82 protein-coding genes, 1 tRNA gene and 2 pseudogenes (1 of these 85 running past the window's edge) are annotated in these 115343 nt (G+C 42.3%); 56 read left to right on the top strand and 29 right to left on the bottom strand.

The genetic code is table 11. The features are described 5' to 3' along the window. Positions 1-147 precede the first annotated feature (147 nt). The 15 genes and pseudogenes from RYH73_RS14265 (at position 148) to RYH73_RS14335 (ending at position 11228) form a co-directional block, all read left to right on the top strand. The gene (locus tag RYH73_RS14265; RefSeq protein ID WP_335314119.1) at positions 148-360 is read left to right on the top strand and encodes a hypothetical protein; all 213 of its coding nucleotides are present in this window, start codon (positions 148-150) and stop codon (positions 358-360) included. After that, positions 344-1006: a TerB family tellurite resistance protein gene (locus RYH73_RS14270; RefSeq protein WP_335314120.1), complete on the top strand. Its 663-nt coding sequence runs from the start codon at positions 344-346 to the stop codon at positions 1004-1006. The genes RYH73_RS14265 and RYH73_RS14270 overlap by 17 nt, the downstream gene beginning before the upstream one ends. Beyond that, positions 1003-2229: a conjugative transposon protein TraJ gene (traJ, locus tag RYH73_RS14275; RefSeq protein ID WP_335314121.1), complete on the top strand. Its 1227-nt coding sequence runs from the start codon at positions 1003-1005 to the stop codon at positions 2227-2229. Before RYH73_RS14270 ends, traJ begins: the two co-directional genes overlap by 4 nt. Positions 2230-2249: 20 nt before the next feature. Next, a complete protein-coding gene (gene traK / locus RYH73_RS14280; protein ID WP_335314122.1) occupies positions 2250-2861 on the top strand; it encodes a conjugative transposon protein TraK in 612 nt (203 codons plus the stop codon). After that, positions 2858-3085, top strand: coding sequence for a hypothetical protein (locus RYH73_RS14285; protein WP_335314123.1), 228 nt, complete (start codon positions 2858-2860; stop codon positions 3083-3085). The genes traK and RYH73_RS14285 overlap by 4 nt, the downstream gene beginning before the upstream one ends. Before the next feature lie 30 nt (positions 3086-3115). Next, the gene (traM, locus tag RYH73_RS14290; protein ID WP_335314124.1) at positions 3116-4195 is read left to right on the top strand and encodes a conjugative transposon protein TraM; all 1080 of its coding nucleotides are present in this window, start codon (positions 3116-3118) and stop codon (positions 4193-4195) included. Positions 4196-4280: 85 nt separating this feature from the next. Beyond that, a complete protein-coding gene (locus RYH73_RS14295; RefSeq protein WP_335314125.1) occupies positions 4281-5264 on the top strand; it encodes a hypothetical protein in 984 nt (327 codons plus the stop codon). A gap of 138 nt (positions 5265-5402) precedes the next feature. Continuing rightward, complete coding sequence (locus tag RYH73_RS14300) at positions 5403-5579, top strand: histone H1 (RefSeq protein ID WP_335314126.1); 177 nt, start codon at positions 5403-5405, stop codon at positions 5577-5579. A gap of 139 nt (positions 5580-5718) precedes the next feature. Continuing rightward, positions 5719-6171, top strand: a complete 453-nt coding sequence (locus RYH73_RS14305) for a hypothetical protein (RefSeq protein WP_335314127.1) — start codon at positions 5719-5721, stop codon at positions 6169-6171. A 535-nt stretch (positions 6172-6706) separates the two neighbouring features. Continuing rightward, the gene (locus RYH73_RS14310; RefSeq protein ID WP_335314128.1) at positions 6707-7219 is read left to right on the top strand and encodes a hypothetical protein; all 513 of its coding nucleotides are present in this window, start codon (positions 6707-6709) and stop codon (positions 7217-7219) included. A gap of 52 nt (positions 7220-7271) precedes the next feature. Beyond that, positions 7272-7454, top strand: a complete 183-nt coding sequence (locus RYH73_RS14315) for a hypothetical protein (RefSeq protein WP_335314129.1) — start codon at positions 7272-7274, stop codon at positions 7452-7454. Continuing rightward, positions 7432-7953 (top strand): annotated as a pseudogene (locus RYH73_RS14320) (DUF932 domain-containing protein); the annotation flags it as partial. The gene RYH73_RS14315 and the pseudogene RYH73_RS14320, both read left to right, overlap by 23 nt. A gap of 526 nt (positions 7954-8479) precedes the next feature. Continuing rightward, positions 8480-10291, top strand: a complete 1812-nt coding sequence (gene ltrA, locus RYH73_RS14325; RefSeq protein WP_335314130.1) for a group II intron reverse transcriptase/maturase — start codon at positions 8480-8482, stop codon at positions 10289-10291. A 15-nt stretch (positions 10292-10306) separates the two neighbouring features. After that, positions 10307-10804, top strand: a pseudogene (locus tag RYH73_RS14330) (DUF932 domain-containing protein); the annotation flags it as partial. A 49-nt stretch (positions 10805-10853) separates the two neighbouring features. Beyond that, complete coding sequence (locus tag RYH73_RS14335) at positions 10854-11228, top strand: hypothetical protein (RefSeq protein ID WP_335314131.1); 375 nt, start codon at positions 10854-10856, stop codon at positions 11226-11228. Positions 11229-11590: 362 nt separating this feature from the next. Here RYH73_RS14335 and RYH73_RS14340 read toward each other — a convergent pair whose 3' ends face one another. Beyond that, positions 11591-12436 (bottom strand): hypothetical protein, encoded by an 846-nt coding sequence (locus RYH73_RS14340; protein ID WP_335314132.1) that lies wholly within the window; start codon positions 12434-12436, stop codon positions 11591-11593. Positions 12437-12846: 410 nt separating this feature from the next. On the opposite strand from RYH73_RS14340, the gene RYH73_RS14345 reads away from it, so the two are divergent. The 3 genes from RYH73_RS14345 to RYH73_RS26695 all read left to right on the top strand — a co-directional run bounded on the left by RYH73_RS14345 (position 12847) and on the right by RYH73_RS26695 (position 15841). Further along, complete coding sequence (locus tag RYH73_RS14345; RefSeq protein ID WP_335314133.1) at positions 12847-13236, top strand: hypothetical protein; 390 nt, start codon at positions 12847-12849, stop codon at positions 13234-13236. Between the two features lie 1619 nt (positions 13237-14855). Further along, the gene (locus RYH73_RS14350) at positions 14856-15461 is read left to right on the top strand and encodes an HD domain-containing protein (protein WP_335314134.1); all 606 of its coding nucleotides are present in this window, start codon (positions 14856-14858) and stop codon (positions 15459-15461) included. Positions 15462-15526: 65 nt separating this feature from the next. After that, positions 15527-15841 (top strand): DUF6660 family protein, encoded by a 315-nt coding sequence (locus RYH73_RS26695; protein ID WP_442946089.1) that lies wholly within the window; start codon positions 15527-15529, stop codon positions 15839-15841. Positions 15842-16608: 767 nt separating this feature from the next. Here the strand turns inward: RYH73_RS26695 and RYH73_RS14355 are convergent. The 7 genes from RYH73_RS14355 to RYH73_RS14385 form a co-directional block, all read right to left on the bottom strand. Next, the gene (locus tag RYH73_RS14355; RefSeq protein WP_335314135.1) at positions 16609-18645 is read right to left on the bottom strand and encodes a heavy metal translocating P-type ATPase; all 2037 of its coding nucleotides are present in this window, start codon (positions 18643-18645) and stop codon (positions 16609-16611) included. A gap of 38 nt (positions 18646-18683) precedes the next feature. Further along, entirely contained in the window at positions 18684-19565 is an 882-nt protein-coding gene (locus tag RYH73_RS14360; RefSeq protein ID WP_335314136.1) for a bestrophin family protein, read from the bottom strand. 121 nt (positions 19566-19686) lie between these two features. Continuing rightward, positions 19687-20403 carry a methyltransferase family protein gene (locus RYH73_RS14365; RefSeq protein ID WP_335314137.1) on the bottom strand — a complete coding sequence of 239 codons (717 nt, stop codon included), beginning with the start codon at positions 20401-20403 and terminating at the stop codon, positions 19687-19689. Further along, a complete protein-coding gene (gene cmoA / locus RYH73_RS14370) occupies positions 20403-21149 on the bottom strand; it encodes a carboxy-S-adenosyl-L-methionine synthase CmoA (protein ID WP_335314138.1) in 747 nt (248 codons plus the stop codon). Before cmoA ends, RYH73_RS14365 begins: the two co-directional genes overlap by 1 nt. 123 nt (positions 21150-21272) lie before the next feature. Next, a complete protein-coding gene (locus RYH73_RS14375) occupies positions 21273-22487 on the bottom strand; it encodes an efflux RND transporter periplasmic adaptor subunit (protein ID WP_335314139.1) in 1215 nt (404 codons plus the stop codon). A 14-nt stretch (positions 22488-22501) separates the two neighbouring features. Continuing rightward, positions 22502-26881, bottom strand: a complete 4380-nt coding sequence (locus RYH73_RS14380; RefSeq protein ID WP_335314140.1) for a CusA/CzcA family heavy metal efflux RND transporter — start codon at positions 26879-26881, stop codon at positions 22502-22504. 65 nt (positions 26882-26946) lie between these two features. Next, positions 26947-27354 carry a hypothetical protein gene (locus RYH73_RS14385; RefSeq protein WP_335314141.1) on the bottom strand — a complete coding sequence of 136 codons (408 nt, stop codon included), beginning with the start codon at positions 27352-27354 and terminating at the stop codon, positions 26947-26949. Between the two features lie 328 nt (positions 27355-27682). Here RYH73_RS14385 and RYH73_RS14390 point away from each other — a divergent pair, with 328 nt between their 5' ends. From RYH73_RS14390 to RYH73_RS14400, 3 genes are all read left to right on the top strand, one after another. Then, positions 27683-28111, top strand: a complete 429-nt coding sequence (locus RYH73_RS14390) for a hypothetical protein (RefSeq protein ID WP_335314142.1) — start codon at positions 27683-27685, stop codon at positions 28109-28111. Positions 28112-28834: 723 nt separating this feature from the next. Continuing rightward, the gene (locus RYH73_RS14395) at positions 28835-28996 is read left to right on the top strand and encodes a hypothetical protein (protein WP_335314143.1); all 162 of its coding nucleotides are present in this window, start codon (positions 28835-28837) and stop codon (positions 28994-28996) included. Then, on the top strand, positions 28993-30555 hold the full coding sequence (locus tag RYH73_RS14400) for a recombinase family protein (RefSeq protein ID WP_335314516.1): 1563 nt from the start codon (positions 28993-28995) through the stop codon (positions 30553-30555). Before RYH73_RS14395 ends, RYH73_RS14400 begins: the two co-directional genes overlap by 4 nt. Here RYH73_RS14400 and RYH73_RS14405 read toward each other — a convergent pair. Continuing rightward, positions 30515-30588: transfer RNA gene (locus RYH73_RS14405), tRNA-Ile, on the bottom strand. The two genes, RYH73_RS14400 and RYH73_RS14405, sit on opposite strands and share 41 nt — an antisense overlap. 63 nt (positions 30589-30651) lie before the next feature. Here RYH73_RS14405 and RYH73_RS14410 point away from each other — a divergent pair. Beyond that, positions 30652-31284, top strand: coding sequence for an HAD family hydrolase (locus tag RYH73_RS14410; RefSeq protein WP_335314144.1), 633 nt, complete (start codon positions 30652-30654; stop codon positions 31282-31284). A gap of 31 nt (positions 31285-31315) precedes the next feature. On the opposite strand, the gene RYH73_RS14415 is transcribed toward RYH73_RS14410, so the two are convergent. After that, on the bottom strand, positions 31316-32521 hold the full coding sequence (locus tag RYH73_RS14415; RefSeq protein WP_335314145.1) for a proline dehydrogenase family protein: 1206 nt from the start codon (positions 32519-32521) through the stop codon (positions 31316-31318). 91 nt (positions 32522-32612) lie between these two features. Between RYH73_RS14415 and RYH73_RS14420 the strand changes: the two genes are divergently transcribed. From RYH73_RS14420 to RYH73_RS14430, 3 genes are all read left to right on the top strand, one after another. Next, positions 32613-32819: an RNA-binding S4 domain-containing protein gene (locus tag RYH73_RS14420; RefSeq protein WP_335314146.1), complete on the top strand. Its 207-nt coding sequence runs from the start codon at positions 32613-32615 to the stop codon at positions 32817-32819. A 73-nt stretch (positions 32820-32892) separates the two neighbouring features. Continuing rightward, entirely contained in the window at positions 32893-33957 is a 1065-nt protein-coding gene (aroB, locus tag RYH73_RS14425; protein WP_442946104.1) for a 3-dehydroquinate synthase, read from the top strand. A 101-nt stretch (positions 33958-34058) separates the two neighbouring features. Further along, positions 34059-34811, top strand: coding sequence for a ThuA domain-containing protein (locus RYH73_RS14430; RefSeq protein ID WP_335314148.1), 753 nt, complete (start codon positions 34059-34061; stop codon positions 34809-34811). A gap of 65 nt (positions 34812-34876) precedes the next feature. On the opposite strand, the gene ilvA is transcribed toward RYH73_RS14430, so the two are convergent. The 15 genes from ilvA to atpD form a co-directional block, all read right to left on the bottom strand. Beyond that, positions 34877-36115: a threonine ammonia-lyase IlvA gene (ilvA, locus tag RYH73_RS14435; protein ID WP_335314149.1), complete on the bottom strand. Its 1239-nt coding sequence runs from the start codon at positions 36113-36115 to the stop codon at positions 34877-34879. Between the two features lie 79 nt (positions 36116-36194). After that, positions 36195-37256: a 3-isopropylmalate dehydrogenase gene (gene leuB / locus RYH73_RS14440; RefSeq protein WP_335314150.1), complete on the bottom strand. Its 1062-nt coding sequence runs from the start codon at positions 37254-37256 to the stop codon at positions 36195-36197. Positions 37257-37462: 206 nt separating this feature from the next. Then, entirely contained in the window at positions 37463-38977 is a 1515-nt protein-coding gene (locus RYH73_RS14445) for an alpha-isopropylmalate synthase regulatory domain-containing protein (RefSeq protein WP_335314151.1), read from the bottom strand. Between the two features lie 99 nt (positions 38978-39076). Further along, the gene (gene leuD / locus RYH73_RS14450) at positions 39077-39673 is read right to left on the bottom strand and encodes a 3-isopropylmalate dehydratase small subunit (protein ID WP_335314152.1); all 597 of its coding nucleotides are present in this window, start codon (positions 39671-39673) and stop codon (positions 39077-39079) included. 5 nt (positions 39674-39678) lie between these two features. Continuing rightward, on the bottom strand, positions 39679-41073 hold the full coding sequence (gene leuC / locus RYH73_RS14455) for a 3-isopropylmalate dehydratase large subunit (protein ID WP_335314153.1): 1395 nt from the start codon (positions 41071-41073) through the stop codon (positions 39679-39681). A gap of 38 nt (positions 41074-41111) precedes the next feature. Beyond that, on the bottom strand, positions 41112-42623 hold the full coding sequence (locus RYH73_RS14460; RefSeq protein ID WP_335314154.1) for a 2-isopropylmalate synthase: 1512 nt from the start codon (positions 42621-42623) through the stop codon (positions 41112-41114). A 77-nt stretch (positions 42624-42700) separates the two neighbouring features. Further along, positions 42701-44164 carry an ATP-binding cassette domain-containing protein gene (locus tag RYH73_RS14465; RefSeq protein ID WP_335314155.1) on the bottom strand — a complete coding sequence of 488 codons (1464 nt, stop codon included), beginning with the start codon at positions 44162-44164 and terminating at the stop codon, positions 42701-42703. A gap of 191 nt (positions 44165-44355) precedes the next feature. After that, positions 44356-45837 (bottom strand): ketol-acid reductoisomerase, encoded by a 1482-nt coding sequence (ilvC, locus tag RYH73_RS14470; RefSeq protein WP_335314156.1) that lies wholly within the window; start codon positions 45835-45837, stop codon positions 44356-44358. A 40-nt stretch (positions 45838-45877) separates the two neighbouring features. Next, on the bottom strand, positions 45878-46345 hold the full coding sequence (locus RYH73_RS14475; protein WP_335314157.1) for a DinB family protein: 468 nt from the start codon (positions 46343-46345) through the stop codon (positions 45878-45880). Positions 46346-46347: 2 nt separating this feature from the next. After that, positions 46348-46938 carry an acetolactate synthase small subunit gene (gene ilvN / locus RYH73_RS14480; RefSeq protein ID WP_335314158.1) on the bottom strand — a complete coding sequence of 197 codons (591 nt, stop codon included), beginning with the start codon at positions 46936-46938 and terminating at the stop codon, positions 46348-46350. Between the two features lie 53 nt (positions 46939-46991). Beyond that, positions 46992-47387, bottom strand: coding sequence for a four helix bundle protein (locus RYH73_RS14485; RefSeq protein ID WP_335314159.1), 396 nt, complete (start codon positions 47385-47387; stop codon positions 46992-46994). 39 nt (positions 47388-47426) lie between these two features. Next, on the bottom strand, positions 47427-49178 hold the full coding sequence (ilvB, locus tag RYH73_RS14490) for a biosynthetic-type acetolactate synthase large subunit (protein WP_335314160.1): 1752 nt from the start codon (positions 49176-49178) through the stop codon (positions 47427-47429). A gap of 106 nt (positions 49179-49284) precedes the next feature. Then, positions 49285-50979 carry a dihydroxy-acid dehydratase gene (gene ilvD, locus RYH73_RS14495; protein WP_335314161.1) on the bottom strand — a complete coding sequence of 565 codons (1695 nt, stop codon included), beginning with the start codon at positions 50977-50979 and terminating at the stop codon, positions 49285-49287. Between the two features lie 392 nt (positions 50980-51371). Next, positions 51372-51626, bottom strand: a complete 255-nt coding sequence (gene atpC / locus RYH73_RS14500; RefSeq protein WP_335314162.1) for an ATP synthase F1 subunit epsilon — start codon at positions 51624-51626, stop codon at positions 51372-51374. Positions 51627-51681: 55 nt separating this feature from the next. Further along, positions 51682-53187, bottom strand: coding sequence for a F0F1 ATP synthase subunit beta (gene atpD, locus RYH73_RS14505; RefSeq protein ID WP_335314163.1), 1506 nt, complete (start codon positions 53185-53187; stop codon positions 51682-51684). A 379-nt stretch (positions 53188-53566) separates the two neighbouring features. On the opposite strand from atpD, the gene RYH73_RS14510 reads away from it, so the two are divergent. Next, positions 53567-54484, top strand: a complete 918-nt coding sequence (locus RYH73_RS14510) for an SDR family oxidoreductase (protein ID WP_335314164.1) — start codon at positions 53567-53569, stop codon at positions 54482-54484. A gap of 580 nt (positions 54485-55064) precedes the next feature. Beyond that, on the top strand, positions 55065-55853 hold the full coding sequence (mtgA, locus tag RYH73_RS14515; protein ID WP_335314165.1) for a monofunctional biosynthetic peptidoglycan transglycosylase: 789 nt from the start codon (positions 55065-55067) through the stop codon (positions 55851-55853). Here the strand turns inward: mtgA and RYH73_RS14520 are convergent. The 3 genes from RYH73_RS14520 to floA form a co-directional block, all read right to left on the bottom strand. Beyond that, positions 55850-56305 carry an ABC transporter ATPase gene (locus RYH73_RS14520; protein WP_335314166.1) on the bottom strand — a complete coding sequence of 152 codons (456 nt, stop codon included), beginning with the start codon at positions 56303-56305 and terminating at the stop codon, positions 55850-55852. The genes mtgA and RYH73_RS14520 overlap by 4 nt on opposite strands. A gap of 181 nt (positions 56306-56486) precedes the next feature. Beyond that, positions 56487-57194 (bottom strand): RluA family pseudouridine synthase, encoded by a 708-nt coding sequence (locus RYH73_RS14525; RefSeq protein ID WP_335314167.1) that lies wholly within the window; start codon positions 57192-57194, stop codon positions 56487-56489. A gap of 71 nt (positions 57195-57265) precedes the next feature. Further along, positions 57266-58252: a flotillin-like protein FloA gene (floA, locus tag RYH73_RS14530; RefSeq protein ID WP_335314168.1), complete on the bottom strand. Its 987-nt coding sequence runs from the start codon at positions 58250-58252 to the stop codon at positions 57266-57268. 775 nt (positions 58253-59027) lie between these two features. On the opposite strand from floA, the gene RYH73_RS14535 reads away from it, so the two are divergent. The 22 genes from RYH73_RS14535 (at position 59028) to RYH73_RS14640 (ending at position 99525) form a co-directional block, all read left to right on the top strand. Then, the gene (locus RYH73_RS14535) at positions 59028-60590 is read left to right on the top strand and encodes a sodium:solute symporter (protein WP_335314169.1); all 1563 of its coding nucleotides are present in this window, start codon (positions 59028-59030) and stop codon (positions 60588-60590) included. A 361-nt stretch (positions 60591-60951) separates the two neighbouring features. Next, entirely contained in the window at positions 60952-61893 is a 942-nt protein-coding gene (locus tag RYH73_RS14540; protein ID WP_335314170.1) for a dihydrodipicolinate synthase family protein, read from the top strand. A 26-nt stretch (positions 61894-61919) separates the two neighbouring features. Next, the gene (locus tag RYH73_RS14545) at positions 61920-63485 is read left to right on the top strand and encodes an MGH1-like glycoside hydrolase domain-containing protein (RefSeq protein ID WP_335314171.1); all 1566 of its coding nucleotides are present in this window, start codon (positions 61920-61922) and stop codon (positions 63483-63485) included. A 1-nt stretch (position 63486) separates the two neighbouring features. Beyond that, positions 63487-65037: a glycoside hydrolase family 28 protein gene (locus tag RYH73_RS14550; RefSeq protein ID WP_335314172.1), complete on the top strand. Its 1551-nt coding sequence runs from the start codon at positions 63487-63489 to the stop codon at positions 65035-65037. A gap of 41 nt (positions 65038-65078) precedes the next feature. Further along, positions 65079-67856 carry a glycoside hydrolase family 95 protein gene (locus tag RYH73_RS14555; protein WP_335314173.1) on the top strand — a complete coding sequence of 926 codons (2778 nt, stop codon included), beginning with the start codon at positions 65079-65081 and terminating at the stop codon, positions 67854-67856. 5 nt (positions 67857-67861) lie between these two features. Next, the gene (locus RYH73_RS14560; protein WP_335314174.1) at positions 67862-71395 is read left to right on the top strand and encodes a malectin domain-containing carbohydrate-binding protein; all 3534 of its coding nucleotides are present in this window, start codon (positions 67862-67864) and stop codon (positions 71393-71395) included. A 284-nt stretch (positions 71396-71679) separates the two neighbouring features. After that, entirely contained in the window at positions 71680-72351 is a 672-nt protein-coding gene (locus RYH73_RS14565; RefSeq protein WP_335314175.1) for a DUF3826 domain-containing protein, read from the top strand. 50 nt (positions 72352-72401) lie between these two features. Further along, positions 72402-75818, top strand: a complete 3417-nt coding sequence (locus RYH73_RS14570) for a SusC/RagA family TonB-linked outer membrane protein (RefSeq protein ID WP_335314176.1) — start codon at positions 72402-72404, stop codon at positions 75816-75818. A 20-nt stretch (positions 75819-75838) separates the two neighbouring features. Next, positions 75839-77797 (top strand): RagB/SusD family nutrient uptake outer membrane protein, encoded by a 1959-nt coding sequence (locus RYH73_RS14575; protein ID WP_335314177.1) that lies wholly within the window; start codon positions 75839-75841, stop codon positions 77795-77797. Between the two features lie 43 nt (positions 77798-77840). Further along, positions 77841-78236, top strand: coding sequence for a hypothetical protein (locus RYH73_RS14580; RefSeq protein ID WP_335314178.1), 396 nt, complete (start codon positions 77841-77843; stop codon positions 78234-78236). Between the two features lie 394 nt (positions 78237-78630). Further along, positions 78631-80292, top strand: coding sequence for a pectate lyase family protein (locus RYH73_RS14585; protein ID WP_335314179.1), 1662 nt, complete (start codon positions 78631-78633; stop codon positions 80290-80292). 58 nt (positions 80293-80350) lie between these two features. After that, a complete protein-coding gene (locus tag RYH73_RS14590; protein ID WP_335314180.1) occupies positions 80351-83449 on the top strand; it encodes a DUF6298 domain-containing protein in 3099 nt (1032 codons plus the stop codon). 10 nt (positions 83450-83459) lie between these two features. Next, complete coding sequence (locus RYH73_RS14595; protein WP_335314181.1) at positions 83460-84863, top strand: glycoside hydrolase family 140 protein; 1404 nt, start codon at positions 83460-83462, stop codon at positions 84861-84863. A 97-nt stretch (positions 84864-84960) separates the two neighbouring features. Continuing rightward, a complete protein-coding gene (locus tag RYH73_RS14600) occupies positions 84961-85908 on the top strand; it encodes a glycoside hydrolase family 43 protein (protein WP_442946091.1) in 948 nt (315 codons plus the stop codon). Between the two features lie 16 nt (positions 85909-85924). Then, positions 85925-87784 carry an exo-alpha-sialidase gene (locus RYH73_RS14605; RefSeq protein WP_335314183.1) on the top strand — a complete coding sequence of 620 codons (1860 nt, stop codon included), beginning with the start codon at positions 85925-85927 and terminating at the stop codon, positions 87782-87784. 1 nt (position 87785) lies between these two features. After that, entirely contained in the window at positions 87786-90572 is a 2787-nt protein-coding gene (locus tag RYH73_RS14610) for a glycoside hydrolase family 2 protein (protein WP_335314184.1), read from the top strand. 1 nt (position 90573) lies between these two features. Further along, a complete protein-coding gene (locus tag RYH73_RS14615) occupies positions 90574-93336 on the top strand; it encodes a glycoside hydrolase family 78 protein (RefSeq protein ID WP_335314185.1) in 2763 nt (920 codons plus the stop codon). A gap of 124 nt (positions 93337-93460) precedes the next feature. Further along, positions 93461-94147, top strand: a complete 687-nt coding sequence (locus tag RYH73_RS14620; protein ID WP_335314186.1) for a DUF3826 domain-containing protein — start codon at positions 93461-93463, stop codon at positions 94145-94147. Between the two features lies 1 nt (position 94148). Continuing rightward, positions 94149-95285 (top strand): sialidase family protein, encoded by a 1137-nt coding sequence (locus RYH73_RS14625; RefSeq protein ID WP_335314187.1) that lies wholly within the window; start codon positions 94149-94151, stop codon positions 95283-95285. A 2-nt stretch (positions 95286-95287) separates the two neighbouring features. Continuing rightward, positions 95288-96685, top strand: a complete 1398-nt coding sequence (locus RYH73_RS14630; protein ID WP_335314188.1) for a DUF4974 domain-containing protein — start codon at positions 95288-95290, stop codon at positions 96683-96685. Positions 96686-97048: 363 nt separating this feature from the next. Further along, positions 97049-97942: a sugar phosphate isomerase/epimerase family protein gene (locus RYH73_RS14635; protein ID WP_335314189.1), complete on the top strand. Its 894-nt coding sequence runs from the start codon at positions 97049-97051 to the stop codon at positions 97940-97942. Then, entirely contained in the window at positions 97939-99525 is a 1587-nt protein-coding gene (locus tag RYH73_RS14640) for a glycoside hydrolase family 28 protein (protein WP_335314190.1), read from the top strand. Before RYH73_RS14635 ends, RYH73_RS14640 begins: the two co-directional genes overlap by 4 nt. 488 nt (positions 99526-100013) lie before the next feature. Here the strand turns inward: RYH73_RS14640 and RYH73_RS14645 are convergent, their stop codons facing one another. Beyond that, positions 100014-100571, bottom strand: coding sequence for an NADPH-dependent FMN reductase (locus RYH73_RS14645; RefSeq protein WP_335314191.1), 558 nt, complete (start codon positions 100569-100571; stop codon positions 100014-100016). Positions 100572-101373: 802 nt separating this feature from the next. Between RYH73_RS14645 and RYH73_RS14650 the strand changes: the two genes are divergently transcribed. The 7 genes from RYH73_RS14650 to RYH73_RS14680 form a co-directional block, all read left to right on the top strand. Further along, positions 101374-104148, top strand: coding sequence for a family 78 glycoside hydrolase catalytic domain (locus RYH73_RS14650; protein WP_335314192.1), 2775 nt, complete (start codon positions 101374-101376; stop codon positions 104146-104148). 67 nt (positions 104149-104215) lie between these two features. Then, positions 104216-105346: a glycosylase gene (locus RYH73_RS14655; protein ID WP_335314193.1), complete on the top strand. Its 1131-nt coding sequence runs from the start codon at positions 104216-104218 to the stop codon at positions 105344-105346. A gap of 11 nt (positions 105347-105357) precedes the next feature. Continuing rightward, positions 105358-107775, top strand: a complete 2418-nt coding sequence (locus RYH73_RS14660) for a sugar-binding domain-containing protein (protein ID WP_335314194.1) — start codon at positions 105358-105360, stop codon at positions 107773-107775. 96 nt (positions 107776-107871) lie between these two features. Then, on the top strand, positions 107872-108900 hold the full coding sequence (locus RYH73_RS14665) for a transcriptional regulator (RefSeq protein ID WP_335314195.1): 1029 nt from the start codon (positions 107872-107874) through the stop codon (positions 108898-108900). Positions 108901-108929: 29 nt separating this feature from the next. Beyond that, positions 108930-110807, top strand: coding sequence for a right-handed parallel beta-helix repeat-containing protein (locus RYH73_RS14670; RefSeq protein ID WP_335314196.1), 1878 nt, complete (start codon positions 108930-108932; stop codon positions 110805-110807). A gap of 479 nt (positions 110808-111286) precedes the next feature. Then, positions 111287-114451 carry a SusC/RagA family TonB-linked outer membrane protein gene (locus tag RYH73_RS14675; protein WP_335314197.1) on the top strand — a complete coding sequence of 1055 codons (3165 nt, stop codon included), beginning with the start codon at positions 111287-111289 and terminating at the stop codon, positions 114449-114451. Between the two features lie 27 nt (positions 114452-114478). Further along, positions 114479-115343: the 5' portion of a RagB/SusD family nutrient uptake outer membrane protein gene (locus RYH73_RS14680; protein WP_335314198.1), read on the top strand. Its footprint extends 560 nt past the window's final position; only the first 865 of its 1425 coding nucleotides appear in the window; it begins with the start codon at positions 114479-114481; its stop codon lies beyond the right edge, outside the window.

Below are 115343 nucleotides of genomic sequence, written 5' to 3' on the forward strand. Positions count from 1 at the left end.
CCCCTTAACAACGCTCAAATCGACCGCCATGGTCTTAAACGAATCATCAAATTTTCTATGCATTTCTACAAATTTAAAATTACTATCTAAATCTGTCTCGCTTTAAAGGTAGCAACTCCAAAGCTGTTGGAGGATTGTGGCAGGGATATGGAGGAATTAATGTTGGTTATTGCTTCCGGCAAAATCGAAATGACGGAAGGCCAGCGCTTGCAGCGGTTAGATAAGGTGTTTATGTCCATGCGTGACAAGTTCTCATTTGCCCAATATTTCACGGGACAAGTAAATGTGTTAAAAGAACAGATAAAATCAGAATTAAAGTCCGTAAATCAAATCCATCATATGTATGAAACAGTTAATTGAAAAAGCTAGGTATTTTCTCTTTGCCGTAACTGCTTATTGCCTAACAATGGCATTACCCTTAAGGTCATCCGGGCAGTCTACCGAAATACAGCAATTGATCCTCAATGCAGAAAAGTTGAGCCAGTTCAAAAACATTTTAAGGGATATGAAAGCAGGTTATGATATAATCAGCAATGGTTACAATGCGATCAGAAATATAGCAGAGGGCAACTTTTTCCTGCATACCGTTTTTATTGATGGCCTGATGCTGGTCAGTCCCGAAGTGAAAAAATATGGACGGATTGCCGGTATCATCAGCTTGCAAGGTAGGATCAATTCGGAATATCGATCCGCACTATCCCGTTTCAGAAGTTCGGCAATATTCAAACCTAGAGAATTGGAATATATGGCCAACGTTTACGGAAGGTTATTGAACCAGAGCAAAGACAATCTGGAGGACCTTCTCTTGGTAATCACTTCCTCTCAATTGAGAATGAGCGATGAAGAGCGTCTAGCACAGATCGACCGTATTTACGATGACATACAGGACAAGTTACTTTTCCTCCGGAAATTCAATGAATCAGGTAATGTATTGCTGATGCAGAGGAAAAGGGAAATAAATGATATCAAAGGTATCAGTCAATTTTTTAACGGTAAAAATCCATGAGAAAGATTAAACTTGCGGCTGTCCTGTTGGCGGCCAGTGCGCTCGTCTTCCCGCTTGCCAGTCGCGCGGATATTGCCCAGACCTTGGGCGGCATGCAGCCCGTACTGGAGGCCGTGCGGGACGAGATGCAGCCACTAAGCGGAAAACTCATCGACGTTGCGCGTGCCGTAGCTGGTTTTGGCGCGCTCTGGTATACCGCCAGCCGTGTATGGCGCCAGATTGCCGCTGCCGAACCGATCGACTTTTATCCGCTTTTGCGCCCATTCGCGCTGGGCCTCGCCATTATGTTCTTCCCTGCGGTCATCGATCTGATGAACGGCGTACTGCAACCGACCGTGGTTGCCACTGGTGCAATGGTGAAAGACAGCGATCGTGCAATCATGGCGTTGCTGAAACAGAAAGAGGCGGCAGTGAAAAAATCGGATCTGTACAATATCTATGTCGGGGAAGACGGTAACGGCGATCGATCTGAATGGTATAAGTATAAATATCCTGAAGATGAGAAGGGCTCCGGCGAAGGACTTTTTGAGGAATTGGGCCACGATGTCCAGTTCTGGATGGAGAAACAATCTTATAATTTTCGCAATTCGGTAAAGCAATGGATGAGCGAGGTTTTACAGGTTGTTTTCGCAGCAGCCTCCCTGTGCATCAACACGATCCGGACATTTTTCCTGATCGTGCTTTCTATACTCGGGCCTTTTGTACTGGGTCTGGCGGTCTTCGATGGTTTCCAGCAATCGCTTGTCCAGTGGCTTGCACGGTATATCAACGTCTTTTTATGGCTTCCCATCAGTAACATCTTCGGAAGCATCCTCGGCAAAATCCAGGAGAACATGCTCAAAATAGATATCGGCCAGATCGGCCAGTCAGGTGATACCTTTTTCAGTACCTATGATACCGCTTACCTGATATTTATGCTGATCGGAATCGTAGGATACTTCACTGTTCCAAACGTAGCCAATTACGTGGTACAGGCAGGAGGAGCCAATGCGATGTTGCAGAAAGTAACCGGTATCGTATCCACTTCGGCCATGGCCGCGGGCGGTTTGGTGGCAGGTGGAGCAGCAGGGGCAATGAAGGGAGGTTCCAATATTTTACAGGCCGGCAAACACTTTAACGAAGGCTATTCCGGAAGACAGGAAGGTTCAGGGGCACATGGTGCAGCAGGCGGGGCAATGGGAAAAGGAGGGGCATACTTCTACGACAGGCTTTCCGGTAAATAATCCAATTTAAATACACCGTTATGTTTACACAGTTCAGAAATATCGATACGGCATTCAGGCACATAAAAAGGTTCAGCATTGCCCTGATAGTGGCCAATGTGTTGACCGTTTGTTTCTGCGCCTATAAAAGCTATCAGATGGTAGATACGGCACAGCAACGGATTTATATTCTTTACAACGGGAAGGTACTCGAAGCCCTTGCCGCACACAGGAAGGGCAACCTGCCTGTGGAATTACGGGATCATATCAAAACTTTCCATCATTACTTTTTCGACCTTATCCCCGACGATAAAGCCATACAGGCCAGTGTTTCGAAGGCATTTTATCTTGCTGACGAGTCTGCCAAGAAGCAATACGATAACCTAAAAGAATCGGGTTATTACAACAACCTGATCTCGGCCAATATCTCGCAGGAAATTGAGGTGGACAGTACCGTGCTCGATATAGACCAATATCCCTACACATTTATCTGTTATGCTACCCAAAAGCTCACCCGCTCAACCAGTACGGCATTGAAGCGGCTGGTCACCAAAGGAAAAGTGCGGGACTTAAAGCAACAGACAGATAATAATCCACATGGCTTTCTGATACAGCATTGGGAAGTCCTCAAAAATGAAAACCAATCGCCATGAAACTCTACAGGAAACAACAGGGTAGTAGGCAGGGACAACAAGAGCAGGATGAAACGGCTTACCGGATAGCGAAGAAAATCGTTGCCGGACAAAAACGGGTTGCTTCCTTTTTGAATAAAAAGGCCAGTGGCTTACCCCGATGGGTTTTATTATCCGCTTTTCTCTCGTGCTTTCTCTCCACCGGCGCCTACTGTATTTACCTATTGGTTCGGGCACTGAACTGAAATTGATCATCAATAAAAAACAATATCACTATGGAACAGGAAAAAAAGAGAGACGCCCGTAAAATATGGCTGCTTTTACCATTGCTCGTAATGCCTTTTTTGGCGTTTGTATTTTATACATTGGACGGCGGCCAGGGAACGAAGGACGATGCTCAGACCGAAAAGAAAGGCATCAATACGGAATTGCCCGATGCAGCATTCAGGCAGAAGAACCAGCCCCGTGATAAGATGGAATTTTACCGGCAAGCGACGAGGGATAAGGAAAAAAAGCAGGACGGTATTGAAAACGTCATAAACAGACTGGGTTTCTCGCTAGAGGAAAATCCAAAAGCCGAGGAAATAGATGAAAAGCTGAAAGCAATCCGGCAGGAAATCAGCAGGCCACAGGAAAAACAAGAAAAATTTCCTTTTGCGGCTGTAGCTGAAAATCCAATGGCGGAACCCAGTCCCAAATTTGAGATGAACAGCGAAGTAAATCGGCTGGAGTCCCTGATGAAAAGCATGCATGCAGATAGCGCCAATGACAGAGAGGTGGCGCAGCTCAACGGACTGCTCCAGACGATTTTGGATATTCAGCACCCCGAGCGGGTCAAAGGAAAGCTACAAAGCGAAAAAGAGATGATTCCAGCCGAGGATAGCCTTTTCAGGGCGATACCAGCGATCATTACCGATAAACAAAAGGTGGTACAGGGGGCTACGGTAAGGCTTCAGTTGCAGGATAGTATGATCATCAAGGGCCATCATATTCCCAAAGGCTTTTATCTGTTCGCCACCTGCCGGATAGCAAACCAGCGGATTATGCTCAATATCCGCAACATCCGCTCGGGAACATCGATTATCCCGGTAAACCTGAGCGTATACGGCCTTGATGGAATGGAGGGGCTGTACGCTCCCGAAGCCGTCATAACCGAAGCTGCAAATCTTGGGACGGACAATCTGGTGCGCGGTATCGGTATGTACGGGCTTGATGGTTTCATTGCCACACAGGTAGTGGGAGCGGGTATGGAGGCGGCCAAGAATATGATCAGCAAGAAGGTCCGTAAAATAAAGGTTAAGGTAAAAGCCGGGGAACCGATACTCTTAAAGAACAATGACTTAAAAAAACGCTAATACGCTGGATCGGACTTGTGCTGCTAAACAAGAAAAATAATCATTTCATATTTAACAATATCCGTAAACTTAAAAATTAAACACTATGAATCTGAACAATTTAGAAGATAGGATCGACGAAGCTAAGAACCTTGGTTTTAGCCCAAAAACCATTGCACAGATTGAAGAAAATATCAAGCTGGGCATTCCCGAATTTAAGGCGTACGATAGTATGCCGGCAACTGCAAAGGGGCAGATTGATTATACGCTCCACTACAAAAAATCCAGCCAATCGGATTTCTATTATTTCAACAAATTTGACGCCGTGCACAATAAGGTTGACCCGTTGGACATCGGTCAGAAATATATGGTTATCCTAAAGGGCGAAGAAGGTAAAAACATGGTCAAGAAGCTCGATAACGTTAATGAAGCCATTGAACTGTTCAAAAAGCAGGAAGGAAATGCCGAACTTGCTATCGGAAAAGATGCTGCCCATAAAAGTATGGTTGCCAACATGGAAAATGGAAAGGTGAATTTTGTAGCGAAAACTTTCCAATCTGCATATTATTCCGGTCCCATCCCACAGACATTTTATGTAGAAGAAGGAAAAGGATTCAATAAGGAACAGGCAGGGAATCTGGTGCAGGGACGTGCCGTGTACCGTGATGATCTGCTGAATATACAGGGCATGGTTTATAAAGCATGGGTGATGCTGAATACCGACAAACCCCGTGACAGGTATAATAACCTCACAACAAGGATATTCCACGATCCGAGTTATGGTTTTGATCTTAAAGAATCACTCAGATCATTTAATATCAAAGATCTTGAAAATCCGGAAAGGGCGGAAAAGATTTTTACAGGGATCATGAACGGAAACAGGGAGCTTGTAAAAGCGGAGAAAGCAAGCGGAGAAACGGTTAACGTTTATATAGAAGCCTCGGTAAGGTTCCGTAAGGCCAATTTCTTCCTTGAAAATGGTAAACCGGAAAAACGGGAAGAATTTTTAAAGCCGGGAATAAAAACCGAACAGCAGCGTAAAGTATCCACAGAAAATACGCAGGAAAAAGCCGCAGGTATTGCCCGGTAAAGCGATTTGCCTTATTTTAGGGTTTTGAACGATAGGCTTGGTGCCGATCAGGCCTATCGTTCGGTATCAAAACAATTATAATCACAAAGATTAGAGGCTTTTCAAAACGACCTCTATGTCTTAACAACAATCTGTATCATGGAAAAATTCGCAGCACTGAAAGAACTTATTGCATCTGCCGAAAAAGATGCACAGGCATTTTATGGAAAAGGAAACAAAGCGGCAGGTACGCGTTTACGGAATGCGCTCCAGAACACAAAAGCGTTGGCGCAGGACATACGCAACGAAGTTACTGCAAAGAAAAATGCCAGGTAAGTTTCTTGATTAAGAAGAAAAGCCGCTATCATCCCACAGCGGCTTTTTTTGTGTGCTAATATAACCTGTTTCGAGTCATACTTTCTTAATCTTTTTGTTTAATAGTTTATATTTGAGTTTGTTATCTAAACTCCTGATTATGAAAGTATACAAAAATTTTAAGTGGATCGCTTTGCTATCTGTTTCATCTTTTATGTTTTCCTGTTCCTCACCAACGGGGAAAACAGACTTACAAGATCAGCTAACTGGTAAATATGCATCTCAAAGTGAATCCACCTTTGACTATTACAAAGATACGGTGGAGATCAAATCGACGGATGACGGAAAATTTGATGTTCAGGTAATAGCCCATTGGAGCAATGCAAAAAAGGATGATCCCAAACGTCCTGTAAATAAAGTTGCCGGGGTGTGGAATAAAGGAAAGCTGGGATCTATATTGGTTGCGGATTTTCAGACCGGTGATACCACGCTGCGCATTGTAGGTCAACTAAGGGGAGGCGTGAAAATCCTCAAATTTAATCTTGATAAAAGGGTAATGGAATGGCCGAAAGATGACGGAGAAACACTGATTTATACAAAAGTCAGCGATTAAGAATATAGTACCATTAACTTTTTTATATAAACTTCTATAAAATGCAAGAGGATAGCCGCTTCTTCATGCCTTGAAGCCGCTATCCTCTTATTTTTTGCAACAGGCAGCCTCGTTCCTCGCCAGCCAGTTGCTCCTTTGATATGTCAAATCTCCTTCCATCTTTTCATAAATATCGTTAACGCTTGGATCGTTGCGTACCCCGCGGCGATTCGTTAGCAAAAAAATTAAACAATCCCCATCCGTGCAAGCCTGCCCGTTGGTTTGCTCGAAAAAAATCTTCCTCGCTCGTTCCTCGCGAGCGTATTTTTTTCGGCAAAGCCTTGCACGGATGGGGATTCTATTAAGGTGAGGCTGCTTAACAATTGCCGGAGGGCCCCTGCGCCCGATGGACTTAAAAGTTAGGCGCTATGAAAACAATTAAAGGAAGAAGTCCCCCGTTGACGACAGCTGGCAGCAGAACGAAGCGGTTTTGCCCTCGCGCTGCCCCAAAAAGGAATTATACAAACGGAATTATTGACATCAAAAAATACAAATCATGAAAACTATAGCAATAAACAGCAAAAGCAATTTGGACAATACTGTAAAGAACAATGCACAAAATGGCGCTAAACCTCAGGGCGATATAAAACCTTCTTTGCCTCAGGAAAAACAGCAGGAGAATGCTGTAGACGCAAAAAAAGAAGCTTCTCCAATAGCTGAGCAAAAAGAGCCGAAAGCGACAGAAACGGCTCCCAGATTGGAAAAACTCGCGCTGAACTTGGAAAGTACACTAAAGCTTGTGGAAGAATTGCACCGCAGGAAAATCCAGCGGGATAAGCTGATTGATACCATTGACACACTCGGTGCTTTCGAAGTAGCGCAAAAAGACGATGCAGAAGAAACCGATAGCAACCATTTTCAGGGGTGCGTACTATCGATTGAGGACGATAAGCGGAGGGAGTTTATCACTAAAAATCCCTACATCATCAAGAAAGTAGCCGAATACATCAACATGCTTTGCATGGATAGGTTAGCCGAGATTGAAGGTGAAATCCAACTGCCTGCTTAGTTATGGATGCCCCTTGCTATTTACGGCAAGGGGCAAATTAATCACTCACGTTATGGAAACAGCATTTTTAGAGTATTTGGACGGACTTTATTGGGAAGGTTACGGAGACGAATTCAGAGAAGAAAATCCCAAAGAGTTTCAGGTTCAGTTAACGGCCTTTATCTGCGAGCATGCAGGTACGACCACAAATAGTAACACTAAAATTAGAGGAAATGGCACACAGCATCAATTATAACGGCATTACGGGAGAACATTCATTTTTCAGTGTGAAGGAAATTCCCTGGCATGGCTTAGGCACAATTTTGCAGGATTACCCCACAAGCGGGGAGGCCATAAAGTATGCGGGGCTTGACTACGAAGTCGCGAAATCACCCAATAAGCAGGTTTTCCCGAGCGGAAAAGAACAGTTTTCGGAAAGCAGTTTTTTTACTTATAGAACCGATAACGAGGAAGTTTTGGGCGAGCATGTGGGCAAAAATTATGAAGTGGTACAGAATGCTTTCGCATTCGAATTTTTTGATAGCATTGTCGGGGCAAAGAATGGGATTTTGTATGAAACGGCCGGGGCATTGGGAAAGGGGGAACGCATATTCATTACGGCTAAATTACCTGACTTTATCAGGGTCGGCAGTGATGATCTGATAGATCAATATATCTTCCTTACCACTGCGCATGACGGGACAAACAGTATTACTGCAGCTTTTACCCCCATAAGGATAGTGTGCAACAATAGTGCGACTCGTTGGGCAGCCTAATAAGCTGTTCGAGTCTCACCCGTAAGGGTGGATTTAACTTTTAATCAATTCAGTGAAATGCTGATGATGGCGGCTTATCCATCAAAGTCCATCCGACCCTTAACCTGCCAAGAGAACAGGGAGTGGGAAGCCCGGAGAAAAGTCAAACCGACGGAGCGATGCCGTATGAGGGAGATGGGACGAACTAAATATGATAACCTCGTTAAGGTATCGTGAGCAGATACGCTGTACCCACATCGTATGGTACAGTCTTCCAGTCAACAGGAGCCCAGTCTGTTAGAGGGTAATCCATAAGCTTGTATAGGACTGGCGGTATAGAGAGGGGTCTAAGTTTAGGTAAACATTGGTTAAAGGAACGAGGAAACCGAATATCACTTTGCTGTGAAGCAATAAGTACTCTTGAACGAATGTGATATATCGGGTAGGAACAACGACCAAGCAAAGGCTGGTTGGCTACGGTTGACCAGATACGCCAAATTCGTTGTGGATTTAACAAAAGGTACAAATGAAAGTAACTAAAATGCTGAAAGTTAACAGATGGGAAGACATCGACTGGAAAACAGTCGAACAATGTGTCTTCCGAAAGCAAAATCAAATGTATCGGGCAACGCTTGCCAGTAACATTACTGAAGTAAGAAAATTACAACGGGATTTACTGAAAGACCTGTACGCCAAATTATTAAGTGTCAAAAGAGTTACATCTGAAAACACAGGAAAGTACACGCCGGGTGTAGATGGTACGATCGTTCTAAAGAATACGGAAAGATTGCAACTGGCCCAAAGGATGAACCTTGATAAAGATTACAAGGCCAAACCATTGAAAAGGGTCTACATACCAAAATCGAACGGTAAGTTAAGACCGTTGGGCATTCCAACGATTGAAGACAGAGCCTATCAGGCGTTGGTCAAAATCGCATTAGAACCGGAATGGGAAGCAAAATTCAGTGAGAACACCTATGGTTTCAGACCTGGAAGATGCACCGCAGATGCCTGCATGGCAGTATGGCACAACCTAAAGAACCGTAAAGGAGAAGTAGTTGTGCTGGATGCTGACATCGAGGGATGTTTCGATAACCTTAATCACCAGTATATACTGGATGCAATGAAAGGGACAAGTAGCAATATTCTAAGGGCAGTAAATCAATGGTTCAAGTGTGGTTACATTGATGACGGAATACTACATGATACGGAAGCGGGCACACCGCAAGGCGGTGTGATTAGCCCCCTGTTATGTAATATCGGATTATGGGGTATCGACTTTGAAATCTATAATCACCTGATAACAACAAGAACGCCAAAGGACAGAAATCTTAAGCCTTTTGTCGGGTTTGTCAGCAACATCAAGAAAAGATGTAGAGAGCATGCCCCATCGGTAGGTTTTATGCAGTATGCTGATGACTTTGTTATCGTATGTGAAAATAAAGACTACTTAGATAGGGTGATGGAAGTCTTACCACAGTTGTTGGAGAAACGAGGCTTGAAGCTAAGTCCATCCAAAACTCGCCAAGTAGCATTCCATAAAGGTGAAAGCTTTAAGTTCCTCGGCTTTGTGTTCGATAAATGGAAAAGTGGTAAGCATGACAAGTTACATAAAGTCACGTTCTACCCTGACCCTGATAAAGTGTACGCCTTTGCTAAGAAAATCAGAGAATGGACGAAAACGGTTCGGCTATTTGAGTACAGTAACAAAATTGAACTTACTAAAAAGGCAGACTATCTGAGAAGAATGGTCAACGGGTGGCTGAACTATTACAAATGGGCTATTGATGCTTCACACGGATTTATGAAGCTAAGGCGAGAATTGGACACAATCCTCTACAAAGCTTATGAAGACGTACACAAACACCGTAGCAGTAGATTTGACTTTATGACGCGGTACGTAGGAAAAGTTGAACGAAGAGGGAGACTGGTAGACCGCTACATATTGGGTAACGTAGCATTTGGGATATTTGATGTTAGCACAGAAGTAACATGGAAGAAAGTTCAAACGGCAAGAAGTCCTTTTGATGGAGATACTGAATATTGGAGTTGCAGAAACGCCATATTAACAGGTGCTGTATCAGAAAAGCTATATAAGATACAAAAGGGCAATTGCGCTATGTGTCTGAATAGCCTGCACTGGTATGAATCATGGGAACGACACCACAAGAACAAAAACCGGATGGATAATAAGCTTTCAAATATCCAATTAGTTCACAAGCGTTGTCACCGCAAACAACATCATGCGGATAAGTTAAGTCTGGGAGCTGGATGCCCTGAAAGGGGCACGTCCAGATCTGTGGGGAAGGTTGAGGGGCGACCCTTGACCTCACCCTAACCTCTTAATGCTGCCCTTCGGACAACGGAAAGGATTGTTAAGATACGGCACACAGTCAGTGCACATGAAAAACTGAAAAAGGCGCATCAGCTGTTAGGGATCAGCCATACGGTTAGCTGTGAGCTTCAGGAAATTTTTAATTATTGGTCAAAAGTCCGTATCACAGATACGAATCTTAAACGATTAATACAATTAGCCTTAGCTCCCAGTAAAGAGGTGTTGGACAAGATTTATATGAACAGGGAAGAAGAATTATCCATTCAGTTCAATAAAAAGATTGATGCTGCTTTAGAATATGCTTTTAATAATCCTTCTCAGACGGACCCAACCACAAAGGGAACGCTGTACGGCTGTTATAATGGAGTTACTGGCTATCTGCAAAATGTTCATGATTATGGCAGCGGAGAAAACAAACTAAAATCCCTCCTATGTGGAACGGCCCAACAACAGACACAAATAGCCTTTGATCTCTGCAACAGCTTTGCGCAGGTGGGCGCAGCTGCATTGAATTAATGTTTTAACTTAAGTGGAGGCGCAACCGTACAAAGGGCGCGATTTTATTATGAAATCGATAAATGAATTAACAAACACGGATAAAGCCAAGTTGATACATCAGCTTTTTCCCGAAGAAATAGCTCCGCTTTTGGAATATATATCATCCTTTTGCGTTAAGCTATCTGAAAATAGAGCAGTTTACGAAAGCGAATGGAGTAGCAAAAGTATCATAACATTTAGCTTTTGGCTTCATCTTGCAGGGGAAACGGAAAAACTCATTAAACGTCTGAAATACGATATGATTAAAAGCCGACACGTTTTCGCAGAACAATTATGCTTTAACCATAACGCTATCTTTTTTAATGAATGTTTGGTGAGGTATGCTAAAGAAAAGACCAAGAACGAGAAATTTAAAAAGTCGGTAGACTTGTTATATAACTAATAACTTAGAATATATCAATTTTTAGTCCCTTTGATTTTTACCGAAAATCAAAGGGACTTTTTTGTCGCGTCTTAAGTGCCTTTTATGTTCTTTTAAGTGGCTTCTGCTAGACGATCAGTATAGTGCCTAAATAGCATTAAGTTGTTGTTTTTGACAATTAATTTACGAGTTGGTCAAGACTTTTTTTGATTTTATCGGTAAATACTGATTTAGGCTAAAAATCTATTGCATGCCTCATTATTAAACAGTATTAATTTAATCAAACCAAAAAGGATACAGATGTTACTAGATAGAGATCAAATGGCAAAATACTTCTGTATTCCTTGCAATTAAACGACTGATTCAGTTTTTCATCAGAAGTATTATTTTCTTGCATTGGCGACTTCGGAGCCAATCTTCGCAAGTGATTTTTTGATATTCTCTCTTGTTATTGCTTTCTTAATTTCAACGAGCTGCTCCTCAAGAGAAAGTAAAATACAGTCTTTAAGCACTAAAAAATATTCCAAACACTGCTCTTCGGATAATCCATGAATACCACTGCTGACAATGGAATATATTTGAGGATTGTCAGTAAATGTATGGGGAAGATACCCTTTTACTAAATCGAGCTTTTCTTTGAATCGAAGACTCTCCCATGACGACAATAAAGGGTTTTCCGGCTCGCTTTCCTTATAACTCAGAAAAGCGGTTTTTAAAAAGTAGTTTTCGATAATTCGTCTCAGATAAGTAAATGCTCCAATACCGAAGTTGTTTGCGTACAGTATAACAGCACTATTTAAATCTGAAAAGCACTCGCCAAGGAGTTTAGCGTATTGTTTGTGATCAGCTTTCACTAGTTCGAGAGGCGATGGACTTTGACCTATTTTGGTTATAACATTATCATCAATTCTAAAAGTCACATAAAGTTTGTGATTTCTATTTCTAGAACAGCTAAAGTCCAGCTGGTAAATCCCATGAGGTATTTTTTGCTTTTTCACATAACCAGGCGCATCAGTACCACAGAACATATTGGTCTTTGCCTGATTCTTGTCAGCTGTATCGTTTTCACCGAGAAAAACAGAATGGCTATTACATTGTGGGCAAAAGGAATCAATAGCCCCATTAAAGAAAAGCATATTAATTACATTCTCTTCTCCGATTTGTGATATTGGTGTTTTTTTGAAAAATGACGAATTTAATATAAAGGCTGCGATGTCAATTTGTTCCATTTTAATTCAATTTCAGTAAAGATAGTAGTAGCAGAATAATAAAAAAAATTAAATAGTCCTGAAACCAATGCAAATGCAATTGACGGCGTTTCCATTAGAGAAATGCTCCTAATTCCGCTATTTCCTCTATGAATGTAAGTTTGAGTAATTTTAATTGACGACCCAGAAGTTGACTAGTGAGTATGTTTCGTAATAGGTCAGGTCTAGACATTCTAATGTATCCGTTAATTGAATAAGATTAATTTACATATTCAATCCAAAGAAATTAAACAACAACACAATTAAAGTCCGTTTCAATGATTCTAACTCATAAAACTTTGGGAATCTGGTGGACTCTTCCTATGAACTGAAAAGATAAAGGACCTCATTTTTCCCGATGCTTTCGAGAAAGATTCTTTACCTTTGAAAAGGTGATTAAAATCAGAGTCATATTGCTATGTTTCTTTATCTTCGTAGAAGCCATTCTACCGAATGCGGATTCGTATTGTGATTTTAGAAGTGTACTTCATAACAATATTGCTCAAACACTATCTCCTGAAGATGGCGATGATGTAGTTATACAAACTCAAATTGATGCGAGTGAAGAATGGGAAGGGAGTGCGGATAATAGAGATAAGGAGACAAGGCGAACCGTTGCGAGTAGAACTAGTTGCTGTATCTTAACCATATTTGTCGCTTGCCTACAACATTTGTTTGATCCACCATTGCCGACCTCGATACTAAAGGATAGAAAAAAAATCCTTTCCATTAACTTTTACAGTCATTACCTACCCAGATTGTTACAGCCTCCTCAGACCTAAGCGTTTCTCTATATCTATGCTGACATGTCAGACATGGTTATCTGCATTTGACTTGTAACGATTCATTAGGATTCTCAAACGACGAATTTTTCGAATCGATAGGATGGGCTAAAAGATTACATCTATAAAAATAAGTCACTGCTTGCCTATTTATCATTTGATCGCTTTTCAAAAGTTAAATTCATTAGCGTACAATCGATGTCGGTAAAACCTACTCTGTCGATTAATTCATATCTCCGATATTCATAATGTATGAAAAGAAAAAACAAAGTTCCTTATACAAGAAATGGGAAAACGATTACAAGCTCCAAGCTTGCACGAAAGGGAAATTCAGGATTCCTTACGCGAAACAAAAGGTTCATTTTTCTGCTATGTCTATTAATAGTTATCATATTTTCCTTCTTTGTAGTTTGTGTCTGGTATTATCTTGAATCCCTAGATGAGGCAATGTCAAGGGGCGCTAACATAAAATAAACTATATGAATCTATTAAATTAATAATAATTAAAAAGTAAAAACGATGGGGACGTCGGAAGCGAAGCGAGAGAAAGCAAGTAAAAAGAAAAAAAAGGAGAGGATTCAAAATGTAGGGTGGACTATAATATTATCAATTATTATCCTCATAGATCTTTTCTGTTTGGCTTTTTTTCTAACCTTATCCTTCTATATTGGAAGCAAATAGTTTTTAGCACAGAAGCTACAATACGAATTACAAACATATTTGCATTTTTTGGCGGATAGGGTGGATAAAAAATGTTAAATAGATAATGTTGTTTAATCATGTGATAAGCTCTGGCTAGTATTGTGAGTTATTTTTAAGGATATCCTATAGATAAAACCTTCCGATGAACAGAAATTATTATTTCATTTAGAGGTATTGTTTGTGAGATTTTTTATATTTGTTTGAATATTAAACGTGATGAAGTTGATCGCATATATATTGACGTGTCTTATTCTTTCCTTTGGGGTAGTCTATTATGATGGTGACGCTGGAGAAACCCGCACAGCAATAAAACACGAACATTCAGAAAATAGCCCGAGACATAACAAATGTGCTTCACATTGCAACATATCCAATTGTTTTCATTTTTTGAAGTTTGAAATAGAACTGTCTATTTTTACCCTTTTCGAAGTAATTAACAGTTACCCCATTTTTAATGTACGCTTCGTACCGACCCTGTCGCTACTAAAAATTTGGCAACCTCCCAAATCTAACATTTAAACTTTATGGACTTTAGTCCAATTTTTTAATAATTGATCCATAGAGTGTGATTTGCCTTTCATACTGCGATACTATTCCGATATCGAACGATTGTTTAGCTTTCGAAACTTTCTATTAAAGCAGGTAAGACGTTATATGTTTAATAATCGCCCAAACAACAATCTTCTAAATAGGAAAGATATTGTCGGTGTGTCGTTATTCTGATCCATTAAGTATAATTGAATTGTCATACACTTGCGAACAGAATTTTAAAGAAACACCCGAGAGATATCATGGCTGGTGGAAATCGACTTTGTGGCCGAATTCCATGACATTTGGTTTTGTCAACTTCCGAATCGGATCTTTCAACTTTTTATAAAAAAGGACGTTGGGAGATAAATAAATTAAAAGTTTAAAAAATGAAAAAAAATATTTTAAATAAAGCTTCTGAATATGCGTTAGGGCTGCTACAGTCAGGCCTTCCCTCATATTTACACTATCATAATTTAGAGCACACAATGAATGTAGTCGACGCCTGTTCGCAGCTTGGATACCTAGAAAACCTTAGCGAGGAAGAACAAAATATCTTGCTGGCAGCTGCATGGTTTCATGATGTCGGTTATGTATATGATTATCGGGATCACGAAGGATATAGCATCCGAACGGCCCGCGATTTCTTAAAAGGAATGGGGCTATCTCCATTGGAAATTAAAAGTGTATGTTTATGTATAGAGGCAACCCGTATGCCGCAATCACCTTCGAATAGAATTGCCATGATTTTGTGTGATGCCGACATGTGGCATTTATCAAGTATTAACTTTTTTTGCGGCTTAAAGCAATTAAGATCAGAGTGGGAGGTTGCACTTGGGATAGTTTTTACTGATCGCGAATGGTACGGCGTCAATCGAGATTTTCTTCATGAACATACCTACTTTACTGCTCATGCGAAAGATGTCTGGCAACAGGAGAAAAAAAAGAACATCGAAGAACTTGATCGTTTGGTTTCATACTGTTGCAAAAAGTAAGTATAATCAAATATTTTTTATGGACGTTATAAATAATTTGGATGGTTTTCGTATCTTCAAATAAGATGAGACTTCTTTCACTGATCTGTATATTGATTATCGTTATTCAAAATGCTTTTCCTTGCAGAGATAATAACGCTGGCATTTCTGCCATCCAGAAGGTGACGGCCAGCTTCTATAGTACTTTAAACCATAAGAGTACTTATGATGAAAGCTGTAGCCCTTTTTGTCAGTGTGGCTGCTGCGGTACATCTACTCTTCAAAATCAGCTGATAAGGTATGAGGTTTTTATACCCGAAACGATGAAAGATTATATCGATTACATTCATATTAATCTGCCACTATTTCCTCACGATATTTGGCAACCACCTCGAGCATAGAACCTAAGATTAGTTTTTTTTTGATATCTACTTAACAGATGTCAGAATTAGTCATATTGATTTAGTATTTCAATTAAAAGGTAATGCCACGCAAAAAAACTTACCGTCAAAATGGAAAGAGAAGTACCCACACATCTAGATATAAAAAACCTAAGTGGATGAGATTTCTCAGACTAATCAGTCTTATTGTGATTTCAATCTTGCTCATTCTTTCTATATTGGCGCTTATTTTACATTATTTTTCACATTTAGAATGACAGTATGTACACATGGAATTTCCGATCAAGAATGCCAGATACTTACGATATTGACACGGTAGTTATAGCCTAGCACATATCCTTAGAGAAGCATTATTATATAACTTATTGACACAAACTCATCTGAACGTATTAAATTTTAGAGAATATTGTGCTATAGGAGGGGTAAGATAATTTTCTCTTTGGATCGTACAAGCTAATATTATACAATTTCAAGAGTAATCGTCCACTGTGTATTTAGATTGTGCATTTTAGCTCGATACTACCTTACTGGAATAATTTTAGTAGTCCTGTAAGAAGTCTCTGAATTTAACGACTTCAAGGAATTCTGCATTTCGGCTTAATGCAAGGGTGTTACTCTAAGATATCAACTTAATCATAGAGGTGTTAAGTTGGGTAGAAAGATAAACAGCGCAAAGCAAATCACCAACTAACCCAACTTAATTTATTAGCAGCAGACCTGCTTTACATTTGTAAATATTCCGCGGACAATAAGAACGGAAATCTTTGTTAAAATTTCATGCGCTGTATTCTCACAGCATTCAATATAGCGATCAAGGATACGCCAACATCTGCAAAAACAGCCTCCCACATCGTTGCCAGACCCCCAGCGCCCAGAATAAGTACAATACCTTTTACCACAAAAGCGAGGGTTATATTCTGCCAAACAATCTTTTTTGTTTTCTTGCCAATGTTGATCGCAACGGGAATCTTTGATGGCTTGTCGTCTTGGATTACTACATCCGCTGTTTCTATCGTTGCATCACTGCCTAAGCCACCCATGGCAATACCTACGTCGCTTATCGCAACAACGGGAGCATCGTTTACGCCATCGCCCACAAAGGCCACTGTTTCATTTTTAGCCTTGATTTCCTTTACTTTATTAACTTTATCTTCTGGTAGTAAATCGCCAAATGCATTGTCGATACCCAATTTTTCTGCAACATATTTTACCACTGTAGTTTTGTCGCCACTTAACATCGTTGCTTTGACGTCGAGTTTGTGCAGCAGATTGATGGTTTGCTGGGAGTCTTCTTTAATGCTATCGGCAATTGTAATATAACCTACAAACTTGCCATCATTGGCAATGGCGATAGTAGTGTATACGATTGAAGCGGGGTCAACATCATAGCTGATACCAAACTTGTCCATCAGTTTAAAATTTCCTACTAACAGCTCCTTCCCGTCTATGGTAGCTTTTAAACCGTGCCCTGGTATCTCTTCTGTATTTTCCAGTTTTATCGAGTTGTCGATATCGCCAACATACTCGTGTATAGCTGTTGCTACCGGGTGCGTGCTGAGACTTTCAATGGCGTTTACGCGTTTTAGTATTTCATCCTTATCGAAGTCGGACTTAAACAGTACTTCCTGGACTTTAAAAACACCCTCGGTCATGGTTCCGGTTTTGTCCATCACAACATTTTTAATTGCGGCTAGCGAATCCAGGAAATTGCTTCCTTTGAAGAGGATACCGTTGCGGCTCGCTGCGCCGATGCCACCAAAATATCCCAAAGGAATAGAGATAACAAGCGCACAGGGACAGGAAATCACTAAAAATACTAACGCTCTGTATAACCAGTCGTTAAAAACGTAATTAGCTACAAAGAAATAGGGGAGAAGCGTGATACCAATGGCCAGAAAGACCACAATGGGCGTGTATATTTTTGCAAATTTTCGGATAAAAAGTTCTGTCGGAGCTTTTTGGGAAGTAGCATTTTGAACCAACTCTAATATTTTGCTCAGTTTGCTATCGGTATACGCCGTGGTAACTTTAACCTGCGCGACTGTATTTAGATTAATCATACCTGCCAGTACGGCCTCGCCCTTATTTTTCGTATCTGGCTTACTCTCGCCGGTTAACGCCGCCGTGTTAAACGATGCATTATCTGTTAACAGCTCGCCATCGAGTCCGAGTTTTTCGCCGGGTTTCAATTGGATTATTGCTCCAATCTGCGCTTCTTCTGCTTTAATTACTTTTGTTTCGTTGTTTTCGATGATCGTGACTTCGTCGGGGCGCTGATCGAGCAACGTCTTTATATTGCGCTGTGCTCTGGAAACAGCTAGCGTCTGGAAGACCTCTCCAACGGCGTAAAATAGCATAACGGCTACACCCTCGGGATATTCTCCAATGAAAAATGCCCCAATTGTTGCTATCGACATTAGTAAGAACTCCGAGAAGACCTCCCCTTTGGCAATGCTTTTAATAGCATCCTTGATTACCGGGAAACCCACAATTGCATAGGTTACCAGATACCATACAAATCTCACCGTCTTCGTAAACCATTCTTGTGGGATCCAATTGTCGAACGCTATAGCGGTTAACAAAAGTATCAAGGAAAGGATGGGGGGGAGGAACATTTTAAATATACTGCCTTCGGCGTTTCCATGATCATGCCCATCGTCATCGCTATGCGTATGGTTATGCCCGTCGTCTTTTTGATGTTTCTCTTGCAAAAGTTTTTTTGCACCAGCTTCGGTATATACCTTTTCCGTTTGCGTACAGCAGATTTGCCTGCCTTGCGCATCGTATTTATGTTTGTGTTCCATTTGTCTTTTGCTTTATAATTTTTTTGAAATTTTATGATTTACATTTCATAATACAATTCAGTTGTTTCTTTTTTAGGCACTTCCATTTCCCCGATCATTTGTAATATGCTTATTTCTATGGTTTGTGCAAGTGATGTCATCGGGGTGTCGACCGGCGTGTTTTCAAAGGGATCCTGCATTAAAATCGCAGTTTTTTCAATGGCAATGAACAATATCGGAATCAGAATAGTCATTGTAATTTCTACAACAAGCTGGGAATCTTCCAGCCCAAATGGAAGGATGGCAGCGAATACATAGATCAATGTATGAACCAATAAACTGTAGGATCTGGGAAATACCGTATTCTTAATACGCTCGCATTTGCCCATGCTATCACATAACCTGGCCAATGTTTCATTGAGCTGTACCTGCTTGAATTCCGAAATCAGACCTTCCGATGTCAGGTGTTTAATGGCTTTCGAGTGTTCATCCAATAATGCATTAGGAGTATTCATTGCGTTGATATCGTGCAAGTTGAGATATGCCTGAACTCTGGGAGAGAACCTTTGTTTGCGCAGCGCTTCGCCCAGGGCATAGACCCATACAATCTGTCGATCGCAGAATTCACTAATTACATTCTTATTTGACTCTGGCACAAACTGGATAAGCTGTCGTAAAAAATTCCGGGAGTCATTTACGATAGCTCCCCAAACTGTTCTGGCCTCCCACCAACGTTCGTATGACTGCGCGGTCCTGAATGCCAGGAGCAAGGAGACTGCCGTTCCAACCAAGGCGGGAATGCTCAAAGGGAGGCTTATTTTTTGAAATGTCGGGTGCATATCCACAAGCCCTATGGATATGGCAAATATGGAGATCAGGATAATCTGTGATTTAATTCCCCTGACAAAGTACCAAACGGATATTCTTCGGTTTAACAACATAATCAATTCCTTTAGTTGTGGTGTTTATAATATAGGTCAATGCTTAACTAACCGGTATTCTTATATTAACTTTCTTAAGTTAATTGCCGATAAATTGCAACTTTGACCTCGGGTTAACTTATTATTTCCAATGCCCTGACTTTTTCATATAGCGTACAAAAAGATAATAGCTTCCAATAACCAAGGCGCATAGTGTTGTATATAATACCCTATCGGAATCTTTCTCTACCAGAAAGGGATATTTATACAGCAAGATAAGCGTTATTCCCGAAAGCCAGACGAGGTGTGTTCCATATTCCTTGATCAGCCATCTTCTCCAATTGAACTCCATGGCAGAAAAAGTATTTACAAGCCCTTTTATGTTGGGAATCCAGCGATGTATCCTACTAGTATATGCTACAAAATCCTGGCCGAACTTCTTCCGCAGAAAGTCTTCTTCCGCAAGCACAATACTTTGATATATCAACAGGAAAATGGGCATTACGATAAGTATAAATAGGAGCGAATTTGCTAATATACCGGCTCCCATCAGCATAAGTATGTTCCCGATGTAAAGTGGGTTTCTTACATGCTTGAATATACCAGTGGTTACCAACCCATCAGCGTAAACCTTTCTATGCTGTCCACCCCGAACAATATATGCCAGTCCGATTGTTGCTCCTCTGATGATTTGCCCTGAAATGGAGGTCAATAGGCCGAGTGCAATGGGGTAAAGGAAATAATGGCCGCCTAATCTCTTTTCAGTAAACAATTCTGGTGATGGAATAAATAGCAAGAAGTACAGAAATATGAAAAGAACATTTCTGTATCTGAAAAAAAAAATTCCTAATCGTATCATTATTTTTTTGCTATTATTCCTGAAAAATTATACCAACGGAAAAACACCTCCACTTCTGCAAAGCCTGCCTCCTTAAGCATATTTATGTTTTCACTGGTCTTATAAGGTATTAGCACGTTTTCCAACGCTTCACGCTTCCGGGAAATCTCCAATTCACTGTAATCGTTCCGGCGTTTAAAATCGTAATAGTAGTCAATATACTCCCGGTTAAAAGAAATCTCTTCGGTCAGTATCTTCTCAACAATGATAAGCACACCGTTTTCTGTTAATCCTTCGCAAATTTTTCGGACAATATCCAATCTTTTGATCGGGCGTATAAATTGTAGAACCAATACCATCGTAACAACGGAGGCATCCCTCACCGGTACGTCTTGTGTAAGATCGACCCTAATAAGGTCTATAGGCCTGCGTAAGGAGAAACTCTTCAATTTCTCCCGGCATCGGACAATCATTTTTTCGGAATCATCGAGTCCTATCAAGTTTATATCTTCTGGAATCAGTCTGTCCATAAGCAAAAGGGTTGTTCCAGTGGAACAACCCAAATCATATACGTTCGTTTGTGGCTCTGCATGAGATTTGGCGAGTTCACTTACCATACGTTGCATCTCATTATAGAAAGGTACCGATCTGCTAACCATATCGTCAAAAACCAAAGCGACTTTCTCGTTAAATGAAAAATCGGAAGCATTCATGGACTTATCCTCAAAGACCTTGTCTTTTAATTTATTTATTTTACCACCTTTCATTTCACTAGTTGTTTATGAGGGTAAGTGCGTACCATGTACATTTTGCACTTACCTACTCTTTTCTCACAACACCCCTCTGATCGGTGTTGTGAGATATGTTATATTAAAATTATCCATTAGTCATTAATGACTATGCGCATTGCCACCGTCAAGTTTTCCCTGCAGAAATACCGCACCGCTTGTTGCAAGCTGCTCATTCCCGCTTAAGGGATCTATGGGGATTATTTCCGTGAAGCCTATGGAGCTGATACCTTTTTTGATCTTTTTCCGCTCAAAACGGTAGCGCATTTCAGGAGTACCTTCATGATCCACTTTAGCGGTATCGGCCAGTGTAAAAATATAACTGCTGCCATCTTTATCTACAATGGATGCATTAGGTATGGCCTTTACCAAATTGGCACCTGTTCCCAATAGACCGGTAACACCCATTCCATCGAAGAAACCTTCTCGCTTTCCAATGATGCGCGCATGCACGGCGATAGCCTTGTTTTCCCCCTCAAAAGAACTTCCAACCCGGTCCACAATCGCTTTTCCTTTCTTTGCCGCATCATTGGACAATGAAAACTCAATTTCCTGGCCGATCTTTACGCGATTAAGATCCTTCTCGTAAATGTATAAATCCAGGTCTACTTGCTCATTGTTGACAATATTAGCTAAGGTAGCGCCGGCGTCGGCATTAGCGCCAAGTTCCGTCTGAATATGGGATATTGTACCGGACACAGGGGCGGTAACAGATGTACCTTCTTTTATACTTTGCGGAGTTAGCCGCTCGGCATTAATGCCTGCCAAGTTGAGTTGCCGCTTCAGGGAAGAGATCTTTACCTGTTGTTGTTTGAACTGGGTTTGGACTGTCTGAAAGTTTTTTAAAGCTCCCGCGTTTCCTTCTACCAGCTCCTGCTGCCGATCGAGATCGAGCTGCGTCAATGCCAAGGCATTGATAAGTGTTAGATACTCTTCCTGCATGGCGATAATCTGTGGGTTGACCAGGTTTATCAATACCTGGCCCTTCTTTACGATATCTCCGGGTGCAACAAGAATATTTTGTACCCGGCCACCAAATAGAGAAGTCACGGCAGCTTTATGCTGGTTATGTACCCGGATAAATCCAACAGCCTGTATGCCACCGGACAGGTTTTTTTGTTCGATCTTACCGAGTTCTGCGCCTAAGGCCTTAAATTGGCTCTGGAATATTTCCAGTGCACCCTCTTCTTTTTCTTCATCCGCATGTCCTTCTTCTCCCTTTGCTTCAGTCTGCTTCGTAGAGCTGGATGGATTCGATTGACAGGCTACGGCTAGCAAAAAGAATAAACAGTAGCCGAAAATTCTAACGATTTTCATATTTTCTTTTTTATTTAATTTCCTATATAGTAGTTGATTTCTGAAATTGCCTGATTGAGGCGCCTAAGGGTCTCCAGATATTGTAGCCGTGTATTAAAACCCTGCTCCACATTTTGAGTGTACGCTACATAATCAAGCTCGCCCTTACGATAACCCAGCTGTGCAGAAGCGATCAGCTCATCCGCTTCCCGAATACCTTCTGATTCGTAAAAAGATATCGCATTAGAAAGTTGCTGATAGTAACTGAACTGCTGGCTAAAGACGGTCCGGATATCATTGAAAATTTTCTCATAAGCATAATCGGCGGCCGTACGGTTTAAGACGGCGGCCTTCACCCGGGCTTTCTGGGCCGATAAATTAAAAACGGGGAAGGCAAGCCCTAAGGAAACACCTGCTATCCGCGTGTTTTGCCCATACCCTTTGTTAATAGCTTCCGGGTTCCAGTTCTGTAAGATCATCTGTTGCTGATAACCCAAGGTTACCTCCGGCAAGAAGCCCGTCCGTTCTTTTTTTATCGAAGCCTCGGCCACTTCCCGCTGCTGTTGAGCCAGGGCGAGGAGTGGGTTGTCCTGCAGGTAAGAGGAGTCGGGTACTTTTATGAATGGCAGCCTGAAACGGGGCTGTGAGGTTATTCTAGAAGCACCCTTTGTATTCAGCAGGCGTCGGAGCTCCTGTTCGGCCGCTGTTTCGGTAGCTTTCGCCTGCTGCCTCATTAATTGCAACTGCCGGTAACGGTTGGAAGCTGCCAGCAGCTCGGTTTTTGCCGTCTCACCGGTTTTATACCTTAACTCCGCAATCTTTAAAAACTCATTCAGCAGACTGTCCTGCCGTTCCCAGTGTCCTACCAAAGCCATGGCATATTGTAAATTGGCGTAGGCTGTCCGAACGTTCCTTACCAGATCATTTCTGGTGAGATCAAGTTGCCTGCTGGCCACTCCGGTCTGTGATTTTAACAGCCGTTTATTGGCACTGTAAACTCCAGGTAAACTGAAGCTTTGCGAGATGCCTAGATTATTATCGGGGCTTGCTCCCTCGAGTGGTGACTGATCCGCTGTGATATTGATGTTGGCCGGATTAAAGGCAGTGCGCTCGAGTGCCCGCTGGCTGAGGACATTGATATCTGCCTCTTTTAGACCGGGATTGTTTTCCAATGCAATGGCAATGGCTTCATCCACAGTAGAGAGCGGCTTATCCGTTGTCTGACCATAGGTTTTCGAGGAGTACGCCATTCCCAATACAATGATAGCAAGTATTGTCGTCAGTCGTTTCATAGAGGGCGAAGGGCCCGATCGCTTGAAACGATTGAATAAGAGATAAAGTATAGGAAGAACAAACAGCGTCAGAAAGGTAGCGGATACCAATCCTCCGATTACGACTGTAGCTAAAGGTTTCTGTACCTCTGCCCCCGAGCCGGTCGAAATAGCCATAGGAAGAAACCCGAGCGAGGCCACCGTTGCGGTCATCAGTACGGGACGTAAACGTGTCTCCGCTCCTTCCAAAATGCGTCGGAGTATATTTTTATGCCCAGATTTCTTGAGCTGGTTAAAGGTACTGATCAGTACAATCCCGTTCAGCACGGCTACCCCGAAGAGAGCGATGAAACCTACGCCTGCTGAAATACTGAAAGGCATACCGCGTAATTCCAGTGCGAGCATTCCTCCGATGGCAGACATAGGAATTGCAGTAAAAATCAGCAAGGCGTCCTTCGCGGAACCAAAGGTAAAGAAGAGCAGCGCAAAAATGGATGCAAGGGCAACCGGCACTGCTATCAATAATCTGGAGCGCGCCTCCTGAAGGTTCTCGAACTGGCCACCGAAAGTATAAAAATACCCATCAGGCAATTTAAGCTCACTATCCAAACGGTTTTTGATATCATCTACCACACTCTGTACATCCCTTCCCGAAACGTTAAATCCAACCACTATACGCCTTTTGGCATCATCGCGACTGATTTGTGCCGGGCCTTCCTTGAACTCGATGGCGGCTACTTGGGAAAGGGCGACCTGACCTCCTCCGGAGATAGGCACGTAAAGGTTCCGGACATCGTTTATGTTCTGTTTGGCCGCACTATCCAAACGTACCACCAGATCAAATCTTCGTTCATTTTCATAGATCAATCCGGCAGATGTGCCTGCAAAGGCCGTACTCAGTGCTGCGTTCAGGTCCTTGATCGTAACACCATACTGCGCAATCCGGGCATAGTCATAGGCGACAGTAATCTGCGGCAAGCCAGCCGTCGGTTCCGGAAGGACACCGGACGCCCCGTTCACGCCGCTTACGATTTGAGCAACCCGCTTTGAATAGGCTTCCAGCGAATCCAGGTCTTCCCCGAATATTTTTACGGCCACATCCTGACGAATGCCTGTCATAAGTTCATTAAAGCGCATCTGTATGGGTTGGTTCACCTCAATATACACCCCTGGAAGTGCTTCAAGAGCTTCCTCCATCGCTGCCGCCAGCTCTTCATAGCTGCGACCACTCGTCCATTCGTCCGGATCTTTCAGGATAACCATCATATCAGAGGCTTCGGGTGGCATAGGATCGGTAGGTACCTCTGCTGAACCCGTTTTTCCCACGACCATTTTAACCTCATCAAATTTCCGGATAATCTTGGCGGCTCTCATCGATGTTTCAATACTCTGCGAAAGGGATGCCCCTTGCGGCAGTACACACTGAAACGCAAAATCACCTTCTTTCAACTGTGGAATAAATTCAGCACCCATTTTTGAAAATACATAAGCACTGGAAGCAAAAATGAATAGGGTAGCCCCAAGAACCCAATAACGTGCGCGTAAGGCCTTTTTCAGCAGAGGCATATAAAAACGTTGTATCTTTTCCATCATGCGGTCTGAAAAGGTCTTTTTCAAACTCGGCTTCTTTGAGAGAAAGAGCGCACACATCATGGGTATATAGGTCATGGAAAGGATCAGTGCCCCGAGAATAGCAAAGCTCACCGTTTGTGCCATCGGGCGAAACATTTTGCCTTCAATGCCGCTAAGTGTGAGAATCGGAATATAGACCATCATAATGATAATTTCCCCGAAGGCTGCACTGTTCCGGATTTTGGCGGCAGATTCGTAAACTTCCAGATCCATTTCATCCTGAGACAGGCGAAGTACCGACCGTCTGAGACCCAAATGATGCATTGTCGCTTCAACGACAATAACTGCCCCGTCGACAATCAGGCCAAAGTCAATCGCGCCAAGGCTCATCAGGTTCGCGCTTACACCGAAAACGCGCATTAAAGACAGTGCGAAGAGCATGGAGAGTGGAATGGCCGAGGCCACGATCAGTCCGGCTCTTAAATTTCCCAGGAATAGCACCAGTACAAAAATAACAATCAGTGCCCCTTCGATCAGATTGGTCTTAACGGTGTTGATTGCACGTCCAATAAGGTCTGTACGGTCTAGGTACGCTTCGATGATAACATCTTCTGGCAGCGCTTTTTGGATCGTGGCCATCTTTTCTTTCACAGACTTGACAACTTCCGCACTATTGGACCCCTTGAGCATCATCACGACACCACCCACTGCTTCCCGTTCTCCGTTATAGGTTAGCGCTCCATAACGGACAGCACCTCCAAATTGTGGGGTTGCTACGTCTTTAATAAGAATAGGCACTCCTTGAGCATCTTTGCGAACAACAATATTGCCCACATCTTCCAAGCTCGTAGCCAGTCCCAGCGAACGAATATAATAGGCATTCGGCTTCTTATCAATATAGGCTCCGCCTGTATTTTCGTTGTTCTGCTCAAGCGCTTTCATAATATCACTGATCGTGATATTGTATGACTGCAAGCGATCGGGCCGAACGGCAACTTCATATTGCTTCAGTATACCACCAAAGCCATTTACCTCGGCCACACCCGGTGTGCCATAGAGCTGCCGCGCCACGATCCAATCCTGCATGGTACGCAGATCGGCGGGTGTATAATTGTTTTCAGCCCCTGGTTTGGGGTGAATGATATACTGATAGATCTCACCCAGACCGGTACTGATCGGTCCCATGGTTGGTTCACCCACACCAGGAGGGATCTGACGTACAGCTTCCTGTAAACGTTCAGAAACCTGTTGCCTGGCCCAGTAAATATCGGTATTCTCTTCAAAAACCACTGTGATGACCGAAAGGCCGAACCTACTGATACTCCGGATTTCGACAAGCTCAGGAACGGTAGCTACCGCAAGTTCAATGGGAAAAGTAACGAGCCGTTCGACTTCTGGCGCCGCCAGACTTGGCGAGGCCGTAATAATCTGCACCTGATTATTGGTAATATCAGGCAGGGCATCTATAGGCAGCTTACTAGCTGACCAGATACCCCATACAACGATGGCAATGGTGAACACACCAATTACCAGTTTATTCTTTATACTAAAAAATATAATACGATTTAACATAATGCTACACTTGAATCCAAGAAAAAAACATGGATAGTGCAGTTATGTATAGACAAGCATCTACACTATCCTCTCAATGATGATCGTGTAGCAAGTTGTGGGGGTTGCCATATGCCGGATGCGGCAGAACGAGGTTGACCTACCTGAAAAGGAATGGCCTGCAATTCGATATCAGCAGCATATATTACCAAGCGCAAATGGTTGGTAAGTATCTTAATGTGTGTATTTGCAGCACATTGTGACGAATGAGAATGATCACATGGGAAGCTATGGTGCTCCTCCCCATGGGCTGCGCCGTGGCTTTCTTCACCATTCAAATGTTCGATGAAAAAATTTAAGGCAGAGATGTCGCCATGACGCTCCAAATGATGTTGATAATGAAGGCTAAAAGACGCGGCAAAAAGTATTGTGTCCTTGGGGACCAATATCCAAATGAGCATGTAAACAAGACAAATCCGCGTTAGAATCTTCATTTTATTTAGTAAAATGCCCTGCAAAGATAAAGTAATATAATAAGAAAACAAATATTGTTCTTCAGATAATAATCCCATCTCCAAGTGTAAGTTTGGTTCTTCCTCACTTTTGGTGGTAAAGCTATGAGATCAAGTGTTTGGATTCGTCATAATACTAATGAATGCCGCCAAAATAATCTTCAATTCCGGTGACAGGTTCCGGGTCATTTCTGTAGATAATCAGATCGATAGGCTTAATATTTACATGCAGAGTACATAAAAAGGAAGTGCCTGTCCAAATTGTTTTCTGATATCTTCCAGAATAGATAGTAATTACACCAGAAAGTTTATGATCTACCCTCGTTCGGGAGATCCTCGAGAATATTTCTCTGGGCCCGTAAGTTTTAATTGCCTCACCAACGAATGTACATTAAAGGTATTTACTAGAAGGTTCAACAACCATTTCCGGTCATATCAGAGAAAAACGGAGAGATTACAGAACAGACTACTGAACATAGCGATCGAAGCCGGTGGAAAATCTACCGAAAGGATATGTGGTGAATTTCCTTCACCAGTAAGTGATACAACCTTATTACGTATGATAGAACAGGCAGAACTTTCCAAAAGCGATGAAGTGGCAGCTTTGGGCATAGATGACTGGGTCATCAGGAAACGGGAGCATTACGGCAGTATGCTCGTAGACTTAGCAACAAACCGACCAATTGCCCTACTTCGCGACGGGGAAGAAAAGGCTCTTTCCTGCAACAATTCTCCGTAAAAGGGTGACGATATATTTTTTGTTCATGGCCCAGTTAGTTCTACTGGGACACGGAATGGCGTCACATCACCATTCAGATGTGTTCAATTCTGAACAGAAACATAGCCATGGAGATGATGATCAGCTAAGTCATTCTGAGAGTTCCTAGGACATCTCTTTTCATGCAGGGATGCAGATAACTTTCACAAATAGTGATGCTACAAAGGTTTTGGCGCAATAACAGTTTGTGCAATCTTCTTATATGCTACATCGTGATTATACTATCGCACGTAAAGATCATTTTAGTAGGCAATTCGGCTCAAATATTCTAAAAAGCGATTCGATATCTTTCCCCTACGGACTAGGGGAAATAGATACATTTAACATAAAAAATCTCATGGATAGACAAAATTTAGTATATTAGTGTACCATTAAAGTACGAAGAAAAAAATCGAGCTTTAGGATAGGTTGTTTTATTTTGATGTAATTTGAAACGTTCCCTATTTCGTGCTCCCTTAAAAAGAATAGATATTAAGGGGTTTAAATACAGGTGTTTATAGTGTAAGGTGGTCGTTCTGCCACCCCGACCAGCAAAAATGAAGCTCTTGCGAAAGCGGGGGCTTTTCTTGTTTTTGGCTGAGAAAACATCTTCAATAAACTTAAAGACTTTTTTGGGTACTACCTTTTCAGTTGTCAAACGGAGTATTCTTTTTTAAACATCATTGTGTTTAAAATGATAATACAATGGAGAGACAGCAAGAGACCAAGCGTTCAATCAACTCAAAAAAGGCAGCAGCAATTTTAGCAAAAAACGGTGTACTTCTGGACGAAAAAAAAGTGGAAGAAATTTTGGATGTTATGTATTTTTTGGCTAAATTGATTGTAAATCAGAACTTTAAAAAATGAAAATAGCAGATCTTTATATCCGAGTTAGCACAGACGAACAAGCCGATAAAGGTTATTCCCAACGTGACCAAGAAGAAAGGCTGCAAAAATATTGTCAAGCTAACGAAATAACAGTAAGAAAGATAGTTTATGAGGATCATTCGGCCAAAACATTTAATAGGCCTGAATGGGAAAAATTAATAGGTTTCCTGAAAAAAAATAAACGTAAATCGGATTTTGTACTGTTTACTAAATGGGATAGGTTCAGCAGAAATGCCCCAGATGCATATCAAATGATTAATATATTAAGAGGGCTGGGAGTTGAACCGCAGGCAATTGAACAACCGTTGGATATGACTGTTCCTGAAAATAAGATGATGTTGGCGATCTATCTCACAGCCCCGGAAATAGAGAATGACAGAAGAGGACTGAATGTGTTTTACGGGATGAGAAGAGCAAGGAAAGAGGGGAGGTGGCCAGCGAAAGCGCCAGTTGGTTATGTCAATAGGATTTCGGAATGCGGTAAAAAGTATATTGCAATTGACGAACTACAGGCACCTATCATGCGATGGGCATTTGAAGAAATTGCCAAAGCGAAATATTCAACTGAGCAGGTGTTCAATAAAGCTTACAAAATGGGGCTTAAATGTAGAAAGAATAATTTCTTTCTATTGATAAGAAATCCGGTTTATTACGGTAAAATACCAGTACCTAAATTTAAAGATGAAGAAGAACAGTTGGTTAATGGGCAACACGAGCCTTTAATCTCTTCCCATCTGTTTTATAAAGTTCAGGCGATATTGAACGGAAAACATAGAGTGATAAATACCAAAATACTTTCGCCTAGTCAGTTGCCATTAAGGGGCTATTTAAATTGTTCAAAGTGCACAAGAACGCTTTGTGGTAGTGCTTCCAAAGGAAGAAATGCTTATTATTATTATTATCATTGTTCTTCAATATGTGGATGTAGACACAAAGCAGTTGAAGTGAACAACGAGTTCTTACAGGTTCTTACAGAATACACATTAAATGAAAATATGGCAGAACTCTTTAAATACGTAATAGTGGATGCCTATTCCAATGACACTGGGGAGTATCGAACGAGTAAAAATGAATATCTTAAGAGCATTGCCACTTTTAAAGAAAGGTTAAACAAGGCTAGAGAACTGCTTCTTAACGGTGATATTGATAGCAAGGATTATAAGGAAATAAAGGGCGATTGTGAAAGCAATATAATGCTGTATGAATCAGAATTGGTAAAACTTTCAAGAAATAAGTACAGCAAGAAGGAGTTAGAGCCTATAATCGACAAAGCAATTTACGTTTTAACTAGGCTGGATGCAATTTTCTTTAAATCAGACAATTACGGAAAAAGAAAGATAATTGGTTCGATGTTTCCAGAAAAGTTTACGTTTGAAAATTTAAAAGCTCGAACCGCCAACGTAAGTCCTGTGTTTAATTGTATATACCTGATTAACAAGGAGTTACAAAGGAATAAAAAAGGGCAAAAAGCTCTTAAAAGCATTTTGCCCAGTGAGGTGCTCCCACCTGGGCTCGAACCAGGGACCAAAAGATTATGAGTCTTCTACTCTAACCAACTGAGCTATAGGAGCGGCAACCATTGCTGATTTGCGAGTGCAATTTTACATATTTGTAGGCACATTTTAAAATTAATTATGCAAAATATTGAAAATATTATCTTCGATTATGGCAATGTGATCTTTATGATCGACTTCGCTCGAGCACACAAAGCTTTTACTGATTTGGGCATTAAAGACGTAGCGAAAATATTTGCGCATACTGAACAGAACGCTTTGTTTGATGATTTTGATATGGGGAAAATTACGGCTGCACAATTCCGAGATGGGATACGAGACATTACCGGTAAATCCCACTTAACAGATGAGCAAATTAATGATGCTTGGAATTCTTTACTGATCGGTGTACCGCCCGGACGACATGAATTATTGTTACAAGTAAAAAGCCGATACAATACTTTTTTACTCAGTAATAACAATGAAATTCACTATCGATACATTATGGATTACCTTAAAAAAGAACATGCTTTGGAAGATAATAAGGGCTTCTTTATAAAAGACTATTATTCTCATTTATTAGGAATGCGCAAACCCAATGCCGACATTTTTGACTATGTGCTGCAAACACATCAGTTGATACCTGAACGAACATTGTTTATTGACGATAGCCCTCAGCACTTGGTTACCGCTGAAAGATTAGGGATACAAACCGCCTTATTGACAGCCCCGGACACTTTAGAAGAGTTACTGAAACGAAAGAATCTTATTTAAATTCATTGATTAGCCGATAAATGATCATCGGCTAATTTTTTCTACGTTTTTTTTCTTTCATAATAAGACTCAGTTCACGACCAGTTTGCCCGGCAACGGACGTGTTTTCTTGTGCGCGTCTAAAGAGATAAGGCATAACTGCCTTTACCGGTCCATAAGGCATGTATTTTGCCACATTGTAACCGGCGGCAGACAGGTTGAAACTCAGGTTATCGCTCATACCGAGTAACTGTGCAAAATAAATCCGTTGGTCGTTTCTTGCTATTCCTCTTCTATCCAGCTCTTTGGCCAGCAAGTAACTACTGGCTTCGTTATGCGTGCCTGCCATAAATCCGATTTTATCAAGATTGTCCAGGCAAAAATGGATTGCCTCATTATAGTCATTGTCGGCAGCCTCTTTATTCGGTTGTATTGGAGAAGGATAACCCATTTTTTCAGCCCTTTCCCGTTCAATTTCCATATAGGCACCCCGTACTAACTTAGCCCCAACATAAAAATTATCGGTTTGTGCGAGGTAAACATCTGCCTTTAACGCAGCCAAGATATCGTGCCGATAAAGCTGATAAGTATTGTGGACGATTGCTCTTTTTGTATTGTACTTACGCATCATATCCCTTGCCAAGTCGTCGATCGTATCTTGCACCCATGAATGCTCGGCATCAATTAAGACAGCAATATCCGCTTGATATGCGCGTTCACATATTTTTTCTACTCGATTTTTTATACGATCAAATTCGGCAAGCTCCGTTTCGGTCAGGGTTTCTCCGGCATCGACTTTTGCGAGCAAGTCGAAGCGACCTAGGCCGGTTACTTTGAAAACCGAGAAAGGGATGTTTCCATCTTTTTGGGCCCGTTCAATCGTGCGGATCGTCTCGGCCAGAACATGGTCGAACGCTTGTTCGCTTTCTTCCCCTTCTACCGAATAATCGAGAATCGTGCCTACGTGCTGGGAGGCAAGCTGTTGAATCGTTTTTTCACAGCCTGCTATGGTTTCGCCACCACAGAAATGTTCAAATATCGTTTTTTTGATAAGGCCGGCAATTGGAAGCCCAATATTCAGGGCAAAATTTGTTACGGGTGGGCCTATCTTCGTCAGAAAATTACTGGAAATGATTTTGAAGAGCCAATAGGCTCTGTTTAATTCAGCATTGCTTTTACTGCGAAAAGCGATTTCAGTATTGTCGAAAGTAAGACTACTTCCGGCAATAAATTGTGGTTCTTTTGAGGGTGAAATCATGGAGCAAACTTAGATAAAAAATCGATGGCTTAATAGCAGAAAATGTTATTTTAGTTTGCGTTCATGTAAGAATTTTATGTAGGTTTGGTTTATGATAAATTTCAAACTTGATAGTGAATACATCCACCTGATTCAATTGTTAAAAGCGGTTAATGTAGTGGAAAACGGAGGAGAGGCTCAGGCGGTGGTGAGCGAGGGGCTTGTCACCTGTAATGGGGTTGCCGAGTTTCGGAAACGCTATAAAGTTAGAAAGGGTGATGTAATTGAGTTTTTACAATATAAAATAGTGGTAGATTAGCTGTTCGTCGTTAGCTGTTAGCTATGAGGATAGCACTGCTGACATCTAACACTACCCTGAAGACTAAAAAATGATCAAAGAAATAAAAAGTAATACCTATTCTGTATATTTTGAAAGACAATTTGGTGCACTGCGTGAATTTTTAAAGAATAATAGTTATACCAAAATTTTTATCCTTACGGACCGTAACACCAGCGTGCACTGTCTGCCGCTGTTTACAGAGTCGATGCCTGATTTAACCGATTATGATTTAATAGAAATTGATCCAGGTGAGGAGAATAAAAATATTGATTTTTGCATTGGTATATGGAAAATGTTATTGGACTTTGGTGCCGATAGGAAAAGTTTATTAATCAATCTGGGAGGTGGTGTAATAACGGATATCGGCGGTTTTGCTGCTTCTACTTTTAAACGTGGAATCGATTTTGTTCAGATTCCAACGACGCTGTTATCACAAGTAGACGCTTCGGTAGGGGGGAAGACGGGGATCGATATGGATGGTGTGAAAAACATCATTGGTACATTTACCCAGCCTAAAGCTGTATTGATTAACAGTGCCTTTTTGATGACGTTAGATGATCGGCAACTAGTTTCAGGCTTTGCAGAAATGGTAAAGCATGGATTGATATATGATCAAAGCTATTTTGCGGAAATTCAGTCGGTGGCATTGAGGCAGATGGATGACGATTATGTTTTTCGCTCGGTCGCCATCAAAAACGATGTCGTTACGAAGGATCCGACGGAAAAAGGACTTCGTAAAATTCTAAATTTTGGTCATACGATTGGACATGCGATAGAAAGTTATTCCCTGGCGAACGATTCGTTTCCTTTACTCCATGGTGAAGCAATTGCTGTGGGGATGATTTGCGAAGCTTATCTTTCTCATCGTCATAACGGATTGCCACTAGTGTCGCTAAACGAGATTACAGATTACATTAGGAAAGTGTTCCCTGATTATTCATTTGGTGAGGGCATTTACGAGTCTTTATATAACTACATGCTGAATGACAAGAAGAATACAGGTGATCGAATAGGTTTTGCGCTGCTAAAGGAGATTGGTAACTGTGATTTTGATATCTATTTACCAGGTGAGCAGATTTTTGAAAGCTTGGATTATTATCGTTCATTATTGAATTAAAAAGTCAAAAGCTTGGCTCCCGAGAAGACTCGTGAGATCCCTCGGGATGCTCTGTCTTCAAGGGATGTTTTTATTAACTGATTAATAACTTTATAAAACTTATGAAACTAAAACGTTATGCATTTATCTTCGCCCTCATTTGGGTTGCGGGTATTTGTTTTTCCTTTTGCAAGCCGGAAAGACACCTTGGTCAACCACAGGCGAGTCCACTTATCTTGGTGTTTTCAAAAACGGCGGGATTCAGGCATGATTCCATTGAAAAGGGAACCAAAACAATTGAAGAACTCGGTAAAGAGAACGGTTTTTCCGTAGAACATACGGAAGACGCGTCCGTTTTTACCGAAGATAATTTAAAAAAATATAAAGCTATTGTTTTTTTAAGTACAACAGGTGATATCCTGAACGATGCGCAACAAAAGGCCTTTGAGCATTATATCCAGCAAGGAGGTGGATTTGTGGGCGTTCATGCCGCAGCTGATACGGAGTACGAGTGGCCTTGGTATAATAAATTAGTGGGAGCGTGGTTCCTGAGTCATCCTAAACAACAGGAAGCAACCATACTCGTATTGGATAAAAATCACCCTGCGACTAAGCATCTAGCCGATACGTGGCGGAGATGGGATGAGTGGTATAACTATAAAGACATAAATCCGGAAACGAACGTGTTAATGAAATTGGATGAAACGAGCTACGAAGGTGGGAAGAATGGCGATAACCATCCCATCGCTTGGTATCATGAATTTGATGGTGGTCGCGCGTTTTACACTGGATTGGGCCATACGAAAGAGAGTTATGATGCGGTAGATTTCAGAAAGCATCTCTTGGGAGGCATAAAGTATGCTATGGGGGAGTAGCATTCACTATTCAATTAGCTAATTAGCCAATGGCGATAATTGGCTAATCGGCTAATTAGTTAACCTTATATCAAATACTCAAACAGTGTCTGATCGGTATTAACTTCTTTGAAATCGAATCGATGTTGACGCATACGTTGCAGCAAGGCTTCGTAGTCTTCTGCTTTTTGGAGCTCAATACCTACGAGCGCAGGTCCTCTTTCTCTTTCGGTTTTCTTTATAAATTCGAAGCGGGTAATATCATCATGTGGGCCTAAAACTTCATTGACGAATAACTTCAGTGCTCCGGGGCGTTGAGGAAAACGAACGATGAAGTAATGTTTAAGACCTTCATATAAGAGCGACAACTCTTTGATTTCCGCCATACGGTCGATATCGTTGTTTCCCCCACTAATAATGCAAACTACCTTTTTGCCTTTGATATCTTCTTTACAAAAGTCGAGTGCCGCTACGGATAACGCTCCTGCCGGCTCAACAACAATGGCATCTTCATTATAAAGTCTCAAAATGCTTGTACAGACTTTCCCTTCGGGAACCAGTATCACCTTTTCCAATACTTTTTTACAGCAAGGAAAGGTCTGCTCGCCAATCCGTTTAACTGCTGCGCCATCTACAAAGCGATTGATGTCGCTAAGTGTTACTGGTTGACCGGCTTTTAAGGCTTCTGTCATCGAGGGGGCACCCGCGGGTTCTACTCCTAAAATTTTGATAGCAGAATTTTTACCTTTTAAGTAGTTGCCAACGCCTGCGGCGAGTCCACCGCCGCCGATCGGTACCATGACGATATCGGTATCAGGCAGGTCTTCAAAAATTTCGACACCCACGGTGCCTTGTCCTTCAATGATACGATAATCATCGAAAGGCGGGACAAAAGTCATGTCATGGGCAGCAGTATAGGCCAGGGCTTCTTTTAGACAATCGTCGAAGGTGTCACCGATAAGAACAATTTCTATTTGTCCATTTCCAAACATCGTGGTTTGACTTATCTTCTGTTTAGGGGTAATTTCAGGCATAAAAACGACACCCTTTACACCTAATTTATTACAAGAATAGGCAAAACCCTGTGCGTGATTCCCTGCGCTCGCGCAAACAACACCCCGTTGTAGCTGGTCGGCGCTTAGCGAACTAACCATATTATAGGCACCTCGAAGCTTATAGGATCTTACCAGTTGCAAATCCTCTCGTTTCAGGTAAACCTCGCAGGCATATTTGTCCGAGAGTCGGGGATGATACGTCAAAGGAGTGCGGTTCACCACCTCACTTAGGCGCTCGCTTGCCGCTTTATAGTTTAATGCTAAATCCATGTGTCATCCGTATAAATAAAAAAGATACCAGAGAAGCCAAAATGATAAACAAGCTCCGGTATCTTCTGTGCACAAACGCTTAAACGTTAGCGGCTAGCCAGTCGCCAACCTCACTTGTTTTATAAGCCTTATTGTTTTTTCCTGCCAAATCCTCCGTTACAACTCCTTCGGCTAAAGACTTGTTAACAACGGTTCTAATGGCCGCTGCTTCCTCTTTTAGATTAAAGGCATCTTCAAACATCATGGCAGCAGATAGTACCGTAGCAAGAGGATTTGCAATATCTTTTCCTGCCGCTTGTGGGTAAGAACCATGAATAGGTTCAAAAAGGGAGGTATGAACACCGATGGACGAAGAAGGCATTAACCCCATGGAACCGGAAATAACCGAAGCCTCATCCGTCAAAATATCACCGAATAAGTTTTCGGTAATGATGACATCATAGGAGCTGGGCCATTGTACAAGACGCATCGCAACAGCATCCACGAATTCGTAACTCACTTCTACTTCAGGGAAGTCTTTTTCCATATCTTGCACCGTTTCTCTCCATAAGCGCGAGCTCTCCAATACATTAGCCTTGTCTACACAGCAGAGTTTTTTTCTCCTGCCCATCGCCATTTCAAAACCCAATTTAGCAAGGCGCTTAATCTCTTCTCTCGTATAAGTACAGGTGTCAAAAGCGGTATCGCCATTATCTTTGCGCCCCCTTTCGCCAAAGTAAATTCCGCCTGTCAGTTCACGGAGGATTACCAAATCAGTACCTTCAATACGTTCTCTCTTTAGAGGAGAATTATCAATTAAAGAAGGGAAGGTGAAGGTAGGACGAACATTGGCAAATAAACCTAACTTTTTCCGCATTTTGAGTAATCCCTGTTCCGGACGTACCGTTGCCTTAGGGTCATTATCAAAACGTGGATGTCCGATAGCGCCAAATAAAACAGCATCTGCAGCCATACAGACCGCATGTGTTTCATCCGGGTAAGGTTCGCCAACAGCATCAATAGCCGCCGCCCCGGTTAAGGCTGTCGTCCAATTAATATCATGGCTAAATTTCTTTGCAACTGCGTTGACAACTTTTACTGCTTGGTCTATTACTTCCGGACCGATTCCATCTCCTGCTAAAAGAGCGATATTTAAATTCATAGTATTAAGTAAAAATTAAAAATTAAAAAGTCAAAACCCCGAAGGGCCCATTGATGCCTTAACTAATTAAAAAGTCAAAAGTAAAAACCGAACCCAGGTATTCGAGTGAGCTCATTGAAGCCTTAAAAAACAAACAAGCTATCGATATTAAAAATTTAAAAAAAGCTTTCAGTCAAATAACCGATAACGAGCAGCCAACAACCATATCAACTGATATTTAGCATTTTTTGCGTTGCTTTGATCGCGCAAACCGTTTGATCAGAATCTAAACCACGCGTGGAGAAAGTACGATTTCCCAACTCCCATGTAATCACCGTTTCGCATAAGGCATCTGAACTGCTTCCTGGAGCGATCCGAACATTGTAATCAACTAATTTGGGTAGTGTAAGGTTTTTCTTTTGATAAACCTTTGTCAACGCCTTCATAAATGCATCAAATTGCCCGTCACCTTGCGCATGTTCTTCGATGAGCTTTCCATCGATATACACAGAAATTGTGGCAGATGGACGGAGTCCTTTCGCATGGGTTAACACATAAGATTCCACCCTAACTTTTTCTTCATATAAATTACTATCCAGTACATCTGAAATGATATAAGGTAGATCTTCCTTGGTTACGGTTTCTTTTTTGTCCCCTAATTCAATAACCCGTTGCGTCACCTTTTTCAGATCCTCCTGATTGAGTTTTAGCCCGAGTTCTTGCAGGTTCTTTTCAATGTTTGCCTTCCCGGAAGTTTTTCCCAGCGCGTATTTACGTTTTCGGCCAAAGCGTTCGGGCAGTAGGTCGTTAAAATATAGGTTATTTTTATTATCGCCATCTGCGTGAATACCTGCCGTCTGTGTAAATACATTTTCACCAACAATCGGTTTGTTTGCGGGAATTCGGATACCGGAAAAGGTCTCGACCAGCTTACTTACTTTATAAATAGCCGCTTCTTTCACCCTTATCTCCACCTCAGGAAGAAAATCATTCATCACGGCGATCACACTGGCCATCGGGGCATTACCGGCCCTCTCTCCCATACCGTTCACGGTTAAATGCAAACCATTCGCACCCGCTTTTACCGCCTCCAATACATTGGCTGTTCCTAGATCATAATCGTTATGTGCATGAAAGTCGAAATGTTGGTCGGGATACATGCTTCGAAGTTCTGTAATATACTGAAACGTTTCCGCCGGTGTCAACACCCCCAATGTATCCGGTAAAAGTATTCTCTTGATCGGTTGTTTCGTTAGAAACGCGAGGTATTGATGAACATAGTCGGGTGAATTCTTCATCCCATTGCTCCAATCCTCAAGGTACACATTGGTTTCAATGTCCCCCTTCTTTGCTTGTGCAATGATCGCTTCGATTTCAGAAAAATGTTGTTCAGGTGTTTTTTTTAATTGATGCGTGAGGTGATTTAAGGACCCTTTTGTCAGTAAATTTTGTACCTTAACGCCAGCTTTCAACATCCAATCAATGGAAATACCATTATCCACAAAGGTTAATATCTCAATCGCATGTAGATAGCCATTGTTTTGAGCCCAAGACGTTATCGCTTTCACTGCTTCGAACTCACCCTCCGACACACGAGCGGATGCAATTTCAACCCGATCTACCAAGAGTTCTTCCAAAAGCAGCTGCGCAATTGTTAATTTCTCCGAAATAGAAAAGGACACGCCTGATGTTTGTTCTCCATCACGCAACGTGGTGTCCATGATTTCTATTTTCCTTTTCATTTATGTCTAAGTAAAAATTAAAAATTAAAAAGTAAAAAGCCTGCCTGCAATTCAGTCGCACGAACCCAGCTCACAACGGGCAACTCACAACTGATCCCTCTAAAAAGGCAGTGTTGCAGCGAAGTCCTGAATTTCACCCTTTATGTTCTGCAGGTAATCAATATCATCAAATCCATTTGACAGATTATCCTTTTTATAGGGACTGATATCGAATTGCTCTTGCTCACCTGTCGCCAACAAGGTGATGGTTTGTGCGGGAAGGTTCACTTCCAATTCTGTGTTTGGATCTGCAAAAACAGCACTAAAAATCTTTTCCAAAAATTCAGGACTTACCTGAACGGGCAGCACGCCAATATTGAGGCAGTTATTTTTGAAAATATCAGCAAAGAAGCTGGAAACTACACAGCGGAAGCCATAATCGTAAACAGCCCAGGCAGCGTGCTCACGTGAAGACCCGGAGCCGAAGTTTTTTCCACCTACCAAAATTTTACCCCCATAAATAGCATTGTTCAAGACAAAATCACTTTTGGGCGTATTATCAGCATTATAACGCCAATCACGGAATAAATTATCGCCGAAACCTTCTCGCTTAGTTGCTTTAAGAAAGCGCGCCGGAATAATTTGATCGGTATCCACATTTTCGATAGGAAGAGGAACCGCTGTACTTGTTAATATATTGAATTTATCGTAAGCCATTGAGATTAAATTAAAGTTCTTGGATCAGTAACAACACCGGTAACAGCCGCTGCAGCAGCGACGAGTGGACTAGCCAGCATGGTACGCGCGCCAGGTCCTTGGCGGCCCTCGAAATTTCTATTCGAAGTACTGACCGCATATTTACCCGCCGGAACCTTGTCGTCATTCATCGCTAGACAAGCGGAGCAACCCGGTTGTCGCAAGGTGAATCCCGCTGCTGTCAAGATATCCAATAGACCTTCTTTTTTAATTTGCTCTTCCACGATATGTGAACCAGGGACAAGCCATACAGTGACGTTTTCTGCTTTTTTCTTTCCTTTAATTAAAGACGTAAACGCCCTGAAATCTTCGATACGTCCATTGGTACAGCTACCTACAAAGACATAATCCACTTTTTTTCCAATCATCGATTCGCCTTCATGGAAGCCCATATAGCCCAATGATTTTTCATAAGTGGCTACACCACCTTCCACTTCGGATGCATCGGGAATATGATTTGATATACCGATTCCCATACCAGGATTTGTTCCATACGTAATCATCGGTTCAATGCTGCCTCCATCAAAAGTAAACTCTTTATCAAACACGGCATCGCTGTCTGTTTTCAGGGTTTTCCAATAGGCCATTGCTTTATCCCAAGCGTCTCCTTTCGGTGTAAATTCCCGATCCTTAATGTAATTGAAAGTGGTTTCGTCAGGTGCAATCATGCCCCCTCTCGCACCCATCTCAATACTCAAATTACATACCGTCATGCGGCCTTCCATACTCATCTTCTCAAAAACTTCCCCAGCGTATTCAACGAAATAACCAGTTGCACCTGATGTAGTTAATTGAGCGATAATGAAGAGAGCGACATCCTTGGGTGTAACCCCTTTACTTAACGAACCGGTTACATTAATGCGCATCTTTTTAGGTTTCGGTTGCATAATACATTGCGAAGCCAATACCATTTCCACCTCTGACGTTCCGATACCAAAAGCAATTGCTCCAAAGGCTCCGTGCGTAGAGGTATGTGAATCACCACATACAATGGTTGCGCCCGGTTGGGTAATGCCGTTTTCCGGTCCGATAACGTGTACGATACCATTTTTTTGGTGACCAAGGCCCCAATGCTTGATACCGTAGGCATTCGCATTTTCTTCCAATGCTTTTAACTGATTAGCTGAAAGCGGATCAGCCACCGGAAGATGCTGATTAATCGTTGGTGTGTTATGATCAGCGGTCGCGAATGTGCGCGCTGGATATAACACATTGATACCACGGGTTTTTAAACCTAGAAAGGCTACCGGACTGGTAACCTCATGGATTAAATGACGGTCGATAAATAACACGTCGGGACCTCCTTCTATCTTTCGTACAACATGTGAGTCCCATACTTTATCAAATAACGTCTTGCTCATTTTTATTTAGTTAGATTTTAATTTTTCTTTGCAATTCTTTATACGAATTTATTTAATGCATCCAGGTAAGCGTTAGCGGAAGCCCGCACGATATCGGTGCTGAATCCGTACCCCATGTATGATTGATCTTCATGGATGACACGCATATCCACTTTACTTACATCGTCACTTCCTCCGTGAATAGAGTGAATATTGAATTCCTTGATTTCATTATGGCTTCCAATAATGCTTTCAATCGCTTTAATGGTTGCGCTGACGGGTCCGTTTCCAGATGCTGTCGCCTCCTGCTCGGTACCTTTGTAGTTTAGTTTAATGATCGCTTGCGGATCGCTTTGATCACCGGTGATTACATGTAAAGAACTGATCGTTACACCGTTTTTAAAATTGGTTTCTGCTTCATCACCCATTAAGCGTATCAAGTCGTCGTCTTTAATCTCTTTCTTTTCGTCGGCCAATACAAGAAAACGTTGGTAAGTCTGATCTAAATCAACCCGCTCAATGGCATAGCCCAGGCGTTCCAAATGATGCTTAAGGGCATGTCGGCCACTGCGAGCAGTAAGAATAATTTCCGATTGATCTATACCAACGTCCTCCGGGTTAATAATTTCGTAATTTTCACGATGTTTCAATACACCGTCTTGATGGATACCTGAACTGTGTGCAAAAGCATTGCGTCCTACAATTGCTTTATTGGGCTGCACAGGCATGCGCATCATCCGGCTGACCATTGCGCTAAGCGGATATAGTTGTTTCGTGTTAATATTTGTTTGGAACTGAAGGGTTTGGTAATGCGTTTTCAGCGCCATAACTACTTCCTCTAAAGAAGTATTGCCCGCACGTTCACCAATACCATTTATGGTACATTCTACCTGTCTAGCGCCATTTTGAATTCCGGAAAGACTGTTAGCGGTAGCCAGTCCTAAATCATTATGGCAATGAACAGAGATGATTGCCTGATCGATGTTTTTAACATGCTCTTTGAGGAAACGAATCTTCGCACCGTATTGCTCGGGTAAGCAATAACCATTGGTATCCGGAATATTGACAACCGTTGCGCCGGCGGCAATTACTGCTTCGATCATTTGGGCTAAATACTCGTTGTCTGCCCGACCGGCATCTTCTGCATAAAATTCTACATCCTCCACAAATTGTTTGGCATATTTTACCGCTTCTGCAGCACGTTCAAGAATTGCCTCGCGGGTGCTGTTGAATTTATACTTGATGTGCATATCCGAAGAGCCGATACCCGTATGGATGCGAGGACGTTTTGCGTATTTTAAAGCCTCTGCAGCACAGTCGATATCTCCTTTATTTGCACGCGTTAAGGCGCAAATAATGGGCTCACGAACGGCTTTTGATAATTCTACCACACTTTGGAAATCTCCCGGACTAGATATAGGAAAGCCCGCTTCGATAATATCTACGCCCAACGATTGAAGTGCTTCTCCAATAATGATTTTTTCAGGCGTAGTCAGTTGCGAGCCCGGAACCTGCTCTCCATCACGAAGCGTGGTGTCGAATATGTATAAGTGATTAGGATTGTGTAACATATTGGTGTTTTTGTTATTTCTATTCTTTATGATGCAATAGCTTCGAATGGACAACGATCCTATTCAGTGCCTATTTATTAAGCATATGCGGCCATCTTTTGTATTGTTTTTACTTCGCCTTTCTCTAGCACAATTTTATTTTCCAAACAACTCGGTAATAAGGCTTCATAATGACCAACATAAATCAATGTTTTTCCAAAGCTACAAAGTTCATCGACAACGGCATTAAAATGTTCAGTCTGTGCATGATCTAATCCTTGACAGGGTTCATCCAATATCAGCAGCGATGGATTTTTGATCATCGTTCTGGCCAATAATACCAAGCGTTGCTTGCCTAGAGGAAGTGATGTTAGTAGCCTGTCTTTATACAGCGTGAGCTCGAAAAAATCCATGAGTTGATTCACTCTTTGTTGCTGTTCGTAACTCAATTGCCGGAATAAGCCGATACTATCATAAAGTCCGGAGGCAATTGCCTGCCAAACTTTGGCTGTTTTATCAAAATACCAATGCAGTTCCGGAGAAACAATGCCTAAATGCGCTTTGATATCCCAGATACTTTCTCCACTTCCTCGCTTACTACCAAAAAGATGAATCTTATTTGCATAGGCTTGCGGATGATCGCCATTTATTAGGCTAAGCAAAGTCGATTTTCCAGAGCCGTTGTGACCCTGTAAGAGCCATTTTTCACCTTTGCGTACGGTCCAACTAATGTCTTTTAATACTTCTTTTTCTCCATAACGCACCCGGATGTTCTCCATGTGAACCAACACATCAGCAGTCTCCTTTGCTTCTTCCCGAAGAAAGTAGGGCAAGGGTTTTTGTTGACGTACGAGCTCTCTCTTCAAGTGTTGAACGGACGGTAGATTTTTTAGTTGTCCATGTTCGATTTCTGCAAATCGGTTGATACAAGCGGGGATATTTTCATCATTCGTGATAAGCACCAGCTGCACACCTGCCACAACAAGTTCTTCCAAAAACTGGTTTAGCTTCTCACGCGAAGCTTTATCCAGACCCGTATACGGTTCGTCGATAATCAGCAATTGCGGTTTGAGCCAAAGTGCTTTTATCAATTGTAATTTTTTATGCTCACCACTGGACAACTCAATAAGCTGCGTGTTTTTAAAATCAATAAAATCAAACAGACCTAAATATCTCTCCACGTCTTCGAACGCTAACTTTTCCGCTTTGGCATAATGCACTAATTCAGCATAAACCGTCAAGGTATCGTTCCGCTGTTGTTTATTATAACGTTGTTGATAATAGAAATTACGATCGCCTTCTAGGTTGGTAAACTGATACCAGTTAGATACATACAGCACGCGAGCGGGGAGAGGAGATGATGGATCGAAAAAGAATTGGACATCGCCGCTTGTCTTTTCAAGTCCGGCAATCGCTTTTCCCAATGAACTTTTTCCCGAACCGCTTTTTCCACCAATGAGCCAATGCTCTCCTGGAAGGATCTGCCAACTTAGTTGATCCAATATAACATCCTGTGCATATTGGAGACTTAAATGGGTAATATGAACGACGGGATTAATCATAGCCGAATGGGCTGGAATGCCTTTTTAATATCGTGTGGTTGTTTTGTAATACAAACTTATATAAATTGCTTTTTATATACAATCGTTCCTTTTCCGGTTATTAAGTTACCCATAAGAGCGGGTAATGATTTACTGAATAACAGGGGAGGGTGGTGTCTAAAAAGTAAATTTATTTTAGACACCACGCTTTTTTATGCGGTTTTGATGGCTTTCATTGCCGTCATTGCCCTCCGTAATACCGCCCCTACTTTTTCTACAGGATGGTTGCGGATAGCATCATTAACGGCAATTAATTCTTGATTATCAACTGCGCCATCTTTCCCTTCATTGAAGTTCTTTCCAATGATATCGGTATCAACAGTTTTCATGAAATCAGCCAACAATGGTTTGCACGCATGATCAAATAAATAACAGCCGTATTCAGCCGTGTCTGAAATTACGCGATTCATTTCGAATAATTTTTTACGCGCAATGGTATTCGCAATTAAGGGTGTTTCATGCAACGATTCGTAATAAGCTGATTCCGGTTTAATGCCAGCTTCTACCATCGTTTCGAATGCTAATTCAACGCCGGCTTTAATATAAGAAACCATAAATACCGCATGATCAAAATATTCTTGTTCTCCGATTTTGATGTCTCCTGCAGGTGTTTTTTCAAAGGCAGTTTCACCCGTAGCAGCACGCCAAGCCAATAGATTCTTATCGCCATTCGCCCAATCTTCCATCATGACACGGCTGAACTCACCACTCATGATATCATCTTGATGTTTTTGAAACAGCGGGCGCATAATGGTTTTTAACTCTTCAGAAACTTCAAATGCTTTGATTTTAGCGACATTGCTCAATCTGTCCATCATCGCTGTAATACCACCTTGCTTTAATGCTTCCGTGATCACTTCCACCCCGTACTGAACAAGTTTAGACGCATATCCCGGTTCAATTCCTTTTTCGATCATTTTATCAAATGATAGGATGGAACCTGTTTGCAAAAGTCCACATAAAATGGTTTGTTCCCCCATTAAATCTGATTTTACTTCCGCTACGAATGACGAACGCAATACGCCGGCTTTATGACCACCTGTTCCAACGCAATAAGCTTTCGCTTCCGCTAAGCCCTTGCCTTGAGGATCATTTTCAGGGTGAACCGCAATAAGGGTCGGTACGCCAAAACCACGTAAATACTCAGCCCTTACTTCAGAACCGGGGCATTTTGGTGCAATCATGACAACGGTAAGGTCCTTACGGATCTGTTTTCCTTCTTCTACAATATTGAAGCCATGCGAATAAGATAGCGTAGCACCTTCTTTCATTAAAGGCATTACGGCGTCAATAACCGAAGAGTGTTGTTTATCAGGGGTTAAATTACTTACAAGATCAGCTGTTGGAATAAGTTCTTCATAAGTGCCTACCTTAAAGTTGTTATCGGTTGCATTTTTCCATGAATCTCTCTTTTGTTCAATTGCTTCCTTACGGAGTGCGTATGAAACGTCAAGTCCGCTATCTCTTAAATTGAGTCCTTGATTTAAGCCTTGAGCACCGCAACCCACGATGACGATTTTTTTACCTTTTAGTGCGCTCACGCCATCTGTAAATTCACTGATAGCCATAAATTCGGCGACGCCTAACTGATTTAATTTCTCTCTAAGTGGTAGGGTGTTAAAATAATTTGCCATTTTCGTTTATCTGCTAATTTTTCTTTTATTGCGTTGATTGTTATTTTCTTATTATTCTTTGTTGAGCCTGCGCATAACCAAAATGTAGGCTGTCATGGCCGATTGAGGTGATCAATACCGCTTCAATGTCTTGTAGTAGTGCTCCATAAGTAGCAGTCTGATAAGATTGTATTTTATCGAAAAGCCCCTTTTTATAGTCTTCCTCAATTTTTAAAATAGTAGTGATGCTCAATTCTTTTAATTCATCGATTTCAGCTGCATCTACGAAGTAGGATGGTCTGGAGCCTTTTTCGTAAGCATGCACGAATTTCACCTGCTGCTTGTCCGGCCAAATACCCGTACGAACATAGCTTAGTGTTTGTGTACTTACCACGATGTGGCCAAAGTTCCAAATGATATTATTATTAAATCCTTCGGGAATCCGATTGACATCCTCTATCGATAATCCATCTATCAATTCGATAAACGCCTTGCGTGCGTCTATAATAAATTTAAATACACCGTCCATGTTTACATCGTAAAGACTTTGTCCTGCTTATCAAGATATTCATTCTCGACTACCTCTTCGGCCGGTTCTGCTAGCTCAAATTGCTTTAATTTTTTGTGGAATCCTTCACTGTCCTTGATAATGGCAATGCGCGCACTTCTCACAAATTCAATTAAGTTATACTCAGCCAAAGCTTCGGTAAGCTTATCTATTTCCTCGCGGTGCCCTGCGGTTTCAAAAACGGTGTAATCGTTTCGAATGACGACTGCATGAGCACCATATTCACGTAATAAGCGCTCAATAGGAGCTTTTTCCGTTACGATGCTGGTTGGAACTTTGTATAAAGCTTGTTCTTGCCATATAACCTCATCATTGGTGTTATAATAGGCTTTGAGTACTTCAACTTGTTTTTCAATTTGTCTGCATAATTTACGGACTACCTCTTCTGACTCCGTAATCACAATGGTAAAACGATGAATACCGTGCGCTTCCGAAGGAGAGGTGTTCAGACTCTCAATATTTATTTTACGACGAGAGAATATGATGGCAATTCTGCTGATCATGCCGATGGTGTTCTCTGCATAAACCGTGATTGTATATTCTTGTTTTTCCATTGGAAATTAAAAATTAAAAAGTAAAAATTAAAAAAAGCATGGTGCGCTATATTCTAATCTTTTATCTTGTTGTCTTTTGTTTTAACGATAATGGAGGCAATAATTTTTGATAGCTCATCGGCCTCATTTATCAATTTGTTAATCTCTTCTTGTTTATTTTCTATTACCGTATCCCTTATTAGGCAAAGCAAATATTTTGTCTCGTTTGCTGATTTTAGCGAAATTGTATAGAACTTAATGAAGTCGTTCTTTGAAGAACCGGCAATTCCCTCCACCAAGTTAGCTCCAATTGAAGTAGTGCTCCGTATTAATTGATCAAAAAGCGATGAAAACACAGCAGGATATTTTTGATCCTTTACAAAAAGAACAACTGCCTTTGAAAAATGATATGTCCTATGTTTAATGTTATAAACTGCACCACCCTCCATCAAAGTATCAACATTCATCATCGCCTTTTACTTTTTACTTTTGAATTTTTACTTTGAAAGCTATTTCAATCTTATTTCGCTTACGCTGCTTCCTTGCGGTACCATCGGGAAAACATTATTTTCTTTGCCGACCATTACTTCCAATAGGTAAGAACCATCGTGGTTCAACATTTCTTGCAATGCCTCTCTTAAATTAGCTCGCTGATCCACTCGTTTTCCAGGAATATAATAGCCTTTGGCTACGGCGACATAATCAGGGCTTGTGATGTTTACAAAAGAGTAACGTTTATCATGAAACAGCTGTTGCCACTGGCGCACCATACCCAAAAACTGGTTATTGAGGATCAAGATCTTAACCTTTGCACCGAACTGCATGATTGTACCCAACTCCTGAATAGTCATTTGGATCCCACCATCACCGATGATGGCCACTACATTACGTTGAGGTGCACCATACCAAGCTCCAATCGCCGCCGGCAATCCAAATCCCATGGTGCCTAATCCACCGGAAGTAACATTGCTTTTGGACTGTTTGAAGCGGGCGTAACGACAGGCTACCATTTGGTGTTGGCCAACGTCTGTCACAATGACGGCATCGTCGTTCGTCAATTCGTTCAATACATTAATGACTTCGCCCATGGTCATTTCACCTTCTTGAGGATTCAATTCAGCGTGAATTACTTCTTTCACTTCTTCTTGCTCAAGCTCACGGAATTTCTGCACCCACTCCTTGTGTTGACTGGCTTGAACTGAGCTGGTGAGCAACGGCAATGTTTCCTTACAATCGCCCCATACCGGTACGGTTGTTTTTACATTTTTGTCGATTTCCGCAGGATCGATATCTAAATGAATAATCTTCGCTTGTTTGGCATATTTATCGAGGCGGCCTGTAACCCGGTCGTCAAAACGCATGCCGATAGCAATAAGTACGTCACATTCGTTTGTTAAAACATTGGGCGCATAATTGCCGTGCATACCTAACATACCCACGTTCAACGGGTGGTCTGTTGGAAGGGCACTTAACCCCATAATTGTCCAGGCAGCAGGAATTCCCGTTTTTTCGATAAAGGCTTTAAACTCATTTTCAGCTTTACCTAAGATAACACCCTGACCAAAAAGCACAAAAGGTTTTTTTGCTTGATTAATCAGTTCAGCCGCTTCCGTTATATATTCTTTTCGTACGATTGGAGCCGGGCGATAACTTCTTACATGATTGCAGGCCTTATAACCTTCATAATCGAACAATTGCAATTGTGCATTTTTTGTAATATCGATTAACACGGGGCCGGGTCGGCCGGTTTTAGCGATATAAAATGCCTTGGCCAAAGCCGCAGGAATTTCGCAGGCATCAGTCACTTGATAATTCCACTTCGTTACCGGTGTTGTGATATTGATAACATCGGTTTCCTGAAAGGCATCTGTCCCTAACAGATGGGCGAATACTTGCCCGGTGACACATACAATCGGATTGCTATCAATCATGGCATCTGCCAGTCCTGTAACTAAATTGGTCGCTCCCGGGCCACTGGTAGCAAAGACAACACCGGTTTTTCCCGAAGTACGGGCATAGCCTTGGGCTGCATGTATACCCCCTTGTTCATGGCGCACCAATATATGTTTCAATCGATCGTTGTAATCATATAGCGCATCATAAATGGGCATAATGGCACCTCCCGGATAACCGAATATGGTGTCCACTCCTTCAGCAATAAATGCCTCTAATACAGCTTGAGAGCCTGAGATCTTTGTTGTTGTTGCCTTTTCCTCTTGTGCTTGCTGAGGAGCTTCTTTTGTAACTTCGAGCGTATTCATATCCTTTTCGTTATTGGTGGTTTGTTACTCGTTATTCGTCTTATTGATACAGTTATTAGCTTTAAGCTATAGTAATACTCTTTTCTCTTTCTTCTTGCCTTTTGCTTTATTCATCTGTTACACAACCTTCTGCGGCAGTTGAAACCGTTTTGGCATATTTATATAGAACGCCTTTATTGACCTTTAGGCTGGGTTGTTTCCAATTACGCCTTCTTTCGGCAATGAGCTCATCGGCGACCTTTAATGTGATCGTATTGTTGACAGCATCAATTTCGATGATATCATTATCTTCAACCAAGCCAATAAGTCCCCCTTCATAAGCCTCCGGTGTGATGTGTCCGACTACAAATCCGTGCGTACCGCCACTAAAACGGCCATCGGTAATCAGAGCAACACTTTTTCCTAATCCGTAGCCGATAATGGCAGAAGTGGGTTTTAACATTTCCGGCATACCAGGAGCCCCCTTTGGTCCTTCATTTTTAATAACTACTACGTCGCCGGGTTTCACAGTTCCATTCCCTAAGCCTTCAATCAAGTGTTTCTCTCCATCAAAGACTCTTGCAGGGCCTTCAAAACGTTCACCTTCTTTACCTGAAATTTTAGCTACGCTCCCTTTTTCAGCCAAATTACCATACAGAATTTGTAGGTGACCGGTTGCTTTGATAGGATTGTCAAGGGTTTGCACGATTTGCTGTTTCTTCAAATTGATCGGCTCAATGTTTTCCAAGTTCTCAGCTAAGGTTTTACCCGTAACCGTTAAGCAGTCGCCATGAAGTAATCCCTCATTCAAAAGGTATTTCATGACAGCCGGGATACCTCCATATTGGTGGAGATCTTGCATTAAGTATTTACCACTTGGTTTAAAATCTGCCAATACCGGTGTTGTATCACTCATGCGTTGAAAATCATCTTGCGTAATTTCAACACCTACGCTCTTTCCGATTGCTATAAAATGCAATACAGCATTGGTACTTCCACCGAGGATGACAATGACACGTAAAGCGTTTTCAAAAGCCTTGCGAGTCATAATGTCGGAAGGTTTTATATCCCGTTCCAATAGGATGCGGATATATTTTCCAGCCTCCAAACATTCCTTTCTTTTTTCTTCGCTAACGGCCGGGTTTGAAGAGGAGTATGGAAGGCTCATACCTAGCGCTTCGATGGCCGAAGCCATCGTATTAGCTGTATACATACCGCCACAGGCACCTGCACCGGGGCAAGTATGTTTGATGACTCCTATAAAATCCTCCTCACTAATAGTTCCTGCTATTTTTTTCCCGAGTGCTTCGAATGCAGATACAATATTTAAATCCTCCCCCTTATAATGACCTGGGGCAATAGTGCCTCCATACACCATGATAGAAGGACGATTGAGTCTTCCCATTGCCATGATGGATCCTGGCATATTTTTATCACAACCTGGAATTGTAATCACACCATCGTAATATTGTCCACCACAAATTGCTTCTATACTATCGGCTATAATATCTCTACTCACTAAGGAATAACGCATACCATCGGTTCCGTTACTCATACCGTCACTTACACCGATTGTATTAAATACCAAACCAACCAAGTCATGATCCCATACGCCTTTTTTGACCACTTGAGCCAAATCGTTTAAATGCATGTTACAGGTATTACCATCATAACCCATACTTGCAATGCCGACTTGTGCTTTGTTCATGTCTTCGTCCGTAAGACCAATGCCGTAAAGCATGGCTTGAGCAGCAGGTTGTGTTTTATCTTGTGTAAACACTTTGCTGTACTTGTTTAGTTCAGTTTTTTGTTCAGTTAGCATGTCGCAGTTAATCTATTATTTTTGTTATCCGATCTGTAAATAGTATGGACTGACTTCGTCTTGTCTTCTACAGGTTTTATTGCCAATTAATTGTTTTCCCAAAATAGTAGCTTATAATTACAAAGGCAATAGCTATTAAGGATTTGTTAAATTTGATATTTTGTTTTAATAATATTGTTCTGTTCGAAATTTTATTCTGCACAATATAGCTGTTTTACCATATAAGTGCTCAATAAATAGACTAAAACCTAATTCGGTATACGGTATGTATTTATGCATGCATAGTAAATTTTCGCTATTTTCTTCCTAAAATTGACCGATGGACAAAAATTTCTATCAAAAAAAAGCCCGGTAACCTTTTGATTACCGGGCTTTCTTTGTTTGCTTTTCTTCTAGTTTTCTTCTGTTACAACACCTTCAGCAAGCACGGTAATTTTATTGTCGAGTACTTCAACCACCCCGCCTTTAATAATAATGACTTCAATATCTTTATTGTTGCGAATAATGACCTTGCCATCGTCCAGTGTAGAAATAATAGGTGCGTGGTCTTTCAAAATCTCGAAAGAGCCTGCACTTCCCGGTACCGTTACAGAATGGGCTTGTCCGCTGAATATTGATTGGTCTGGTGTAATAATATTAAGTTCCATATATACTAGGTAATGCGTACCAAGCTTTGAAACTTGATACGCTATACGATAATTTTTACGCGTTTGCTTCTTCTAAAAGCTTTTTGCCTTTTGCGATCGCATCTTCAATGCCACCAACTAGGTTAAATGCAGCCTCAGGATATTCATCAACCTCACCATCCATGATCATGTTAAAGCCCTTGATGGTCTCTTTGATATCCACTAAAACACCTTTTAAACCTGTAAATTGTTCTGCAACATGGAAAGGTTGTGATAAGAAACGTTGTACTCGGCGCGCACGGCGGACAACTAGTTTATCTTCCTCCGATAACTCATCCATACCTAAGATGGCAATGATATCTTGTAGTTCCTTATAACGTTGTAAGATTTCTTTAACTCTTTGTGCGGTATTATAATGCTCGTCACCAAGAATAGTCGGGTTAAGGATACGTGATGTTGAATCCAGAGGGTCTACCGCTGGATAAATACCTAGCTCGGAAATTTTACGTGACAATACCGTAGTTGCATCTAAGTGTGCAAAGGTAGTAGCAGGAGCAGGGTCTGTTAAGTCATCCGCTGGTACATATACTGCCTGAACGGAGGTAATGGAACCTCGTTTGGTAGAAGTAATACGTTCTTGCATTAGTCCCATTTCCGTTGCCAATGTAGGTTGGTAACCCACCGCAGAAGGCATCCGACCTAATAATGCAGATACTTCTGATCCGGCTTGTGTAAAACGGAAAATGTTATCGATAAAGAATAAGATATCTTTTCCTGCACCTTCACCGTCTCCATCACGGAAATATTCAGCGATAGTGAGTCCCGAAAGCGCAACCCGTGCACGCGCACCGGGAGGCTCATTCATTTGACCGAAAACGAAAGTAGCTTTGGATTCTTTCAATGCATCTGTATCTACTTGACCTAAGTTCCAATCGCCTTTTTCCATACTATGCAAGAATTCATCACCGTAAGTGATGATCCCTGATTCAATCATCTCGCGAAGAAGGTCATTTCCCTCACGTGTACGTTCACCTACACCTGCGAACACCGATAGTCCGGAATACGCTTTTGCGATGTTGTTGATCAATTCTTGGATAAGTACGGTTTTACCTACACCTGCACCTCCGAATAAACCGATTTTACCACCTTTAGCATAAGGTTCCAATAAGTCGATTACTTTGATACCGGTATAAAGCACTTCCGTTTCGGTAGAAAGATCTTCGAATTTCGGGGGTAAATTGTGGATAGGACGTCCGTTTGATTTATCGAGTTCTTTAATACCGTCAATGGCATCTCCAACTACGTTAAATACACGGCCCTTAATGTCATCGCCTATTGGCATCTTTATAGGAGCTCCGGTATCCTTTACAGGCATACCCCGTACAAGACCATCGGTAGAATCCATGGCGATCGTACGTACGCGTTCTTCTCCTAAATGTTGCTGAACCTCTAAAACAATACGTTGTCCGTTTGCTTTTTCGATTTCCAATGCGTCGAAAATTTTCGGTAATTTAGCATCGCCTGCAAAGCTGACGTCTACTACTGGTCCGATTATTTGCGCTATTTTTCCGGTGTTGGACATATAAGAAACTATGTTTTTTTAAATAATGTACAGATTTATTGCCATTTAAGGGCTTTATTTCGGACTGCAAAAATACGCTTTCTACTGGAATATCAAACACTTAAATGAAAAGAATTTTTGTTCGGAAAAATTGCACTTGAAGTGATGGGCGTTTTCGTAGACTTCAAGGGGGATTTTTGGAAGAATGAATCTGTAATTCATTGTCTATAAATGATTTCTTTGACTTTATCAAGCCTGTGATGCAGCGAGCGCTTTTGGAAGAATATTTTTTGCGCGCCTAAACAATTTGCTGCTATTTTCGTCTTAATTTAGGAAAGCTTTAAGGGGATTAGATCGTACATCTTTGTCGCCACTTATGGAAAGCGTTTAATGACATCACATGAAGAGATTATTAGTAACAGGCAGTAATGGTTTATTGGGGCAAAAGATTACAGATCTTTTAGTACAGGGGCAGTTTCCCAACTTCGAATATATAGCGAGTTCAAGGGGTGCCGATCGTTTTGACGCGAAGGCCTATCATTACCTGGATTTAGATATTACACATCATGCGCAAGTTTTAAAAGCAATTGAGACTTATAGTCCGGACATTATTATTAACACAGCAGCTATGGCTAATGTAGATGCCTGTGAAAGAGAACCCGCCAAGAGTTATGAAGTGAACGTGGCAGCGGTGGCTAATTTAATCAAGATCTGCGAAGACAGAAACATTCATTTGATTCATTTGTCAACCGACTTCGTGTTTGACGGTGAAGAAGGCCCTTATGAAGAGGATGATCGGCCTAATCCGGTGAATATTTATGGTGAACATAAGATGGCTGCAGAAAATTTGCTACAGCAAGCAGCCTGCCCTTGGTCGATTGTTCGTACTATTTTAGTATACGGTGTTCTTCGGGATTTAAGTAGAAGCAACATCGTATTATGGGCTAAAAACGCGCTGGAAAATGGCCAACCGATTCGTGTGGTGAATGATCAATGGCGGATGCCTACTTTAGCGGAAGATTTGGCGAAAGCATGCCTGGTTGTTGCCGAACGAAACGCTACGGGAATTTACCATATTTCAGGTAAAGACATGTTCAGCATTTGTGAAATCGTGGAGGCGGTGATTGAGCACTATCGTCTCGACGCCTCGTTTATTTGTAAAGAAGCATCAGAAGCACTTAATCAAGATGCTAAACGTCCGAAGAGAACGGGTTTTATATTAGATAAGGCCTATGAGAAACTGGATTATGTGCCACATAGTTTTGGGGAAGGACTGAAGTTGATCGATGAACAGCTAGCAAAATTGCAGTCGTCTTAAGATGTTAACGTACTGTTAATATTAAAGGAACGATTTTTTTAACTTCTTTCTTTCTCCGCGAAAGAAAGAAGCAAAGAAAGCTCGCCGCTTCAAAATTTACAGGAATGGTAGTGCCTCCTAGTGCTAGCTGTAAATTTTGGAGGCGGCATTTTTTTTAGACCGGAGAGTCTTTACTTTTAACCGGACGAATTAACTCTAGCTTTGACCAGAGGGCATGTGCGTGGGAAAAACGGTCTTGGAGGATACCGAGGCCGTTTTTCCTACGCACAGTGCTAAATTGAGGGCTGAAGAAATGATACATCCGGTTAAAAGCATTAACCGTTGGCTTTGGAAAATGTCGCCTAGGAAATTTGCGGTTTGCACGTTGATGCACTATCGTTTAAAGCAAAGTTCCAAGCGACGAGTCTTTGGTTACTTTCTGCGGAAGAAAGTGACAAAAATAATCGTTCTTTTAACATAAACACCTTCATCTACATATTAAAACGATTTCCTTGCAGGTATAATGAACACTATAGGATAATCATATTTTATTTTTAGGTTTGCAGCTGAATCAGGGGAACATCAATACCACCTATTATCAATGGCGATTAAACGAACACCGAAAAAAAATCAATTTCGGAAGAAAAGTTCAGCAAAGCATAAGAAAAACAAATCTTCCTTTTTTGTAAAGGATCGACTGCTAACGCTTATTCGGCAACGGAAGTACGGTGTCTTTTTTGCTCACCTCGCCTTATATTTTATGATCATCACAGGCGGTTGGGTATTCATTTTTCGTTTTATTAATCCACCCATTACCTGGCTCATGCTGCAACGAGGGGTTGAACGGAAGTTCGATGGAAAGGATTGGAAATTGGAAAAACACTGGGTAAGTTATGATGAGCTATCCGACAATTTAAAAAAAGCAGCCATTGCCGGAGAAGATGCCAATTTCATGGAGCATGCCGGTTTCGACATCCGGGCAATACGAGATGCATACAAAAAAAATCAAGCGGGAAAGGCCATGCGTGGAGGAAGCACCATTAGTCAGCAAACCGCAAAAAATGTCTTTCTGTGGCCAGGTCGTTCCTGGGTTCGAAAAGGTTTCGAAAGTTATTTTACGATACTCATCGAGTTGTTATGGGGTAAAAAGCGAATTTTAGAAGTCTATCTCAATGTAATCGAAACCGGTGATGGGCTTTACGGTGCATATGCCGCCACCCGAACGAATTTTAACAAGCCTGCAAGCTCGCTTACAAAAAGACAAGCAGCACTGATTATCGCTGTATTACCGAACCCCAGGCGTTGGTCGCCCGCGAGACCCACAGCTTACATTAATCGAAAAGCGAACGCGATTGTTCGCTATATGGGACATAGTATCATTCCCGATTAAGCAAACACACGCGCGTGCCAGCTCTCTTTAAACGGAACTTCCCATTTCGTCAACAAGTCATCTCCGTTATCAACTAGGTTATTAAAAACAATTGTATTTTCGGTAATTACACCTTGAGCAATCAATTGTTCAAATTTGGCTCTTGGTGCGATCCGTATCGCTGCTCCCTCTTTGTATGCAATTTGCATTCTATCAAATAAAGAAATGTCCAGTTCACCTTCCAATTCTTTTAAGATATGTACCGACTTGTCGATGGAGCAACCGCTAGGCATGGCAAAAGACTGATCAACCGTAATAACGATAAATAAATGGTATTTTATTTCAACATAAGCGGCTAATTCTTTTCCGTGGGCCTTCCATTGAGAGGTAAAGGCCGCCAATTTATTCAGAACAATTTCCTCTTCGTTGGCATTAAACGGTCTTGACGCCTGATAAATCCAAACTCTTTTCATGTTGACAAATTCAAAAGTAAAAACCCCGAAGGGCTCATTGATGCCTTAAAAAAATAAACAAGATATCAATAATTCAAAAGTAAAAAGTAAAAATTCAAAAGCAAACCTGCCTACGGTAGGCAGGAAGTAAAAAGGCAATTCATCACTCATCGCTCATCATTCATAATTCATCACTACTCAACTACTCCCCAAAAATCTCAAAACGTTCCCAAAAACCATCTCGTGGCAAGGGGGCAAAAATCCGCACTTCTTCCTTTTTTACCGGATGTTCAAAAACCAGTTTACGCGCATGCAAGCAAATACTTTTTTTCAAACTTCCACGGGGGTATCCGTATTTATTATCGCCTACGATTGGACAATTCAGCGAGGCTAACTGAACACGGATTTGATGGGGTCTACCGGTCACGGGGTTCACTTCGATTAGATAATAGCCATTCAATTCCCCAATCAACTTATAGTGCAATTCTGCACGTAAGCTCCCCTTTACCTCATGATCAAAGCCCTTTGTCACATTCTTGCCGGAATTTTTAACAAGCCAATGAATCAAAGTTCCTTCAGGTTGCGCAGGTCTATTACGTACTACAGCCCAATAGGTTTTGTGCATATCCCTGCTTTTGAACATTCGGTTAATGCGATCGAGTGCCTTACTGGTTTTTGCGAATAAAATGACCCCACTTACCGGCCGGTCTAGACGGTGCACAACACCAAGGAAGGCACCATTTGGCTTGTCATACTTTTTGGTAAGGTATTGTTTCACTTTTTCGTCAAGCGGTTCATCTCCTGTATCATCCACTTGAACAATATCCCCTGCACGCTTATTAATAGCGATCAGGTGATTATCTTCATAAAGTACCTCTTTATCCGTAATAGGTCGACTTGCGTTGCTCATCTGCCTACAAAGTTAAGAAAAGGTTTTATTTCTCTCACAACAGACAACCCATAACCCGCAACTAAAGAAATTTATTTATTTTTTCCTTTATTTTCAGCACCGGGTTTGGCGATCGACTCGCGCATATCGGTATCAGCCTGTATGTTTTGCATTTTATAATAATCCATTACCCCCAAATTTCCACTTCGAAAAGCCTCAGCCATCGCAAGTGGAATTTGAGATTCCGCTTCAATTACTTTTGCGCGCGCCTCTTGTGCTTTCGCACGCATCTCTTGTTCGGAAGCAACTGCCATTGCTCTTCTTTCTTCGGCTCTCGCGTTTGCGACTTTTAAATCAGCTTCTGCCTGATCGGTTTGCAATTTAGCGCCAACATTTTCCCCGATGTCGATATCAGCAATATCAATCGAAAGAATTTCGAAGGCGGTACCACTGTCCAAACCTTTTTCCAACACTGTTTTGGAAATCTTATCCGGATTTTCCAAGACTTCTTTATGGTTACCGGCCGAACCGATCGTGGTGACAATCCCTTCGCCTACCCGTGCTAAAATTGTTTCCTCTCCCGCCCCGCCAACGAGCTGGTTTATATTCGCACGCACGGTTACGCGCGCTTTGGCGATCAGTTGGATGCCATCCTTTGCAACTGCTGCAACAGGTGGGGTGTTAATCACACGAGGATTTACGGAGATTTGCACCGCATCAAATACATCACGCCCCGCCAGATCGATCGCCGTCGCGAGTTTAAAATCCAAGGGGATATTCGCTTTATCTGCTGATATCAATGCTTTTATTACTTTGTTCACATTGCCTCCTGCCAGGTAATGTGTTTCGATATCATTCGAAGTTATATTCAGCCCGGCTTTCGTGGAAGTGATCATCGCATTCACAACAAGCGATGGGGACACCTTCCGTAATCGCATTAAAACAAGATTTAACAGATTGACCTTTACTCCCGAAAGTTGGGCCGTAAACCATAGATTCACCGGTAGGATGTACAAAAATAAAAACAAGGCTATAACAGCGCCTACAATCATTAATATGGGAGATAAAGATGGATCCATAAGTTTAATAGTTTTGAGGTTAAGGCCTAAAGATAAGTTTTTACACCCTGATTGAGAAATTAATAGCACAATTTTAGTTGTTTGGCTTTCTAAATGTGTCTATTTTAATGGTATTGAAGTTGCTTCTGTGGACTTCGGATAGTAATATTCAATCGAATGTTAAAATTAAAAGAACGATTTTTTTTGTCACTTTCTTCCGCAGAAAGTAACCAAAGACTCGCCGCTTGGAACTTTGCTTTAAACGATAGTGCATCAACATGCAAACCGCAAATTTCCTAGGCGACATTTTCCAAAGCCAACGGTTAATGCTTTTAACCGGACGTATCATTTCTTCAGCCCTCAATTTAGCACTGTGCGTAGGAAAAACGGCCTCGGTATCCTCCAAGACCGTTTTTCCCACGCACATGCCCTCTGGTCAAAGCTAGAGTTAATTCGTCCGGTTAAAAGTAAAGACTCTCCGTTCTAAAAAAAATGCCGCCTCCAAAATTTACAGCTAGCACTAGGAGGCACTACCATTCCTGTAAATTTTGAAGCGGCGAGCTTTCTTTGCTTCTTTCTTTCGCGGAGAAAGAAAGAAGTTAAAAAAATCGTTTTTTTCTTTATTACAATTATCTAGGGTTTTGGGGAGAAAAAGCGTTACTTGATAATTTCATATAGAAAAAAGCTAAGAATGTTGAAGAACAAAAGGTAAAGAAACTGCATTTTTGGTACTTGTCCTTACCTTTATGACTTGGTCACTTTGATCATACAGCAAGACAGGGATTAACTAATTACAATGATGCAGAACCTTCCGATTGTAGACTTGGTAATCATTGCCGTTTATTTACTAGCCATGGTGCTGGTTGGGGTTTGGTTTTCACGAAAAAACAAAAACGCTGAGCAGTTTACCAAGGCCGCTGGTTTAATCCCGGGATGGGCAATCGGTTTATCCATCTATGCAACTTTTTTAAGCAGTAACACTTTTCTCGGTGTGCCCGGAAAGTCCTTTGGTAGTAATTGGAACTCTTTCGTGTTTAGCTTATCAATGCCAATTGCCGCCTGGATTGCGGTTAAATACTTTGTTCCTTTTTATAGAAGCTCGGGTGAGGTATCTGCCTATACACATTTAGAGCATCGTTTTGGACCTTGGGCAAGAACCTATGCAGTCGCTTGTTTTTTATTAAACCAACTTGCTCGAATGGGATCTGTATTCTTTGGAATTGCCCTGAGCATACAGGCTTTAACGGGTTACTCCATGGAAACAATTATGTTGGTTACCGGCATTTGTATTATTATATACACCGTGATGGGAGGAATCGAGGCGGTGATATGGACAGAGGTTGTGCAAGGCGTCATTAAGACACTTGGCGCCGTATTGATCATCTATTTGATTGTTTCCAATATGCCGGGCGGGATTCCAAAAATTGTGGAGATCGGTCGGGCTCATGACAAGTTTAGTCTAGGTAGTTTTGCTCCTGATTTAACAACATCTACCTTTTGGGTGGTACTCTTCTACGGTTTTTTTATCAATCTCAATAATTTTGGGATGGATCAAAACTATGTCCAACGGTATCATACGGCCTCATCGCCGCGTGAAGCGAGTAAATCCGTTTGGTTGTGTGTTTGGATTTACCTACCCGCCTCCTTGTTGTTTTTTATTATAGGAACGTGTTTGTTTGCCTATTATGATGCGAATCCTAGTCTGATTGAACCGATAAAGTTGCAAGTTGCTGCCGAACGTTTAGGTGCAACGGCTTCACCCCAGCGTTTATCGACATTAGCAAGTACGCTAACACCGGCGGATTATGGCGATAAGGTCATGCCCTATTTCATGGTCACTAAAATACCAACCGGTTTGATCGGTCTGATCGTTTCTGCCATTTTATCGGCGGCGATGAGTACCATCAGTTCCGGTATGAATGCTTCTGCGACTGTTTTTTCTGTAGATATTTATCAACGATATATAAGAAAAGACCAAGATGATAAGCAAACTTTACGTTTATTACATGTGGCAACGGTTGTTTTTGGTTTATTGGGGATGGGAACGGGGATTATGATGATTGGTGTGAAAAGTATTTTGGATATCTGGTGGCAATTATCAGGCATATTTGCAGGCGGTATGCTAGGCCTTTTTTTATTGGGTATGCTAAGTAAACGAGCGCAGAATCACGATGCAATTCTTGCTACGATTGTCGGTATCTTAGTGATCCTATGGACGAGCCTCTCTTATTTAATTCCTGCTGACTACGCTTACCTAAAAAGTACTTTACATGCTAATATGATCATTGTTGTCGGGACGCTGACGATCTATCTGGTCGGGGTCTTTACGGCTTCAATTCGTGGAAAGGGGAATCGTTAATTAGCCAATTAGTTGATTAGCCAATGGGATGACAGGGTCGGCGTGGGTTTAAAACTTGCGGTCGTTAAGTAGTTGAATCGTTGAAGTAGGGCTTTATTAGTGTTGAATGATGAATTATGAATGAGGAATAGCTTACAGCTTGATGATGAGCCAATAAGATAATGGGAGGCTGTGCAGCCTTAAAGCTTCGTGCCTCATACGCTAATATCCTATAATTTACAGCAAATATATTATAAGAAACATCGTTAAAGCACGAATAACTTTGTTTTTGTTCTAACCATTTATTTGCATTTGTTCCAAGTATGGAAGAATCATACGGGCATTGCAGATAGAACAACCAAAAAAGAACTAATCTATAGCGATGGAACAGAAAGAAAAGGGATTTATCCCCGTTATGCTTACGCCTTACCTGGAAAACGGAGCGATAGACTTCGATGGACTTCGTCAATTAACGGAATTTTATATCGCCGCCGGAGCATCCGGTTTGTTCGCCAATTGTCAATCGAGTGAGATGTTTGAGCTTACTGCCAAAGAAAGTCTACAGCTCATTCAGGTAGTAGTAGAACAGGTAAATGGACGTGTTCCCGTGGTGGCCGCCAGCTCTGTTAAAGGCAATGTCGCTGTTCAGGCAAACTTCATCCGTCAAATCTACTTATTAGGTGTAGAGGCCGTTATTTTGATAACGGGTTTGATTGCTGATGAAACGGAAAGCGATGCTGTTTTTGAAGAACGGGTGTTCGAGTTGTTTGAATTAACGAAGGGCATTCCACTGGGGTTCTATGAGTGCCCCGAACCTTATAAACGCCTGCTTCATCCGGAACAGCTGGGACGTTTTGTTGGCACAGGAAGAATTATTTATCATAAGGATACTTGTTTATCGATTGAGCAGATTCGACTAAAATTAACAGAAGCGCAAAATCCAGCTTTCGGTTTATATGATGCCTATATGGTGCATGCAGTTGAATCATTAAAAGCGGGCTCAGCCGGCGTATCTTGTATACAAGGAAATTATTTCCCGGAATTAATCGTTTGGCTATGCCGACATTTTGAGGATGCAAAACTTTCAGAACAAATTGCATGGGTGCAGCAATTTTTAATAGACAACATGGACGTGATGCATCGTGTATATCCGATTGTTGCAAAATATTTTTTACAGAAAAGAGGCTTAGCTATCTCCTTGTATAGCCGAAGAAAGGTTGGCAGCTTGGATGCTCCAATAAAGGAGGCTATAGACAAACTATATGAAGATTATACGATCTTAGCTGAAAAATTGGAAATACCGACTCCTATCATCTTAAATTGAACATCGCAAGGGGAGAAATGAAGAACATGTTAATACAAAAACAACTATATAAATACTGCCTGTTGCTGTTTTTATTCAGCACGGGTTTGAGACTTCCTTCTTTTGGGCAGGCGAAGCCTTTCGTGCTAACAACCGCCGCTTTAAAACGAGATGTTGAATATTTTAATCGCATTGACAGTGAAGCCGTCGTTAACTTCATTCCAAATAGTCAATCATTCAACTGGCTGGCAGAAAATGTTCCATTATTTGAATGCCCGGACTCAGCCATTCAACAGATTTATAACTACCGCTGGTGGAGTTTTCGCAAGCATTTGAAGGAAACACCTGATGGTTTTATCTTCACGGAATTTATTGAATCCGTTGGGCATGAAGGGAAATATGGTGCGATTAGCTGTGCACTAGGTCATCATATTTACGAAGGTCGTTGGTTACGAAATCCGGCATATCTCCAACAATATATTGATTTTTGGTTAATCAGAGAACCCACATTTAAGCCTTCTAAATTTCATTCCTTTAGCAGCTGGTTGAGTGATGCCGTGTACAACTTGTATCTTGTTCAACAAAATAAAGAAGCGCTTTCGAAATGGCTTCCTTTATTAGTAAAAGATTACGAACGGTGGGAAAGCGAGCGCGGTTTGTCGAGCGGCTTATTTTGGCAGTTCGACGTGAAAGATGGAATGGAGGAGTCGGTAAGTGGTGGTCGACGGATACAAAATAGAAGGCCTAGTATCAATAGTTATATGTATGGTAATGCACGTGCTTTAGCGCAAATGGGTCAACTTCTCGAGGTCGATAGCTTGGAGGACAAATACAAGCGCAAGGCAGATCTCCTGAGCCATTTAGTGATTGATAGCCTTTGGGATGCTAAAGGGAATTTTTTTCGTACGCGGCATCCCGACGGTACCCTTGCAGCTAGGGAGGCGATTGGATTTATTCCATGGTATTTCAAGCTACCACCGGATGAAGGTGCCTTTGCAAAGGCATGGCTGCAGCTAAGCGATACGGCCGGATTTCAGGCGCCTTGGGGCTTAACTACGGCCGAGCGAAGAGAGCCTACATTCCGCACGCGGGGTACCGGACATAGTTGTGAGTGGGATGGGGCGATTTGGCCTTTTGCCACGACGCAGACGCTGAAAGCCTTGGCGAATTTTCTTACGGATTATAAACAGCATGACGGAATTGATAAGGAGGTGTTTTATCAGACGCTTCGGCAATATGCACTTGCCCACCAGAAGAATGGAAAGCCTTATCTTGGCGAATATCAAGATGAAAAAACCGGTTATTGGCTAAAAGGAGATAACCCACGGAGTAGTTTTTATAACCATTCGGGATTTTGTGACCTGGTGATTAATGACCTTGTTGGCTTAAAGCCGGCAAGTACAAATCGTATAAGTGTTAAACCATTAGTGCCTCTTGGCGTATGGGACTGGTTTTGCCTGGATAACATTAGCTATCATGGTCGAACATTAACCGTCCTTTGGGATAAAACCGGCACAAAATACGGCAAGGGTAAAGGGTTCCTGCTATTTGTGGACGGTAAGCGCGTCGCTTCCAGCAAAAAATTGGGTGAACTGAATGCTAAAATCAATTAACATGCGCAGCTTATATCTTCTCTTTTGTGCGTTATTTTCGTTCGTTGCACAAGCACAATCGGTGTTGAATGTTGTCGACTTTGGTGCTAAAAATGACAGCTCTGCGCTGGCTACGACCGCTATTAAAGAAGCGATTTCGAAAGCCTCGCAGGCCGGTGGTGGGACCGTTTATTTTCCACCGGGAACCTATCTGACCGGTCCGATTCATTTAAAAAGCAATATCACCCTATTTATAGAAGCTGGAGCAGAACTTTGTTTCAGTGATAATTTCGATCATTACCTGCCGATGGTGCCAAGTCGATGGGAAGGGACCATGGTTACCAATTTTTCCCCCTTTATTTACGCCTATGAAGCAGAAAATATCCGCATCACGGGGCGGGGAACACTCAACGGAAACGGAAAAAAATGGTGGGCCTACTCCGAAGTGCATGTCAAAAATTCTCCCGAATCAACCTGGCAGAAAGAATTTCACAAGTTAAATAAAGAGGTGTTGCATCCCGACTTACCGGGGTGGGTAGAGCGGGGTTTTCTTCGGCCGCCCTTTATTCAACCGATGTATTGTAAAAATGTGCGCATAGATGGTATTACCATTAAAAATTCACCTTTTTGGACCGTTAATCCAGAGTTCTGTGATAATGTAACAGTGGATGGTGTGACGATTAACAACCCGCCTTCACCCAACACGGACGGTATTAATCCAGAGTCGTGCAGCAACGTTCATATCGCCAACTGTCACATTAGTGTAGGGGATGACTGCATCACCATTAAGTCGGGAAAAGATCGATCAGGGAGAAAAGAAGCACGCCCCGCCGAAAATTACACGATTACAAATTGTACGATGTTATCCGGCCATGGTGGAGTCGTTATCGGTAGTGAAATGTCAGGCGATGTGAAGAAGATCGTGATTAGCAACTGTATTTTTGATGGTACCGATCGCGGTATTCGAATTAAAACAGCTAGAGGCCGCGGCGGTGTCGTTGAGGATATTCAGGTGAGTAATATTGTCATGAAAAACATTAAGCAGCAAGCCATCGTATTGGATATGCAATACGCCAAAACAGAGATCGAGCCCGTCACAGAACGAACGCCTATATTTAGAAATATCCATTTGAGCAATATCACAGCACAAGGTGAGCAGGCTGGCTATTTAAATGGTTTGGAAGAAATGCCGATTGAAAATGTATCTTTTAGCAATGTCGTCATGGAAACAAAAACCGGTTTTGATATCCGAGCCTCGAAAGGGATCACCTTTACGAATGTGTCGGTTAACCCTGTTGCCGGACCTGCGATATTTGCGAGTCATGTCAATGGATTGCAAATCAATGGATTGCAAACAGCGGCTGCCCGCAATGTACAGACTGTATTAAAATTTAATCATGTTAAGCAGGCATTTATCAGCAATTGTTTCATAAGGGAGCCTATCAACACTTTTCTCGAAGCCAGCGGAAGTGAAACCGAATCTATATTGCTGAAGTCGAACGACCTTCGTCTGGTGCAGCGCCCCTTAGCCATAAACGATACCCCTGAAGATGCTGTCATACTGGAAGAATGAATTTATTGAAGATATATCGGTTTTTTTGCCTTGTTCTGTTGATGAACGGTAAGTTGTTTGGACAGGATTTAGCTTTATGGTATCAGCAACCGGCAAGTACATGGACGGAAGCGCTACCCATTGGAAACGGAAAGCTGGGAGCCATGGTATTCGGAGGCGTTCAGGAAGATCGGATTCAGTTTAATGAATCCTCACTGTGGACCGGTGGTCCGAGAAATTATAACCTGTCGGGAGCAAAAAACTATCTTGGTGAAATACGAAAATTACTGGCAGAAGGGAAACAGCAAGCGGCAGAAGAATTGGCGGGACGTCATTTCATGGGGACGCAATCCGAAGCAGACCCACCTGAACCTTGGTTGACTGCAGTAAGGACCATTGCACAAGAGGCTAAAAACCCTTCGCAGGAACATTTCGACGATCGTGCGTGGAAGAAAATGAAGGTTCCGACCCACGAGGGCTGGGAAAAGAAGGGCTTCCAAGGACTGGATGGTGCTGTTTGGTTTCGCACGTCTTTTAGTGTCCCGAAAGAATGGATCGGACGTGAATTAGTGATCGATCTGGGGAAAATACGCGATCAAGATTTTAGCTATGTGAACGGAAAGCTGATCGGAACTACCCATGATATCAATCAGGGAAGACAGTATACCATTCCTAAAGAATTGGTGAAGGAGCAAAATCACCTGGCTATCCAAGTTATCAACTACGATGATAAAGGTGGCTTGGTCGGTTACAAGGACTTAAGTCGCAAGCTACGCGTATTTCCAAAAGGAGCTGCGCAGGAACAAGCCGTCTATTTGGCAGATACCTGGAAATATTGGATACAGAACGACGATGCCCCTCGTGTAGGAAAGTACCAAGCATCTTACCAACCTTTCGGTGACTTGCTCTTACAATTTAAACAGCATCATACGTTCACTGATTATAAGCGAACGCTTGATCTGGAACAAGCTATTTGCAGGACGAGTTATCAAGTTGGAGACGTGCATTTTGAACGTACTTATTTATCCAGTGCGGTCGATTCCTGTTTGGCTATTCATTTGACAGCAGATCAGCCCCACCAAATTAGTTTTATAGCTTTTTTAGAATCCCCCCATAAAGCGTATCAGATCAGCAAAGTTGACGACTCCACTTTGCGTCTCTCTGTGCAGGTTAAGCACGGTGTTCTAAAGGGAGAAGGTTTACTGCATATACGGCACAAAGGAGGAGAAGTTCACGTCAAAGATGGAAAAATTGAATTGTCAGGTGCGGACGAAGCAAGCCTATTTTTAACAGCAGCAACCAATTATAAAAGCTATAACGATGTTTCGGCTAAGGCGGAAGAAATCGCAAAGTTGCGGCTAAATGCGATCGAACGTAAATCATACGAGGTTATAAGGAACGCACATGTACGCGATTATCAACAGTATTTTTCTAGGTTTTCTTTGCATTTTGGCACGCAATCAAGGCCAAGCGTTCTCCCGACCGATAGGCGGATTGAACAATTTGCAAAAGGGCAAGATCCAAACTTATTGGCGTTGTTTGCTCAGTACGGAAGGTATCTACTTATTTCCAGTTCGAGGCCCGGTGGTTTAGCACCCAATTTACAAGGTATCTGGAATGATTTATTAACACCACCATGGGGAAGTAAATACACGACCAATATCAATGCGGAAATGAATTATTGGTTAGCAGAAAACACGAATCTTTCTGCGCTTCAGGAACCTTTATTTCAGATGATTAAAGAACTAAGTGTGACGGGGCATGAAACGGCAAAAACCTATTATGATGCACTTGGTTGGGTACTTCATCATAATACAGACCTCTGGCGGGGAACAGCACCTATCAATAATCCCAATCATGGCATCTGGGTGACAGGTGGCGCCTGGCTTTGTCAGCATTTATGGGAGCATTTTCTCTTTACGCAAGATGAACGATACTTACGTGAAGAAGCTTATCCAATTATGAAAGCTGCTGCATTATTCTTCGATCAATTTTTAATCCCGGATGCACGAACCGGTTGGTTGATCAGCAGTCCCTCTAATTCACCTGAACAAGGAGGGTTAGTGGCAGGCCCTACGATGGATCATCAGCTAATACGGCAACTTTTTACCAATGTTATTGCCGCCACCGATCGGTTGGGAATTGACGAGGAGTTTGCGCAACAACTTTCAGCAAAGCGATCGAAAATTGCACCCAATCAAATTGGAAAATACGGTCAATTGCAAGAATGGCTGGAAGATATAGACGACCCTGCGAATAAACACCGGCATGTCTCCCATCTTTGGGCCGTGTACCCCGGCAGTGAAATTAATTGGCAAGATAGCCCTCAATTAATGAATGCCGCAAAAAAGTCCTTAATTTTTAGAGGTGACGGTGGAACGGGATGGAGTTTAGCTTGGAAAATCAATCTTTGGGCCCGTTTTAAAGATGCGGAACATGCTTATAAGATGATTAGCACCTTGTTGAGCCCGGAAGAAAAAGGGGGAGGTGTTTATCCGAACCTTTTTGATGCCCACCCACCCTTTCAGATTGACGGTAATTTTGGAGGAGCTGCCGGGTTGGCGGAAATGCTCATACAAAGTCATCTCGGTACCATCGATATTCTTCCAGCATTGCCAAAAGCACTGGCCGATGGTGCTGTTAAGGGGATTTGTGCCAGAGGTGGTTTTGAGTTGAGTTATCAATGGAAAAATGGATTATTGACTCATTTGGATGTACGGTCTGACGCAGGCGGGATGTGCTCCCTTCGATATCAAGATAAAACAATTCAATTTCAAACGGAAAAAGGGCAAACCTATCAGTTGGATAACAACCTAAAACTGAGTAAAAATTCCAAGTAAAGAAAATGCAAAGGATCAGGCAAGGGGTTATCTGGATATTCATATTCGCCAATTTCCAAGTATTCGCACAGCAGTTGCGCAAGCAGTACGATTTATCAAGCGATTGGTTAAGTGTTTTGCATGAAAGCGATTCCATGGCCTTTCAAGGTTTTGAAAAACAAAGCTACCAACCCGAGCGTTGGCTTTCGGTGCAAGTGCCCCATAATTGGGATACCTATGCCGGCTATAGACGCCTTCTTCATGGCAACACACACGGTTATGCCTGGTACAGAAAAAGCTTTCGCATTAAAAAAGAAGCTGGCGATAAACGTTATTTTCTGTACTTTGAAGGTGTTGGATCTTATGCCACCATCTGGGTGAACGGTAAAAAGATTGGCTTTCATGCAGGAGGTCGTACTACCTTTACCATCGACATAAGTGATGTCATTTTATTTGATCAGGATAACTTATTGGCCGTGCGCGCCGATCATCCCGCGGGTATACGGGATCTACCTTGGGTATGTGGCGGATGTTCTGAGGAACGCGGCTTTTCAGAGGGGTCACAGCCGTTGGGGATTTTCCGGCCCGTTCATTTGTACGTTACCGATGCCCTTCGGATAGAACCTTTTGGTGTTCATATCTGGAATGATACAAGTGTCACATCCAAGCAAGCTAAGTTATTCCTGAATACGACCGTTAAAAATTATGACACGAAAGACAAAAAAGCAGTTATAATACAGCAGGTGAGAGCTAAGGACGGAAGGGTGGTAGCGGAAGATCATCAGCAGCAGACCATTACCGGTGGCAGTACAGTTGAAATTCAGCAACAAATAGGATTGAAAAATTTTGTTCATCTGTGGTCTCCACAAGATCCGTATCTCTACACTATTCATTCGCAGATCCGTATCGATGATCAAGTCGTAGATGATTTGGTAACACCCTACGGTATCCGTTGGATAAGCTGGCCAATTAACAGAAAAGGCGATGATAAGCGATTTTTTATTAATGGAACTCCTTTTTTTATTAATGGAATTGCCGAGTATGAACATATGTTAGGAGGCAGTCATGCTTTTAGCGATGCCCAGATAAAGGCAAGGGTCAACCAAATCCGCGCTGCCGGATTCAATGCCTTTCGGGATGCACATCAGCCGCATAATTTACGCTATCAGCAACATTGGGATCGTTTGGGGATACTAAGTTGGACGCAGTTGGCGGCTCATATTTGGTTCGAAAACGAGTCGTTTAAAGCGAATTTTAAAAAATTATTGTCCGAATGGGTTATTGAAAGAAGAAATAGTCCCTCGGTGGTTTTATGGGGTTTGGAAAATGAAAGCACCTTGCCCGAAGAATTTGCACGCGAGTGCACGGAGCTGATCCGAAGTTTAGATCCCACGGCCTCTTCGCAACGAAAAGTAACGACTTGTAATGGCGGAAGTGGAACCGATTGGGATGTACCTCAAAATTGGACCGGAACATATGGCGGTGATCCCATGCTCTATGATCAAGACCTAAAAAAGCAAATTTTGGTAGGCGAGTATGGCGCATGGCGTAGCATCGATTTTCATGCAGAGAAACCTTTTACAAAAGCCAGTGCTAACACAGAAGATCGAATGCGCGAATTGATGGAAACCAAAATAAGGCTGGCAGAAAAAGTCAAAGATAGCGTTGCGGGGCATTTCTTCTGGTTATTTAATTCGCACGATAATCCCGGTAGAGTCCAAGGGGGCGAAGGACTACGGGAATTAGATCGTATTGGCCCGGTAAATTATAAGGGACTTTTGACGCCATGGGACGAACCTACGGATGCTTATTATATGTTTCGTGCAAATTATGCAGACGCGAAAACCGCACCCATGGTTTATATTGTTTCACATACTTGGCCAAATCGCTGGGAGAGCCCCGGCATAAAAAATGAAATCATAGTTTACTCTAATTGCGACGAAGTTGAGCTTTTTAATGATGTGGATGGATCTTCGATCGGACGAAAAAAAAACGGTGGAATTGGTAGGCCTTTTATATGGAATAAGGTGCCTGTACGGTTCAATGTTTTGCATGCAAAAGGTTACGTAAATGGGCGCAACGTAGCGGAAGATCGGGTTGTTTTGCAAGGATTGCCCAAAGCACCTTCATTTGGAAAATTATATAGCAACGATGAGCAGGTAGAAGCGAAAAAGGGCTATGAATATATTTATCGGGTCAATTGTGGAGGGCCTCGTTATGTGGATGGCGAAGGACATGTTTGGGAAGCGGATAGGGAACGGACAGCCAATGATACTTGGGGATCTTCCTCGTGGACAGCTAATTTTAAGCTGCCCGCTAACTTTGCAAGTCAACGACGTACGTTTGACCCCATAAAAGGGACACGCGAATGGCCGCTACTCCAAACGTTTCGTTACGGAAAGGACCAGCTAAACTTTCAATTCCCCATACCGGATGGTGAGTATCTAATAGAACTGTACTTTATTGAGCCATGGTTTGGCACGGGGGGTGGGATGGATTGCAAGGGATGGCGGTTGTTCGATGTGGCGATTAATGGTGATATTGTAGATAAAAATATAGACATATGGCGTGAAGCGGGACATGATGCGGTGCTTAAGAAAACCTATACTGCGACAGCAAAAGACGGACGCATTGTTGTTAGCTTTCCAAAGGTAGCCTCTGGACAAGCTGTGATTTCGGCTATCGCAATTGCCGGTAAAAAGAAGGTGAAAGCTGCCCCGCCTTCACCGCTTATTATTCAGCAGGCTCGCTTTGGGGATGAAAAAATGAATTTACAAGCTGCTACTTGGCTTGATATAGGTGACGCGGTTTTTTCAGGCAAATCCGACTATTTTACGACAATTCCACCGAACTTATTTGGTGCAACCTGGCTGCGTTTTCCTGCTGATTTAATATCCGAACAAAAGAAACTCTCTTTCAGCGTGTCGGAGGCTGCAGACGTCTTTATATTGATACCGGAAGACAGCCTTCGTGCCTATAATAGTTTGTCAGGTTATGAAGATACACAGACAGAAATAGCAAGTGCCGGTAACGATCGGTCCGTTTGGAAAATTTACAGAAAACGCTTTAATAAAAATAGTTTGGTCAAGCTATCTTTTGGACAGAATTACCTACCGCTAGCACCGGTTATGGTGGTACCGGCAAGCAAGCTACAATCAGCACATGATTTAAAAACGTCAATCAGCTATAAACCAGCTACGGCAGCTATTTCCTCGGGAATCACCTCTTTTCAATATTTGAAAAAAGAGGCCCTTCAACTTCCATCGAAAGGGCCTGCACAAATTGAGTGGACGATTAAGACAGGTGTGGCCGATACGTATAGCATGACCCTTAGGTATGCCTACAGTGGGGAAGAACCGGTAGAAGGTCGGTTGACACTACGTAACTTAGATGGTCGTATACTGCATGAAGAAATGGTCTCCTTTACTAGCTCGCGTATTGGTAAATGGAGTTATTTATACAGCAATACAGCAACCATGATTAATGCAGGGCAGTACATAGTGGAATTAAGCTTGTCCGATGCGAAAGCCTTAATTATTTCTAATTTGGATGTGCAATAAGATAAAGGTTTTTCCAACAACATTGTTGTCAACTTTTCCGCAATCGATTCCGGTGATTTTGGACCTCAAGCTATGCTAATATCCTATAATAAGTAGATAATAATCGCTAAAAAATTACACAGGTAAGCGTTGATATTTGCATTACTAACCATAAGGAAATAGTACAAATTATAGATCTGTTCCACAAAATTTAGCAATAAAAGGAAGAGTGAATGATTTTTTCCTTGTATAAAGAAATGTCATAATAACACTACTGTTTTTGGACTTTAACCAAATATATTACCATGAATGATTTTAAAAAATGTCTCGGAATATGCTCGATTGTCATGCTGTTCTTGGTGATCCTGTTGCCAAAGCTGTATGCTTTTGAACAAGACGACTATACCCAAGTTATTACCAAAAGAGCACAGAAGATTGTTGACAAACTGAATTTAGATAACGCGAAGCGTTTAGCGGTTCGGACGATTATTGTACGGCAATATCGCGATTTAAATACGATTCATACAGAATTGGAACAGAAAGAGCAATCCTATAAGGCAAGTTTAGCGAAAGAAGACGCTAAACTGCAATCAGAGAAAGCTTACGAGATTGCCCAAGCAAAACTGGCCAAACTTCACGGAAAGTACCTGAAGCGTTTGGGGAAGGAGCTAAATGAAGAACAGATTGAGCAGGTAAAAAATGAGATGACCTATAATGTGTTACCGATTACCTATAAAGGCTATCTTGATATGCTTCCCAGTTTAACGGAGACGCAAAAAGCACAGATTTTCAGCTATCTTACCGAAGCACGCGAAAAAGCAATGGATGCGGGTTCATCAGAAGCCAAGCATGCTTGGTTTGGTAAATACAAGGGGAAAATCAATAACTATTTATCAAAGGAAGGCGTGGAGACCAAGATCGCCAGACAAGTATGGGAGAAAAAACTAAAAGAAAAACAACAGAGCCAACGAAATTAAGTTTAAACTGATTTCGTCTTAAACTAACCGAAAATACATAACCAAACCTTATGAACGTACTATTAAAAAAAACAGTTATTGCCGCGAGCAAATTTGTTTTGTGGGCGCTAGTAGGTTGTAGCATCTTAACTATATCAAAATCGTGGGGTGCATCAACAGCAAAGACGTCTAAGGTCGCAAATAGCGCGACAGCAGCACGGATCAACATTCAGGGAACCGTAAAAAATGAAAAGGGAGAGCCTCTTCCCGGAGTAAGCATCAAGTTGAAGGGGAGCAAAACCACCAGCACGACTGACCAGAACGGTGTTTTTCGAATGAACTTACCCACAGGGAATGAAGTTTTGATTTTCAGTTATGTTGGATACAAATCGAAGGAAATGGCGTTAGATGGCCAGCGTTCAATCGAAGTCATTCTACAAGAAGATAATAGCGCATTAGATGAAGTGGTTGTAGTTGGGTATGGTTCGCAGCGAGCTAAAGATGTGACAGGGGCGATCGTTTCAGTGGACGTTAAGAAACTTGCCGATATACCCGTTGCCTCAGTTTCTGAATCACTAAGAGGGCAGGTTCCCGGATTGAATGTTACGGGAGGAAGTACCCGCCCCGGAGCCATGGCTACCTTAAATGTCCGGCAACAATTTAATTGGGGGAAGGATGGCGGAAATGACTATCCCTTGATTATCATTGACGATGTGATTCAGGTGGATCCGCAAAATGGCAAGCCTTCTATGGAACGGTTCAATATGCTCGATGTTTCAGAAATTGAAAGTATAACGGTATTAAAGGATGCCAGTGCTGCCATCTATGGCTCCCGGGCATCTCAAGGGGCCATTGTTGTAAAGACAAAAAGAGGCCAAGTGGGCGCACCGCGGATTTCCTATAGCGCTAAGTTTCAAACAAACGATGCTGTAAGCCATGAGAAAGTAATGAACGCTCGACAATATGGGGAATTTGCCAATAAGTTTGGCAGGGCGCTCGGCTGGAACGATAATTACTACTATTCAGACGCAGAGCTGGCGGAGATGGAGACCCTGAATTATGATTGGTTGGGCAATGACTGGCGGGCTGCCCATACCATGCAACATTCCTTGGATGTGAGTGGAGGATCCGAAAGAGCTACCTATTATACCGGCGCCTCTTACTATACACAAGGGGCCAATCTTGGAGAACAGGATTTTAAACGATGGACTTTCCGAGCCGGTACGGAAGTGAAGGTAGCGAGTGATTTACGCTTGAGCGCTACAATAGCTGCGGCTAATACCAATTTGGAGCGCTCCTTTACAAAGATCAATTTTAGCGACGGATATGCTGTCGGTGGTGAACAGAATGATTATAGCGTATTACTGCATATGCCCAAATACATCCCATGGATGTACAATATAAACGGAGTCGACCAGTACGTGTCACCGGCATTGGGGCCCAATAAGCTGGGAAATGTATCAGGTAATAATTCCCTGAGTAATTGGAACTATTACGATATGTTGAATAATGGTTCCAAGACTACCAATAAGGATTTTAACTATAATGCCAATTTCTCTTTGCAGTACGATGTGCCATTCTTAAAGGGACTGTCGTTCAAATTTAATTATGGAATTATTCAAGCTTCAGGCAATACAGAGCAAGTTCAGATGCCGCTATTGTTAGCACGGGCTCGTAACATCAATACGGCAGATAACCATTTATACTCTAGTACCACTCAATGGGATGATCCGGCACTTAACCGGGCCAATTCCCGCGTTACTTATGACAACACAACTTCCAAGAACGAACAGCTGAACTTCTTTGCCAACTATAACCAAAAATTTGGTGATCATGATATTGGTGCCATGTTCAGCGTTGAAAAAACAACCGCCGGATGGGAAGACCGGTACCAGATTTACGATAATCCAACGAGAGGAGTATATAACGGGACTTCTATATCTGCTGGAACCTTAAACACATCTAATAGTATTACCTATCGTACAGAAAGCGGAACTCTTTCTTATTTAGGACGTGTTAATTATAGTTACAAGAGCAGATACCTTTTACAATTTGTATTCCGTACCGATGCTTCGACCAAATTTGCACCCGAGAACTACTGGGGCTTCTTCCCCGGGGTTTCCGCCGGCTGGGTTGTTTCGGATGAGAATTGGTTTACAGAGCATGTTGCCTGGATGAATTATTTGAAAGTCCGCGCGTCGATTGGGATTACTGGAAATAACAATGTGAATCCATGGAAATGGACTCGGTTATACACGGCGGCCACCGATAAAGGAATGGCCTTTGGAAACAATGGTGGGATGTATACGATCGGTATAACACCGGATGCTGACCCTAATCGGGACCTTCGTTGGGACCGCACCGTGCAGCGCAATTTCGGTTTAGACATGTCTTTCCTGAAGTCGCAACTTAGTATGTCTCTTGACGGTTATTACAATACGACTACCGACATGTTAACGGATATGTCCGGAGCTATCGGAGTACCTATCTCTGTGGGAGGGGCCTTTGCTGAACAGAACTACGCAGGTGTAAAGGCCTGGGGAACCGAAGTATCGGTCACGTGGAAGAGCCATGTCAATGAGGTGAACTACTCCGTAGGTATGAACTTTGGTTTAGGTAATTACAAGACCACGCGCTACTTCGATCAACCATTTGATTATCCCTCTGAAACGACTACGCGGCGCGCCGTGGGTAATACCGGATATGGCAATCCTGTTTGGGGATATAAAACATGGAAGCATACATCGGGCGGCGACGGTATGTTACGTACCGATGCAGACATTGATGCCTATTGGAACTATTTGACGGAAAATGCCAATAACTCGGGTATTGAAGGAGCTGAACCTAATTTTATGGGTATTACCGATAAATCGCAGATGAGAAAGGGAATGCTGGTGTATGAAGATGTTCGAGGTGCATTGGATGAAAGTACACAGACCTACGGTAGCCCAAATGGCGTCATAGAAAAAGATTCCGGACAAGATTGGGAAATTCTGAAAAAGTCAAACATGACTTATGGCATCACCACCAATTTGACTGCGGGATGGAAAGGTATTTCGTTTCAGGCCCAAATTTCAACCTCCTGGGGAGGAGCCAACTACTTGGATTATGTCAAGCAAGGTACCAGCAGCACAAATGCGTTGTGGTCGCAGTCCATTTATCTGACCGATATGTACGATCCTGATACAAATCCGAATGGTAAATATCCCAATATTGCCTATTACGATGATTTCGGTGGAACAAATTCCGACTTCTTCTTGCTTCCTACATTTAGAATGTTTGTCCGCAATTTGAGCGTCGGCTATACCCTGCCAAAGAAGTGGCTGACAAAGGCAAAGGTAGATAATGTACGGATTTTTCTTTCGGGAAACAATCTTTGGGATTTATATAACCCCTACCCGAGCAAATACCGTAATATGTATGATTCACCGGGAACCAGTTATCCAACGTTACGAACTTGGTCTTTGGGTATAAATTTAGGCTTATAACACACCATTATTTGATCATCATGAACAAGAAGATATTGATTTTTGCCATCACCATACTCACTGTAGTTGGGTGCAAAAAAGATTTTTTGGAGGAAATGAAAAGTTACGATAAATACGATGACAGTATTTTTGAGAACGAACTTCAAACAGGCCAGTATATCGATCGGCTGTACAATTATTATTTTGTGAGTTATAGAAGCCCGATACAATCCATTGTTGGTTTATATAATGAGGATCGGTCGGACATGACAGAAGAGCTGGGAGGAGAAGTTGGCAAGTATATCAATCCGACCACGACCTTAGAATTGGCATCACAGGCCGACGGCTATTATGGCAACTCGGTAACGGCCAGTGTACAGAATAATCCCTATACCCGTATTCGCTTTGCCAATTTTTTAATCGGCCGAATTGATTTGTCGGGCGACGGGCTCTCCGATTCGTTTAAACAGACCGCTAAGGGGCAGATGTACCTTTTAAGGGCTTTACAGTATTTCGACCTGGTGCGGATTTACGGTGGCGTTCCGCTTGTAACAAGCGTACAAGAAAATAGTGCAACGGATGAGCGTATCCGCTTGCCCCGGGCGACTTCATCCGAATGTTTTGCACAGATCGTGAGCGATCTTGATTCAGCGGCTATTTTGTTGCCTATGCGATGGGATGCTGAAGCGAGTAATTATGGCCGGTTGACAGCAGCCGCTGCGTTGGCGATGAAAAGCCGTGTACTCTTGACTGCGGCGAGTCCTTTATTTAACAAAGATTGGGATAACCCGGCTAATGAACGTTGGCAAAAAGCCTTAGAAGCGAGCTTGGATGCGGAAACAAAATTGACCGGTGCGGGCTATGGATTATTTGGCTCCAATGCAAAGGACTGGGCAGAAATGACCTTTAGAAACGATAATTCGTTTAATCCGGAAGCGTTGATGGTCTTTCTACTTTCGAATACAAATGTTGGCTCTTCGGGCTATAACAATGGATGGGAAAATCGAGTACGTCCGACATCCTATCGTGGAGGAGGGGGTGTTTCAGCACCAAAGGAAATGCTGGATCTTTTTCCAATGGCTGATGGGGTGCGACCCAATGCTGACAATTATGTAGATACCTTCTTCTTTGTAAATAGAGATCCTCGGTTTTATCGAACATTCGCTTTCTCCGGATCAAAATGGGGAATTAAAGACAATGAGAACAAATCGACTTGGTTCTACAGATGGAAAGACAATGAAACATCCACGAAGGTGACCTATTATGCGAATGACCAAAGCAATAGTCCTGCGCTAGTTCGCAAAATGTCCGATCCTGCGGCAGATAGCACCGGTTTTGCTTTTTCCGGTACCGATATTTTTGAATACCGTTATGCGGAACTTTTGCTGAATATAGCGGAGTGTTATGCTGCGCGAGGAGAGATTGGAAACGCGGTGAACTACCTGACCAAAATTCGTCAACGGGTTGGTATCCCCTCAGCGAATAATTACGGAATCGGTATGCCCGCTTCGAGATACGAGGCTATAGAGGCTTGCCTCTATGAACGAAGGGTTGAGCTGGCCTATGAGGGAAAGCGTTTTTGGGATATTCAACGGTGGATGCTTTATGACAATATTCAGGAAAGCGGCAACTCGGTACAGAAGCTAGGTCTGAGCCCGATAAATGGTACGAAACGTACAGGCTATTATTGGCAATCAAAAACTTACGGAGAAGATCCGTTAAGTAATACGGATCGGGCTATTCTGATCGATCCGGATGCCGCTAATTTTAATGAGGAAATCGCCAAGCTAAAAGCGATTTACCAAAACTACTTTGTGATGACACCATTAGACCAAGAATGGGATCGCGTAAACAATGCACCCGTTACCATTCTATTCCGTCCCAACTATTACCTTTCCGGGCTTTCAGCAACGGTGTTGAGCAACAACTCGTGGCTTACACAAACCAAGGGTTGGTTGGATTATTCAGGGGCTAGTGGTACTTATGATTATCAGCAATAAACTGTAATTGAATGTAATATTTAACCTTTTATTTTAATAAATTATGAAAACACGAAAAATGATGAAAGTTTTGGTTGTACTTGGGTTGATTGTATGTGCCGGTTTTAAAACGAGCTTTGCACAGGATACAGAGATTCCTATTATTTTACCATACTCGGGCAATTTTAATGAGTGGATCATTACATTCACGAATGGTGCAGATACCTATACTTTTGAAACAGATGATGACACTTTTGACTCGGGTATTTTGGGTACCCTTCCGAAGGGGACTTATACAATTAATTTTAACAGCCCTTACTTTGGTTCTGAGAATTTTGATATTCTTGTTTATAATGGTGGAGACATCATTGGACACGGAATAACCTCGTTTACGGATCTTACCTTATACAATGTGGTGATTGGCGATGAACCTCTTGTTCAAATAGACGCTGGTTATTAAACGTATTTAGACAAGCATCGATAAGCGCTTATTCTTTTTTGTAATACATTTTTTAATTTTTGGTGATAAGCGGTACAATCTTAATGATTGTGCCGCTTTTTTGTTTTATCCCAGTAAGGCTGAGCATAGGATATTGACTAACCTTATTTGCAAGATAATAAATCTTTTTATGGGTTTTTAAAGCCTTGACGGTCATAATAATCAATTAATTAGAAAAATGTCCTTCTCTGTGTAATAAATTCGTGAATGATAATATGATATAATATCGCGTTAATATACTACAGAATATTTCGTGTCATCTTGACGATATTTGATACGATAAATTTAACCAAGGTTCCTTACTTTCGAGTAAGGTAAAAATAAACGCTAACCTTAAAGTAAATGTTGTAAACTGATGAAGAAGTTTTTTTTGGTGCTACCTTTTTTTATTGGGATTGTTGCAATAACTTATGCCCAATACCCAAAAATACCACAAGATGTAAAGAGGAGCAGTGATTCGATGATGAAAGCTGCAGAATGGCAATCTGAAATTGCCTGGCAGAAAGCTTTACCCATTATTGAAGAAGAAGCTAAACAAGGAAAACCGTATATTCCTTGGGCTTCGAAGGCGATCGACTTAGCGCAGGCTGAGATTCCTGCATTTCCGGGTGCAGAAGGAGGTGGCGCTTATTCCTTTGGCGGTCGTGGTGGTAAAGTAATCGTTGTGACTAGTTTAGCAGATAGTGGGCCTGGTACCTTACGTGAAGCATGTGAACAAGGGGGAGCCCGCACCGTGGTCTTTAATGTGGCGGGGATTATTCGTTTAAAAACACCCTTGATCATTCGCGCTCCTTACATTACGATTGCCGGGCAATCGGCTCCGGGCGATGGGGTTTGCGTTGCGGGTGAATCTGTTTGGATCAATACCCACGATGTGGTTATCCGTTTTATGCGCTTTCGTAGAGGTGAAACCTGGGTCGGACGAAGAGACGATGCTATCGGTGGCAATCCTGTTGGAAATATCATGATCGATCACGTTTCGGCAAGCTGGGGCCTGGACGAAAATATGTCGATGTATCGCCATATGTATAATGATAGTACGGGTAAGGCGATGGAGGAAAAACTCGGAACCGTCAATATCACGATTCAGAATTCTATTTTTTCCGAAGCGCTGGATACGTGGAATCATGCTTTTGGTAGTACATTGGGCGGAGAGAATTGTACATTTATGCGGAATTTATGGGCGGATAATGCAGGAAGAAACCCTTCTATTGGTTGGAATGGTGTTTTCAACTTTGCTAATAATGTCGTCTTTAATTGGGTGCACCGCTCAACGGATGGTGGGGATTATAAAGCACTGTATAATATTATCAATAATTACTACAAACCCGGGCCATTAACGCCTAAAGACTCGCCGGTGGGTTATCGGATTATTAAACCCGAGTCGGGTCGGAGTAAATTGTCCTATGTGGTGTTTGGTAGACTGCATGTTGAAGGAAATATTGTTGAAGGAAATGAGCGTGTTACGAAGGATAACTGGGACGGCGGTGTACAAATTGAAGGAAAAGACGGAAATGAAATGAGCTTGGAAACAGCTAAAACTTATTTCGCCAAAATGCGCTATGATAAACCACTTCCGATGGCGAATATTAGTATCCTGCCAACGAAAGAGGCTTATAATTACGTCTTAGAGAACGTAGGTGCAACGCTTCCCAAAAGAGATCCGGTAGATACACGTGTCATTGAGCAGGTAAGAACAGGAAAGATAAGTTATTTAAAAAATGTAGAATTGCCGAAGACACAATTCGAGCATCGTCGATTGCCGATCGATTCTTATAAGCAGGGTATAATCACGGATATTAAGCAAGTAGGTGGTTATCCCGAATATAAGGGAACACCTTATCAGGATCGTGATCAGGACGGGATGCCGGACGAATGGGAAACGAAGAACGGCTTGGATCCGAACGATGCGAGTGATGCATCGAAATATGCCGCGAATGGCTATACAAATATTGAGAATTATTTGAATAGTTTGGTGAATGTGAAAACGGTGAAACCGGTTTTAGCAAAGAATTAAGATTATCGCTGATTGCGATTGGTTTAATATGGTTTATTGTGGTTTTAGTAGTTGGTTAGTGTGGTCCCTTACCTTTGCGCTTTGCTTAGGTAAGGGTAACACACTTTTTGCGCAAGAAGTCCTTGATTCACCTTTGAAGTGGGAAAATAATCAATTGGTGTACACACCGGATAGCTTGGGGAATCGCATCCCTGACTTCTCCTATAGTGGTTATAAAGGTGGGGCAGCGGCTATTCCTTTTATCGAAGTAAAAGCACAGGTTAAACATCAACGAGAAGATGCCACCGCCACCATCCAATCAGCTATTGATTATGTGGCTAAGCTGCCACTTGATCATAATGGGTTTCGAGGAGCTATCTTGCTTGAAAAAGGTATTTATCAACTAGAAGGAAGTCTGGTAATTCCAGCTTCGGGAATTGTGCTCCGTGGAAGTGGCGCGGGTGAAGAGGGTACCGTACTCAATGGGGCGGGCATCACGCGTGAAACCCTCATTCGAATCGTAGGCGTAATGGATAGCACGCATCAACATGCAGCAGCAGTACAAACCCAATATGTTCCGGTAAACGCCTTATCGTTTGAAGTGTCCAATGGCAAAAGCTTTAACATGGGCGATTTGGTTACCATCCACAGGAAATCTTCCGAGGCATGGATTCAGACCCTTGGAACAGACCACTTCGGAGGTGGTATTACAGCACTCGGTTGGAAACCCGGACAGCGTGATATTTATTGGGATCGAAAGATCGTTAAGATCGAAGGAAATAAAATTTTTATCGATGCGCCGCTGACAACTGCGCTCGATCATCGTTATGACACCGCAACGGTTAGTACCTATCAGTGGGCCGGTCGTATTCAACAGGTTGGCATTGAAAATCTGTGTCTCACCTCGAGCTTTGATGCGGCCAACCCAAAAGATGAAGATCATCGTTGGATGGCCATAACGATGGAGCATATCGAAAATGCTTGGGTTCGTCAAGTTAATTTCAAGCATTTTGCAGGCTCTGCAGTATATATTGCTGAAACCGGGAAACAGGTAACCATAGAAGACTGCAAGTCGGTCCAACCCATATCTGAGATTGGTGGACAACGAAGGAATACTTTTTTCACGAATGGCCAGCAAACCCTATTTCAGCGGCTCTATTCGGAACAGGGTTACCACGACTATGCGGTAGGCTTTATGGCTGCCGGTCCCAACGCTTTTGTACAGTGTCAATCCCTGCAGCCTTATAGCTATAGTGGTGCTGTCGACAGCTGGTCATCGGGTAACTTATTTGACTGTATAAATGTGGATGGACAAGCTTTGCGCTTTGCTAATTTGGAGCAAGATGGTAATGGTGCGGGATGGGCTGCCGCAAATAGTGTTTTTTGGCAATGTTCGGCAGCTCGTGTGGAATGCTATCAACCACCTACGGCACAAAATTGGGCTTTTGGAACGTGGGCACAATTTGCAGGTGATGCTTATTGGGAGCAATCGAATGAACATATTAAACCACAGAGCTTATATTATGCGCAATTACAGCAGCGTTTGGGCGATGAGGCTAAGGGGCGAAATATATTAATGCCCGAAGAAACCGAAGCATCCAGTAGTCCAACCGTGAAAGTTGCTGAGGCCTTAACGCAGTTGGCGGCTAAACCAAAATTGACCTTAAGCCAATTCATCGATCAGGCAAGCGAACGAACGCCTATCTCGTTAAATGCAGTGAACGCGAAACGCATGACGGCTGTTAAACCTGAAGTGAAGGATCGGTCGATCGCTGCAATACATGTAGAAAACGGTTGGCTGGTAAGCAAAAACGGTATATTGATTGGAAAACGTCAGGAAGTACAATGGTGGAATGGGAGTGCGCGGCGTTATTGGCTCGATAAAGCCCGTCCGCATATCACACGTTTTGTTCCCGGCCAAATTGGAAATGGATTGACGGATGATTTAAATGCCGTTATTGATACCCTCAAGCACCAACAAGTGATTGCTTTTGAACATAACTATGGACTTTGGTACGACAGAAGGCGGGATGATCATGAACGTATACGACGTATGGATGGGGACGTGTGGCCACCTTTTTATGAGTTACCTTTTGCTAGAAGTGGACAGGATCTCGCTTGGGATGGTTTAAGTAAATATGATTTAACGAAATATAACAAATGGTATTGGTGGAGATTAAAAACCTTTGCCAATCTTGCAGAAGCGCAGGATATAATGCTTGTTCATCAGCAGTATTTCCAGCATAATATTATTGAGGCGGGTGCGCATTACGCCGATTTTCCTTGGCGTACGGCGAACAATATAAACCAGACAGGCTTTCCCGAACCTCCACCTTATGCCGGTGATAAGCGAATTTTTATGGATGCACCTTTCTACGATGTAAGCAATCAACATCGGGCAGCTATTCATCGTGCTTATATCAAGCAATGTTTAACGAATTTCAAGGACAATAAAGGTGTATTGCAACTGACCGGTGCGGAATACACCGGGCCGCTTCATTTCGTTCAATTTTGGTTGGATGTCATTGCCGAATGGGAAACGGAAAATAAGCAAAAAGCATTGATCGGATTGAGTACAACGAAAGATGTACAGGATGCCATATTGGCCGATGCTGTACGTAACAAAGTCGTCAATGTCATTGATATCCGATATTGGTATGAACAAGCTGACGGAAGTACGTACGCACCAAAAGGAGGGCAACATTTAGCACCACGACAGCAAGCAAGACTCTTTAAGCCCAAAAAGACGTCGTTTGAACAGGTTTATCGTGCTGTTTCCCATTATCGGGAACAATACCCTGATAAGGCGGTGATCTATTCCGCAAATGGTGCGGAAGGGAATGGTTGGGCGGTATTTATAGGAGGCGGCTCGCTGGCTAGCATTCCTCCTTCATTACCCGATGGCTTTTTATATGCTGCTTCCAAGATGAAACCGCAAGCGAGTGTGGAGAAAGGGATTTATCTTCTTGGTGGAGAGTCGCAGGAGGAAATTATGTACGTGGATGGTTTACCTGAGGTGGAGATTGATTTATCCGATGGCAAGGGGCGATATACCCTATGCGTTATTGATCCGGTAACAGGTAAGATTGTTGAGGAGCGAAGTTTGGAAGGAGGGAAGAAACAACGAATTCAACTCGTAAAAACTAATCAAAGCGTGGTGTGGGTACACCGCGCTTAATAACCAATATATGATGATAAAACGTTGCAACTATTTTTTCATATTTGCCTTTTTTTGCTTTGTCGGTTGTAGGCACGAACAGCAAAAAAACGAATCTCTTTTGCGTTTAAAGGTCTCCGAAAATGGGCGTTACGTCGTGACAGAAGACGGCAATCCTTTCTTTTGGCTGGGCGATACGGGCTGGCTCTTGTTTAGCAAATTAACGAAAGAAGAAATCAATCAATATTTAGCCGATCGACAAGAAAAGGGTTATAATGTGATTCAGGTAATGTTGCTGCATACCTTAAAAGCAAAGAATGTCTATGGTCATCCTGCTTTGGCGGAAAAAGATGTCTCTAAACCTGTACTGGAAGGTACAACGCAGGACAGTACGCAACTTAGCTATTGGGATTTAGTGGATTATGCTGTCCAAAAAGCAGCACAAAAGAATATGTATCTGGCATTGGTACCTGTTTGGGGAACTAATGTAAAAGAAGGTGGTGTTAGCGCCGAACAGGCTAAAGCGTATGCAACCTTCCTGGCGAAGCGTTATGCAGCCGCGCCAAATATCATTTGGTTAAATGGTGGTGACCTGAAAGGCAGTGATTCCATTCAGGTCTGGAAAACCATTGGAAATACCTTAAAGCAACTCGACTCCAACCATCTTGTAACTTTTCACCCCCGCGGACGGACCAGCTCTTCCGAATGGTTTCATCAAGAACCATGGTTGGATTTCAATATGTTTCAATCAGGACACCGCCGTTATGATCAGGATACCTCGGCGGATGAAACGAATCATTTTGGTGAAGATAATTGGCGTTTTGTTCTTCGTGACTATCAATTGCAACCAATCAAACCGACAATTGATGGAGAACCTTCTTACGAAGGGATTCCACAAGGTTTGCATGATCCGAAGGAACCAAGATGGACCGCAAAGGACATCCGTCGATATGCCTATTGGTCGGTATTTTCAGGTGCTTTCGGTTTTACTTATGGCAATAATTCCATTATGCAATTTCTGAATGAAAAGGACACCGATTCAACAGCTGCCTATGGTGCAACCGAATTATGGAAGGATGCTTTGCAAAATCCCGGCGCCGGTGAAATGCGCTACTTGAAAGAGTTGGTCTTATCGAAGTCCTTTTTGGATCGTGTGCCTGACCAATCATTACTCGCTGAGAATGGTGAAAAATATGATTACAAAGTGGCGACGCGAGGGAAGGATTATGCACTCATTTATACCTATAATGGGGGTACTGTGAAGGTTAATCCAAGCAAAATAGCAACAGGCAAATTGAAAGCATCTTGGTTCGATCCGCGCAAGGGTGTGTATACTGAAATCGGTGAAGTTTCTCCAACAGATGGCCAAACTTTTGAAGCGCCCGGGGAAGCGAAGGAAGGAAATGATTGGGTGTTGGTTTTGGAGGCGATTTAGTGGTTGGTTATTAGTTATTAGTTTTTCGTTATTGGTTATTCGTGTTGGTTATTGGTATTATGGGGGAGTAAAGGATAGCTTTTAAACCTTGAAAATTATGAATTCATCGTTCATCACTCATCATTCATCATTTAAAATCTTGCTGTTGGTGGTAGCGGTAGGTTTTTTAACCTCTTGCTCTAAGAATATATATATGTTTACTTCTTTTCATGAACCTGCGGATGCGGGTTTGCGCTTGTTGTATAGTAAGGATGCTTATCACTGGAAAGATTTGAATCAGGTATTTCTAAAACCCATGGTAGGAACTGAAAAAGTCATGCGTGATCCTTCGATTGTTCGTGGTCCTGATGGTCTATTTCATTTGGTATGGACTTGCAGTTGGAAAGGAGATAAGGGCTTTGGTTATGCGGAGTCGAGTGACTTGATACACTGGTCTGCGCAGCGCTTTATTCCGGTAATGGAACATGAGCCGGAGGTGGTGAATGTCTGGGCACCGGAGCTGTTTTATGATGATGAAGCAGGACAATATATCATTATATGGGCCTCCACCATTCCTTATCGTTTCGAGAAGGGGGTGGAAGAAGAAAAGAATAATCATCGCATGTACTATACAACGACCAAGGATTTTAAGACGTTCAGTAAAGCGCAACTTTTTTTAGATCCTGGTTTTAGCGTAATCGATGCGGTGATCGTCAAAAGAAAGCCAAAAGATTATGTGTTGGTATTGAAGGATAATACACGGCCGAATCGGAATTTAAAAGTAGCATTCGCCGAAAAAGCTTTGGGACCTTATCACGATGTTTCCCAACCTTTTTCAGGTGAGAAGACGGAAGGACCGAGTGTGGTTAAGGCAGGAGAAGATTATCTGATTTATTTCGATTCATATGGTGATAAAAAATATAAAGCCGTAAGTACAAAGGATTTTAAGCAATTTAAAGCCATTGACGATCAAATGAGTATCCCGGAAGGACATAAACATGGAACTATTTTCAAGGCAAGTAAACGTGTTTTGAAGGGATTGAAAAAGGATGCGAATAGCGGATAAAAGAAGAAGATATAAAATGATGTTCAGACTAAAAAAAACAACCATACTTTTCAGTATATCCATTCTATTCCAAATAAGGAGTGCAATCGCTCAGGATACGGTAAAATACATCGGAACTACTTTATCCAATGTCGATTATCATCATGGACAGCTGAGCCCCGTGTTGGGGGTCCACAATATCCAGGTGTTCAGGGCAAATCGGGAGCATCCCGAATTAGCAGGTAAGCATGGGTGGACTTATAATCATCAACCCATGCTCGCTTATTGGAATAAGCAATTCTTTTTGGAATTTTTAAGCAATCCTGTTGGAGAGCATATTCCTCCGGGAGAAAGCCTATTACAGATTTCTAAGGATGGTTATCATTGGACCGATCCGGTAGTGGTATTCCCACCCTACAAAGTTCCGGACGGTTGGAAGAAGAAAGGGCATGACGGGGTAGCTAAGAACCTTTATGCGGTTATGCATCAGCGGATGGGATTTTACGTTTCTGAGAGTGATCGTTTATTTGTGTTAGGTTACTATGGGGTGACGATGGATGCAAAAGACGATCCAAATGATGGAAATGGAATTGGGCGAGTCATTCGCGAGATATACAGGGATGGCCGTTTTGGCCCCATTTATTTTATCCGCAATAACTCCTCTTGGGATAAGAAATTGTCCGCTTTCCCTTTTTATAAAGAGAGTAAAGATAAAGGTTTTGTGGAGGCTTGTGATGAGTTGCTGGGAAAGCCCCTCATGATGCAGCAATGGGTAGAAGAGGCCGATCGAGATGATCCCTTAATTCCATTGAAACGGGCAATCAAAGCATTTAATTTCTATCATCTTCCTAATGGACAAGTGGTAGGGTTATGGAAGCACGCATTGACTTCCGTCAGTACGGATGAGGGTAAAACCTGGGCATACGATCCCCTTCGGGCGCCCGGATTCGTCAATAGCAATGCCAAAATATGGGGACAGCGCACAATAGATGGTCGATATGCTACCGTGTATAATCCTTCTGAATTTAGATGGCCACTTGCGTTGTCCACTAGTGATGATGGCATTCATTACAAAGACCTATTGTTGGTAAACGGCGAGATATCGTCGATGCGTTATGGAGGAAACTATAAGTCATATGGTCCTCAATATGTACGAGGTATTGAAGAAGGAAATGGCAATCCACCGGATCAGGCTATGTGGGTGTCTTATAGCATGAATAAAGAGGATATGTGGGTGGCACGTATTCCCGTACCGATCATTTCCGGGGTGACCGAGCCTGTACAGGAAGTGTTTAGCCGGATGGCAGATGGCAAAGAATTAAGCAACTGGAACCTCTATAGTCCGCTTTGGGCGTCTGTTAAAATTGAGAAAGCCACTGGAGGCGATAAAGTTTTGGCTTTAAAGGATAAAGATCCCTATGATTATGCACGGGCTGAACGCTTGGTGCCGGAAAGTAAAAAATTAAAGGTAAAGTTTACCTTGTTGCCACAGCAAGCCGATCACGGACTGCTTCATGTGGAGTGTTTGGATGCAAAAGGGCAGGCTGCGGTACGCTTAATATTGGATAAAGATAGTTTATTAAAAATCAAAGCCGGGTATCGTGATGCGAAGGTGGCCACCTATCAGGCCGGCGAACCTTTACAGATTGAGCTCAAATTGGATGTAACAACACGTTCGTACACGATTGCTGTAAATGGTGAACAGAAAGGAACAAAAATATTCTTTGCTCCCCTTGCCAGTATTAGTCGCATTGCTTTTAGAACCGGTGAGATTAGGCGTTTTCCCGATGCCGATACACCAACGGACCAAGATTTTGATTTAAAAAATCCAGGAGATCCTGTGAAAGAAGCGGTTTACTATATCCGTGATTTCAGTGCCGAACCTTTAGCTAATTGAGATGAACAAACTGCTAATCTACTCTTGTTTTCTATTGAAGGTAATTTGTTTTTTTACCCCCCTCCATGCTCAAGAAACGCAACGCGTTTATTTATCAGGCACAGGAAAGGATAATCGGGTAAACTGGCAATTCTACTGTACGGGAGGAGCCAATGCAGGTAAATGGACCTCCATTCCGGTTCCGTCCAACTGGGAATTGGAAGGTTTTGGGAAATACAATTATGGATTTGATAAAACGGAGAAAGTAGGAAAAGAGGAGGGGCTTTATAAACATACCTTTCAGGCACCCAATCAGTGGAAGGGAAAGCATATTAACTTGGTGTTTGAAGGGGTGATGACCGACGTGGAGGTGAAGATTAATGGTCAATCAGTAGGTCCCATTCACCAAGGGGCATACTATGCTTTTAAATATGATATTTCCAGGTTTTTACATTATGGGCAGGAAAATCTGTTGGAAGTGAAAGTCGCTAAACATTCCGCCAATGCATCGGTGAATGCTGCCGAACGGAAAGGCGATTTTTGGATTTTCGGAGGAATCTTCCGACCGGTGTGGCTTGAAGTTTTGCCGAAGAAACATATCGAACAGGTCGCGATCAATGCCTTGGCAAATGGAAAATTTGAGTCGATCCTACACGTCAATCTGCCTGCCGATCGCATAAAAGCACAAATTTATAAGCTTTCTGGAGAACCTGTTGGGAATGTTATGGAGCAATCGCTTGTGAACGGACAGCAGCCAGTGCGGTTTCAAAACCATATCGAGAACCCCCTATTATGGTCTGCCGAATTTCCCAATCGGTACGAAGTTGTATTTGACTTATACGACAAAAACAAACTAATACACCGATTCAAGCAGAAATTTGGTTTTAGAACGGTCGAAGTGAAACAGCGGGATGGCATTTATGTGAACGGCGTAAAGATGAAGTTTAAAGGCGTTAACCGACATTCCTTTTGGCCCAATTCGGGTAGGACCACCAGCAAAGGTTTAAGCATAGAAGATGTTATGCTCATGAAGGCCATGAACATGAATGCGGTGCGTATGTCCCATTATCCACCGGATGATCACTTTTTGGAAGTTTGTGATTCATTAGGACTTTATGTAATGGATGAATTAGCGGGATGGCACGGGCATTATGATACCGCTACCGGTACGAAACTTTTAAAAGAGATGATGGTTCACGATCAAAATCATCCATCTATTGTTCTATGGGCGAATGGAAATGAGGGAGGGCATAATCTTGATTTAGATAGTATCTTTTTGCAAGAAGATATACAAAAACGCCCTGTTATACACCCTTGGCAGCTGTTTGGTGGCATTGAGACCCAACATTATCGCGAATATAACTACGGTATCGGCAATTATGACCATGGAAGAGAAATTGTGATGCCTACCGAGTTTCTGCATGGGATGTACGATGGAGGACATGGCGCAGGGTTAGAAGATTATTGGAAGCATATGTGGTCGGAACCGCTTTCCGCTGGCGGTTTTTTATGGGATTTTGCCGATCAAGGTGTGGTGCGAAAGGATAAAAAAGATTCGATCGATACCGATGGCAATCATGGTGCTGATGGTATTGTCGGGCCTTATCGAGAAAAAGAAGGGAGTTTCTATGCGATTAAAGAAATATGGAGTCCGGTACATGTTGAGCGTAGGGAGCTCACACCTGCATTTGACGGTACTTTGTCGCTCGAAAACCGCTATGCCTTTACCAATTTAAAGCAATGTTCTTTCACTTGGAAGTTGAAAAGCTGGTCAGCCGCAGGGCTTGCTACTGATTCCATTAGTGGGATGATTGAAGCGCCTGATATCAAGCCTCTTGAAAAAGGAACATTGCATTTGAAGCTTCCTGATAATTGGCTTCATTATCAGGTGTTATACCTCACGGGACTTGATCCTTATAAGCAAGAACTGTTCACTTGGTCTTTTCCTGTACAAAGTCCAAAAGAGATAGCGGGGCACTTGGTAAAGAAAGAGGGTACCAACAAGATAACGTATGAGGAGCGTGATAGCTTAGTCTACATGCATATAGGAGCGCTGCATTTAACCTTGAATAAGCAAAACGGAAAATTAGTACGTGTAGAAAATACAAAAGGTGAGATCCCTTTCAATGATGGCCCCATACTGCAACAGGGTCTTAACAATTTTGGTGATTTTCAGTTACGGCAAGAAGGTGCCAAGGTCGCCCTGGCATCTACCTTCCATCGGAAGGAGCATTATAATACCTTGGAATGGACTTTCTACCCCTCTGGATGGGTAAAGCTTTTTGTTCGTTATTTTCCGAGTGACTATTTTACCGATTACATTGGGTTGAATTTTTCACTTCCGGAAGAAAAAATGCTTGGCCTTACCTATATGGGAAGGGGACCCTATCGCGTCTGGAAAAATAGAATGAAAGGACAAGCTTTAGGCGTTTGGAATAAAACCTATAATTCCAGTGAGACGGGAGAAGCTCCCTGGCTATACCCTGAATTTAAAGGTTATCATGCAAACCTCTATTGGGCGTCTATTAAAATGAAGGGCCATACCTTCACCGTGGTCAGTCCAGATGAGGATGTCTTTTTACGCTTGTATACACCGGCTTTAAAGGAAGATCCATGGAAGAATTACGATCTTGTCTTCCCCTCGGGTGATATCTCATTTATGCAAGGAATTTCAAGCATCGGAACAAAAACACAAAAAAGGGAAAATACAGGCCCTATGGGTGCGAAAAATATATTCTACGATTATGAAAAAGATCCAAGTCGGGCCAAGGAGCTGACTTTGTATTTTGATTTTAACGAATACGAATAAGATGCGAAACAAGGTTTTAGTGGCTTTTCTTTTCTATACCGTATGGGCTGTATCGGCAATGGCCAAGGTTACCGATGTGCAGCTAAGCGGTTTGCGCTGTGAATCGTTGGTCAATCCTTTGGGAATTGATCAACGTGTTCCGCGATTAAGTTGGCAACTAAAGGGGGGCAAACGCGGACTGATGCAAAGGGCTTATCAGATTCAAGTAGCCTCGTCGTTGGATCTATTGAAACAAGGGTATGCGGATCGATGGGATTCAGGAAAAATTTCAAGTGATAGTAGCATACAGGTAGCCTATAAGGGCAAGAACTTGCATAGCGGCGATGCATGTTATTGGCGGGTAAAGATTTGGACAAATGACGGTCAGACTATTTGGAGTGAGCCGGCTTATTGGACGATAGGTTTGTTAAAATATACGGACTGGAAGGGCAGGTGGATCGGTCTCGATCGGTCTTTCGACTGGGATCAGGAGGATCAATTCTCCAGGCTGTCCGCACGTTATTTCCGAAAAGAGTTTCAATCCAAGAAGAAAGTGAAGCGAGCGATCGCTTATATCATGGGATTAGGGCTTTATGAGCTGTATATAAATGGCGAAAAAGTCGGAAAACAGGTATTGGCCCCTGCGCCTACCGATTATACGAAGGAAGTAAAATACAATACCTTCGATGTTACAGCTCAGCTGAAGCAAAATGGAAAGCAAGCGCTGGGTGTTATCTTGGGAAACGGTCGTTTTTATACCATGCGGCAAGCCTATAAACCCTATAAGATCAAGACATTCGGCTATCCGAAAATGCGGTTGAACCTCGATATTTGGTATGCGGATGGCACAAGAGAAACAATCAGCACCGACGATAGCTGGAAGGTGACAGCCGATGGTCCAATCCGAACAAATAATGAGTACGATGGTGAAGAATATGATGCAAGGAAGGAATTACCTGGCTGGAATCAAGTAGGCTATGATGATCAAGATTGGTTGAAGGCTTCCTTTGTACAGGAGCCTGGGGGGATGCCACGTGCACAGTTCAATGAGCCCATGCAAGTAATGGATACCTTGCGACCAAAAACTATTCACCCGCTCGATAATAAAACCTATATCGTTGATATGGGACAAAACATGACCGGTTGGTTGAAAATTCGCGTAAAGGGCGCTTCAGGAACTGCTGTCAAAATGCGTTTCGCGGAATCACTTCAAGCGGATGGTAACCTGTTTGTAGCCAATTTAAGGGACGCCAAAGTTACGGATCACTATATTTTGCGTGGCGAAGGAACAGAATATTGGGAACCCCGTTTCGTATATCATGGATTTCGCTATGTGGAATTAACAGGTTATCCCGGAGAGCCTACATTAGATGATTTGCAAGGCATGGTCGTATATGATGCTTTGGCAAACACGGGTACATTTACCAGTAGTCAGTCGACATTAAATGCTATTTATCATAATGCTTGGTGGGGCATTGCCGGAAATTACAAAGGGATGCCCATCGATTGTCCGCAACGAAATGAAAGACAACCTTGGCTCGGCGATCGCACTACGGGTTGTTATGGCGAGAGTTTTCTATTTGATAATGCGAAATTATATGCCAAATGGCTTGATGATATCCAAGGGGCACAAATGCCGGATGGAAGCATTCCAGATGTAGCACCTGCTTTTTGGCGTTATTACAGTGACAATGTAACCTGGCCTGGCACTTATTTGACCGTAGCGGATATGCTTTACCAACAATATGGAGATGTATACGCTATTAGAAAGCATTACCCATCGATGAAAAGATGGATGCAATACATGTGGGATAACTACGAAGACAATGGATTGCTGACGAAAGACAAATATGGTGATTGGTGCGTTCCGCCGGAATCTAAGGAGCTGATACATGCCAAAGATCCCTTACGACAAACGGAGGGTACGCTTTTAGCTTCAGCTACGTATTATCATTTAACGCGACTGATGGAACGTTTTGCCGATATTGTAGGTGATGAGGTAGACAGGCAATATTTTGAAAGTAGAGCCGCCGGTATAAAGGAAGCTTTTAATAAGAAATTTTTAGCTAAAAATGTCGGGCAATATAGCAATAATACCGTAACGGCAAACTTGCTTCCTCTTTATTTTAATTTGGTTCCAGATGAATACCGCAAACAGGTTTTCGAAAATATGCTAAGCAAAATTACGAAGGAGAATCAACATCATATTAGTACAGGCGTAATCGGCACGCAATATTTGATGAGGGGTTTAAGTAATAATGGGCGATCTGATTTGGCTTTTCAATTAGCAACAAATACGACTTATCCAAGTTGGGGATACATGGTCGAAAAAGGAGCAACAACCATATGGGAACTGTGGAATGGCGATACGGCCAATCCTTCCATGAATTCACAGAACCATGTCATGTTGCTAGGTGATTTATTGATCTGGTACTATGAAAATTTAGTTGGTATAAAAGCGAATAAACCGGGTTTTAAGCAAATCCTTATGAAACCCGATTTCCTACTCCCCTTAACGAAAATTGAGGGAAGCTATCGTTCTCCTTATGGTTTGATTAAAAGTAGTTGGAGAAAGGAAAACGATCATTTAAGATGGGATATTGAAATACCTGCGAATACAACCGCATGTATTTATTTTCCGACAATGGATAAGGGGAGAATTCGCGAAAATGAACAAAAGATAGCCAGTTCGGAAAGCTTTCGCTACATGAAAAATGAAAATGGCCATTGTGTATTTGAAGTGGGGGCCGGAACGTATCAGTTCAGTGTTGACTTGGTTGAGTGATGAGTGATGAGTGATGAGTGATGAGTGATGAGTTGCGAGTTACCCGTTGTGAGAAAGGTTTGTGTGACTGAAAGCTGATTGCTGATAACCGAAATCCGATAGCTAATAAAAATAAATTGTAGAGATGAACCAATTAAAAAACATCAAAACCTTAAGTTTCCTGTTTGCTTTGTTGCTATTCGCCTTTGCGAGTCATGGCCAAGATGATGCGGCGCGTTTAGCAAAGTCGGATGCCGAGCAGCTCAAGAAAGCGCAGGAATGGGTCGAAAGTCTGCAGTTGCAAGACAAAACCAAAGAAGCACGCGTGGTGCAGGTGATATCCGGGCACCTAAAGGCCGTACGGGATTGGCACAATAGCCATCCTTTTACGGAGGTACCTGCAGGGATTAATCCGGCTACAGGGAATAAGTTAAGTGAACTCGATCGGCAGATCATTGCTGACGGTGCGATGCCGGGAGAAGTTCATCAACAATTGATGGACGGTTTACGAAAAGAATTAAACGAAGAGCAGGTAGCGGCGATTCTTGATCAATACACCGTTGGCAAAGTTGCTTTTACAACAAAAGGTTATGAAGCAATTGTGCCTGATTTAACACCGAAAGAACGAGCGGTGATCAGGCAAAATTTAGAGCAAGCGCGCGAGCAAGCGGTGGATTATAAAAGCATGAAGCAGATATCCGGTATCTTCGAGATTTACAAAACCAAAATTGAACAGTATTTTAATGCCAATGGACGGAATTGGCATCAATTATTTAAAGGCTATGTAGATGCGGTAAAGGCGAAAAAAGCAAAGGAGAAAAATAATGGCTAAAATGATAAAGAGTAAGTGGTTGGCCGTACTCGTATTCGGCCTATTTATAGGCGCTCATGCGCAGGAAAAGCAACCTTGGAAACAGGGTGTTTTGAAAGAAGAATTCTTGTATGAGAAAGCGGCTTTCCCGTCTTGCCATTCGGCAACCATTGCGGAAACGCCAACCGGTTTGGTTGCCGCTTTTTTTGGCGGTACAAAGGAACGCCATCCCGATGTTGAGATCTATGTTTGTCGGCAAGAAAATGGAACATGGACGCCCCCCTCTTCAGCAGCTGACGGTGTCCAATCCGATGGCACACGTTTACCCACTTGGAACCCTGTTTTATACCAAGTACCCGATGGTGATTTGCTTTTATTTTATAAAATAGGCCCCAAGCCTTCCGAGTGGTGGGGGATGTTAAAACGCTCGAAAGATGGTGGAAAAACCTGGTCGATCGCCGAAAGACTACCAGACGGCAATATCGGTCCGGTAAAGAATAAACCCATTTTACTCGATAATGGACAACTTTTTTGTCCTAGCAGTACAGAAGGCAATGGTTGGAAAATCCACTTTGAGGTAACGGATGACTTTGGTAAGCGCTGGCGTAAAATTGGTCCATTGGCTGCGAAGGATAGTATCGATGCCATCCAGCCAAGTATCTTGATCCATGGTAATCAAACTTTGCAACTTCTAGCCCGTAGTCGTAACCGCGCCTTGGTGCAATCATGGTCGACCGACAATGGAGCGACTTGGTCGCCGCTTGAAAAAACAAACCTGCCCAACAACAATTCAGGTACGGATGCAGTTACCATGATGGATGGCCGCCATGTGCTGGTTTATAATCATGTACTTCCTCCCGGGAATTTGGCAAAAGGTCCTCGGACGCCTTTAAACGTATCGGTCTCTAAAGACGGGAAAAACTGGTCGGCCGCATTGATATTAGAAGATTCACCCATCAGTCAGTACTCATACCCTGCGGTGATACAGACGAAGGATGGCTTACTGCACTTTATTTATACCTGGAGGCGACAAAAAATAAAACATGTGGTCGTTGATCCGAAGAAGCTTAAACTGTTAGCTATAAAAAATGGCGAATGGCCGAAAGTAAAAGGCTATACAGCTCCCCAATTAGAAGAATATAAGAAGGAGGAAGATTAATTATGATACGCCGTATTTCATTTAACATACTCAACATATTGCTCATAGGCCAGTTGTTTATGCGATTGTCGGTTTATGCACAAGATAGCGATCATCAGTACCAGATGCCGCTTAAAGACGTACTGCAACAAATTGAGGCTCGCTTCGGTGTCAAGATCAAATACAACGAAAATCAGGTAAAAGATCGAAACTTAACCTATGCCTTATGGCGGTTTAGACCAACGGTAGATCAGACCCTATCTCAGGTCTTAGCGCCCTTGGACTTAAAAGTGAATAAGGAAAAAGAAGGTGTTTATAAGTTAAAAGAGTACGAATACTACCGTTGGCCTGTACAAGAAGGTTGGGAGAAACTGGATACGCTGGCCGCTCGATATCACGACAAAGCAAGTTGGGAATTAAGGAAAGACAGCCTTAGAAAAGAATTATGGAAGGCATTAAAATTAAGTCCATTACCCGCTAAGCCTGTCTCGAAACCGATAATTACACCTGTACGGAAAATGGATGGTTATACGGTTCAGAATATTGCCCTTGAAATATTACCCGGAGTCTATGTGAACGGATCCTTATATCGGCCAATGAAAGCAAAAGGAAAAATACCCGTCGTTTTAAGTCCAGACGGACACTGGCAGGGCCATCGATTCCGCAAAGATGCACAAATCCGTTTTGCCATGACGGCTAGAATGGGAGCTATGGCCTTCAGTTACGATTTGTTCGGTTGGGGCGAATCCGGTTTACAATTTAAATACGAGGATCACCGAAAGAGCTTGTCGCAAACCGTACAGACACTGGGAGCCGTACGTATTCTCGATTATTTGTTAAGCTTGCCCGATGCAGATACCTCGCGGGTAGCTATCTGCGGAGGCTCCGGCGGTGGCAGTCAAACCGTATTAATGGCAGCCCTTGATCCCCGTATTAAATTAAGCATTCCCGTCGTTTCACTGTCCTCCTACTTCTATGGAGGATGTCCTTGTGAAAGCGGTATGCCGATCCATTTGTGTGGGGGAGGAACCAATAATGTCGAGCTTGCTGCTATGACCGCGCCCAACCCACAATTGGTCATATCCGATGGTGGGGATTGGACCGCTCAGATGCCCGAACATGATTTTGGCTATTTGCAAAATATATATAACTATTACGGAAAACTACAACAGATAGCGAATGTGCATTTACCGCAAGATGGTCATGACTTTGGTTTCTCCAAGCGCAAGCCGGTATATGATTTTATGATCAAGCATTTTGATTTAGATGAAAAAGCGGTGAAAGATAAACAGGGAAATTACGATGAAAGTAAATGTACGATCGAAGAGGAAAAGGCACTTTATGTATTTGGGGAGAACGGGGAAAAACTTCCTGCAAATGCCTTGAAAGGTTATGAAAATTTAGAGAAGTTGTTTCAATGAAATTAATTTATGTTACTTTCTTCCGCAGAAAGTAACCAAAGACTCATCGCTTGGAACTTTGCTACAATGGTAGTGCCTCAACCTGCAAACCGCAAATTTCCTAGGCGATATTTTAGTAGAACGGAGGGTTTTGCAAACAGGCAAATGGCGTCGAGGTGTGGGGAGTATGGCATTGGAGGATACGGAAGCATCGAGCAGTAAAGCATGTGTACCATCGTTCATGTTGCAATATCCAAGCGGATTGAGGAAGTGAAGCGGCTGCAATACGCGCTAATGATGCTTTGCAATCAGGTGCAACGTAGCCTACACAAGCCTTGATTTTGCTCAACTTTTATCAAGAAAAGTTGATTAATTAAGAAAGTTATGTATACAATAGACCGAAGAAAATTTTTACAGCAAGTCACTGCGGTGGTCTTGGGAACAGCTTTATTACCTAATACAATCTATGCCTCCGCTAAAAACCCTTATAAAATAGGCGTAATAGATTTGATGATGCTGAAAAGGCAAAAAATCAGCGCACTTGATTTAACGCATGAACTCGGTGCCGATGGCGTCGAAGTGGATATGGGTGGTTTAGGCAATCGCGATACCTTTGATAATAAATTGGCCGATCCCGCTACACGAGCTGCCTATATGGATAAGCTTAAGGTGTTGAACATTGAAATCTGTTCCTTGGCGATGACTGGTTTTTATGCACAATCCCTTGCCAAGCGTCCTACCTATCAGAAAATGGTGCAAGATTGTATTGACACCATGAAAGCCATGCGTGTTAAGATTGCTTTTCTTCCTTTGGGTATTCAGTGCGACTTGATTCAATACCCCGAGCTTCGGCCGGTCTTAGTGGAGCGTTTGCAAGTAATCGGGAAAATGGCAGCCAAAGCGAAAGTAATCATCGGCATAGAAACGGCGCTAGATGCCAAGGGAGAAAAGAAGTTTTTAGATGAAATAGGTTCTTCCCATATCAAAAGCTATTTCAATTTTTCTAATGCGCTAAAGAACGGACGTGACTTGCACCAGGAATTGCGACTATTGGGAAAAGATTATATCTGTCAAATACATTGCACAGATGAAGATGGCGTATGGCTCGAAAATAATAAACGTTTGAATATGGTGGAGGTTAAGAAAACCTTAGAAGATATGGGGTGGAAAGGATGGTTAGTGATTGAGCGTTCTCGCGATGCGAACAATCCGCGTGATGTAAAAGGGAATTTTGGTGCCAATACGCGCTATATGAAGAAAATTTTTCAAGCATCATGAGCTATTCTCGATCCTTTTTTTATGGTTTAGTATCCCTGTGTTGTTTATTTCAGGCCTGTAAACATAAGAACCGTGTAGACGCATCGTTATTGAAAACGGTTCCTACCGCTGAACAGGTTGGTGCATCCTGTATGCCCGATAGTATCGCACCAGTCGATGCACCCTTTCCCATGGACAATATGAAACGGCCTGTATTTCCGGACAGAACCAAAAACCTAAAAGATTTGGGAGCTAAAGAGGGAATGATGATCACAGCCATTATCCAAGAAGCAATTGATGAGCTGTCAGAAAAAGGAGGTGGTAAGCTGGTTATTCCCAAAGGAAAATGGGAGACCGGGCGTATTAGTTTAAAGAGCCATGTCAATTTACACTTGGAGGAAGGAGCCGCCTTGTATTTTAGCGGGGAGATCAAGGATTATTTACCCGTCGTTTTTACCCGTAATGAGGGTATTGAAGTCATGTCTTTAGGGGCTTGTATCTATGCAAATAATCAAGAGCATATTGCTATTACCGGTAAAGGACGACTTATAGGGCCGGCAGAGGGATCTGTTCGGAAACAAATTATGACCCACGATGTAATTGAAAATGTTGTTCCACATGATAAGCCCGTAGCCGAACGTATATACAACGGTAAGGATGGAAGTTTTATTTTTCCTCCCATGTTTATCGCTCCTATTAACTGCAAGGATGTACTTATCGAAGGAATCCGACTTGAGCGCACTGCCTTCTGGAATATCGTGCCCCAGTATTGCGATCAAGTCATCATCAGAGGAGTAACGATTCATTCGATCGATATCCCTCGAGGAGATGGGATCGATATCGAGTCCTCTAAAAATGTATTGATTGAATATTGCACGCTGCAAACCGGAGATGATTGTTTAGCCATGAAAGCGGGGAGGGGCTGGGACGGTTTGCGCATCAATAGACCAACTGAAAATGTGGTAGTGCGGTATTGCCTGGCCGAGAAAGGTCATGGTGGTATTACCATTGGAAGCGAAACAGCGGGTATGGTTCGTAAGTTATATGTGCATGATTGTGTCTTTAACAACGAAGGCAATGGCATCCGTTTTAAAACAAGAAGACCTCGTGGAGGTGGGGGAGAGCAATTATTTTACGATCGCATTCGCATGCGGGTAGGAGAAACCGCCTTGCGATGGGATATGTTGGGAAGTGCTAAACATGTAGGAGCGGCAGCCAGTCGATCCCAAGACATCGCGGTTAATGAATTAACACCTCATTTTCGGGATATTCAGATCCGCAATTTAATGATTGAAGGTGCTTCACATTTTATGCGCGTAGATGGTATTCCCGAAGCGCCGCTCGAAAATGTGCAAATTCATCAGGTGAAGGCAAGAGTCGAAAAGCTTTTTGATATAAAAGATGCCAGCGATATTGCTATTGAAAATGCGGAATTGATTAGCCAAGATTCTATAATCAATCTGGTGAATACGCATGACATATCTTTTAGCAAGGTAAACTTTGCTATCCCGGCCAAGCAAATTTATCAGCATATTTCTTCCGGTGATAGCGACTCCCTGATGCTGAAAGATATTAGTTATACCAAGATTAATAGGTTGAAATGACGACGCAAATTTTTAAAAAGGCTACAGTCCTTTTTCAAGTTCCCCGAAGTCATTTTAGGAAAAGACTACGGCGTTTTTTAAAAAGACTATGATGATTTTTTGGTTTTGCATAAAAAAACCGGCTTCATCAATGAAGCCGGCTTCGCTCTCGAGCGGGTCGTTTTGCTACGCTTTAACTTTTGTAAAAGTTAAGCCCTGCATTTCCGACTTGACTTTTGGCCCGGGATGAAATAATAAGCGTGTGCGTGTGATGTTGCCGGCATACTCGGTATCGTGATGACCAAACAGGTGCATACAACGAATCCAGATGCACTGGATAAACTTCGAAACGATTGTATCGTTATTTTATTTCCGATGTGCGATAATCAAATAATCAAACAGTGCTTCCTAAAAATCCGAGAGCCGTACCCGTTAAATAAACCTATATGTACTATTTTTAATCAATTATCGACCTTGCGTTAAAAGTGTTTAGTAATCACTTTCAGTATTTATTTTTTCAATAGATTGCACCATTCGGTGTACGCATCCACGGCGTTCTTTAGAAAATCCTTGCTTTTGCCCTCTTTCAGTTTTCCGTTTTCATCAAACATTTCAGTCACATGAGCTATATACACTTCCGGTTGCTGCATAACCGGCATGTTGAGAAAAACCAAACTTTGTCTTAAATGATGATTCGCTCCGAAAGCGGATAGGTTTCCGGGAGAATTGCTGAAAATGGCGGCCGGTTTGCCTCCCCAAACGCTTTTTCCATAGGGTCTGGAACCGATGTCGATGGCATTCTTCAATACGCCTGGAACAGAACGGTTATATTCGGGCGTAATGAAAATGACACCGTCCAGTGCCCTTACGTCTTCCCTGAACTTCACGTAGGATTCCGGAACGTGGCCATGGTCATCGAAATCCTGGTTGTAAATCGGCAGGTCGTCCAATGAAATGATTTTAAACACGAAACCTTCGGGTGCCAAAGTCAGCAAAGCTTGTGCTATCTTTTTGGAGAATGATTCAGTACGCAGGCTACCTGCAATAAGTCCGATTACCTTGTTCATAAAATCTTAAATTAGTTAATAAAAGTGCGCCAATAAACAAAAGTGTCAATTTTTTTGGCAAATTCCACAGCCATTTCATCCATCGTAGTAAATCTTATCAGAAATTCTGCCAATACGCCGTCTAGCGTTCAAGGATTCCGCTTTTAACATAGAGAAGCAGGTGTTTATATTAAAGGAGGTTTATTTTAACTTCTTTCTTTCTTTTCATTAAGTTTTCGTTTTTTAAGGCATTCAAGCTTTCCCTAAGGGGAAGGTCCGCGAAATAAAGAAGCAAAGAAAGCTCATCGCTTGGAAATTTGCTACAATGGTAGTACATCAACGTGCGAGCCGCAAATTTCCTAGGCGATATTTTAGCAGAACGAATGCTTTTACTTTTAACCGGGCGTATTATTGTCTTAAGCCCTATAATAGCCTACACACGCCTTGATTTATTCACGCTTGTTTATTTTTAAAGGTGTTCATGAACTCATCACTACGTTCTTCGGTTTGGTCAGCTTTTTATCAAGAAACCTTCCCGTTGGGGAAAGCTTGAATGCCTTTAAAACTAACTAATGATGAAAAAAGCTGATAAAAAAGAACTTTATCTATAGGTTAAAGGCAAATTCCCCGAGTCAAGAAGAACACTTACATAAAAACAAAAAATTAGGATTTAAAAACCAGATCGTCGTTTAAAGATAATATCCTACAATACAAGGAAAAATTGTTATAAGCGGATGTCTCCGAGTCCATTTATCTTTGCAAATAGGGCTAACCATAAACCTATGGCTATATATGGGTACTGACGAGGTTTATAAACTAAAAAATGGGTAGGATTATCATTATATTATGGGTGTTGTTTCATTGCTGGGGAAATAGCGTTGCCGCTGATTTGAAGGCGACGGGCCTACGTGTGGAATCTAAAACGAATCCTAGCGGTGTTGTAAGTTTACAACCTTGGTTGAGTTGGAAGCTGGAGAGCCGATTGCGAAATACAAAACAAATAGCCTATGAGGTACGGGTATCGAGCCAACGGGATAGCTGGTCGGATAAAAATCATCTTGTCTGGAATTCGGGAAAGATAGAAGCCGGTACAAGCATTCAAGTCCCTTACCAAGGGAATCCATTGTCGGCCACGCAACGCTATTACTGGAAGGTTAAAGTCTGGGATAATCACGGCAACGAGTCGGCATGGTCGGAGCCTGCTTATTGGCAAATGGGACTTTTTACGAAAGAAAACTGGAAGGGGGCCCAATGGATCGCTTATGAGGAATTACCGGAAGAACGACGGGATCCTTTGCCAAAAGGCGATAAAAAAGATACCTATCAAAATAACAATATACTTCCTTTATTGAGGAAATCATTTCAGGTTCAAAAGACGATCAAACAGGCAACCTTATTTATCAGCGGTTTAGGACATTTTGAAGTGCATGTAAACGGTCATAAAGTAGGCGACCATTTTTTAGATGCAGGGTGGGTTAAATATGATAAAGAAGCGCTTTATGAAACATTTGATATCACCGAAAGCTTAAAGAAAGGTGAAAATGCGATAGGGGTTCTTCTAGGGAATGGCTTCTATTATATCCCTCTGGTAAAAGGTAGATACCGAAAGCAAAAGGTGGCCTTTGGCTATCCAAAAATGATTTGCCGCTTGCAACTCCGCTATACAGATGGCAGCCAAGAGGATATCGTCAGCAATCAGAGTTGGAAGACCGATAAAGGGCCCATTATCTTTTCCAGCATCTATGGTGGTGAGGACTATGACGCACGTTTGGAGCAGCGGGGCTGGGATAATATTGGCTTTAACGATAGGGCATGGAAGCAGGCCATTATCGTGGAAGGCCCCCCCAACCTTAAGCCGCAAATGGCCGAGCCCCTGAAAGTGATGGAGCGCTTCGAACCCCAACGTATAACAAAAACAAGCACTGGAAATTGGGTGTATGATTTGGGGCAGAATGCATCGGGTATCATACAAATTAAATTGAAAGGACATCGAGGCGACACGGTGCGAATGTATCCAGGTGAGCTGTTAAAAGAGGGCGCAGTTACCCAAAAAGCAAGTGGCGGCCCCTACTACTTCACGTATGTTCTAAAAAGTGAAGAAGAAGAACTTTGGCAACCACGGTTCTCTTATTACGGATTTCGCTATGTAGAAGTGCGCGGAGCGGAACCAAAAGATCAATCGGGCGGAAAACAACATCCGCAAATCATAAACCTGCAAGGTTTACATATACGCAATGCAGCGCAAAAAGCAGGTACCTTTCAGTCGTCCAGTGATTTATTCAGCCGTACACATAGGCTGATCGACTGGGCAATCAAGAGTAACATGATGAGTGTATTTACCGATTGTCCACATCGCGAAAAACTCGGTTGGCTAGAACAAACCCATCTCATGGGAGCTTCGGTGCATTATAACTACGATATTGAAACCTTGCTGCAAAAAATTATTGCAGATATGCAGCAGTCGCAGTTGCCAAATGGCCTGGTGCCGGAGATTGCCCCCGAATACGTCGAATTCAACTGGGGGGGTGATATGTTCCGCGATTCACCGGAATGGGGAAGTGCAAGCATCATTCTGCCCTGGTATTTATATAAGTGGTACGGGAATAAAGAGGTGTTGAAGACGGCTTATCCCATGATGAAAAACTATATACGTTACCTACAATCCAAAGCAACGAACCATATACTTAAACAAGGCTTGGGCGATTGGTATGATCTTGGTCCGAAACCACCCGGCGTTTCTCAACTGACACCCATGGGTGTTACGGGAACCGCTATTTATTATTACGACTTGACCTTGTTGACAAAAATTGCTGAGCAACTCGGAAATGCAGAAGATAAACAAGCATATGCACAGTTAGCGGAACAAGTTAAAAAAGCATTTAATAAGACTTTTTTTAATAGCAATACCAAACAATATGCTAGTGGCAGTCAGACCGCAAATGCGATGGCCCTTTATATGGAATTGGTTGATCTTCCTTATAAAGAAGCCGTTCTGAACAATTTGATCCAAGACATCAGCAATAGAAATAATGCGCTAACAGCGGGAGACATTGGCTATCGCTATGTACTCCGCGTATTAGAGCAGGCGGGTCGATCAGCTATTATTTACGATATGAATAGCAAAACCGATGTTCCCGGTTATGGTTATCAACTGGCAAAGGGGGCAACGGCATTAACCGAATCATGGCAGGCGCTGCCCGGTGTTTCGAATAACCATTTCATGTTGGGACATTTCATGGAATGGCTTTATAGTGGGCTTGTCGGAATTAGACAGCAACCGGACGGCATCGCCTTTGATAAGATTGAGATTCAACCGGCAGTAGTAGGGGATATACAAAGTGCGGAAGGAACGTATAATTCACCTTATGGATGGATTCAATCTGCATGGAAAAAAGCGAATAAAGCCTTTGAGTTGAAAGTACAGATACCGCCAAATACCCAAGCTAAAATTTACTTACCCGTTTCGGAAGGAGCTACTATTTACGAGGGTACGCGTGTCATCAATGAAACGGATCTGAAAATTGTAAATCGGGCACGTGGGCGAATGGTCGTGCAAATTGGTTCGGGGGATTATTATTTTAAAGTAGTGAGCCATTAGTTGCCAGTTTTTAAGGCTCCTAGATGATAAGCAAAAGTGATGATTGCTTGATACCATTAATTAAGAAATGAAAAAACAACTATATATAATCTTACTTTTTATCCCTTTTGTTAGCGGTTTTTTTGTTTATGCACAGGAAAAGCAGGTGACATCGACAGAGATGGATCGTATTTATCAGGAAGTTAAAACGCCTTATAAATATGGCTTGGTGATGGTACCATCTGATAACGATAAAAAAATGGATTGCCCTACGGTTTTCAAAAAGGATGACAAATGGTACATGACCTATTTAATCTTTGATGGTCGTGGCTACGAGACCTGGTTAGCGAGCAGCGATGATTTATTGAAATGGACAACCTTGGGTAAATTGATGTCTTTTTCAGATCGTGAGACTTGGGATGCGCATCAAAAGGCTGGATATAATGCCTTACAGGATATAACATGGGGCGGTACTTATGAGCTGAAAAAGCATAAAGGAAAATATTGGATGTCTTATTTTGGAGGTGACGGAAGAGGATATGAAGCCGGAAATCTCTCCATTGGTATGGCTTATACAAAAGAAAATCCTTGGGTTGCCCATGAGTGGACGCGTTTTGAAAAGCCGCTATTTACCGCGAAGGATCCCGATGTACGATGGTGGGAAAATCGCAAGCTATTTAAAAGCAGCGTGATAGCGGATAAACAACGACTGACAGGGCATCGTTTTGTCATGTATTATAATGCCAACGGCGATTCAGCGCAAAACAATCTAAAAACACGCTGGTACGAACGCATCGGGATGGCTGTTTCAGATGATATGGTCCATTGGAAACGTTATCTCCGAGAACCGGTTGTTCATCACCCGGTGGGGATCACGGGAGATGCCGTTATCCAGCAAATGGATGATATCTATGTGTTATTTTATTTCGGTGCTTTTTGGCAAAATCGAAAGGGCGCATTCAATCGTTTCGCTGCTTCAAGAGACCTTGTTCATTGGACGGATTGGGAAGGAGCAAATTTAATAGAGCCTTCCGAGCCCTTTGATACCCTATACGCACATAAGTCATTCGTATTGAAACACGAAGGCGTCGTTTATCATTTTTATTGTGCAGTTAATAAAGAGGAACAGCGCGGTATTGCTGTTGCTACCTCCAAAGATTTAGGAAAGAGTGAGCTACAGTTTGTTGCTCCGCCTGTAAACACGAAAAGTCAACCATAAAACTACCGGAAATGTTTAAAACTATCGCAACATTTTTTTTGCTTTACCTTGTTACCTTAACGCTGTATGGACAGGAATGGGGTCGATCTGGTTTTAACAGTCAATGGAAGTTCTATTTAGGAGACGAACCGGAAGCAAAAGCAGCAGGTTTTAATGATAAAGGATGGCGAAACATAGATTTACCGCATGATTGGAGTATAGAGGGCACATTTTCAAAAGAACATCCTGCAACCAATCAGGGAGGGGCATTGCCAGGTGGTATTGCGTGGTACCGAAAGACTTTTCAGTTGGCCGATACTATCGAAGGCAAGCAGGTTTATATTGACTTTGATGGCATTTATCGGAACAGTGAAGTTTGGATCAACGGACATTATCTTGGAAAGCGACCCAGCGGATACACCTCTTTCCGATATGATTTGACACCCTATATGAACATTGGAAAACAGTCCAATGTCATCGCGGTACGTGTTGATAACAGTCAACAACCAAACTCCCGTTGGTATTCCGGTTCAGGTATTTATCGAAATGTTTGGTTGATTACCAAAAATAAAATTGCCATCGATCATTGGGGCTTGTTCATCACGAGTCCATCGATCCAAAAAGAACAAGCGACCATCCGGCAGCAAACTGTTTTTAAAAATCTCGGTAGTAAACGGGAGGCTGCAGAGGTGACCATTCGCGTCTTTGATAAGGAAAGCAAATTAGTTGTCAAAAAAGCATTTGAGCAGTCGTTGATTCCGGGCGACAGTGAAGCAAGCTATGAAATTCAGGTCCCTCAGCCGATTCTTTGGAGTCCGGAAAATCCCTATTGCTATCGAGTAGAAACACAGGTATACATTGGGAAAAGACTCGTTGATCAACACAGTTCCCCCTTTGGGATTCGTTCTTTCTCATTTGATGAGAAAGAAGGTTTTTCACTCAATGGACAAAGAAAACGGATTTTAGGAGTTTGCATGCATCACGACCTCGGAGCCTTGGGAGCTGCTATCAATAGAAAAGCCATGGAGCGGCAATTAGTGTTGCTTAAGGAGATGGGGGCTAATGCTATTCGAATATCCCATAACCCACCAGCACCCGAGTTTTTAGATTTATGTGATAGCATAGGCTTTTTGGTAATGGATGAGGCTTTTGATATGTGGCGTAAGAAAAAGAACAAGTTCGACTATTCGCTCGATTTTGATGAATGGCATCGACAAGACTTAACGGATCTGATAAAGCGCGACCGTAACCATCCATCCATTATTATGTGGAGTATAGGGAACGAGATACGGGAGCAGTTTGATAGTACGGGTACAGCTCTTACAAAGGAACTGGTCGCTATTGTCCGTAGCGAAGACAATACCCGTCCGGTAGTCGCGGCACTGACCGAAACCCATTTAGAGAAGAATTTCATTGCGCAGGCCAATGCACTGGACATTTTGGGATTCAATTATAAATACGAACAATATGATAGTTTGCCGATCAATTTCCCGGGACAAAAATTTATTGCTTCTGAAACGACCTCGGCATTAGCAACCCGAGGGCACTACGATTTAGGGCATGATACGCTTAGGTTCTGGCCGCCAAGTGCCAAAGAGAAGTTTGTAAAAAACGGGAACGCTGATTTTACGGTATCTGCCTATGATCAGGTAGCCGCCTATTGGGGAACAAGCCATGAGCAAGCATGGAGGGCTGTGAAACAACGCGATTTTATGACAGGCCTTTTTGTATGGACCGGTTTTGATTATTTAGGAGAACCGGTACCTTATGATTTTCCTGCACGGAGTTCGTACTATGGTATTATTGATTTAGCAGGATTTCCAAAGGATGTCTATTATATGTACCAAAGCGAATGGACCGATCAACCTGTATTACATCTTTTACCCCATTGGAATTGGCATAGTGGGCAAACGATTGATGTATGGGCTTATTATAATCAAGCCGATGAGGTCGAACTTTTTCTAAACGGTCGATCACTTGGAACCCGAAAGAAGCAAGGAGATGATATCCACGTATCGTGGAAGGTTCCTTTTCAACGGGGAGAGTTGAAGGCCGTTTCCAGAAAAAATGGGAAAGAGGTTTTGTCGAAGGAGATTAAAACTGCTTCCAAACCAGCCCGTATTCAGTTGACGGTCGATAAAAATAAATTGCGCGCAGGGATCAATGATTTGGCTTTTGTAAGCGCGACAATTGTGGATGCTGATGGAAATACCGCGCCTATGGCTGATGATGAAATTGTGTTCGATATAAGAGGGCGGGGATTTATAGCAGGAGTTGATAATGGTTTTCAAGCGGATTTATCCCCCCTTAAAGGAAATCGTAAACGAGCTTATAATGGGAAATGCCTGGCGATTATCCAAGCCAAAACGGCGACAGGAGAAATCATTTTAAAAGCAAGCGCGAAAGGGTTAGAAGGAGCGGAGTTGAAGCTGGAAGTGAATGATGAGTGATGAATGTTTTTAAGTAGCAGTGGTACGAGCAGTGATGCCGAAAGTTGACAGCTCTTAGCGGATAACTAATAACTAACAGCTAATAACTAAAATAACATGAACAATAGCATTTTTTTTGATCATATTCGAGTTGACCGTTATTCGTCAACGCCAAAATACTTGCAACTGGCTTATGCTATATTGAGCGCCATTAAAGAAGGGAAGTTTCAAAAAGACAATGTATTACCTTCTTTGAACGAATTAACCAATCATTTAGAAATTTCACGAGAAACGGCCGATCGAGGATATAAATATTTACGTTATTTAGGAATCTTAAAAGCGGTACCGGGGAAAGGACACTTTATATCAACGGTTGAAGTTAATACTCCAGGTAGGATTTGCCTACTGGTAAACAAAATAAGTGAAGAAAAAAGCCTCTTTTATCATGAATTGGTGAAGTTGCTCGGTAGCAATGTACCGATCGACTTTTACGTATATAATAACGATTTCTTTTTGTTCAAGCGTTTGCTAAATCAACGACAAGACTACAGTCATTATGTAATCTTACCCCATTTTTTTGATAATGAGGAAGCGGCAGAAGCCTTAATTGATTCCCTTCCCAAAGAAAAGTTAATCCTGTTGGATAAACGTTTGAAACGACTTAAAGGAAATCATAGCACTATTTATGAGGACTTTGAAGGCGATATTTACCGTGCATTAGAACAGGCTTTGCCGGTATTGGAAAAATACCATACCTTAAAACTGATTTTTCATAGGAAGAGCTATCTGCCCATCGAAATTAAACGGGGATTCAGTAAATTTTGCCAACAATATGCCTTTGAACGTGATATTCTGGACAAAGTAGATCAAGTTCAGCTAAGTAAAGGTGAGGTATATATTTGTGTGAATGATGATGATCTGGTGAACCTATTGGATCGTATTTCGGCATCTTCTTTTAGCTTGGGCACGGATCTGGGAATTATTTCCTATAATGAAGCACCATTAAAAAAATACATCGCAGGCGGAATTACCACCATTAGTACCGATTATAAACAGATGGCTACCTTAACGTCCGAATCCATCAAAGAAAATATAGAACAGCAGGTTGCTTTAAATTTTTGCTTACAATTAAGGGCATCCTTATAAAATAAACGCGCAATTTATTTGTCACAGTAATGGAAATAAAACGATTCGCCCTGATTTTTTTCTCCCTAATATTGCTTTCCCAGATGGTTGACGGAGCGGAGATTTGGGTATCCCCTAAGGGGAGTGATACGAACAGCGGAAACATTGATTCGCCTTTCGCCTCAGTGGGGGCAACCCTGAGAAAAGCGAGGGAATGGAGGCGCTTGCAAACAGAGCAAGTCGCTGGAGGTATTGACATTATTTTACAAGATGGCATCTATACATTGAATGAACCCCTTTTTATTCGTCCCGAAGATGCCGGTACCGCTAGCAGTCCTACGCGCATTAAAGCGGCCCGCGATGCACATCCTATTATCAGTGGAGGGATTCGTTTGCCAGGCACCTGGAAAAAAATAAAGAAAGAAGTAACAGGATTACCTCAAATTGCCCAAGGGAAGATTTGGGAGATTGATGCCCCCTTGGCGGGTGATCAGGTACTTGACTTTAGGCAACTATGGATTAACAATCACAAAGCTGTTCGTGCAAAAAGCACCATCAATAATAAGATGGACAGGATATTATCTTGGGATCATCAGACACAAACTTGTTGGATTCCGAAGCCTACATCTGCCAAATTCAGTTGGCAGCCGGGGATGGAGTTTTTTATTCATCAATGGTGGGCAATAGCAATCCTACGGGTAAAAGAGGCGCATGTTCAAGGGGATAGCATACGATTGTCCTTTTTACAACCAGAAAGTAAAATACAATCAGAACATCCTTGGCCTGCCCCTTGGATATCAAAGGAAACCGGGAATTCTGCCTTTTACATGAGTAATGCACTGCAATTTTTAGATGAGCCGGGGGAGTGGTATCTTGATAAGGGACGCCGGAAACTTTACTATTGGCCCCGGGAAGATGAGCAACTGGCTACTGCCTCCGTTATCATTCCGCATTTGGAAACCTTGCTTCGTATCGAAGGAACGATCGACGCCCCGGTAAAACATATCCATTTTTCCGGTATCAGCTGGCAACACAGCACATGGCTTCGTCCTTCACAGCAAGGCCATGTGGCCTTGCAGGCCGGGATGTATTTACTAGACGCTTATAAGTTAAAAGTGCCGGGCACACCTGATAAAAAAGGACTCGAAAACCAGGCTTGGATAGGAAGACCTCCCGCTGCTGTGATGGTATCTTATGCGCAGCATACATCGTTTGAAGACTGTCGATTTGAACATTTGGCATCTACCGGATTGGATTATCATCAAGCGGTTCAGCATAATGAAATTCGGGGAAACGCATTCAACGACATCGGTGGATCGGGTTTGTTGTTAGGTGTGTTTTCGGATGAAACTTTTGAAACGCACTTGCCTTACAATCCGACAGATCAACGGGTTGTAGCATCTCACAACCTCATCGAGAATAACTTTATCCAAAATGTAACGAACGAGGATTGGGGTTGCGTGGCCATTGGGGCAGGTTATGTTAACAATACCCGTATTCGCCATAACGAAATAAGTGAAATTTCTTATACAGGCATCAGCTTAGGTTGGGGATGGACCCCTACGGTGAATGTAATGGCTAATAATCAGGTAGTCGCTAATAAAATTCATCATTATGCCAAGCATATGAACGATGTGGCGGGTATTTATACCCTATCCGCCCAGCCAGGCTCGGTCATTGAAAATAATTACATCGATAGTATTTACACGGCACCTTACGCACACTTGCCCGCGCATTGGTTCTACCTTTATACGGACGAGGGATCCGCCTATTTTACGGTCCGGAATAATTGGTGCCCCAAGGAGAAATTCTTGCAAAATGCAAATGGACCCAATAATCTTTGGGAAAATAACGGACCAATGGTATCGGAAGAAATCAAAAAAAAAGCAGGATTGGAGAAAGCGTATAGTCGGTTAAGAGATGAATAGAGTTGCCTGTTATCAGTGCCTGCTATAATGATGAATTAATGAGTTATTAACGATGAATTTTTGGGCATAGACCTTATACTCTAACGCTTACAGCATATAGCCTACAACTTGACTTAAAGCTAATTTCCGAAAGCTGGCAGTGAACGGCGAAATTTAGTTACCCGTCGTGAGCGATAAAGGCGGACCAAAAATTAATACATCTGGTTAAAAGCACAGACTGTATGTCTTCGATAATTGTCGCCTACAAAATTTTACGTCTTGCAGGTGAATGCACTACCGATCCTGTAAATTTTGAAGCGACGAGCTTTTGCATACCTTTTCCCGCAAAAAAGTAAGAATAGCTTTGATAATATCCTACACAAGCAAGCAAATATCTTATAAAACTTCAGCAGCTTTAAAACGTAAGTTTGACATTTAAACCCAGATTAAAAACCAATTTGAACGTTGAATTTATTGAGTGCGTATATAAACCTAATTTAATGAAGTTAATTACATTCATGCTGAGCCTTTGGCTGTTGTCAGGGACAGCCTACAGCCAAGATCATCCCCTTACGGGTGTAGTAACCAATGCTAGGACCAAAGAGCCAATTCGGGGAGTAGGTGTTAAAACGAAAGACGGAACAAAAAGCAGTGTGACAGATGCTGAGGGTCGTTTTCGAATGGTTGTCTCGCAAAACGAGCTTAGTCTTATTCTTTCTTCTATTGGTTATGAGACAAAAGAAGTACCCGTTCAACAACAAGGTTTGTTGCGGATCGAACTCGTAGAACAAGCGCAAAATCTCGATGAGGTGGTAGTCGTCGGTTACGGTACCCAAACGAAACGTGCAGTAACGGGGGCTGTCGCGTCTATTAGTCATGAAAAATTCCAAGATCGCTCTTTCAGTAATGTAGCGCAGTCTTTGGCAGGGCAATTGGCAGGTGTAAACATCTCTCAGTCGCAAGGCGCCCCGGGCCAATCCCCAAACATCCGCATCAGGGGTACGAGTTCCATTACAGCAGGTACCAATCCACTCTATGTTGTCGACGGGATGCCCATAGAAAATTTCAATTTAAATAACATCAATCCACAAGATATCGAATCAGTAGAAGTATTAAAAGATGCTTCCTCCGCAGCCATTTACGGTTCAAGAGGCGCCAACGGGGTTGTATTGGTGACCACCAAACTCGGAAAAGCCGGTTCGACCAACGTTGGTTTTAATTACGAGTACGGTATTCAAAAAGTGAGTCGACGGATTGATTTGATGGATGCACAACAGTATATCCAATACTATATTGACGCGCATAATAACGGTTGGATCAACTCAGGGGAAGGGAGGAGCGCGAGTGATCCGAATAGTGTTCGGACAAAACCTTTTCAGATCCCCGAAGACTTTACCGATCCGACAAAGCGAGCCGCTTTAGGCAATGGTACCAATTGGCAGGACGTGATGTTCCGTACCGCGCCATCCCATCAAGCGCAATTGTCTGTTTCAGGAGGTTCCGAAAAGACGCAATTTTTGTTTTCGGGAAATTACCTCGACCAAGAGGCGGTGTTGGATCAAAACTATTTAAAAAGGTTGACACTACGCTCTAACATTCGGCAACAAGTATCCGATCGTTTTGCCATCGGGCTCAACTTAGGTGTAACCGGCGTTTATGATCGTACCGAAGGAACAGAAGGGAAGAGTGACGTGATCAGCTTAGGCTTACAAAGCGCACCGATCTTTCCCGTTTATAATGAAAACGGCAATCTTGGATTTAAAGATCCTAATTCAAGCTGGTACCGTTTTGCACAGTACACCGATTTGCAGTTGTGGCATCCTTATTCCCTCACGAGAGAGCTTCACAAGCAGAACAAATCGTTCAATACACTCGGAAATGCCTTTGCAGAATATACCATACTGGACGGGCTGAAGTTCAAAAGCAGTATCAATGCCAACTTGCTGAATACACGGTATGACATGTTTTGGAATAAAGATCAAAAATATGGTTATTCATCGGCGCTGCCAGCACAAGGAAATGCCAACTCCCGATTTATGCTCAACTGGTTGTCGGAAAACACCTTAAACTATGATAAACAATTTAACGACCATGGTTTAGCGGTTCTGCTGGGTTATACGGTTCAAAAGCAGCGAGATGAATATCAGGCACTGTCCGCCGGTAACTTTCCCAACAACCTGGTACCGACCTTAAATGCAGGGACTGTTAACGGAGGAACTTCACTGGTTTATGAATGGGCAATGATTTCCTATCTAGGACGTGTGAATTATAACTTTAAAAATCGATACTTTCTATCAGCGGTATTGCGCAGGGATGGAAGCTCACGTTTTGGAGCGAATAATCGTTTCGGCTATTTTCCTTCGGTATCTGCAGGTTGGCTGATATCCGATGAAAAGTTTTTCGAATCGATCAAAGCAATTAATAATTTAAAATTACGCGTAAGTTATGGAGCAACAGGGAATAATCAGATCCCGAACTACGGTCCGATCGGACTTTTGGGAGCTTCCAACTATGTGTATGGAAGCGAATTGGCAACAGGTTTAATGCTAACGAATATTCCCAATCCCGATTTGCGCTGGGAGCGAACAAATATGTTGAATCTTGGGGTGGATGTCGCTTTCCTTCAAGATCGTTTCCGATTAAGTGCCGAATTCTATCGTTCTGTTACAAATGATCTTTTACTCAATGTACCCGTACCCGATATTACCGGTTTTGCAACACAATTGACCAATGTTGGCAAATTGCGGAATCAGGGATTTGAGTTGAACATCAATAGCCGGAACATAGATCGCGCGTTTAAATGGAACACTGATTTTAATTTATCAATGAACCGGAATAAAGTATTGCAGTTAGGTCCGGGTAATGCACCGCTTTTATATACCGATTATGTGGTGCAGGTCAAAACAGAAGTGGGTCAACCTATATCAAACTTTTTTGGCTATATATATGACGGCGTTTATAAGAATCAGGCAGAAATCGACGCAAGCCCTGCAAACAATGATGGCTTTACGAAGCCGGGAGATCCTAAGATTCGAGATGTGGACGGCGATGGCCGCATTACGGAAGCCGATCGAACCATTATAGGGAATAACCAACCTGATTTCATCGTCGGTTTGAATAATAGCTTTTCATTTAAAGGGGTTGAGCTTTCCTTCCTTTTCCAAGGTTCATTTGGCGGTGAGATTACCAATCAGCTGGTTCGCTTTAATGGCATATGGAATGCCGGGCGTAATGCTTTTGCGGATGTAGCTAATTACTGGAAATCAGAAAGCGATCCCGGGGACGGTTGGCATTTTAAACCCACAGTGGACCCAAAAGGCTATCAAGAACGTTTTTCCAGTTACTGGGTAGAGGATGCCACTTTTGTCAGGTTGAAAAATATTCGAATATCCTATAGTCTGCCGCAAAAATGGGTGTCAAAAACACCGGCAAAAGGGATACGGGTCTTTGCTAATGCCGAGAATGTCTATCTATGGAGCAAGTACACTAACTATGATCCGGAGAATACGACGTATCAATCGACATCCTATAGCAATATATTTTCAAATGCAACACCTTCTGCCACATCGACGGTAAGTGTGCCATCGGGGGCATTTTTAGGAGTGGATTACGGATCGTATCCTTTACCACGTGTGATCACATTCGGGGCGAAAATCGATTTTTAAACATGAATTTTAATTAAAAAGAATCATATGAAACGCTTATTTCACCTATACATTTTGCTACCTTTCCTTTTTCTTTTAAGTGGATGTGGCAAATCCTTTCTCGACCTAGCACCTATTTCGAATGCCAATCAATCAAATTTTTACCAAACGATTGAAGATTTTGATCTAGCGGTTAATTCCGCCTATGCTACCTTGTATACGTGTTATGGACCCACAAGTGCCATATCCTATTTTGCCGAACAGCTATCCGACAATGCTACGCTCTATAACGTAGCGGGTATTCAATCTGACCGCTGGGCCTTCAAGGACTATAATTTAAAGCCTTCCAACACAGAAATTTATCGTTTTTGGCAAGAGAGTTATAAAGCCCTGTTTAATATCAATATTGTTTTGGACAAGATTAGTACAGCAGCACTTAATGAAGAATATAAAACGCAGGTGATGGCGCAGATGCGCTTCATTCGTGCGTTATATTATTTCAATATGGTACAAATGTGGGGTGATATTCCGCTTGTTACAAAGCCGATTTCAGTTGAAGAAAGCTATGCGACGTTACGTTCACCACAGGCTGAGGTGTATGCGTTTGTTCTGGAAGACCTGGAATATGCTGCGGCTAATTTACCGGAACCGGCGGCCATTACTGCTGTAGGCAAAGCCTCGAAATACGCAGCTTTGACCTTACTGGGTAAGGTGTTTTTAACATTGAATCAAAAAGATAAAGCGGCAGCGAATCTGCTTCAAGTTTACGGGAAGTATAGCCTAATGCCACGATATGAGGCTCTGTGGGGCGCAAATGTTAAAAATACGGCGGAATCCATTTTTGAAATTCAATACCAGGGAGGAAGTCCCAACTTGCCCTTCAGCAGGTACTGGCGTGAGTTTGCACCGACAG

The sequence above is a fragment of the Olivibacter sp. CPCC 100613 genome (assembly GCF_036959255.1).
Classification (GTDB): domain Bacteria; phylum Bacteroidota; class Bacteroidia; order Sphingobacteriales; family Sphingobacteriaceae; genus Olivibacter.

What these genes read in the sequence shown, in the direction of transcription:
- RYH73_RS14265 (WP_335314119.1), top strand. Translation starts at nt 148, where the DNA reads ATGGAGGAATTAATGTTGGTTATTGCTTCCGGCAAAATCGAAATGACG.
- RYH73_RS14270 (WP_335314120.1), top strand. Translation starts at nt 344, where the DNA reads ATGAAACAGTTAATTGAAAAAGCTAGGTATTTTCTCTTTGCCGTAACT.
- traJ (WP_335314121.1), top strand. Translation starts at nt 1,003, where the DNA reads ATGAGAAAGATTAAACTTGCGGCTGTCCTGTTGGCGGCCAGTGCGCTC.
- traK (WP_335314122.1), top strand. Translation starts at nt 2,250, where the DNA reads ATGTTTACACAGTTCAGAAATATCGATACGGCATTCAGGCACATAAAA.
- RYH73_RS14285 (WP_335314123.1), top strand. Translation starts at nt 2,858, where the DNA reads ATGAAACTCTACAGGAAACAACAGGGTAGTAGGCAGGGACAACAAGAG.
- traM (WP_335314124.1), top strand. Translation starts at nt 3,116, where the DNA reads ATGGAACAGGAAAAAAAGAGAGACGCCCGTAAAATATGGCTGCTTTTA.
- RYH73_RS14295 (WP_335314125.1), top strand. Translation starts at nt 4,281, where the DNA reads ATGAATCTGAACAATTTAGAAGATAGGATCGACGAAGCTAAGAACCTT.
- RYH73_RS14300 (WP_335314126.1), top strand. Translation starts at nt 5,403, where the DNA reads ATGGAAAAATTCGCAGCACTGAAAGAACTTATTGCATCTGCCGAAAAA.
- RYH73_RS14305 (WP_335314127.1), top strand. Translation starts at nt 5,719, where the DNA reads ATGAAAGTATACAAAAATTTTAAGTGGATCGCTTTGCTATCTGTTTCA.
- RYH73_RS14310 (WP_335314128.1), top strand. Translation starts at nt 6,707, where the DNA reads ATGAAAACTATAGCAATAAACAGCAAAAGCAATTTGGACAATACTGTA.
- RYH73_RS14315 (WP_335314129.1), top strand. Translation starts at nt 7,272, where the DNA reads ATGGAAACAGCATTTTTAGAGTATTTGGACGGACTTTATTGGGAAGGT.
- ltrA (WP_335314130.1), top strand. Translation starts at nt 8,480, where the DNA reads ATGAAAGTAACTAAAATGCTGAAAGTTAACAGATGGGAAGACATCGAC.
- RYH73_RS14335 (WP_335314131.1), top strand. Translation starts at nt 10,854, where the DNA reads ATGAAATCGATAAATGAATTAACAAACACGGATAAAGCCAAGTTGATA.
- RYH73_RS14340 (WP_335314132.1), bottom strand. Translation starts at nt 12,436, where the DNA reads ATGGAACAAATTGACATCGCAGCCTTTATATTAAATTCGTCATTTTTC.
- RYH73_RS14350 (WP_335314134.1), top strand. Translation starts at nt 14,856, where the DNA reads ATGAAAAAAAATATTTTAAATAAAGCTTCTGAATATGCGTTAGGGCTG.
- RYH73_RS26695 (WP_442946089.1), top strand. Translation starts at nt 15,527, where the DNA reads ATGAGACTTCTTTCACTGATCTGTATATTGATTATCGTTATTCAAAAT.
- RYH73_RS14355 (WP_335314135.1), bottom strand. Translation starts at nt 18,645, where the DNA reads ATGGAACACAAACATAAATACGATGCGCAAGGCAGGCAAATCTGCTGT.
- RYH73_RS14360 (WP_335314136.1), bottom strand. Translation starts at nt 19,565, where the DNA reads ATGTTGTTAAACCGAAGAATATCCGTTTGGTACTTTGTCAGGGGAATT.
- RYH73_RS14365 (WP_335314137.1), bottom strand. Translation starts at nt 20,403, where the DNA reads ATGATACGATTAGGAATTTTTTTTTTCAGATACAGAAATGTTCTTTTC.
- cmoA (WP_335314138.1), bottom strand. Translation starts at nt 21,149, where the DNA reads ATGAAAGGTGGTAAAATAAATAAATTAAAAGACAAGGTCTTTGAGGAT.
- RYH73_RS14375 (WP_335314139.1), bottom strand. Translation starts at nt 22,487, where the DNA reads ATGAAAATCGTTAGAATTTTCGGCTACTGTTTATTCTTTTTGCTAGCC.
- RYH73_RS14380 (WP_335314140.1), bottom strand. Translation starts at nt 26,881, where the DNA reads ATGTTAAATCGTATTATATTTTTTAGTATAAAGAATAAACTGGTAATT.
- RYH73_RS14385 (WP_335314141.1), bottom strand. Translation starts at nt 27,354, where the DNA reads ATGAAGATTCTAACGCGGATTTGTCTTGTTTACATGCTCATTTGGATA.
- RYH73_RS14390 (WP_335314142.1), top strand. Translation starts at nt 27,683, where the DNA reads ATGATCTACCCTCGTTCGGGAGATCCTCGAGAATATTTCTCTGGGCCC.
- RYH73_RS14395 (WP_335314143.1), top strand. Translation starts at nt 28,835, where the DNA reads ATGGAGAGACAGCAAGAGACCAAGCGTTCAATCAACTCAAAAAAGGCA.
- RYH73_RS14400 (WP_335314516.1), top strand. Translation starts at nt 28,993, where the DNA reads ATGAAAATAGCAGATCTTTATATCCGAGTTAGCACAGACGAACAAGCC.
- RYH73_RS14410 (WP_335314144.1), top strand. Translation starts at nt 30,652, where the DNA reads ATGCAAAATATTGAAAATATTATCTTCGATTATGGCAATGTGATCTTT.
- RYH73_RS14415 (WP_335314145.1), bottom strand. Translation starts at nt 32,521, where the DNA reads ATGATTTCACCCTCAAAAGAACCACAATTTATTGCCGGAAGTAGTCTT.
- RYH73_RS14420 (WP_335314146.1), top strand. Translation starts at nt 32,613, where the DNA reads ATGATAAATTTCAAACTTGATAGTGAATACATCCACCTGATTCAATTG.
- RYH73_RS14430 (WP_335314148.1), top strand. Translation starts at nt 34,059, where the DNA reads ATGAAACTAAAACGTTATGCATTTATCTTCGCCCTCATTTGGGTTGCG.
- ilvA (WP_335314149.1), bottom strand. Translation starts at nt 36,115, where the DNA reads ATGGATTTAGCATTAAACTATAAAGCGGCAAGCGAGCGCCTAAGTGAG.
- leuB (WP_335314150.1), bottom strand. Translation starts at nt 37,256, where the DNA reads ATGAATTTAAATATCGCTCTTTTAGCAGGAGATGGAATCGGTCCGGAA.
- RYH73_RS14445 (WP_335314151.1), bottom strand. Translation starts at nt 38,977, where the DNA reads ATGAAAAGGAAAATAGAAATCATGGACACCACGTTGCGTGATGGAGAA.
- leuD (WP_335314152.1), bottom strand. Translation starts at nt 39,673, where the DNA reads ATGGCTTACGATAAATTCAATATATTAACAAGTACAGCGGTTCCTCTT.
- leuC (WP_335314153.1), bottom strand. Translation starts at nt 41,073, where the DNA reads ATGAGCAAGACGTTATTTGATAAAGTATGGGACTCACATGTTGTACGA.
- RYH73_RS14460 (WP_335314154.1), bottom strand. Translation starts at nt 42,623, where the DNA reads ATGTTACACAATCCTAATCACTTATACATATTCGACACCACGCTTCGT.
- RYH73_RS14465 (WP_335314155.1), bottom strand. Translation starts at nt 44,164, where the DNA reads ATGATTAATCCCGTCGTTCATATTACCCATTTAAGTCTCCAATATGCA.
- ilvC (WP_335314156.1), bottom strand. Translation starts at nt 45,837, where the DNA reads ATGGCAAATTATTTTAACACCCTACCACTTAGAGAGAAATTAAATCAG.
- RYH73_RS14475 (WP_335314157.1), bottom strand. Translation starts at nt 46,345, where the DNA reads ATGGACGGTGTATTTAAATTTATTATAGACGCACGCAAGGCGTTTATC.
- ilvN (WP_335314158.1), bottom strand. Translation starts at nt 46,938, where the DNA reads ATGGAAAAACAAGAATATACAATCACGGTTTATGCAGAGAACACCATC.
- RYH73_RS14485 (WP_335314159.1), bottom strand. Translation starts at nt 47,387, where the DNA reads ATGATGAATGTTGATACTTTGATGGAGGGTGGTGCAGTTTATAACATT.
- ilvB (WP_335314160.1), bottom strand. Translation starts at nt 49,178, where the DNA reads ATGAATACGCTCGAAGTTACAAAAGAAGCTCCTCAGCAAGCACAAGAG.
- ilvD (WP_335314161.1), bottom strand. Translation starts at nt 50,979, where the DNA reads ATGCTAACTGAACAAAAAACTGAACTAAACAAGTACAGCAAAGTGTTT.
- atpC (WP_335314162.1), bottom strand. Translation starts at nt 51,626, where the DNA reads ATGGAACTTAATATTATTACACCAGACCAATCAATATTCAGCGGACAA.
- atpD (WP_335314163.1), bottom strand. Translation starts at nt 53,187, where the DNA reads ATGTCCAACACCGGAAAAATAGCGCAAATAATCGGACCAGTAGTAGAC.
- RYH73_RS14510 (WP_335314164.1), top strand. Translation starts at nt 53,567, where the DNA reads ATGAAGAGATTATTAGTAACAGGCAGTAATGGTTTATTGGGGCAAAAG.
- mtgA (WP_335314165.1), top strand. Translation starts at nt 55,065, where the DNA reads ATGGCGATTAAACGAACACCGAAAAAAAATCAATTTCGGAAGAAAAGT.
- RYH73_RS14520 (WP_335314166.1), bottom strand. Translation starts at nt 56,305, where the DNA reads ATGAAAAGAGTTTGGATTTATCAGGCGTCAAGACCGTTTAATGCCAAC.
- RYH73_RS14525 (WP_335314167.1), bottom strand. Translation starts at nt 57,194, where the DNA reads ATGAGCAACGCAAGTCGACCTATTACGGATAAAGAGGTACTTTATGAA.
- floA (WP_335314168.1), bottom strand. Translation starts at nt 58,252, where the DNA reads ATGGATCCATCTTTATCTCCCATATTAATGATTGTAGGCGCTGTTATA.
- RYH73_RS14535 (WP_335314169.1), top strand. Translation starts at nt 59,028, where the DNA reads ATGATGCAGAACCTTCCGATTGTAGACTTGGTAATCATTGCCGTTTAT.
- RYH73_RS14540 (WP_335314170.1), top strand. Translation starts at nt 60,952, where the DNA reads ATGGAACAGAAAGAAAAGGGATTTATCCCCGTTATGCTTACGCCTTAC.
- RYH73_RS14545 (WP_335314171.1), top strand. Translation starts at nt 61,920, where the DNA reads ATGTTAATACAAAAACAACTATATAAATACTGCCTGTTGCTGTTTTTA.
- RYH73_RS14550 (WP_335314172.1), top strand. Translation starts at nt 63,487, where the DNA reads ATGCGCAGCTTATATCTTCTCTTTTGTGCGTTATTTTCGTTCGTTGCA.
- RYH73_RS14555 (WP_335314173.1), top strand. Translation starts at nt 65,079, where the DNA reads ATGAACGGTAAGTTGTTTGGACAGGATTTAGCTTTATGGTATCAGCAA.
- RYH73_RS14560 (WP_335314174.1), top strand. Translation starts at nt 67,862, where the DNA reads ATGCAAAGGATCAGGCAAGGGGTTATCTGGATATTCATATTCGCCAAT.
- RYH73_RS14565 (WP_335314175.1), top strand. Translation starts at nt 71,680, where the DNA reads ATGAATGATTTTAAAAAATGTCTCGGAATATGCTCGATTGTCATGCTG.
- RYH73_RS14570 (WP_335314176.1), top strand. Translation starts at nt 72,402, where the DNA reads ATGAACGTACTATTAAAAAAAACAGTTATTGCCGCGAGCAAATTTGTT.
- RYH73_RS14575 (WP_335314177.1), top strand. Translation starts at nt 75,839, where the DNA reads ATGAACAAGAAGATATTGATTTTTGCCATCACCATACTCACTGTAGTT.
- RYH73_RS14580 (WP_335314178.1), top strand. Translation starts at nt 77,841, where the DNA reads ATGAAAACACGAAAAATGATGAAAGTTTTGGTTGTACTTGGGTTGATT.
- RYH73_RS14585 (WP_335314179.1), top strand. Translation starts at nt 78,631, where the DNA reads ATGAAGAAGTTTTTTTTGGTGCTACCTTTTTTTATTGGGATTGTTGCA.
- RYH73_RS14595 (WP_335314181.1), top strand. Translation starts at nt 83,460, where the DNA reads ATGATGATAAAACGTTGCAACTATTTTTTCATATTTGCCTTTTTTTGC.
- RYH73_RS14600 (WP_442946091.1), top strand. Translation starts at nt 84,961, where the DNA reads ATGAATTCATCGTTCATCACTCATCATTCATCATTTAAAATCTTGCTG.
- RYH73_RS14605 (WP_335314183.1), top strand. Translation starts at nt 85,925, where the DNA reads ATGATGTTCAGACTAAAAAAAACAACCATACTTTTCAGTATATCCATT.
- RYH73_RS14610 (WP_335314184.1), top strand. Translation starts at nt 87,786, where the DNA reads ATGAACAAACTGCTAATCTACTCTTGTTTTCTATTGAAGGTAATTTGT.
- RYH73_RS14615 (WP_335314185.1), top strand. Translation starts at nt 90,574, where the DNA reads ATGCGAAACAAGGTTTTAGTGGCTTTTCTTTTCTATACCGTATGGGCT.
- RYH73_RS14620 (WP_335314186.1), top strand. Translation starts at nt 93,461, where the DNA reads ATGAACCAATTAAAAAACATCAAAACCTTAAGTTTCCTGTTTGCTTTG.
- RYH73_RS14625 (WP_335314187.1), top strand. Translation starts at nt 94,149, where the DNA reads ATGATAAAGAGTAAGTGGTTGGCCGTACTCGTATTCGGCCTATTTATA.
- RYH73_RS14630 (WP_335314188.1), top strand. Translation starts at nt 95,288, where the DNA reads ATGATACGCCGTATTTCATTTAACATACTCAACATATTGCTCATAGGC.
- RYH73_RS14635 (WP_335314189.1), top strand. Translation starts at nt 97,049, where the DNA reads ATGTATACAATAGACCGAAGAAAATTTTTACAGCAAGTCACTGCGGTG.
- RYH73_RS14640 (WP_335314190.1), top strand. Translation starts at nt 97,939, where the DNA reads ATGAGCTATTCTCGATCCTTTTTTTATGGTTTAGTATCCCTGTGTTGT.
- RYH73_RS14645 (WP_335314191.1), bottom strand. Translation starts at nt 100,571, where the DNA reads ATGAACAAGGTAATCGGACTTATTGCAGGTAGCCTGCGTACTGAATCA.
- RYH73_RS14650 (WP_335314192.1), top strand. Translation starts at nt 101,374, where the DNA reads ATGGGTAGGATTATCATTATATTATGGGTGTTGTTTCATTGCTGGGGA.
- RYH73_RS14655 (WP_335314193.1), top strand. Translation starts at nt 104,216, where the DNA reads ATGAAAAAACAACTATATATAATCTTACTTTTTATCCCTTTTGTTAGC.
- RYH73_RS14660 (WP_335314194.1), top strand. Translation starts at nt 105,358, where the DNA reads ATGTTTAAAACTATCGCAACATTTTTTTTGCTTTACCTTGTTACCTTA.
- RYH73_RS14665 (WP_335314195.1), top strand. Translation starts at nt 107,872, where the DNA reads ATGAACAATAGCATTTTTTTTGATCATATTCGAGTTGACCGTTATTCG.
- RYH73_RS14670 (WP_335314196.1), top strand. Translation starts at nt 108,930, where the DNA reads ATGGAAATAAAACGATTCGCCCTGATTTTTTTCTCCCTAATATTGCTT.
- RYH73_RS14675 (WP_335314197.1), top strand. Translation starts at nt 111,287, where the DNA reads ATGAAGTTAATTACATTCATGCTGAGCCTTTGGCTGTTGTCAGGGACA.